The 113610-nt window shown below is 62.8% G+C and carries 100 protein-coding genes, 1 tRNA gene and 1 riboswitch (2 of these 102 running past the window's edge); of the genes, 45 read left to right on the top strand and 56 right to left on the bottom strand.

Annotation, left to right across the window (positions count from 1 at the left end; translation table 11 throughout):
• A protein-coding gene (locus tag LHFGNBLO_RS06615) for an aromatic ring-hydroxylating oxygenase subunit alpha (protein WP_258605318.1) crosses the window boundary here: on the bottom strand, nucleotides 1-818 show its 5' portion. The gene continues 430 nt to the left of window position 1, outside the view; the window shows 818 of its 1248 coding nt (coding positions 1-818); the start codon lies at nucleotides 816-818; the stop codon falls past the left edge of the window.
• Between the two features lie 116 nt (nucleotides 819-934).
• Nucleotides 935-1136: riboswitch (cobalamin riboswitch) on the bottom strand.
• Between the two features lie 509 nt (nucleotides 1137-1645).
• Between LHFGNBLO_RS06615 and LHFGNBLO_RS06610 the strand changes: the two genes are divergently transcribed.
• The 3 genes from LHFGNBLO_RS06610 (at nucleotide 1646) to LHFGNBLO_RS06600 (ending at nucleotide 2434) form a co-directional block, all read left to right on the top strand.
• Nucleotides 1646-1855, top strand: a complete 210-nt coding sequence (locus tag LHFGNBLO_RS06610) for a DUF680 domain-containing protein (protein ID WP_258605316.1) — start codon at nucleotides 1646-1648, stop codon at nucleotides 1853-1855.
• A gap of 73 nt (nucleotides 1856-1928) precedes the next feature.
• A complete protein-coding gene (locus LHFGNBLO_RS06605; RefSeq protein ID WP_258605314.1) occupies nucleotides 1929-2135 on the top strand; it encodes a DUF680 domain-containing protein in 207 nt (68 codons plus the stop codon).
• A gap of 62 nt (nucleotides 2136-2197) precedes the next feature.
• Complete coding sequence (locus tag LHFGNBLO_RS06600) at nucleotides 2198-2434, top strand: DUF680 domain-containing protein (RefSeq protein ID WP_258605312.1); 237 nt, start codon at nucleotides 2198-2200, stop codon at nucleotides 2432-2434.
• Nucleotides 2435-2521: 87 nt separating this feature from the next.
• On the opposite strand, the gene LHFGNBLO_RS06595 is transcribed toward LHFGNBLO_RS06600, so the two are convergent.
• The 5 genes from LHFGNBLO_RS06595 to LHFGNBLO_RS06575 form a co-directional block, all read right to left on the bottom strand.
• Nucleotides 2522-3634, bottom strand: a complete 1113-nt coding sequence (locus LHFGNBLO_RS06595) for an ABC transporter ATP-binding protein (RefSeq protein WP_258605311.1) — start codon at nucleotides 3632-3634, stop codon at nucleotides 2522-2524.
• A gap of 47 nt (nucleotides 3635-3681) precedes the next feature.
• Entirely contained in the window at nucleotides 3682-5346 is a 1665-nt protein-coding gene (locus LHFGNBLO_RS06590; RefSeq protein ID WP_258605309.1) for an alpha-glucosidase, read from the bottom strand.
• 4 nt (nucleotides 5347-5350) lie between these two features.
• The gene (locus LHFGNBLO_RS06585; RefSeq protein WP_258605308.1) at nucleotides 5351-6505 is read right to left on the bottom strand and encodes a carbohydrate ABC transporter permease; all 1155 of its coding nucleotides are present in this window, start codon (nucleotides 6503-6505) and stop codon (nucleotides 5351-5353) included.
• A gap of 1 nt (nucleotide 6506) precedes the next feature.
• Complete coding sequence (locus LHFGNBLO_RS06580; protein WP_258605307.1) at nucleotides 6507-7520, bottom strand: carbohydrate ABC transporter permease; 1014 nt, start codon at nucleotides 7518-7520, stop codon at nucleotides 6507-6509.
• A 250-nt stretch (nucleotides 7521-7770) separates the two neighbouring features.
• Nucleotides 7771-9126 (bottom strand): ABC transporter substrate-binding protein, encoded by a 1356-nt coding sequence (locus LHFGNBLO_RS06575; protein ID WP_258605305.1) that lies wholly within the window; start codon nucleotides 9124-9126, stop codon nucleotides 7771-7773.
• A gap of 362 nt (nucleotides 9127-9488) precedes the next feature.
• Here LHFGNBLO_RS06575 and LHFGNBLO_RS06570 point away from each other — a divergent pair, with 362 nt between their 5' ends.
• Nucleotides 9489-10511 (top strand): substrate-binding domain-containing protein, encoded by a 1023-nt coding sequence (locus LHFGNBLO_RS06570; RefSeq protein WP_258605304.1) that lies wholly within the window; start codon nucleotides 9489-9491, stop codon nucleotides 10509-10511.
• A 38-nt stretch (nucleotides 10512-10549) separates the two neighbouring features.
• Here LHFGNBLO_RS06570 and LHFGNBLO_RS06565 read toward each other — a convergent pair whose 3' ends face one another.
• From LHFGNBLO_RS06565 to puuE, 13 genes are all read right to left on the bottom strand, one after another.
• Entirely contained in the window at nucleotides 10550-11983 is a 1434-nt protein-coding gene (locus LHFGNBLO_RS06565) for a S8 family serine peptidase (RefSeq protein ID WP_258605302.1), read from the bottom strand.
• Nucleotides 11973-12641 carry an anti-sigma factor gene (locus LHFGNBLO_RS06560; RefSeq protein ID WP_258605300.1) on the bottom strand — a complete coding sequence of 223 codons (669 nt, stop codon included), beginning with the start codon at nucleotides 12639-12641 and terminating at the stop codon, nucleotides 11973-11975. Before LHFGNBLO_RS06560 ends, LHFGNBLO_RS06565 begins: the two co-directional genes overlap by 11 nt.
• Nucleotides 12638-13204, bottom strand: coding sequence for a sigma-70 family RNA polymerase sigma factor (locus tag LHFGNBLO_RS06555; protein WP_258605298.1), 567 nt, complete (start codon nucleotides 13202-13204; stop codon nucleotides 12638-12640). Before LHFGNBLO_RS06555 ends, LHFGNBLO_RS06560 begins: the two co-directional genes overlap by 4 nt.
• 232 nt (nucleotides 13205-13436) lie before the next feature.
• Nucleotides 13437-14276, bottom strand: coding sequence for an alkaline phosphatase family protein (locus LHFGNBLO_RS06550; RefSeq protein WP_258605297.1), 840 nt, complete (start codon nucleotides 14274-14276; stop codon nucleotides 13437-13439).
• Between the two features lie 60 nt (nucleotides 14277-14336).
• Complete coding sequence (locus tag LHFGNBLO_RS06545) at nucleotides 14337-15992, bottom strand: ABC transporter ATP-binding protein (protein ID WP_258605296.1); 1656 nt, start codon at nucleotides 15990-15992, stop codon at nucleotides 14337-14339.
• Nucleotides 15992-16816 carry an ABC transporter permease gene (locus tag LHFGNBLO_RS06540; protein ID WP_258605295.1) on the bottom strand — a complete coding sequence of 275 codons (825 nt, stop codon included), beginning with the start codon at nucleotides 16814-16816 and terminating at the stop codon, nucleotides 15992-15994. Before LHFGNBLO_RS06540 ends, LHFGNBLO_RS06545 begins: the two co-directional genes overlap by 1 nt.
• A gap of 9 nt (nucleotides 16817-16825) precedes the next feature.
• A complete protein-coding gene (locus LHFGNBLO_RS06535; RefSeq protein ID WP_258605293.1) occupies nucleotides 16826-17785 on the bottom strand; it encodes an ABC transporter permease in 960 nt (319 codons plus the stop codon).
• Nucleotides 17786-17800: 15 nt separating this feature from the next.
• Entirely contained in the window at nucleotides 17801-19387 is a 1587-nt protein-coding gene (locus LHFGNBLO_RS06530; RefSeq protein WP_258605292.1) for an ABC transporter substrate-binding protein, read from the bottom strand.
• Between the two features lie 155 nt (nucleotides 19388-19542).
• Nucleotides 19543-21528, bottom strand: a complete 1986-nt coding sequence (locus LHFGNBLO_RS06525) for a CocE/NonD family hydrolase (RefSeq protein WP_258605290.1) — start codon at nucleotides 21526-21528, stop codon at nucleotides 19543-19545.
• Nucleotides 21529-21613: 85 nt separating this feature from the next.
• Nucleotides 21614-22207, bottom strand: a complete 594-nt coding sequence (locus LHFGNBLO_RS06520; RefSeq protein WP_258605288.1) for a nucleoside deaminase — start codon at nucleotides 22205-22207, stop codon at nucleotides 21614-21616.
• The gene (locus tag LHFGNBLO_RS06515; protein ID WP_258605287.1) at nucleotides 22204-22710 is read right to left on the bottom strand and encodes an ureidoglycolate lyase; all 507 of its coding nucleotides are present in this window, start codon (nucleotides 22708-22710) and stop codon (nucleotides 22204-22206) included. The genes LHFGNBLO_RS06520 and LHFGNBLO_RS06515 overlap by 4 nt, the downstream gene beginning before the upstream one ends.
• Entirely contained in the window at nucleotides 22707-23570 is an 864-nt protein-coding gene (locus tag LHFGNBLO_RS06510) for a bifunctional allantoicase/(S)-ureidoglycine aminohydrolase (RefSeq protein WP_258605286.1), read from the bottom strand. Before LHFGNBLO_RS06510 ends, LHFGNBLO_RS06515 begins: the two co-directional genes overlap by 4 nt.
• A gap of 10 nt (nucleotides 23571-23580) precedes the next feature.
• Nucleotides 23581-25014 carry an allantoinase PuuE gene (puuE, locus tag LHFGNBLO_RS06505; protein ID WP_258605285.1) on the bottom strand — a complete coding sequence of 478 codons (1434 nt, stop codon included), beginning with the start codon at nucleotides 25012-25014 and terminating at the stop codon, nucleotides 23581-23583.
• A 195-nt stretch (nucleotides 25015-25209) separates the two neighbouring features.
• Here puuE and uraH point away from each other — a divergent pair, with 195 nt between their 5' ends.
• From uraH to xdhC, 4 genes are all read left to right on the top strand, one after another.
• Nucleotides 25210-25584: a hydroxyisourate hydrolase gene (gene uraH / locus LHFGNBLO_RS06500; protein ID WP_258605283.1), complete on the top strand. Its 375-nt coding sequence runs from the start codon at nucleotides 25210-25212 to the stop codon at nucleotides 25582-25584.
• Between the two features lie 3 nt (nucleotides 25585-25587).
• Complete coding sequence (gene xdhA, locus LHFGNBLO_RS06495; RefSeq protein ID WP_258605281.1) at nucleotides 25588-27069, top strand: xanthine dehydrogenase small subunit; 1482 nt, start codon at nucleotides 25588-25590, stop codon at nucleotides 27067-27069.
• Between the two features lie 208 nt (nucleotides 27070-27277).
• Nucleotides 27278-29626 carry a xanthine dehydrogenase molybdopterin binding subunit gene (gene xdhB / locus LHFGNBLO_RS06490; RefSeq protein ID WP_258605279.1) on the top strand — a complete coding sequence of 783 codons (2349 nt, stop codon included), beginning with the start codon at nucleotides 27278-27280 and terminating at the stop codon, nucleotides 29624-29626.
• A gap of 73 nt (nucleotides 29627-29699) precedes the next feature.
• The gene (xdhC, locus tag LHFGNBLO_RS06485; protein WP_258609628.1) at nucleotides 29700-30791 is read left to right on the top strand and encodes a xanthine dehydrogenase accessory protein XdhC; all 1092 of its coding nucleotides are present in this window, start codon (nucleotides 29700-29702) and stop codon (nucleotides 30789-30791) included.
• A gap of 8 nt (nucleotides 30792-30799) precedes the next feature.
• Here the strand turns inward: xdhC and dps are convergent, their stop codons facing one another.
• Nucleotides 30800-31288 (bottom strand): DNA starvation/stationary phase protection protein Dps, encoded by a 489-nt coding sequence (dps, locus tag LHFGNBLO_RS06480; protein WP_258605277.1) that lies wholly within the window; start codon nucleotides 31286-31288, stop codon nucleotides 30800-30802.
• Nucleotides 31289-31567: 279 nt separating this feature from the next.
• Here dps and LHFGNBLO_RS06475 point away from each other — a divergent pair, with 279 nt between their 5' ends.
• Complete coding sequence (locus LHFGNBLO_RS06475; protein ID WP_258605275.1) at nucleotides 31568-32404, top strand: PhzF family phenazine biosynthesis protein; 837 nt, start codon at nucleotides 31568-31570, stop codon at nucleotides 32402-32404.
• Nucleotides 32405-32420: 16 nt separating this feature from the next.
• Here the strand turns inward: LHFGNBLO_RS06475 and LHFGNBLO_RS06470 are convergent, their stop codons facing one another.
• From LHFGNBLO_RS06470 to LHFGNBLO_RS06460, 3 genes are all read right to left on the bottom strand, one after another.
• Nucleotides 32421-33686, bottom strand: a complete 1266-nt coding sequence (locus tag LHFGNBLO_RS06470) for an LLM class flavin-dependent oxidoreductase (RefSeq protein ID WP_258605273.1) — start codon at nucleotides 33684-33686, stop codon at nucleotides 32421-32423.
• On the bottom strand, nucleotides 33683-34699 hold the full coding sequence (locus LHFGNBLO_RS06465; RefSeq protein WP_258605272.1) for an LLM class flavin-dependent oxidoreductase: 1017 nt from the start codon (nucleotides 34697-34699) through the stop codon (nucleotides 33683-33685). Before LHFGNBLO_RS06465 ends, LHFGNBLO_RS06470 begins: the two co-directional genes overlap by 4 nt.
• Nucleotides 34700-34782: 83 nt before the next feature.
• A complete protein-coding gene (locus tag LHFGNBLO_RS06460) occupies nucleotides 34783-35703 on the bottom strand; it encodes a LysR family transcriptional regulator (RefSeq protein WP_258605271.1) in 921 nt (306 codons plus the stop codon).
• 138 nt (nucleotides 35704-35841) lie between these two features.
• Here LHFGNBLO_RS06460 and LHFGNBLO_RS06455 point away from each other — a divergent pair, with 138 nt between their 5' ends.
• The 4 genes from LHFGNBLO_RS06455 to LHFGNBLO_RS06440 are packed head-to-tail and all read left to right on the top strand — an operon-like array spanning nucleotide 35842 to nucleotide 40208.
• Nucleotides 35842-37059 carry a urate hydroxylase PuuD gene (locus tag LHFGNBLO_RS06455; RefSeq protein WP_258605270.1) on the top strand — a complete coding sequence of 406 codons (1218 nt, stop codon included), beginning with the start codon at nucleotides 35842-35844 and terminating at the stop codon, nucleotides 37057-37059.
• 2 nt (nucleotides 37060-37061) lie between these two features.
• A complete protein-coding gene (guaD, locus tag LHFGNBLO_RS06450; RefSeq protein ID WP_258605269.1) occupies nucleotides 37062-38390 on the top strand; it encodes a guanine deaminase in 1329 nt (442 codons plus the stop codon).
• A gap of 52 nt (nucleotides 38391-38442) precedes the next feature.
• Nucleotides 38443-38946, top strand: a complete 504-nt coding sequence (locus LHFGNBLO_RS06445) for a heme-degrading domain-containing protein (protein ID WP_258605268.1) — start codon at nucleotides 38443-38445, stop codon at nucleotides 38944-38946.
• Nucleotides 38943-40208, top strand: a complete 1266-nt coding sequence (locus LHFGNBLO_RS06440; protein WP_258605266.1) for a glycerate kinase — start codon at nucleotides 38943-38945, stop codon at nucleotides 40206-40208. The genes LHFGNBLO_RS06445 and LHFGNBLO_RS06440 overlap by 4 nt, the downstream gene beginning before the upstream one ends.
• Nucleotides 40209-40255: 47 nt before the next feature.
• On the opposite strand, the gene LHFGNBLO_RS06435 is transcribed toward LHFGNBLO_RS06440, so the two are convergent.
• The 4 genes from LHFGNBLO_RS06435 to LHFGNBLO_RS06420 form a co-directional block, all read right to left on the bottom strand.
• Nucleotides 40256-41719, bottom strand: coding sequence for a UdgX family uracil-DNA binding protein (locus LHFGNBLO_RS06435; RefSeq protein WP_258605264.1), 1464 nt, complete (start codon nucleotides 41717-41719; stop codon nucleotides 40256-40258).
• 2 nt (nucleotides 41720-41721) lie between these two features.
• On the bottom strand, nucleotides 41722-42957 hold the full coding sequence (locus LHFGNBLO_RS06430; protein WP_258605262.1) for a putative DNA modification/repair radical SAM protein: 1236 nt from the start codon (nucleotides 42955-42957) through the stop codon (nucleotides 41722-41724).
• 98 nt (nucleotides 42958-43055) lie between these two features.
• A complete protein-coding gene (locus LHFGNBLO_RS06425; RefSeq protein WP_258605260.1) occupies nucleotides 43056-44462 on the bottom strand; it encodes a glutamine synthetase family protein in 1407 nt (468 codons plus the stop codon).
• A gap of 11 nt (nucleotides 44463-44473) precedes the next feature.
• A complete protein-coding gene (locus LHFGNBLO_RS06420; RefSeq protein WP_258605259.1) occupies nucleotides 44474-45856 on the bottom strand; it encodes an aspartate aminotransferase family protein in 1383 nt (460 codons plus the stop codon).
• A gap of 158 nt (nucleotides 45857-46014) precedes the next feature.
• Between LHFGNBLO_RS06420 and LHFGNBLO_RS06415 the strand changes: the two genes are divergently transcribed.
• Complete coding sequence (locus tag LHFGNBLO_RS06415; protein WP_258605258.1) at nucleotides 46015-46467, top strand: hypothetical protein; 453 nt, start codon at nucleotides 46015-46017, stop codon at nucleotides 46465-46467.
• A 6-nt stretch (nucleotides 46468-46473) separates the two neighbouring features.
• Here LHFGNBLO_RS06415 and LHFGNBLO_RS06410 read toward each other — a convergent pair whose 3' ends face one another.
• Together LHFGNBLO_RS06410 and LHFGNBLO_RS06405 are read right to left on the bottom strand one after the other, a co-directional pair.
• Nucleotides 46474-47448, bottom strand: a complete 975-nt coding sequence (locus LHFGNBLO_RS06410) for a WD40 repeat domain-containing protein (RefSeq protein ID WP_258605257.1) — start codon at nucleotides 47446-47448, stop codon at nucleotides 46474-46476.
• Between the two features lie 189 nt (nucleotides 47449-47637).
• Entirely contained in the window at nucleotides 47638-48705 is a 1068-nt protein-coding gene (locus LHFGNBLO_RS06405) for a CobW family GTP-binding protein (protein ID WP_258605256.1), read from the bottom strand.
• A gap of 208 nt (nucleotides 48706-48913) precedes the next feature.
• On the opposite strand from LHFGNBLO_RS06405, the gene LHFGNBLO_RS06400 reads away from it, so the two are divergent.
• The 7 genes from LHFGNBLO_RS06400 to LHFGNBLO_RS06370 all read left to right on the top strand — a co-directional run bounded on the left by LHFGNBLO_RS06400 (nucleotide 48914) and on the right by LHFGNBLO_RS06370 (nucleotide 54433).
• Entirely contained in the window at nucleotides 48914-49639 is a 726-nt protein-coding gene (locus LHFGNBLO_RS06400; RefSeq protein ID WP_258605254.1) for an intradiol ring-cleavage dioxygenase, read from the top strand.
• Between the two features lie 222 nt (nucleotides 49640-49861).
• The gene (locus tag LHFGNBLO_RS06395; RefSeq protein WP_258605253.1) at nucleotides 49862-50332 is read left to right on the top strand and encodes a MarR family winged helix-turn-helix transcriptional regulator; all 471 of its coding nucleotides are present in this window, start codon (nucleotides 49862-49864) and stop codon (nucleotides 50330-50332) included.
• Nucleotides 50333-50413: 81 nt separating this feature from the next.
• Nucleotides 50414-50821, top strand: a complete 408-nt coding sequence (locus LHFGNBLO_RS06390) for a DUF2000 family protein (RefSeq protein ID WP_258605251.1) — start codon at nucleotides 50414-50416, stop codon at nucleotides 50819-50821.
• Nucleotides 50822-50992: 171 nt separating this feature from the next.
• Nucleotides 50993-51877, top strand: a complete 885-nt coding sequence (locus LHFGNBLO_RS06385; RefSeq protein WP_258605249.1) for a DMT family transporter — start codon at nucleotides 50993-50995, stop codon at nucleotides 51875-51877.
• Between the two features lie 78 nt (nucleotides 51878-51955).
• The gene (locus tag LHFGNBLO_RS06380; RefSeq protein ID WP_258609626.1) at nucleotides 51956-52978 is read left to right on the top strand and encodes a LacI family DNA-binding transcriptional regulator; all 1023 of its coding nucleotides are present in this window, start codon (nucleotides 51956-51958) and stop codon (nucleotides 52976-52978) included.
• Nucleotides 52975-53958 carry a 2-hydroxyacid dehydrogenase gene (locus LHFGNBLO_RS06375; protein ID WP_258605248.1) on the top strand — a complete coding sequence of 328 codons (984 nt, stop codon included), beginning with the start codon at nucleotides 52975-52977 and terminating at the stop codon, nucleotides 53956-53958. Before LHFGNBLO_RS06380 ends, LHFGNBLO_RS06375 begins: the two co-directional genes overlap by 4 nt.
• 85 nt (nucleotides 53959-54043) lie before the next feature.
• The gene (locus LHFGNBLO_RS06370; protein WP_258605246.1) at nucleotides 54044-54433 is read left to right on the top strand and encodes a hypothetical protein; all 390 of its coding nucleotides are present in this window, start codon (nucleotides 54044-54046) and stop codon (nucleotides 54431-54433) included.
• Nucleotides 54434-54440: 7 nt separating this feature from the next.
• Here the strand turns inward: LHFGNBLO_RS06370 and LHFGNBLO_RS06365 are convergent, their stop codons facing one another.
• The gene (locus LHFGNBLO_RS06365) at nucleotides 54441-55214 is read right to left on the bottom strand and encodes a gamma-glutamyl-gamma-aminobutyrate hydrolase family protein (protein WP_258605245.1); all 774 of its coding nucleotides are present in this window, start codon (nucleotides 55212-55214) and stop codon (nucleotides 54441-54443) included.
• 288 nt (nucleotides 55215-55502) lie between these two features.
• On the opposite strand from LHFGNBLO_RS06365, the gene LHFGNBLO_RS06360 reads away from it, so the two are divergent.
• A complete protein-coding gene (locus LHFGNBLO_RS06360) occupies nucleotides 55503-56612 on the top strand; it encodes a TRAP transporter substrate-binding protein (protein ID WP_258605243.1) in 1110 nt (369 codons plus the stop codon).
• Nucleotides 56613-56752: 140 nt separating this feature from the next.
• Here LHFGNBLO_RS06360 and LHFGNBLO_RS06355 read toward each other — a convergent pair whose 3' ends face one another.
• The 5 genes from LHFGNBLO_RS06355 to LHFGNBLO_RS06335 form a co-directional block, all read right to left on the bottom strand.
• Nucleotides 56753-57127 (bottom strand): VOC family protein, encoded by a 375-nt coding sequence (locus LHFGNBLO_RS06355; protein WP_258605241.1) that lies wholly within the window; start codon nucleotides 57125-57127, stop codon nucleotides 56753-56755.
• A gap of 291 nt (nucleotides 57128-57418) precedes the next feature.
• Nucleotides 57419-58441, bottom strand: coding sequence for a zinc-dependent alcohol dehydrogenase family protein (locus tag LHFGNBLO_RS06350; RefSeq protein ID WP_258605240.1), 1023 nt, complete (start codon nucleotides 58439-58441; stop codon nucleotides 57419-57421).
• 19 nt (nucleotides 58442-58460) lie between these two features.
• Nucleotides 58461-60239 (bottom strand): TRAP transporter large permease, encoded by a 1779-nt coding sequence (locus LHFGNBLO_RS06345; protein WP_258609625.1) that lies wholly within the window; start codon nucleotides 60237-60239, stop codon nucleotides 58461-58463.
• Entirely contained in the window at nucleotides 60239-60823 is a 585-nt protein-coding gene (locus LHFGNBLO_RS06340; RefSeq protein ID WP_258605239.1) for a TRAP transporter small permease subunit, read from the bottom strand. The genes LHFGNBLO_RS06345 and LHFGNBLO_RS06340 overlap by 1 nt, the downstream gene beginning before the upstream one ends.
• A gap of 199 nt (nucleotides 60824-61022) precedes the next feature.
• Nucleotides 61023-61928 (bottom strand): branched-chain amino acid ABC transporter permease, encoded by a 906-nt coding sequence (locus tag LHFGNBLO_RS06335; RefSeq protein ID WP_258605238.1) that lies wholly within the window; start codon nucleotides 61926-61928, stop codon nucleotides 61023-61025.
• A gap of 145 nt (nucleotides 61929-62073) precedes the next feature.
• Here LHFGNBLO_RS06335 and LHFGNBLO_RS06330 point away from each other — a divergent pair, with 145 nt between their 5' ends.
• From LHFGNBLO_RS06330 to LHFGNBLO_RS06285, 10 genes are all read left to right on the top strand, one after another.
• Nucleotides 62074-62685, top strand: a complete 612-nt coding sequence (locus LHFGNBLO_RS06330; RefSeq protein WP_258605237.1) for a CGNR zinc finger domain-containing protein — start codon at nucleotides 62074-62076, stop codon at nucleotides 62683-62685.
• The gene (locus tag LHFGNBLO_RS06325) at nucleotides 62678-63208 is read left to right on the top strand and encodes a hypothetical protein (RefSeq protein ID WP_258605235.1); all 531 of its coding nucleotides are present in this window, start codon (nucleotides 62678-62680) and stop codon (nucleotides 63206-63208) included. The genes LHFGNBLO_RS06330 and LHFGNBLO_RS06325 overlap by 8 nt, the downstream gene beginning before the upstream one ends.
• A gap of 222 nt (nucleotides 63209-63430) precedes the next feature.
• Nucleotides 63431-66904: an indolepyruvate ferredoxin oxidoreductase family protein gene (locus LHFGNBLO_RS06320; RefSeq protein WP_258605233.1), complete on the top strand. Its 3474-nt coding sequence runs from the start codon at nucleotides 63431-63433 to the stop codon at nucleotides 66902-66904.
• A gap of 91 nt (nucleotides 66905-66995) precedes the next feature.
• On the top strand, nucleotides 66996-69311 hold the full coding sequence (locus LHFGNBLO_RS06315; RefSeq protein ID WP_258605231.1) for a putative bifunctional diguanylate cyclase/phosphodiesterase: 2316 nt from the start codon (nucleotides 66996-66998) through the stop codon (nucleotides 69309-69311).
• Between the two features lie 136 nt (nucleotides 69312-69447).
• Entirely contained in the window at nucleotides 69448-70248 is an 801-nt protein-coding gene (locus LHFGNBLO_RS06310) for an N-acyl amino acid synthase FeeM domain-containing protein (protein ID WP_319944214.1), read from the top strand.
• 154 nt (nucleotides 70249-70402) lie between these two features.
• Nucleotides 70403-70552, top strand: coding sequence for a DUF3096 domain-containing protein (locus LHFGNBLO_RS06305; protein ID WP_013528205.1), 150 nt, complete (start codon nucleotides 70403-70405; stop codon nucleotides 70550-70552).
• 191 nt (nucleotides 70553-70743) lie between these two features.
• A complete protein-coding gene (locus LHFGNBLO_RS06300; protein WP_258605225.1) occupies nucleotides 70744-70968 on the top strand; it encodes an aa3-type cytochrome c oxidase subunit IV in 225 nt (74 codons plus the stop codon).
• Nucleotides 70969-71052: 84 nt separating this feature from the next.
• Nucleotides 71053-72321, top strand: coding sequence for a Re/Si-specific NAD(P)(+) transhydrogenase subunit alpha (locus LHFGNBLO_RS06295; protein WP_258605223.1), 1269 nt, complete (start codon nucleotides 71053-71055; stop codon nucleotides 72319-72321).
• Entirely contained in the window at nucleotides 72321-72746 is a 426-nt protein-coding gene (locus tag LHFGNBLO_RS06290) for a proton-translocating transhydrogenase family protein (protein ID WP_413774667.1), read from the top strand. Before LHFGNBLO_RS06295 ends, LHFGNBLO_RS06290 begins: the two co-directional genes overlap by 1 nt.
• A 6-nt stretch (nucleotides 72747-72752) precedes the next feature.
• Nucleotides 72753-74159 carry an NAD(P)(+) transhydrogenase (Re/Si-specific) subunit beta gene (locus tag LHFGNBLO_RS06285; RefSeq protein WP_258605219.1) on the top strand — a complete coding sequence of 469 codons (1407 nt, stop codon included), beginning with the start codon at nucleotides 72753-72755 and terminating at the stop codon, nucleotides 74157-74159.
• An 86-nt stretch (nucleotides 74160-74245) separates the two neighbouring features.
• On the opposite strand, the gene LHFGNBLO_RS06280 is transcribed toward LHFGNBLO_RS06285, so the two are convergent.
• The 4 genes from LHFGNBLO_RS06280 to LHFGNBLO_RS06265 all read right to left on the bottom strand — a co-directional run bounded on the left by LHFGNBLO_RS06280 (nucleotide 74246) and on the right by LHFGNBLO_RS06265 (nucleotide 81287).
• Nucleotides 74246-75157: a hypothetical protein gene (locus tag LHFGNBLO_RS06280; protein ID WP_258605217.1), complete on the bottom strand. Its 912-nt coding sequence runs from the start codon at nucleotides 75155-75157 to the stop codon at nucleotides 74246-74248.
• A 234-nt stretch (nucleotides 75158-75391) separates the two neighbouring features.
• Nucleotides 75392-77863, bottom strand: a complete 2472-nt coding sequence (gene gyrB, locus LHFGNBLO_RS06275; protein WP_258605215.1) for a DNA topoisomerase (ATP-hydrolyzing) subunit B — start codon at nucleotides 77861-77863, stop codon at nucleotides 75392-75394.
• Between the two features lie 145 nt (nucleotides 77864-78008).
• Nucleotides 78009-80675, bottom strand: coding sequence for a caspase family protein (locus LHFGNBLO_RS06270; RefSeq protein ID WP_258605213.1), 2667 nt, complete (start codon nucleotides 80673-80675; stop codon nucleotides 78009-78011).
• A 39-nt stretch (nucleotides 80676-80714) separates the two neighbouring features.
• On the bottom strand, nucleotides 80715-81287 hold the full coding sequence (locus LHFGNBLO_RS06265) for an NADPH-dependent FMN reductase (RefSeq protein WP_258605212.1): 573 nt from the start codon (nucleotides 81285-81287) through the stop codon (nucleotides 80715-80717).
• Nucleotides 81288-81483: 196 nt separating this feature from the next.
• On the opposite strand from LHFGNBLO_RS06265, the gene LHFGNBLO_RS06260 reads away from it, so the two are divergent.
• Nucleotides 81484-82851, top strand: a complete 1368-nt coding sequence (locus LHFGNBLO_RS06260) for a cytochrome P450 (protein ID WP_258605210.1) — start codon at nucleotides 81484-81486, stop codon at nucleotides 82849-82851.
• Nucleotides 82852-82868: 17 nt separating this feature from the next.
• On the opposite strand, the gene LHFGNBLO_RS06255 is transcribed toward LHFGNBLO_RS06260, so the two are convergent.
• Entirely contained in the window at nucleotides 82869-83843 is a 975-nt protein-coding gene (locus LHFGNBLO_RS06255) for a complex I NDUFA9 subunit family protein (RefSeq protein WP_258605208.1), read from the bottom strand.
• 103 nt (nucleotides 83844-83946) lie between these two features.
• A complete protein-coding gene (locus tag LHFGNBLO_RS06250; RefSeq protein ID WP_258605206.1) occupies nucleotides 83947-84399 on the bottom strand; it encodes a DoxX family protein in 453 nt (150 codons plus the stop codon).
• A 471-nt stretch (nucleotides 84400-84870) separates the two neighbouring features.
• On the opposite strand from LHFGNBLO_RS06250, the gene LHFGNBLO_RS06245 reads away from it, so the two are divergent.
• A complete protein-coding gene (locus LHFGNBLO_RS06245) occupies nucleotides 84871-85146 on the top strand; it encodes a hypothetical protein (protein ID WP_258605205.1) in 276 nt (91 codons plus the stop codon).
• A gap of 6 nt (nucleotides 85147-85152) precedes the next feature.
• Here LHFGNBLO_RS06245 and LHFGNBLO_RS06240 read toward each other — a convergent pair whose 3' ends face one another.
• The 5 genes from LHFGNBLO_RS06240 to LHFGNBLO_RS06220 all read right to left on the bottom strand — a co-directional run bounded on the left by LHFGNBLO_RS06240 (nucleotide 85153) and on the right by LHFGNBLO_RS06220 (nucleotide 89619).
• Nucleotides 85153-86154, bottom strand: a complete 1002-nt coding sequence (locus tag LHFGNBLO_RS06240; RefSeq protein WP_258609621.1) for an Ldh family oxidoreductase — start codon at nucleotides 86152-86154, stop codon at nucleotides 85153-85155.
• Nucleotides 86155-86274: 120 nt separating this feature from the next.
• The gene (locus LHFGNBLO_RS06235) at nucleotides 86275-87084 is read right to left on the bottom strand and encodes an ABC transporter permease (RefSeq protein WP_258605203.1); all 810 of its coding nucleotides are present in this window, start codon (nucleotides 87082-87084) and stop codon (nucleotides 86275-86277) included.
• Nucleotides 87084-87749: an ABC transporter permease gene (locus LHFGNBLO_RS06230; protein WP_258609619.1), complete on the bottom strand. Its 666-nt coding sequence runs from the start codon at nucleotides 87747-87749 to the stop codon at nucleotides 87084-87086. The genes LHFGNBLO_RS06235 and LHFGNBLO_RS06230 overlap by 1 nt, the downstream gene beginning before the upstream one ends.
• A gap of 212 nt (nucleotides 87750-87961) precedes the next feature.
• Entirely contained in the window at nucleotides 87962-88756 is a 795-nt protein-coding gene (locus tag LHFGNBLO_RS06225; RefSeq protein WP_258605201.1) for a transporter substrate-binding domain-containing protein, read from the bottom strand.
• A gap of 50 nt (nucleotides 88757-88806) precedes the next feature.
• Nucleotides 88807-89619 carry an ABC transporter ATP-binding protein gene (locus LHFGNBLO_RS06220; protein WP_258609617.1) on the bottom strand — a complete coding sequence of 271 codons (813 nt, stop codon included), beginning with the start codon at nucleotides 89617-89619 and terminating at the stop codon, nucleotides 88807-88809.
• 219 nt (nucleotides 89620-89838) lie between these two features.
• Here LHFGNBLO_RS06220 and LHFGNBLO_RS06215 point away from each other — a divergent pair, with 219 nt between their 5' ends.
• From LHFGNBLO_RS06215 to LHFGNBLO_RS06205, 3 genes are all read left to right on the top strand, one after another.
• Nucleotides 89839-90687, top strand: a complete 849-nt coding sequence (locus LHFGNBLO_RS06215) for a dimethylarginine dimethylaminohydrolase family protein (protein ID WP_258609615.1) — start codon at nucleotides 89839-89841, stop codon at nucleotides 90685-90687.
• A complete protein-coding gene (locus LHFGNBLO_RS06210; protein WP_258605200.1) occupies nucleotides 90684-92264 on the top strand; it encodes a 5-guanidino-2-oxopentanoate decarboxylase in 1581 nt (526 codons plus the stop codon). The genes LHFGNBLO_RS06215 and LHFGNBLO_RS06210 overlap by 4 nt, the downstream gene beginning before the upstream one ends.
• Nucleotides 92265-92443: 179 nt before the next feature.
• Nucleotides 92444-93151, top strand: coding sequence for an SDR family NAD(P)-dependent oxidoreductase (locus LHFGNBLO_RS06205; RefSeq protein ID WP_258605198.1), 708 nt, complete (start codon nucleotides 92444-92446; stop codon nucleotides 93149-93151).
• Nucleotides 93152-93243: 92 nt separating this feature from the next.
• Here LHFGNBLO_RS06205 and rpsA read toward each other — a convergent pair whose 3' ends face one another.
• From rpsA to aroA, 4 genes are all read right to left on the bottom strand, one after another.
• Nucleotides 93244-94941 (bottom strand): 30S ribosomal protein S1, encoded by a 1698-nt coding sequence (gene rpsA, locus LHFGNBLO_RS06200; RefSeq protein ID WP_258605196.1) that lies wholly within the window; start codon nucleotides 94939-94941, stop codon nucleotides 93244-93246.
• Nucleotides 94942-95146: 205 nt separating this feature from the next.
• The gene (cmk, locus tag LHFGNBLO_RS06195; RefSeq protein ID WP_258605194.1) at nucleotides 95147-95797 is read right to left on the bottom strand and encodes a (d)CMP kinase; all 651 of its coding nucleotides are present in this window, start codon (nucleotides 95795-95797) and stop codon (nucleotides 95147-95149) included.
• Nucleotides 95794-96120, bottom strand: a complete 327-nt coding sequence (locus tag LHFGNBLO_RS06190; RefSeq protein ID WP_258605193.1) for a hypothetical protein — start codon at nucleotides 96118-96120, stop codon at nucleotides 95794-95796. Before LHFGNBLO_RS06190 ends, cmk begins: the two co-directional genes overlap by 4 nt.
• A gap of 3 nt (nucleotides 96121-96123) precedes the next feature.
• Nucleotides 96124-97482: a 3-phosphoshikimate 1-carboxyvinyltransferase gene (aroA, locus tag LHFGNBLO_RS06185; protein ID WP_258605191.1), complete on the bottom strand. Its 1359-nt coding sequence runs from the start codon at nucleotides 97480-97482 to the stop codon at nucleotides 96124-96126.
• Nucleotides 97483-97677: 195 nt separating this feature from the next.
• On the opposite strand from aroA, the gene LHFGNBLO_RS06180 reads away from it, so the two are divergent.
• The 6 genes from LHFGNBLO_RS06180 (at nucleotide 97678) to LHFGNBLO_RS06155 (ending at nucleotide 103202) form a co-directional block, all read left to right on the top strand.
• On the top strand, nucleotides 97678-98067 hold the full coding sequence (locus tag LHFGNBLO_RS06180) for a TIGR02300 family protein (RefSeq protein WP_258605189.1): 390 nt from the start codon (nucleotides 97678-97680) through the stop codon (nucleotides 98065-98067).
• Between the two features lie 171 nt (nucleotides 98068-98238).
• Nucleotides 98239-98314, top strand: a tRNA-Ala gene (locus tag LHFGNBLO_RS06175).
• Between the two features lie 1194 nt (nucleotides 98315-99508).
• A complete protein-coding gene (locus LHFGNBLO_RS06170; protein WP_258605187.1) occupies nucleotides 99509-99787 on the top strand; it encodes a hypothetical protein in 279 nt (92 codons plus the stop codon).
• A 687-nt stretch (nucleotides 99788-100474) separates the two neighbouring features.
• The gene (locus LHFGNBLO_RS06165; protein ID WP_258605185.1) at nucleotides 100475-100960 is read left to right on the top strand and encodes a hypothetical protein; all 486 of its coding nucleotides are present in this window, start codon (nucleotides 100475-100477) and stop codon (nucleotides 100958-100960) included.
• 168 nt (nucleotides 100961-101128) lie between these two features.
• Complete coding sequence (locus LHFGNBLO_RS06160; protein WP_258605183.1) at nucleotides 101129-102568, top strand: aldehyde dehydrogenase family protein; 1440 nt, start codon at nucleotides 101129-101131, stop codon at nucleotides 102566-102568.
• 52 nt (nucleotides 102569-102620) lie between these two features.
• Nucleotides 102621-103202, top strand: coding sequence for a DUF1349 domain-containing protein (locus tag LHFGNBLO_RS06155; RefSeq protein ID WP_258605181.1), 582 nt, complete (start codon nucleotides 102621-102623; stop codon nucleotides 103200-103202).
• A gap of 44 nt (nucleotides 103203-103246) precedes the next feature.
• On the opposite strand, the gene LHFGNBLO_RS06150 is transcribed toward LHFGNBLO_RS06155, so the two are convergent.
• The 6 genes from LHFGNBLO_RS06150 to LHFGNBLO_RS06125 all read right to left on the bottom strand — a co-directional run bounded on the left by LHFGNBLO_RS06150 (nucleotide 103247) and on the right by LHFGNBLO_RS06125 (nucleotide 110397).
• Nucleotides 103247-104812: a glycosyltransferase gene (locus tag LHFGNBLO_RS06150; RefSeq protein ID WP_258605179.1), complete on the bottom strand. Its 1566-nt coding sequence runs from the start codon at nucleotides 104810-104812 to the stop codon at nucleotides 103247-103249.
• A complete protein-coding gene (locus tag LHFGNBLO_RS06145) occupies nucleotides 104809-106008 on the bottom strand; it encodes a glycosyltransferase family 4 protein (protein WP_413774705.1) in 1200 nt (399 codons plus the stop codon). Before LHFGNBLO_RS06145 ends, LHFGNBLO_RS06150 begins: the two co-directional genes overlap by 4 nt.
• A 187-nt stretch (nucleotides 106009-106195) precedes the next feature.
• Nucleotides 106196-107542, bottom strand: coding sequence for a glucoamylase family protein (locus tag LHFGNBLO_RS06140; protein ID WP_258605178.1), 1347 nt, complete (start codon nucleotides 107540-107542; stop codon nucleotides 106196-106198).
• Nucleotides 107543-107596: 54 nt separating this feature from the next.
• The gene (locus LHFGNBLO_RS06135) at nucleotides 107597-108349 is read right to left on the bottom strand and encodes an SDR family NAD(P)-dependent oxidoreductase (protein WP_258605177.1); all 753 of its coding nucleotides are present in this window, start codon (nucleotides 108347-108349) and stop codon (nucleotides 107597-107599) included.
• A 222-nt stretch (nucleotides 108350-108571) separates the two neighbouring features.
• Nucleotides 108572-109501 carry a nucleotide-binding protein gene (locus LHFGNBLO_RS06130; protein ID WP_258605176.1) on the bottom strand — a complete coding sequence of 310 codons (930 nt, stop codon included), beginning with the start codon at nucleotides 109499-109501 and terminating at the stop codon, nucleotides 108572-108574.
• 119 nt (nucleotides 109502-109620) lie between these two features.
• Entirely contained in the window at nucleotides 109621-110397 is a 777-nt protein-coding gene (locus LHFGNBLO_RS06125; RefSeq protein WP_258605175.1) for a helix-turn-helix transcriptional regulator, read from the bottom strand.
• A gap of 112 nt (nucleotides 110398-110509) precedes the next feature.
• Between LHFGNBLO_RS06125 and LHFGNBLO_RS06120 the strand changes: the two genes are divergently transcribed.
• Entirely contained in the window at nucleotides 110510-112669 is a 2160-nt protein-coding gene (locus LHFGNBLO_RS06120; protein WP_258605173.1) for a hydantoinase/oxoprolinase family protein, read from the top strand.
• A gap of 13 nt (nucleotides 112670-112682) precedes the next feature.
• A protein-coding gene (locus LHFGNBLO_RS06115) for a hydantoinase B/oxoprolinase family protein (RefSeq protein WP_258605172.1) crosses the window boundary here: on the top strand, nucleotides 112683-113610 show its start. It continues 1268 nt past the right edge of the window; only the first 928 of its 2196 coding nucleotides appear in the window; the start codon lies at nucleotides 112683-112685; its stop codon lies off the right edge, out of view.

Raw genomic sequence — 113610 nt, 5'->3', positions numbered from 1 at the left:
ATCGTGTAGCTGACGGCATCGCGCAGTAGCGGCGCGCGGGTGGCGCGAAACTGTCCGGCGGGATCGATACGGAATTTGCTCGGCAAGCCCGCCGCCTCGCATTTCGCCCAATGCGCCAGCATTTCCGGGTCGCTGTCGGCGCCATTGACGCCGGTCACGGTCGGCGCTTCCGGGAATGTCTTGCAGAGCTCCGGATGGTTGCCGGCACAATGGTAGCACTCGCGGTTGTTCTCCCAGACGAGCTTCCAATTGCCCTTCTCGACGATGGTCGATTCGAAGGCGACCTTTGCCTCGCGCAGCCGGTGCGGCAACAAATAAGGCTCGATCATGGTGCGCATCGGCGCGAAGTCCGCCGGCTCCTTGGCCAGGCAGATGAAGATGTAGCCGCCGACGCTTTCGCAAGCCACCGGCTTCAGGCTGAACTGGCTCCTGTCGAACCCGTCCGCCATCTGCCGTGCGAACAACAGCCGGCCGTCCAGTTCGTAGGTCCACTGATGGTAAGGGCAGACCAGCTTCGCCGCCGTGCCCTTCTCACTGTTGCAAACGCGGCTGCCGCGGTGGCGGCAGGAATTGTGGAAGGCGTTGATCTTGCCTTGCTGGTCGCGCACCAGCACCACTGGATAATCGCCGATCTGGGCGGTGATGTAGCTGCCAGGCTTCGGCAATTCGCAATCATGGCCGATGAACAGCCAGTCGCGATACCAGATCAGCTCCATGTCGAGCTTGAAGTAGTCGCGATCGGTGTAGAAGGGCTGCTCGAGCGAATAGCCTTCCCTGCGGCTGTGCAAAAGCCTCAGCATGTCAGTGCGCACATCCATGTCCTGTCCTCATCTTTCAAGGACTGAACTTGGTGGTGATGGAGGAAAGACCGGTCGCAGTCCGGCGATAAGGCCGGGCATGCACCATCCACCTCTTGACCGCCCACCGCGATCAGTCGAGTTCAATCACCTCGGGCTGGTTTCCGGGCTCTGGAGTGTCCTTGCGGACGATCGCGACACCTTCCCAGGCTTGCGGCCCAGTGGTCTCCCGTTGCGACTTGAACTCCACCACCGTTGCGGGGGCAGCGCCGGAATCTGACCGGCTTCCCAATTCTCCGCCCGTCGTCACGAAGTGGCACCTGAGATGACATCATCTAATCACGACAGCGGGCGCGCCATCGGCACGAAAGCGACATCGCATCCATGCGGCGCGACACCATATCTGAAAACGCACCGGCCAAGGTTTCGCGGCGGAGGCCCTCCGCTTTCGCCGGCTATAGCCCGTCGCTTCGCGGATCGGATTCGACCTGCGACAGGGTTAAAAAATGGTAGCAGTTTCGAAAAGTGACTATTAGCTGCTTCTAAAATCGAACCGAACGGTTCGTTTCTGTTGACAGAGCGTGCAGGACGGTGTGAACGCTGGTTTGCAAATTCGTCAGCTGGGCCATGGGTCGAATAGTATAACCGTTTGATATCATTTATTAAAACAGAAGGTGTAGGAGGCTTTGGCACAATTTCAAGGTGCAGAGTCTTGGTCCACGCGGAACAAGTTCGTGATTGGAAACCGGCGCTGGCCCCTCCCACATCGGGGCTGTCCGAACGACGCGATTTCCTTCCAAGACACGCCGCTAGACGGACTGACGAACTAAGATACTGGAGTACTAAAAATGAAAAAGATCGCTCTTACTGCCGTCGCCGTTCTGGCCATCACCGGCAGCGCCTTTGCTGGTGGCAGTGACCATTATGGGTCCAACGGTGCCAACCAGCCAGCCACCACGGTTGACAGCTCGTACACGGCTTCCATTCAGAAGTCGGCGCACGCTGACAAGCAGCCCGTCGTTCAGGGCAGCGACCGTAACCTCTTCGGCAACAACTAACAGCCGATCTCCAACGGACGGCGGGTTTGTCCCGCCGCCTTGGCGGAATTCAGAAATCAAAGGAGTACTTAAAATGAAGAATATTGTTCTTGCTGCCGCCGCCGTTCTGGCCATCACCGGCAGCGCCTTTGCCGGTAGCGACAACTATGGCTCCAACGGCGCCAACCAGGCCGCCCCGGCTGTCGACAGCTCGTACACGGCTTCCGTTCAGAAATCGGCTCAGACTGACAAGCAGCCCATCGTTCAGGGCAGCGACCGTAACCTCTTCGGCAATAACTAAGCCGATCCCGGCACAGCGGCGGGATTGCCCGCCACTGTGCTGGAAAATTCAGGAGACTTGAAATGAAGAAGATTGCTCTTACTGCCGCCGCCCTTTTGATTGCCGCCGGCAGCGCCTATGCCCGCAACGACAATGTTGGCGGGACCGACATCAACAAGCAGGCGACCGTAAACGTCGACAACACGCAGACGTCTTCGGTGCGCGACACCGGCTCGCCGGTCTACAAGCTGCTCAACTCGTCGGACGACGTCCAGAAGTCCGCTCCGCAGGGCAGCGACCGGAACCTCTTCGGCCACTAACAGCCGAAGTCGACATCCAGAAAAAAGAGCGGCGGGCCCGGCCCGCCGCTCTTTTTTTGATCCGGATGTGATCCGAACCGGACGGCCTCAGGCCGCTTTTGCTTCCGCATTGTGGAGTGCGAAGGAATGTCCGTCGGCATCGAAGATATGGAGGTCTCCGGCATCCGCGCTCAGCCGCAGCGTCGTGCCACGCTTGACCTCGACATTGCCGGGCAGCTTGGTCACCAGCGGCAGGTCGGCACGGCCGATGTCGATATAGATGAGCTGAACCTCGCCGAGCTGCTCGACATAGTCCACCTTGCCCTCGAAGAGGTAGTCCGCGCCGGTGGCGATCACCAGATCCTCCGGCCGCACGCCAAAGCTCACCGCGGCACCCTTTGCTGAAGCCGGCGTGGTGATTGGCACCGTCGCCTTGCGGCCACCGACATGGCTGACGACGGTCGGGTTGCCGGTCTTTTCGATTGTTGCCGGCAAAATGTTCATGGCCGGCGAGCCGATGAACTGGGCAACAAACAGATTGCCGGGCTTCTTGTAGAGATCCATCGGCGTGCCGACCTGCTCGATATGCCCGTCCTTCAGCACCACGATGCGGTCGGCCAGCGTCATCGCCTCGACCTGGTCGTGGGTGACATAGATCATCGTTGTGGCAGGCATCGATTCCTTGAGCTTGGCGATCTCGATACGGGTGGCGACACGCAGTGCCGCGTCAAGGTTCGACAGCGGCTCGTCGAACAGGAAGACCTTCGGATTGCGCACGATGGCGCGGCCGATGGCGACGCGCTGCCGCTGGCCTCCCGACATCGCCTTGGGCAGGCGGTCGAGATACTTGGTCAGCTGCAGGATTTCCGCCGCCTGCTTCACCCGCCGGTCGATCTCGGCCTTGTTCTCCTTGCCGATCTTCATAGAGAACGCCATGTTGTCGTAGACGGTCATGTGCGGATAGAGCGCATAGGACTGGAACACCATGGCGATGCCCCGCTTCGACGGCGGCACGTCGTTCACCACCTCTCCGGCGATCTTGAGCTCGCCGGAGGTGATTTCCTCCAGTCCTGCGATGGAGCGAAGCAAGGTCGACTTGCCGCAACCCGAAGGGCCGACGAAGACGATGAACTCGCCCGACTTTATGTCGAGATCGATGCCGTGCAGAATGTGCAGATTGCCGTATGATTTCTTCACTTGCCTTAGCGTGACATCGGCCATGATTTCCTCCCAGTGAATTCTTCTAGCAGTGAATTCTTTTAGTAAATTCAGTCGATACGCCCGAACCATGCGCCGTAGCCGCCAAGGCGGATAGAACCGGCGCCAGTCTGTCCGGAAAACCCGTGTCCCGGCAAGGATTGCAGCGAACGGCCGCCGAGATCGATTTCGGCCGTCCTGGCGCCGAGATTGAAGACGCAGACGATCTGCTCGTTGCCTTCGCGGCGCGTGAAGGCGACCGTATCGCCCTCGCTTTCGATGAAGTTGATATCGCCCTTGGCCAATGCCGGATGGGCATGGCGGAAGGCGAGAAAGCGCCGGTAGTGCTCAAGCAGCGAGCTGTCGTCGCCCTGCTGCACGTTGACCGCTTGCGAAAGGTGTTTTCCCGGCACGGGCAGCCAAGGCTTTGCCGTAGAGAAGCCAGCATTCTTTGCAGTGGCGTCCCACACCATCGGCGTGCGGCAGCCGTCGCGGCCCTTGAATTCCGGCCAGAAGCGGATGCCGTAAGGGTCTTGCAAATCCTCGAATTGCAGCTCGGCTTCGCCGAGCCCAAGCTCCTCGCCCTGATAGATGCAGACCGAGCCGCGCAACGACATCAGCAGCGCCGAGATGACCTTGAGATAGGCGGCCTGGTCGGCTTCGCCGGCGGCCCAGCGCGACGCCGGCCGCATCACGTCGTGGTTGGAAAAGGCCCAGCACGACCAGCCGTCGCTGGCGACCTTGCCGAAGGATTCCAATACCGAGCGCACCTTTGCGGCGCTGATCTTTTCAGGCGCCAGGAAATCGAAGGAATAGCACATGTGCACGCGCTTGCCGCCGGCGGTGTAGGCCGCCACCACTTCCAGGCCGCGCTGCGAATCGCCAACTTCGCCGACCGCCGCCGTCGCCGGATATTCGTCGAGCAAGGCGCGGAACCGTTCGAGGAAAGCGAGGTTTTCAGGACGGCTCTTGTCGTAGAGATGGTCCTGGTAGTTGTAAGGATTGACGGCGGGGGCGGTCTGGTCGTTGCGCTCTTCGGGCGGCAGTGGCGGATTGTTCTCCAGCCCCTGGCTGTGGAAGTAGAAATTGATGGTGTCGAGCCGGAAGCCGTCAACGCCGCGCTCCAGCCAGAAACGGGTGACCTCGAGCAGCGCGTCCTGGACGGCACGGCTGTGGAAGTTGAGATCGGGCTGCTCGGCCAGGAAATTATGCAGGTAATATTGCTGGCGGCTGGTGTCCCACTGCCAGGCCGAGCCGCCGAAGATCGACAGCCAGTTGTTGGGTGGCGTGCCGTCCGGTCTGGCGTCCGCCCAGACATACCAGTCGGCCTTGGGATTGGTCCGATTTGCGCGGCTTTCCTTGAACCACGGATGGTTGTCGGCGGTGTGCGACAGCACCTCGTCGATCATCACCTTGAGGCCGAGTCTGTGCGCCTCGGCGGTCAGGGCATCGAAATCGGCCAGCGTGCCGAACATCGGATCGACGTCGCAATAGTCTGACACGTCGTAGCCGAAATCCTTCATCGGCGACTTGAAGAACGGCGAGATCCAGATGGCGTCGACGCCGAGCGAGGCGATGTAGGGCAGTCTGCCGATAATGCCCTTGAGGTCGCCGATGCCGTCGCCGTTCGAGTCCTGATAGCTGCGCGGATAGATCTGATAGATCACAGCGCCGCGCCACCAGTCGCGATCGACGGCGAGATCGGGCTTCGAGGTCGCCTTCAAAGCGGATTGCATTGTCTCAGCCTCCTTTCACCGAGCCGGCAAGCAGCCCGCGGACGAAGTAGCGCTGCAGCGAGAAGAACACGATCAGCGGCACGATAATGGTCACGAATGCCGATGTCGTCAGGATCTCCCAGTCGCCGCCGCGTGAGCCGAGCAACGCATTGAGCTTGGCGGTAAGGACGATCTGGTCTGCCTCGGTACCCAGGAAAACCATCGCAACCAGCAAATCGTTCCATACCCAGAGGAACTGGAAGATGGCGAAGGAGGCCAGCACCGGGAACGACAGCGGCAAGACGATCTTGACGAAGATCTCGAAGTCGCTGGCGCCGTCGATGCGCGCCGACTCCATGATCTCGCGCGGCAGACCGGCAATGTAGCTCCGCAATAGATAGATGGCGAAGGGCAGGCCGAAGCCGGTATGCGCCAGCCAGATGCCGAGATAGGTTTTCGAGGGCATGCCGAAGAACGAGCCGACACCATTGTAGAGTTTCAGCAGCGGGATCAGCGACATCTGCAGCGGCACGACCAGCAGGCCGATGATGACCGCGATGAGCAGGGCCCGGCCGGGAAAGCGCATCCAGGCCAGCGCATAGGCGGCGAACGCCGCAATCAGGATCGGGATGACGGTCGCCGGAATGGTGACGGTCAGCGAGTTCATGAACGAGCGGCCGATGCCTTCCGAAAACAGCACGGTCTGGTAGTTGTCGGTGGTGAATTTCGGCGGCGCCGACGAGGCGTAGTAGACGCGCTGGCCGCGATCGCCCTCGAAGGCCTTCGGCGACTGCATGATGAAGGTACCGTCGGCGTTGAGCTGCAAGGTCACGCCGTCGCCGAGATCGGCGGTCGTGCCGGCCGGATATTGCGTCGGTGCGGCCGACTTGACGCCGAAGGCGCTGATGTTGCGGGCAGCACCTTCGGCGAAGATGTTGCCTTGCAGGACGAACTTGCCGTCCTTCTCGACCTGCGTCGAGGCGGCCGGCAACCGGCCGGCTTCGGTCTGGGTGGAGCTGGAGAATGAGTTCCACCAGCCCGAGGCGATGATCTGGTCCTTGTCGCGCAGCGACGAGACGAGAATGCCCAGCGTAGGCACGGTCCAGATCGCGACGAAGATCAACACCGCGATGTGAACGCCGAAGCGGCTGGCAAAGGACTTTCCGGTTGCGACAGCCATCTCAATGTCCTCCCGTCTCTTTGTTCGCCTGGCGGATGTTCCAGACCATGATCGGAATGACCGCGATCATGATGATGATGGCGATGGTGGCGCCGCGGCCGAAATCACCGCCGCCGCGGAACATCCAGTCGAACATCAGATTGGCCAGCACCTGGCTGTTCCATTGGCCGTTGGTCATGGTCAGCACGATGTCGAAAACCTTCAGCACCAGGATGGTGATGGTGGTCCAGACCACGGCGATGGTGCCCCAGATCTGCGGCACCATGATCTTCCAGAAGATCTGGAACGGGTTGGCGCCGTCGATGACCGCGGCCTCCAGCGTTTCTTCCGGGATGCCGCGCAAGGCGGACGACAGGATGACCATGGCAAAGCCGGTCTGGATCCAGATCAGGATGATCATCAGGAAGAAATTGTTCCAGAACGGCAGCGATATCCAGACCTGCGGCTGGCCGCCGAAATACTGGATGATGGCATTGAGCAGGCCGATCTGCGTCTGCCCGTCGCCGCGATATTCATAGATGAATTTCCAGATGACGCTGGCGCCGACGAAGGAGATGGCCAGCGGCAGGAAGATCAGGCTCTTGGCGATCGTGCCCCACCAGATCTTGTCGGTCAGCACGGCGATGATCAGCCCAAGGAAGGTGCAGGCGGCAGGCACCACCGCCAGCCAGATGATGTTGTTGAGGATCGAGTTGCGGAATTCGCGGTCGCCGAACGCCCATTCATAGTTGGCGAAACCGACGAAATGAATGCCGCTGCGGTCGAGGAACGACAGCCTCAGCGTCTCGACCACCGGATAGATCAGATAGATGGTCAGGATGATCATGGCCGGGCCGACAAACAGCCATGGCCGGACCAGCCCTTGCCGGCGCAGATTGTCGATGGCCGCAGCACCGGCGACGCCGCGCGACGGGAAGATGATGTCCACCAGCTTGTTGGCGCCCCAGAAATAGGCGACGCAGCCGCCGACGCCGACGATGATGACGAAAATGGCCGAGAAAATCTGAGCCGCCATGGGTCCCTCCCCGTGCGCGTCACCCGCCAAGCCGGACGGCCTGGGCGGTGAGATGCGCCGATTCAGTTGTCAGAGCGTGATCGTATGCAAAGCGGGTTTTCCCCTTTTGCTGATCGCGCTTCCTGCCGGAATGTCTATGTGCGCATGACATCAGGTGCGGCGCGGGCCGCCGGTCGGATCCGGGCCTCGAGGCCCGGATCCAGAGAGGATCAGGAAGTCCGAAACTTCCAGCGGCCGAACAATCGGCTGCTTACTTGATCGCGTCCCAGCTCTTCTGGATGTCGGTGGCGACATCCTGGGCGGACTTGCCGCCGACGAGGTCGATCATACCCGTCCAGAAGGCGCCGGCGCCGATCTTGCCCGGCATCAGGTCGGAACCATCGAAGCGGAAGGTCGAGGCATTGGCGAGGATTTCGCCCTGCTTCTTCAGCGCGTCGCTGGCATAGGCGTCCTTGTTGACCGACTTGAGCGGCGTCACGAAGCCACCCTGGGCCATCCAGATCTCGTGGGCGAGCGGCATCTTCAGGAATTCGATGAACGCGCGGGCACTCTTGCTATCCTTGGTGATCATTGCCAGCGTGCCGGCGCCGAGCACCGGGGTGCCGAGGTCAGGCTTGGAGGCGTAAGGCGGGAAGTAGAAGAAATCCGCGTCCTGGCCGACCTTGGTGCCTTCCGGGAAGAAGGTCGGAATGAACGACGCCTGGTGATGCAGGTAGCATTTCGGCGGCACCGAGAAGAGACCTTTCGGGCTGTCGCGGAAGTCGGTCGCAGCAACCGCCTTGGCGCCGCCATCGACCATCTTGTCGTCGGTCGCGATCTTGCCGAAAATATCGATGGCGTTGACCACCGCGGGATCGTTGAACGGAATCTCGTTCTTCACCCACTTGTCGTAGACGTCGGGCGCCTGGGTGCGCAGCATGATGTCTTCGACCCAGTCGGTCGCCGGCCAGCCGGTGGCGCCGCCGGAACCGAGCCCGATGCACCACGGCGTGCCGCCGTCGGCGATGATTTTCTTTTCAAGATCGGCGAGCTCTTCCTGCGTCTTGGGAACCTTGTAGCCGGCTTCCTCGAAATTGTCCGGCGAATACCAGACCAGCGATTTCACGTCGGCCTTGTAGGGGAAGGCGAAGAAGCCGGGCTTGCCGTCCTTGTCCTTGAAGGTGCCGAGGTCGACCCATGACTGGCCGGCGCCGTAATTCTCCTTGACCCAGTTTGAGGTCTCGTCGCCGAGCGGCGTCAGCAGGCCCTTCGATGCCAGATCCTGGATCAGGCCCGGCTGCGGCAGCACGGCAATGTTGGGCGGGCTGCCGGCCTGCGTGTCGATGACGATCTGCTGTTCGTAATTCTCCGACGAGGAGTATTTGATCTCGACGCCGGTGGCTTCCGAGAAATAGTCGAGAACGGTGCGAATAAGGCCCTCGTCCTCGCCGCGCCATGGCCCGAAGATCGACAGCGTCTCGCCCTTGAGGTCGACCTTCTTGAGCTCTTCGTAGTTGGCCCAGTTGAAGCGGGGGTCTTCGCCCGGCTTGAACTTCAGTTCGGCCTGCGCCGGTACGCTGAAGGCGAGCGTGGCAAACGCGGCGCCCAGCAGAAGCATTTTCTTCATTGGTATTCCTCCCATGGTCACAAACACCCGGACGGAACCTCCATTCCGTCCGCCGACGCTGCAGGACTGTGACTCACTCAGAAAGGAACCGCAACCTTTCGAAAGAGTCTTCCAAAGCGCTTTGGCTTTTTTGATCTCGCCATTGAATCGACCAAGAGTCAAGAGGGTGGCAGGCTAATCGATTTAATTTTTGTAGTGAAAGCAGCCGAAAGTGCAGTGCAGCATGCTTTTTTGGCAGTGCATCAGCAAATTCTACTTCAAACCTGTCCGAAACGGTGCTTATGGTCGTCACGCTTGGTAGCGCTGTCCGTGGCGGCCAAATAGATTCAATTTAAAAGCGCTTTGAGGCTTGGAGGCCTCCGGTGAACCTCAAACAGCTCTCCCACATGCTGGCGCTTTCGCAAACCACGGTAAGCCGCGCGCTGAACGGCTACCCGGAAGTCAACGAGGAAACGCGCCGGCGGGTGATGGATGCCGCCAAGCGCCATGGCTATCGGCCAAACCCGAGCGCGCGCCGGTTGGCCACCGGCAAGACCGGGATGATCGGTTATGTCTTGCCGACCGGTACGGCCGTCGACATCGACCCGCATTTCGTCGAATTCCTCTCCGGTCTCGGCGACTATGCCCGTTCGCATGAGCTCGACCTGGTGCTGTCACCAGCCGACGCCGACGACCAGGAGACGACCTACCGGCGTATCGTCGCCAACAGGCAGGTCGACGCCGTCTACATCTCCTCGCCGCGCCCCGCCGACCGGCGAGTGGCGCTGGTCAACACGCTCGGTATCCCCTTTATCGTCCATGGCCGCAGTGATGGCTTCGATTTCGATTATCCCTTCACCGACATCGACAATGAGGGCGCTTTCCACGAGGCAGCACGGCTGCTCATCCAACTCGGTCACCGGCGACTGGCGCTGATCAACGGCGACGACCGCGAGACCTTCGCCATCCATCGCGAGCGCGGCGTGCGCCGGGCGCTGGCGGCGAGCGGCCTGACGCTTGGCGAGCGCCATGTCTGTTCACTCACCATGACCGAGGAGAACGGCTACCGCGCGGCCCGGCGGTTGCTCGAGCAGAGCGAGGCGCCGACGGCGATCGCTTGCTCCAGCCTGATCATGGCGCTCGGCGTCGTGCGCGCGGTGCGCGATCTCGGCCTGACTATCCCGGGCGACCTGTCGCTGATCGCCCATGACGACGTCTTCCCCTGGCTGAAGCCGGAAAATTTTTCCGTGCCGTTGTCGACGACGCGTTCGTCGATCCGACTGGCTGGCGCACGCGTTGCCGAGCGGCTGGCGGCGCGTATATCAGGGCTGGAGGAGGGCGCCCGCGGCGAGGTCTGGCCGGTCGACCTGGTGGTCAGGGGATCGGTCGCCGGCGCGCCGGGCTAGGCCGTGTTGATATTCAGGTGATGCCGGCCTGCGCCAGACTATTCCTTCGCCGCCTCAGCCGCCTTGATGTCAAGCAGCCCATAGCCGAAATCATTGTCGCGCCCCTTGGGGCCGAGATCTTTCGCCGTTGCCGCCAGTGCCTTCTCGATCCCGTCGGCCGAGCGATCGGGCGCGGCATGAAACAGATTGGCGATGGCGCCGGTCACGATGGCTGCGGCGAACGAGGTGCCGGTGACCACATCCGAGCCGGCGCCGCTCGGCGCCACCATCTCGACGCCGGGCGCGGAGATGAAGACATAGGCGCCGCGATTGGCCTGCGCCATCAGCCCGTCCTTGGCATCGGTGGCAGTCACCGCGATGACGCCGTCGAAGGCGGCCGGATAGCCGTAAGGCGCCTTCGGTCCGTTGTTGCCGGCAGCGGCGACCAGCACGATGCCGAGCGCCCGTGCATTGCGGCAAGCGATGCCGAGCAGGTCGTTCTTCGGGCCGACGAAGCTCATATTGATGATGCGGACATCCTGGTCCGCCGCCCAGTCGAGCGCCGAAAGGATGACGTCCATGGTCGACTTGCCGCCCTCGAAGGCGCGGGCGTGATAGATCCTGGCGCCCGGCGCCATGCCTTTGAGCGCGCCGACGCCGGCGATCAGGCCGTCGATCGACGTGCCGTGATCGCGCACCTCGATCGGCACGTTGGGCATGGCATCGAACTGGTCGGCGATGACGCCGGAGAGCGCCGGATTGGTCTCGTCGATGCCGGTGTCGATGACGGCGATGCGCACATTCTCGCCGCTCGCCTGCTTCTCATCGAGCGTGATGCGGTCGAAGGCATAGTTGACGATGGTGGCTGCCTGCTGCAGCGAATAGACGTGGTTTGGCTCACGCCGCAGGGTGCGGCCATAGGCGGCAAGCTGCGCCAGCACGATGCCGACCGGGCGGCCATCGGGAATGCCGAAACGCACCAGCGTGGTGCCGAGCAACCTCGACTGGCGTTGCGAGCGCACCACGAGGCCAAAGGAGGTGGCGATCTGCTGGACGGCGCCGGCATCGCCGTCGACCGTCACCAGCACCTCGTCGGGCACGAAATCGCCGATGACGGCGCGCGGCGGCTCGGTCGCCACCAGATCGGGCGGCGAAACGATCGGACTGCCTGGCACGGCGACCGGTGTCGCCGGTGCGGTGGCCGGCGGGGTTGAGGGTGGCGTCGGCACTTGCGCCTCGCCACCTCCGGCCGCATTGGGAAACAAGTCGACGATCAGCTCGGGAAGAAAGACGGCGCCGGTAGCGGCTGAACCAGCGCCGGACGTTTCGCCGTCCTTGGTGCAGTCGGCTCCGACTGCATTTGGCCGGTTGAGGCAGTCGATCTCTGCCTGGGTGAGGTTCGGATCATTGGTCTGCGCGAAGGCGGGCACGGCGGCGATTGTCATCGCCGCCGCAAGGATTGCCGCAAATCCAATGACCGCCTTAGCCGCCATCAACCGGTTTCCTTCCCTCCACCACAGCTTCCGTGAAAGGCTGGGCGGCAATAAGGCCGAGCAGTTTTTCATAGTCGGCGGCAGTCTTTGCCGGCATGCCAAGGCGGAAGACGCCGTCGGCGGTCGGCCCGCCGGCAATCTTCAACTGGTTTTGGTTGAGAAAAGCGGCGATGTCGGACATCTTCGCGTCGGGCTTGAACTTGACCAGCGCGAACGGCATTTTCGCCAGGTCGCCTTCCTGGCCGGCAATCTCGAAATTGCCGCCCTTGCCGTCGGGCTGCAGAACCGACTGTACCATGACCAGGGCAAGCAGAACCGCAGCTGCGGCCCAGGCGACGCCGACGGGCACCGCCATGAAACGGCCCCACAGCTGCGCCAGCCACGATGCGCTGGCCGGCGCGCGCGCCGGACCGGCTTCGGCGTCGAGCGCCCTGGCGAAGCGGCTGAGCGCATCGGCCGGCGGGCGGATCGCCTCGTTGGCGGCCGCGGTGCCGGAGAATTCGGCTTCGGCTTCGCCCAGAGCCGACAACGCCGCCGGGTCGGTCGCCAGCCATTCCTCGACTGCTTCGAGGTCAGAGCCCTCCAGCGAGCCGTTGAGATAGAACGGCAGCAGCGTTTCCATTTCGTCGCGGCGCGACATTTTTTCAGCGGCGCTCATGGCCACCCCCTGTCGTAACCGGCGGCCTTGAGGGCTTCGCCGAGTTTCTTGCGGGCATAGAACATCCTGGTCTTGACCGTGGCGACCGGGATGTCGAGCACCTCGCCGATCTCGGTCACCGATTGTCCGTGGTAGTAGGCAAGGTCGATCACCACACGATGTTCTTGCGGCAAGGCATCGACGAAGCGCCGCAGGGCGGCACCCTTGTCTTCCTTCATCGTGGCGACTTCCGGCGTGTCGGCGCTGTCCGGGATCTGAGCCGCGTCATCGTCGTCGATCCAGGTTTCCTTTTTCTTGCGCAGCGACGACAGCGCCTTGAAGCGGGCGATGCCGAGCAACCATGTCGAGACTTCCGAGCGTCCCTCGAAGCCAGGGGCCTGGCGCCAGAGCTCGAGGAAGACCTCGTTTGCGATATCGTCGGCCATCATTTCCGATCCCGTCTGGCGCGCCACGAAGCGGTAGATCCGCGCGTGGTGGCGCATGAACAGGAGCCGCACGGCGGCACGGTCGCCCTTCGCGACCCGGTCGACAAGCGCGCGATCGGTTTCCGTCGCTGCCGTCATGGCCGGTCGAGCCGCCTGGCTCCTGTCTGCTCTGTCGCTGATAGGTCCAAAAAGGTTCACCGCTTTCCGCCCGAGGATTTTTGGCGAGGCTAACCGAAGAGCGGAGGCGTTGCCAGAGGTGAGGAGCGTCCCGCCGGAGGCGGTCAATCGACAACGATTTGTCGATTGAAGTGACGAACGCCCGGAGCCATAGCGTAGGGCCGGCAACGCTGGAGCTTCTTCCAACCCCCGCTCAACTCAAAAACGGCTTCGCCTTCATCGTCGCTGGCACAGGCACGCCGAGGCGTTTCAACACCGTCGGCGCAAGTTGCAACTGGTCGAGCAGCGCGTCGGTTTCCGGCCCCTTGCCGGGTCCGAAATAGTAAAGCGCGAAATCCTGCATCTCGTCGTCGTGGCCGCCATGATGGCCGCGGTCGGTCTGGCCGTGATCGGCGGTGACGATCACCTCATAGCCGGCCTCCCGCCAGCGGGGCAGAAAGCCGGCGAGCATAGCGTCCATCGCATAGACGGCGTGGTCCATCTCGTGGCAGTCGTGACCGAAGCGATGACCCATCGAGTCCAGCGTGCAAGTGTGCAGGATGCCGTAGTCGATGCGGTGGCGCTTGGTTAGCATGGTCAGCGTCGCGAACAGGTCGACATCGCTTGGCGTCATCTGGTTGCGGGCATTGTAACCGGTCATGGTGTGGAACCGGCCATGCGTGATCGGCCCGCTTGGTTCATCGAACTCCATGTCCTCGACCAGGTCGAACGGATAGGCCCGGAAGAATTCGGACCAGTAGGAATGAGTGACCGCACCCGTCTTGCCGCCAGCCTTGCTGACCTCGGAGAAAATATCCGGCTGCATGACGCGGAACCGGTTCTCGTTTGACAGGATGCCATGCACCTGCGGCGGAACACCGGTGTGGATCGAGGCATAGCAGCAGGCCGATGTCGACGGCAGCACGGAGCGCATCTTCCAGAAACGTGCTTCGCCCGATTGCACCCAGCCTTCCAGATTGCCCATCAGCCGGCGCCAGTTGCGGTAAGGCACGCCGTCGAGGACGATCAGCAACAGTTTTGTCTTGAGCGCCACGGGCTGCTCCGGAAGGCTTTGTCGTTGAAGGAAGTTCTCGCGGCTGGTGCCGCGAATTCCCTAATTCCCTGCGCTGGCCATGCGCCGTCCCTTGATCGCCTTTTCCAGCCAGCCGATTTCCATTTCGGGGACGGAGGAAAGCAGAAGGTCGGTATAGGCGTCGAAAGGCGGTGCCAGCACCTTGCTCTTCGGGCCGTAGCGCACCACCTCGCCGCGATACATCACCGCGATCGAATCGGCGATCGACTTCACTGTCGCGAGGTCATGGGTGATGAACAGATAGGCGACGTTTTCCTCCTTCTGCAGCTCGAGCAGCAGCTTCAAGATGCCGTTGGCCACCAGCGGGTCGAGCGCCGAGGTCACTTCGTCACAGATGATCAGCTTCGGCTTGGCGGCGAGCGAGCGGGCGATACAGACGCGCTGCTTCTGGCCGCCGGAGAGCTCGGCCGGATAGCGGTCGGAAAAGCCCTTGCCCATCTCGATCTTGTCGAGCAGTTCGGCGACGCGTTTGTCACGTTCGCGGCCGCGTATGCCGAAATAGAATTCGAGCGGCCGGCCGATGATGGTGCCGACGGTCTGGCGTGGGTTCATCGCCACGTCGGCCATCTGGTAGATCATCTGCAGCTGCCGCAGATCCTCTTTTGGTCGGTCGGCAAGCCGGTTGGCGAGCGGCCGTCCATCGAAGGTGACCGTCCCTTCCTCCGGTGGCAAAAGCCCGGTGATGGCGCGCGCCAGCGTCGATTTGCCGGAGCCGGATTCGCCGACGACGGCCAGCGTCTGGCCCGGGAAGATGTCGACCGAGACGTTCTTCAGCACTTTGAAATGGCTGCGGCCATAGGCTGCGGTGACGTTCTTGACCGACAGGAACGGCGTCGTGCCGGGCTTCTGTTCCTGGTGTTCGATCTCATGCACCGACACCAGCGCATTGGTGTATTCTTGGCGCGGCTCCTTGATGATCTGGCGGGTGCCGCCCCATTCGACCAGCCGGCCATGACGCAGCACCATGATCTCGTCGGAGACCTGGGCGACGACGGCAAGGTCATGGGTGATGTAGAGCGCTGCCACATGCGTATCGCGGATGGCGTCCTTGATCGCCGCCAGCACGTCGATCTGCGTCGTCACGTCGAGCGCCGTGGTCGGCTCGTCGAAGACGATCAGGTCGGGCTCGGAGCACAGCGCCATCGCCGTCATCACGCGCTGCAGCTGGCCGCCCGACACCTGATGCGGAAAGCGTTCGCCGATGGTCTCGGGATTTGGCAGGCTCAGTTTCTTGAACAGCGCGACGGCGCGTTTCTCAGCCTCGGCCCGCGTCGCCGTGCCGTGCAGCAGCGTCGCCTCGACCACCTGGTCCATCAGCCTGTGCGCCGGGTTGAAGGCGGCTGCGGCGGATTGCGCGACATAACAGACCTCGCGGCCGCGCAGCTTGCGAAAGCCCTCCTTGCCGCCCTTGAGGATGTCGCGGCCGCTCAGGATGACCTCACCGCCGGTGATGCGCACGCCGCCTCGGCCATAGCCCATCGACGACAGGCCGATGGTCGACTTGCCGGCGCCGGACTCGCCGATCAGGCCGAGCACCTTGCCCTTCTCGAGCGTCAGCGAAACGTCGTGGACAAGGGTGATGTTCTTCGGCGGTTCGCCCGGCGGGAACACCGTCGCTTCGATGCGCAGGTTGCGGATGTCGAGCAGCACGCCCGGCTTTGGTTTCTGGTCGGCCATCACCCGCGTCCTCCCTTAAGGCTTGTCGTGCGGTTGAGCACCCAGTCGGCGACCAGATTGACCGAAATCGCCAGCATCGCGATCGCCGCTGCCGGAATGAGGGCAGCACCTATGCCGAAGACGATGCCGTCCTTGTTTTCCTTGACCATGCCGCCCCAGTCGGCATCCGGCGGTTGCACGCCCAGGCCGAGGAAGGACAGTGTCGACAGGAACAGCACGGCATAGATGAAACGCAGGCCGAGTTCGGAGACGAGCGGCGACAGCGCGTTGGGCAGGATCTCGCGGAAGATGATCCAGCCCTCGCCTTCGCCGCGCAGCTTGGCTGCCTCGACGTAGTCCATGACGTTGATGTCGACGGCGACCGCTCGTGACAGGCGATAGACGCGGGTCGAGTCGAGAATGCCCATGACCAGGATCAGCGTCACCAGATTGGTCGGCAGCACGGAAAGCACGACGAGGGCCATGATCAGCGTAGGGATCGACATCAGCAAATCGACAAGACGCGACAGCAGCGTGTCGAACCAGCCGCCGAAAACCGCCGCCGAGAAACCGAGGATGGCGCCGAGCGAAAACGACAGCGCGGTAGCCAGCACCGCGATGAACAGCGTGATGCGAGCGCCGTAGATCATGCGCGACAAGAGATCACGGCCGAGATTGTCGGTGCCCAGCAAATGAGCCGCCGACATCGGCTCCCAGACATCACCGACGATTTCGCCATTGCCGTACGGCGCGATCAACGGCGCGAAGATCGCCGCCAGCACGAACAATGTCGTCAGCACGATGCCGATCAGCGCGGGGATGGGAATGCGTTTGATATCGAGCATACCCGCCCCCTATTTCGGATGTCTGAGGCGCGGATTGGCTACGATCGCCGCTATGTCCGCAATGATGTTCAGGCTGATGTAGACGGCGGCGAAGACCAGGCCGACCGCCTGCACGACAGGCACGTCGCGCTTGGTGACGTGGTCGACGAGATACTGCCCCATGCCCGGATAGACGAAGATCACTTCGACCACGACGACGCCGACGATCAGATAGGCGAGGTTGAGCATGACGACGTTGATGATCGGTGCGATGGCGTTGGGAAAGGCGTGCTTGCGGATGACGTTGAAGGCCGACAGGCCCTTCAACTCCGCCGTCTCGACATAGGCCGACTGCATGACATTGAGGATCGCGGCGCGCGTCATGCGCATCATGTGGGCGAGCACCACCAGCGTCAGCGCCGTCGCCGGCAACGCGATCGCCTGCATGCGCTCGCCGAACGGCATGCCGTCATAGACGGTCGAGATGCCGGGGAAGATCTGCCACTTCACCGCGAAGAAATAGACGAGCACATAGCCGATGAAGAATTCGGGAAACGACGTCGAGGCGAGCGCCAGTCCCGAGATCAGCTTGTCGACCCAGCCATTGCGGTAACGCACCGCAATCAGGCCGAGAATGATCGCCAGCGGCACGGCGACGACCGCCGCCCAGAAGGCGAGGAACAGAGTGTTCCACAACCGTCCCTTGATCGACGTCGCAATATCCTGGCCGCTCGACATCGCGGTGCCGAGATCGCCGGTCACCACGCCGCCGAGCCATTGGAAATACCTAACATAGGCAGGCTGGTTGAGGCCGAGTTGCTCGCGCAGATTGGCGAGCGACTCCGGCGTCGCCGACTGTCCGAGAATGGCTTGCGCGACGTCGCCGGGCAGGATCTGGGTGCCGGCGAAGATCAGGACCGAGACGGCCAACAGAAGGAGGATGCCCAGCGCAATGCGCTGGGCCACAAGTTTCACGATGGGTGAGGACATATCCGCAAGGCCGGCTCAGGCTTCGAGCCAGCACTTCGCCAGAGCGTATCCGTTCATCAGTTCCTGATGCGGATCGTCCACCCAGCCGCCGACCTTGGCGCCCGTCGCGTCGATGAACTGGTTGAACATCGGCAGGATGAGGCCGCCCTCGTCGCGCACCATGACAGCCATGTCGTGATACATCTGCTTGCGCTTTGCCTCGTCGAGCTCGGCGCGCGCCGCCAGCACCATCTTGTCGAAATCCGGACGCAGGAAACGCGTGTCGTTCCAGTCGGCCGTCGACAGATAGGCGGTCGAGTACATCTGGTCCTGTGTCGAGCGCCCGCCCCAATAGGAGGCGGAGAAGGGCTGCTTGTTCCAGACTTCGTTCCAGTAGCCATCGCCGGGCTCGCGCTTGAGCTCGAGCTTGATGCCGGCCTTGGCGGCGCTCTGCTGGAACAGCTGCGAAGCGTCGACGGCGCCGGGGAAGGCGACGTCTGAGGTCCTCAGCAGCACGGCGCCGTCGTGACCCGACTTCTTGTAGTGGAACTTGGCTTTGTCGGGATCGTACTTGCGCTGCTCGATCTCGGTGAACAGCGGGTAGGCCGCGTTGATCGGGAAGTCATTGCCGAGCGAGCCGTAACCACGCAGGATCTTGTCCAGCATCTCCTCGCGGTCGATAGCCAGCTTCAGCGCCATGCGCAGGTCGTTGTTGTCGAACGGCGCCGTGTTGCAATGCATGATGAAGACGTAATGGCCGGGGCCGGCATGGTTGCGGATGGTAACGCCGGGCAGACGCTTGATCAGGTCGACGATCTTCGGCTCGACGCGGTTGATCATGTTGACCTGGCCGCCCTGCAGGGCGGAGGTCCGCGCCGTGGCATCGTTGATGACGATGACCTCGACCTGGTCGGCATGGCCCATCTTGTCGCCCTGCCAGTAGTTGGCGAAGCGCTCGCCGCCATGGCGTACGCCGGGCTCGTTGGTGACGATCTTGTACGGACCGGCGCCGATGCCAGCGTCGGCCTTGTCCTTGCCGCCATTGGGCTGCACGATCAGGTGATAGTCGCTGAGCAGATAGGGCAGGTCGGCATTCGCCTCCTTGAGGGTCAGCACCACTTCCTTGCCGCTGGCCTTGATGCTCTCGATGCCCTTCATGTAGCCGAGCGCACCGGACTTCGACTTCTCGTCCGAATGACGCTCGAGCGTAGCGGCCACGTCCTCGGCGGTCACCGTCTTGCCATTGTGGAATTCGATGCCGTCACGAATCTTCAGCGTCCAGACTTTGGCATCGTCCGACGCACCGATCTCCTCGGCGATACGGTTTTCGAGCTTGCCATCCGGGGACAACTCGACGATCATTTCGCCCCAGCACTTGCCGAAGATCGTCGGCACCTGGGTCATGAACAGGGCCGGATCGAGGCTGTTGGTGGACTCGCCGCCGACCAGACCAGCCTTCAGCGTGCCGCCCTTGACGGGACCCGCGGCGCGCGCCGCACTTGAAAGAAGCGAGTTGGCGAAGGTCGCAGTGACGCCGAGCGCTGCCGCCCGACCAAGAAAATCGCGACGGCTCAGTTTGCCGGAAGCGACGCGCCGGCTCAGAAATTCCAGTTCGTTCGACATGTTGAGTTCCTCACTCTGTTGGATCGACCTTGTGGTCGTTTTTTGTTGTTTCTTATCGAGAGAATAATGACCGCAAGCCAAAGCCGTAAGCAAGACCGAATGCGACATGCCGTGGCGTAAATCGTACGTCGCAATTGGACCAATCTCACGAGCGCTCAAAGCAGGGCGCGCGGCACCTTCTCTTCGAAATTGCGCTCAAAAACCAGGTTATCACCCTCATACGCTTCGATTCTGGCGCTAACCATGAAGCTTTGTGTGTCGGAGCGTATTTCGGCGAAGGTTTCGGTGCGCACCGACCATTCATTTCGCGACAGCGTTTGCGTCCAGTGCGTTTTGCCTGAGGCTGACAGCGAATTGTCAGGGTGGATCGTCCAGGTCTCGCGGGCGATGCTGCCATTGGCGAGGCCATGAGCCAGATCGCGCACCTCACCGAAATCGTCTGATATGGAAAGTGTGACGATTCCGGTCTTCTCGTCGCGCTCGAGATGACGCTCGGAATTGGCGGGCCGAACCGTCTCCGTCGCCCAGGGCGTAGCGGCCTCGGGCGTCGGGAACGTGACTTCGTCGCCTTTCGCCAGCGGGCGCAGTGGCAGCATCAGGGTTGCCGCCGACAGGTCGAGCTGGACCGACTCCGGCGAGGGCCAGATCATCGGCCAGTAGGCGTTCGACACCGCGATGCGCAGATGGTGGCCGGCCGGCACGCGGTAGGCGCATTGGTCGAGCACCACGCGTGCGGTGATCGGTTCACCGGGCACCAGCGCTTTCGGGAATTCGTGCGAGTCGTGGTGCGTCAGGTTGAATACGCCATAGGAGATCAGTTCCGACGCACCGTCGGGGTGCACGTCGCACAGCCGGACAGCGATGTTGGCCTGCCGCCGGTCCGACGAGACCCGGACAAGAACCTCGGGCGCGCCGACAATGTCGATGGCCTCGCTGAGCGGCGGTTGGTCGAAACACACCGACAGCGCATCGTCGGGGCGCTGATCGCCCGGCAGTTCGGGGCCAAAGGTGAAGGGAAAGTACTCGCCGCCGGCAAGGCCGCAGGACTGCGGCGAAGCCACGATGGCGGGTTTGCTGCCTTCCGGGATCAGGTCGATCGCTTGAATCTTGATGTCGGGCGACGGCCATACCTGTTCCGCCACCCAGCGTCCCGGCCGCTCGGGATGCCAGCGCGCGGGGCGGACGCTGTCCATCACATAGGCGCGGTAGGCGGGATCGGCCTCGACGCCGGTGTCGATGTCCTTCAGCCAGCGGTCCCACCAGCGCAGGGCTTCCTGCAGGAAGCCGATGGCGGGCTTGGGCGCCGCGTAGTGCGGGTATTTGTGGATCCACGGGCCAACGATGCCCTTGACCGGCGCCTCGATGTTGGTGACGAGATGGGAAATGGTGTTGCGATAGCCGTCATGCCAGCCGCCGATCGACAGCACCGCGGCATGGATGGCGGAATAGTCTTCGCAGATCGAGCCGCGTTTCCAGTAGGCGTCGCGATGCTGGTGTTTCAGCCACAGCGGCGCCAGGAAAGGCTGGTTCTCTAGCCGGGTCATCCATAGGTCGCGCCACCGGTTGTCGCCCGCCAGCAGTGGGTCCGGCGGCCGCGACGAATAGGACAACATGGTCGAGGCCCAGCCGAAATTCTCGATCAGCAGGCAGCCGCCCTTGTAATGGATGTCGTCGGCATAGCGGTCGACGGTCGAGCACAGGCTGATCACCGCCTTCAACGCCGGCGGCTGCTTGGCCGCCACCTGCAGGCAGTTGAAACCACCCCAGGAGATGCCCATCATGCCGACATTGCCATTGCACCAGGGTTGCGATGCCGCCCAGGCGATGACGTCGCAGGCGTCCTGCAATTCCTGCTCGGAATATTCGTCATCCATCAGCCCTTCGGAATCGCCATTGCCGCGCATGTCGACGCGGATCGAGGCGTAGCCATGGCCGGCGAAATAGGGATGCGTCAGCTGATCGCGAAAGATCGTGCCGTCGCGCTTGCGGTAGGGCAGGTGCTCGAGGATTGCCGGCACCGGATCATCGGCCGCATCGACCGGCATCCACACCCGCGCCGATAGCCGGCAGCCGTCGGGCATGACGATGCCCATATCCGGGAACTCGACGACCTTGCGGGGAAATTCGGTGACGGTTTTCATGCGGACGCACTCCAGGACCGCCACATGATGGAGGCCGCCGGATCGCGTCATGGGCCAGCCAACGAATTCGGCTGGTCAATCCGCGTCAGTTCAGCGGAATGTCGTTTTCGGCCTTGCTCGCCTGATAGGCGCCGGACATTTCGTCGTAGCGGGCGGCGATGGTACCGATCCGCGCTTCCAGCCGCTGGCGCTCAACCTCGGGCAGCGAACGCGCCAGCCGGCGGATCGAAAAACTCTTCCAATAGGCATTCTCGGCATTGTAGCCGCCGGGATCGAGGGTGAAAACCTCCTTGAGAATCTTCAGATCGTGCGGGATGGCGAAGCTGTCGCGCGAGTCCTCGTGGCTGAACAGATAGTAGAAATTGTCGAAGCCGGTCCAGGTGATCGCCGACAGGCAAAGCGAACAGGGCTCGTGCGTGGCGAGGAAGATCGCATCCTTGGTGTCGACGCGCTCGGCCCTCGGCATTTCGTAGAACCGTTTCAGGCAATGCACTTCGCCGTGCCACAGCGGGTTTTCCATCTCGTTGTTGGTTTCGGCAAGCACCAGCGAACGGTCGCCCTTGCGCAGGATCGCAGCGCCGAACAGCTTGTTGCCATGGGCGACGCCCTCGGCTGTCTTCGGCACGATGTCGTGCTCGATGACGTCGAGCAGGCGGTCTATCAACGAAATGTCGGTCATTCTTGGGTCCCGTCGGGGAGATGGATCTCATAGGCGTGAGAGAAATGGCACTCTTCCAGGTTGGAGCCGTCGCCACCGCGATCGACAATCAGGAAATCCTGAACCTCCCCGATCGGCGTCAACACGCCGTGCCACAGATTGCGTGGGTAGTTGATGCCTTGCCCGGGTGCGGTGATGAAGGCATGCGGCTCGCCCGGACCATCCTTGCCGTCATGGCAGACGACGACCAGGAATGGGCGCGGCGACAGCGGGATGAAGGCCTGGCTGCCGAACGGGTGGCGCTCGACCATCGTCAGCTTCAGCGGCAAATCATAAGGCGTGCCACGCACCATCGAGATCAGCACGCGTGCGTTCGGCCCCTGGGCTTGCGCCGTGGCAAGGTCGTGGAAGCGCTCGGCCTTGCCGCCGTTAATCGGATAGTGGTTGTCGCCGCCCATGTCGATGACATCGCCGAATTCGGCAAAGCTCTCGCGGGTCAGCGGTCGCGCGACGATACGGCTCACGGCGCGCGCTTCGCCACGCTGGCGCCGCCAAGCTTGGCATGCCGGTTGACGTCCTTGTAGAGCAGGTAGCGGAACTTGGCCGGGCCGCCGGCGTAGCAGGCCTGCGGGCAGAAGGCGCGCAGCCACATATAGTCGCCGGCTTCGACCTCGACCCAATCCTGGTTGAGGCGGTAGACCCCCTTGCCTTCCAGCACGTAGAGGCCGTGTTCCATCACATGGGTCTCGGCGAACGGGATAACCGCGCCCGGTTCCAGCGTGACCACCGTAATATGCATGTCGTGGCGCATGTCGGTCGGATCGACGAAGCGCGTCGTCGCCCACCGGCCTTCGGTGCCGGCCATCGGCGTCGGCGCGATATCCTGTTCATTGGTGAAGAAGGCTTGCGGCACTTCGATGCCCTCTACCCCCTCGTAAGTCTTGCGGATCCAGTGGAAGCGCACAACTGCACCGCTTTCGTTGCGAACGGTCCATCCGCTGGCCGGCGGCAGGAAGGCAAAGCCGCCCGGCCGCATCACATGTTTCCTGCCGCCGAGCAGGACAGTCAGTTCGCCCTCGACCACGAACAAGCCGCCCTCGGCGCCGGCATCGGGTTCAGGCCGGTCGCTGCCGCCACCGGGCGCGACCTCGACGATGTATTGCGAAAACGTCTCGGCAAAGCCCGACAGCGGGCGCGAAAGCACCCAGACCCGGGTCTTGTCCCAGAACGGCAAGGCGCTGGTGACGATGTCCTGCATCACCCCCCGGGGGATGATGGCATAAGCCTCGGTGAAAACGGCGCGGCCGGTCAGCAATTCGCTCTGGCCGGGGTGGCCGCCATGTGGCGCGTAATAGGTTCGGTCAGCCATCTTGATCGTATCCATGAGTTCAAACCTATTGCGGAAGCATGTCCTTGAGCCGAAGCAGCGCGATGCGTTCGACCTGTTTGCAGGCGGTTTCGAATTCGGTGGCGTGGTTGTTGCCGATGCGCATTTCGAACTCCGCGAGAATCCCCTCCTTGGTCTTGCCTTTCACCGCGATGATGAAGGGGAAGCCGAAGGTGGTGACATAAGCGGCATTGAGTTTGGAAAACAGCTCGCGCTCCTTGTCGGTCAGCGCGTCGAGACCGGCGGAGGCCTGTTCCCGGGTCGACTCCGCCGTCAGCCGCTTGGCCTTTGCCAGCTTGCCGGCAAGGTCGGGATGGGCGTTGAGCACGGCGAGCCGCTCGGCCTCCGTCGCACCGCGGAAGATGCGGCACAGCGCGTTGTGCAGGCCGCCGGCGCTGTCATGCGCCGGGCCGAGCTCCAGCTCATAGGCGCGCTCGGCGATCCATGGCGAATGCTCGAACACGCCGCCGAAGGCGTGGACGAAGGCCTCGAATTCCATTTTCGAAGGGCGCAGCGCCGGCAGCCGGAACGGATGCGTTGCTTGCCAGTGCCTTGCGATGTCTATGCGTCGCGCCAGCCAGACCTTGTCGTGCGATTTGACGTAGTCGACGAAGCGCTTGAGCGCCGCGACCCGGCCCGGTCGGCCGACGAGGCGGCAGTGCAGGCCGATATTCATCATTCGCGGCCGCCCTTCCTTGCCCTCGGCATAGAGTGTGTCGAAACTGTCCTTCAGATAGGCGAAGAACTGGTCGCCCGAATTGAAGCCTTGCGGCGTGGCAAAGCGCATGTCGTTGGCGTCAAGCGTATAGGGGATGATGAGCTGCGGCTTCTGGCTGCCATCTGGCCCATCATGCTCGAACCAATAGGGTAATTCGTCGTCATAGGTGTCCGACACATAGTCGAAGCCGCCTTCTTCAGCCGCCAGCCGCACGGTGTTGATCGAGGTGCGGCCGGTGTACCAGCCGGTTGGCCGTGCCCCCGTCACCTCGTAATGCAGCTTGATCGCCTCCTCCATGTCGCGGCGCTCGTCTTCCGCCGCATGGTCGCGGTAGTCGATCCATTTCAACCCGTGTGAGGCGATTTCCCAGCCGGCTTCCTGCATTGCCGCGACCTGGTCGGGCGAACGCGCCAGCGCGGTGGCGACGCCGTAGCAGGTGATCGGCACCTCAGCCTCGGTGAAGAGGCGCAACAATCGCCAGAAACCGGCGCGGGCGCCATATTCGTAGATCGATTCCATGTTCCAGTGGCGCTGGCCGAGCCAGGGTGCGGCGCCGACGATCTCGGACAGGAAGGCTTCGGAAGCCTTGTCACCATGCAGGACACAGTTCTCGCCGCCTTCCTCGTAGTTGACGACAAACTGCACCGCGACATGCGCACCGCCAGGCCATTTCGGATCCGGCGGATTGGCGCCGTAGCCGCGCATGTCTCTGGTGTAACGCATTGTCGCTCCTGCCCGAAATTGTGGTGAGGATAGTCGAAAGGGCCGCCTGCGCATTCCCCCGAAAATTTTTGAAAGTGTTTTTGTCCCACTCCGCTCGACCGGGACTTATGCATCGCCTTTAATTGGCGCACAATTCATCAGCAATGTTCGATTGTACCGGCCAGTTTGTTCATACTGGATAAAGGGAGGCGGCCAGTGGCAGAAACGTCGAAAGCCGATGGCGGGCGTCTGACGACGCATGTCCTCGACACCGCGACCGGCAGACCGGCGGCGGGCCTGTCGATTGCGCTTTATCACCTCGATGGCGAGGCGCGGACGCATCTGAGGACGGTGGTGACCAATGCCGACGGCCGCTGCGATGCGCCACTGCTGGCCGGCTCGGAATTCCGCACTGGCGAATATGAACTGGTTTTTGCCGCCGGCGACTATCTGCGCCAGCAGGGAACCAAGCTGCCGGAACCGGCCTTCCTCGACACTGTGCCGATCCGCTTCGGCATGGCCGAGCCGGTGCATTATCATGTACCGCTGCTCGTCTCGCCCTATGGCTATTCGACCTACAGGGGGAGCTGAGGCATGGCCAAGGTCAAGATCCGCAACGAGATCCGCTTCATCCTCAATGGCGAGGATGTCGCGCTCACCACGGTCGCTCCCGACGAGACCTTGCTCGACTGGCTGCGGCTCAACCGTTCGCTGCGCGGCAGCAAGGAAGGCTGCGCCGAGGGCGATTGCGGCGCCTGCACCGTGCTGGTCGGAAGGCTGTCCGGTGGCAGGCTGGTCTATGAGAGTGTCAACGCCTGCATCCGCTTTCTCGGTTCGCTCGACGGCACACATGTCGTCACTGTCGAGCATCTGCGCGGCGAAGCCGGCAGGTTGCACCCCGTGCAGCAGGCGATGGTCGATTTCCATGGCTCGCAATGCGGCTTTTGCACGCCTGGCTTCGTCATGTCGCTTTACGGCTTGTGGATGAGGTCGCCGGAGCCGTCGGACGCAGCAATAGAAAAGGCGCTGCAGGGCAATCTCTGCCGCTGCACCGGCTACGAGGCGATCGTCCGAGCCGCCCGCGCCATCTCCAGCTACGGAAAGGCGGCAAAGGACCCGCTGGCGGCGGAGCGCAAGGCCATCACGGCGAAGCTGGCAGCGATCCATGACGGTGCGCGGATCGAGATCGGCGCCGGCAAGACGCGGCTGGTCGTGCCCGCCGATGCCGATGATCTGGCGAGCGTGCTGAAGAAGGAACCCAATGCCACCATCGTTGCCGGGTCGACAGATGTCGGCCTGTGGGTGACCAAGCACATGCGCGACATCTCGCCGGTGATCTTCATCGGCAATCTCGACGGGCTGTGCGCGATCTCCGAAGACAAGGGCATCATTTCGATTGGCGCCGGCGTCACCTACACGGAAGCCTTCTCGACACTGGCCAAGCGCATTCCGACACTGGGGCCGCTGTTCGACCGCATCGGCGGCGAGCAGGTGCGCAACATGGGCACGATCGGCGGCAACATCGCCAACGGTTCGCCGATCGGCGACACGCCGCCGCCCTTGATCGCGCTCGGCGCACAACTCACGCTGCGCCGCGGTAAGAAGCGGCGCACGATCCCGGTGGAAGACTTCTTCATCGCCTATGGCAAACAGGACCGGCAGCCGGGCGAATTCGTCGAGGCCGTGCATGTGCCGGTGCCGGCCAAGGGCACGAAGTTTGCCGTCTACAAGATCACCAAGCGCCGCGACGAGGACATCACCGCCGCCCTCGGCGCCTTTTTCCTGGTGCTGGCCAGGGACGGCACGGTAGCGGACATCTGCATCGCCTATGGCGGCATGGCGGCGACGCCGAAGCGCGCCTTGGGTGTGGAAAAGGCCCTGCTTGGCAAAGCGTGGACGGAGGAGACAGTGCAGGCAGCGATGGCCGAGTACGCCATGGATTTCACCCCGCTGACCGACATGCGCGCTTCGGCTGAATACAGGGCGCTGGCGGCGAAGAACCTGCTGCTGCGCTTCTTTGCCGAGACCAGCGGCACCAAGGCGCCATTCCAGGTTTCACGGCACGAGGCGGCGTGATGCATATCAGCTCAAGCAAACAGACAGCCAGACGGTCGCGAGTAGCGTCCTTCTCCCCGTTCACGGGGAGAAGATGCCGGCAGGCAGATGAGGGGCGGCGCCGTCGTCGACCGCACTTTGCAAGTTCGTCAGCGTCAGTGCTGCCCCTCATCCGACCCTTCGGGCCACCTTCTCCCCGTGAACGGGGAGAAGGGAAGAGAGGCGCGTCATGACCAGCCATTCCCCCAACCTCAAGGCGCAAAAAATTGCCGGCGGCGTTGCTACCGACCAGCGCCATGATTCCGCGCACAAGCATGTCAGCGGCACGGCCATCTATATCGACGACATGCCGGAACCGGCCGGCACGCTGCATGGCTGCCTTGGGCTCTGCACAGCCACGCACGCCAGCATCATCAGGATGGATCTTTCAGCTGTACGCACCGCGCCCGGCGTCGTCGACGTGCTGACGGCCAAGGACGTGCCGGGCGAGAACGATATTTCGCCGACCGGCCGCCATGACGAGCCGGTGCTCGCCGACGGCAAGGTGCAATTCTTCGGTCAGCCAATCTTCTGCGTCATTGCCGAGACCCGCGAGCAGGCGCGCCGCGCCACTGGGCTGGCCAAGGTCGAGTACAAGGAATTGCCTTTCGTCACCGACATAGGCGAGCTCAATCCCAGGAAGGACAAACTGGTCACGCCGCCGCTGACCCTGAAGCGGGGCGATGCCGCTGCCGCAATCAAACAGGCACCGCGCCGGCTCAAGGGGCAGATGCGCATCGGCGGGCAGGACCATTTCTATCTCGAAGGCCAGATCGCCATGGCCGTACCCGGCGAGGATCAGGACGTCACAATCTACTCCTCGACCCAGCATCCGAGCGAAGTCCAGCATATGGTCAGCCATGCGCTCGGTGTGCCGAGCAACGCCGTGACGGTGGAGATCCGCCGCATGGGTGGCGGCTTCGGCGGCAAGGAAACGCAAGGCAACCAGTTTGCCGCGCTCGCGGCGATAGCTGCCAAGAAGCACCATCGCGCCGTGAAAATCCGACCCGACCGCGACGACGATATGATCGCCACCGGCAAGCGTCATGATTTCCTCGTCGACTACGAAGCCGGCTTCGACGACGACGGCAACATTCTCGCCGTCGACTTCATGTTCGCGGCGCGCTGCGGCTTTTCGTCGGACCTGTCAGGACCGGTGACGGACCGCGCGCTGTTCCATTGCGACAACACCTATTTCTGGCCGGCGGTGCACGCGCAATCGGCGCCGCTCTACACCAACACCGTGTCGAACACCGCCTTTCGCGGCTTCGGTGGCCCGCAAGGCATGGTCGGCGCCGAACGTGTCATCGACGAGGTGGCCTTTGCCGTCGGCAAGGACCCGCTCGAAATCCGCAAGAAGAATTTCTACGGCACCTCAGACCGCAACATAACGCCCTACCACCAGACGGTTGAGGACAACATCATCCACCGCATCGTTGCCGAGCTGGAGGCGAGTTCGGACTATGCAAGCCGCCGCCGTATCATCGATGCCTTCAACGCCAACAGTCGCTTCATCAAGCGCGGGCTGGCGCTGACGCCGGTCAAGTTCGGCATCTCGTTCACCGCCACGCACTACAACCAGGCCGGCGCGCTGGTGCATGTCTATACCGACGGTTCGGTGCATCTGAACCATGGCGGCACCGAGATGGGGCAGGGCCTCTACCTCAAGGTCGCGCAAGTGGTGGCCGAAGAATTCCAGATCGATCTCGACCAGGTGAAGATCACCGCCACGACGACCGGCAAAGTGCCGAACACCTCGGCCACCGCCGCGTCTTCCGGCTCAGACCTCAATGGCATGGCGGCGCAGAACGGCGCGAGACAGATCAAGGATAGGCTCACCGACTTCGCCGCCGAGAAATACCAGGTGCCGCGCGACCAGGTGCTGTTCCTGCCCAACCGGGTGCGCATCGGCAATCAGGAGATCCCCTTCGCCGACCTGATCAAACAGGCCTACATGGCGCGTATCCAGCTTTCCGCTGCGGGTTTCTACAAGACGCCAAAAATCCACTGGAACCGCGACAAGGGTCAGGGCCGTCCCTTCTACTATTTCGCCTATGGCGCCTCGTGCTCGGAAGTCTCGGTCGACACGCTGACCGGCGAATACATGGTCGAGCGCACCGACATATTGCACGAGACCGGCCGTTCGCTGAATCGCGCCATCGACCTCGGTCAGATCGAGGGTGGCTTCATCCAGGGCATGGGCTGGCTGACGACGGAGGAACTGTGGTGGGATGGCAGGGGCCGGCTACGCACCCATGCGCCGTCGACCTACAAGATCCCGCTCGCCTCCGACCGGCCGAAGATATTCAACGTGACGCTGGCTGACTGGCCGCAAGCCGGTGAGCCGACGATCCATCGCTCCAAGGCGGTCGGCGAGCCGCCTTTCCCGCTCGGCATGTCGGTGCTGCATGCTTTGTCGGATGCGGTGGCGAGCGTTGCCGACCACCGGATCTGTCCGCGTCTCGACGCTCCCGCAACACCGGAGCGGGTGCTGATGGCGATCGAACGGCTGAAAGGCGAAGCCAAGGCCGGCGCCTGAGTCCGACCCGGGGTCGGCAAGGCGTGCAATTCAGGCCGAAAAACTCTATGTTTCCCGCACGGGAATGCGAATGATGACCTCGAAAGTGCAAAGCCTGAAAGACTTCCTTGCTGGCCAAGGCCGCATCGCTTTGGTCGAGGTGGCGGGGACAAAAGGCTCGACGCCGCGCGAGAAGGGCGCCTTCATGCTCGTCTCGGCCGCAGCGATATCGGGCACGATCGGCGGCGGCCAACTCGAATATATGGCGATCGACAAGGCCCGGCAGATGCTCTTCTCCCCCCTTGAGGGGGAAGAGGAGCGATCGGCCGAAGGCCGAGAAAAAGCCAACGATTTGGTTTTTTCAGCGACGAGCGCCCGGAGCCATAGCGAAGGGCAGGCCGCGAAGCGGCCAGAGGGGGTCGGCACAGGCAGCGCGCGACTTAAGACAACGTCGAGCACTGCCGCAACGACCCCATCCGGCGGCTTCGCCGCCACCTTCCCCTCAAGGGGGAGGGATACCCGCATCGGGGTCGACGAAGTGTGCGCCACGCTCGACGTTCCGCTCGGGCCGGAAATCGGCCAGTGCTGCGGCGGCAGGGTCGAGGTGCTGATCCGGCTGGTCGATGCGGCGCTGGCGCAAGAACTGATCGCCGCCGCGGAAGCCGAGGAAGCACACCTGCCGCATGTCTATATCTTCGGCGGCGGCCATGTCGGCCAGGCGCTGGCCTCGGCAGTGGCCTTGCTGCCTGTGCATGTCGTCGTCATCGAGACGCGGGCCGAGGCGCTGGAAGGCATGCCGGAAACCGTCGAAACCAGTCTGACACCGATGCCCGAAGCAATGGTGCGCAAGGCCCCGGCAGGAACAGCCTTCGCCATCCTCACCCACGACCATGCGCTGGATTTCCTGATCGTCTCGGAGGCGCTGAAACGCGACGACAGCGCCTATGTCGGCATGATCGGCTCGAAGACCAAGAAGGCAACGTTCAGAAACTGGTTCCTGAAATCGGCCGATGGAAGCGAGGCGGACTTTGCCCGCCTCGTCTCGCCGATCGGCAGCGATGCGGTCAAGGACAAGCGACCGCAAGTCATCGCGGCGCTTGCGGCCGCGGAGATCATGACAGCGATCGTCGCCCGTTCAACTTCGACAGTTCCGGGTGAAGCCGATCGCAAGGCGATGGCTGGCTAACGCTACGTCTATTCCTTCTCCTGCGTGTGCGCTTCCAGGAACCACAGCAATTTGTCGAGTGAGCGCGAATAGGCGGTGAAGATGTCGGCGGTGTCGGCATCGCCGGCGTCCGCGGCCTCGTCGATCGCCGCGCGCGTCAATTTGGCTGCTGCCGCGTAGCGGTCGATCAGCGCCGCCAGATGATCCTTGGTCTTGTGGATGTCGGTCGGATAAGGCTTCAGCTTGGTCGCCTTCGCCACCTCCTGCGATGTGCCATGCGCGGTGCCGCCGAGCTGCGCGGCGCGCTCGGCAATGATGTCGACATGGCCGTCGATCTCCTTGCGGAACGTGTCCAGCATCTCGTGGATGGCGATGAACTGCGGCCCCTTGACGTTCCAATGCGCCTGCTTGGTGATCAGCGCCAGATCGATGGCATCTGCAAGGCGGGCGTTCAAGAGATCGATCGACTCCTTCTTGGCGTTGGATTTCAGATCGTTCTTGGTGACGATGGCGTCCATGATTGGCTCCTGTGGCGGTTGGGGAGAGGGGTGGATATGGGGGGGCGATCTCCAATAACGGCCGCGACCCCCTCGCCCGCGCACGGCCGATACAAGGCTCAAAACGGCAACACGTGACTTTCGTTCCGATCAAAGTCCGTCAAATTAGCTTGCGGGTTCTGAACCGCAGCGCGATTTGCGGGCTGTGAGCAAAAGTCACAGCTGCTCCTCGCTTTCCTCGGTTCTCAATTGGCCAAGGACAGTGTTTCCTGCGCGCCATTCAGCACGAGGCGAGGTCAGATGGACGTATTGAGAATCGCGGCTTTTTCGGATGGCGACACCGGCGGCAATCCTGCCGGGGTGGTGATAGGGGATATCCTTTCCGATGCGGCGGACATGCAGGGCGTTGCGGCAGAGGTTGGATTTTCTGAAACCGCCTTTGCCGCGCGCGAGGGTGACGGCTGGCGCGTCCGCTACTTTTCGCCGGAGTCGGAAGTTCCCTTCTGCGGACATGCCACGATCGCCCTTGGTGCGGCGCTGGTCCGGCAGTTTGGCGACGGGACCTTCAAGTTGAGCCTCAACCAGGCCGGCATCACCGTCGAAGGTTTTCGCGATGGCCCCAACATTACCGCCGCGCTGCAGTCGCCGCCGACGCGTAGCAAACCAGCCTCGGCAGCACTGATCGACGAGGCGCTGGCGCTTTTCGGCTATGCCTCCGGCGATCTCGATCCGGCGATTCCGCCGGCGCTGATCCATGGTGGCGCGGATCATTTTGTTCTGGCGCTGAATTCGCGAAAAGCGCTCGCCGCCATGGCCTATGAGCTGAAAGCCGGTCAGGCCTTGATGCGGCGCGAAGGGCTGGTCACCATCCTGCTCGCCTACGCCGAAACGCCGCGCCTTTTCCACACCCGCAATCCGTTTGCCTCCGGCGGCGTCTATGAGGATCCGGCGACCGGGGCCTCGACGGCGGCATTTGCCGGCTATCTGCGCGACCTTGGCTGGCCGCATGGCGGCGCCATCGATATCGTACAAGGCGAGGATATGGGCATGCGTTCGCGCCTGCATGCCGACATTCCGCCCGCACCTGGCAGCTCGATCAGGGTTTCCGGAACCGCCCGGATGATGGACGCCGGCTGAAGCGCAGCCGCACGGCTCAGGCCGACAACGGCCGTTTCAAGCCCAGGTGGTCGCACAGCGTGTGGCCTTCATAGTCCTTGCGGAAAAGGCCGCGCCGCTGCAGTTCCGGCACGACGAGCGTGGCAAAGGCATCGAGTTCGCCGGGAAAATATGACGGCATGACATTGAAACCGTCTGCAGCACCCCCTTCGAACCGCGCCTGCAATTCGTCGGCGATCTGGGCTGGCGTTCCGACGATGCGCCAGTGGCCGCGCGCGCCGGCGAAATGGCGCGCAAGCTGGCGGATGGAGAGCTTGTCGCGGCGCGACTGCTCGACGACCAGCGCCTGCCGGCTCTTCATCCCTTCGCTGGGCGGCAGCTCCGGTAATGGCCCGTCGATGGGATAGCGCCACAGATCGGAGATGCTCAGATAGCTGGACAGCAGCGCGACGCCGACATCGTCGGGGATCAGCTCCTGCAATTCCTCATGCTTCTCACGGGCTTCCGATTCCGTTGCGGCCACCACGGGCGCCACGCCCGGCATGATCTTGATGTCGTTCGGCTCTCGCCCATAGGCCGCCAGGCGCCCCTTGAGATCGTCGTAGAAGGCCTTTGCTTCCTCGAATGTCTGCGCCGCGGTGAACACCACGTCGGCGGTGCGGGCGGCAAGGTCGCGGCCGACATCCGAGGCGCCGGCCTGAACCATCACCGGCGCGCCCTGCGGCGAACGCGGCAGGTCGAGCGGGTCGCGCACCGAGAAACTCTGGCCGTCGTGGCCGCCGTCGAGCTTGCCATGCCAAAGTCCGGTGACCACCTCGGCGAACTCACGCGCACGCTCGTAGCGGTCTGCGTGTGGACGCAGGCCGGTCGAGCCGAAATTGGCGGCCTCGATGGGACTGCCCGAGGTGACCAGGTTCCAGCCGGCGCGGCCGCCGCTCAGCTGGTCGAGCGACAGGAAGGTCCGCGCCAGCCCGTAGGGCTCGTTGTAGCTTGTCGACGCCGTGGAGACGAGGCCGATGCGGCTGGTCTGGACCGCAAGCGCCGAAAGCAGGCTGATCGGCTCGAAGCCGATCGAACGCGAGGTCTGACTGGCGATGCCGACATTGGCCTCGCGCAAGCCGGCGGCGTCCTCGCAGAAGACCATGTCGAATTTTGCCGCCTCCGCCGTCCGCGCCAATTGGATGTAGTGGTCGATGTCGATGCCCGCCGTCACATGCGCTTGTGGGTGGCGCCAGGCGGCAATGTGGTGGCCTGTCGCCCACAGGAAGGCGCCAAGCTTCATCTGACGTCGACCGGCGGTCATGGTTCGCCTCCCCCTGCAAGCCCGAGACGCGAGCGCAGCGTCGTGCCTCGATAGTCCAGCCGAAGCAGGCCGCGACGACGAAGCTCCGGCAGTACGCGGTCGGCGAAATCGTCGAGCGCCGACACATGGGGCGGCATCAGCATGTTGAAACCGTCGCAAGCTTCTGAGCGAAAGCACTCTTCGAGCCTGTCCGCAAATGCGTCGGTGCTGTCGATGACCGGCGCTATGGTCATCAGCACCTTCACCGCATCACGACCCAACGCCAGCGCCCGGCGCTTCAGATCGTCATAAAACACCTTGGCGCGTTCGGCCGATTGCTCGTCCAGCAGGATGACATCGGCGCTGCGAGCGGCAATATCCATGTCGGACCCCGATAGGCCGGACATGACGAGCACCGGCGTATCCTGCGGCGACCGCGCCACGTTCAGCGGTCCGCGCACGGAAAAGAACTCGCCCTTGTGGTCGAGCAGATGCATCTTTTCGGGGTCGTGGAAGCGACCGCCGCTTTTGTCGAACAACAGTGCGTCCGCATCCCACCCGTTCCACAAGCCCCTAACGATGCCGACATATTCCTCCGTGCGGCGGCGAAACTCGTCGCCGGAAAACCCGTCCGGCCGGCTGAAATTGGCCGCCTCGCGCGGAGCGGCAGACAGGATCGCGTTCCAGCCGGCGCGGCCATGGCTGATGACGTCGAGCGAGGCGAAACGGCGCGCCAGATTGTAGGGCTGGTGGGCGACCGTCGACGCAGCGGCGACGAGGCCGATGCTGCTCGTCACCGTCGCCAGCGCCGCCAGCAAGGTCGTCGCTTCGAACGGCACTTGCCGGTTCGATGTGTCGCTGGCGGAAGCCGGCGCGGAATCGGCAAGTACCACCATGTCCAGCCCGGCCGCTTCGGCCTTTTGCACGAACCGGGCCAGAAGGCTGAAGTCCGCACCGGCGGCTGGCATCCCGTCGGAAGCAGCATTTCCCGGGAGCAATGAAACGGCGAGATGCATTGTAGCGCCGTTGCCCATTAATCTTCTCTGCTGAAAGAATTTCCAGCCAAACTATGTCCGCTTTTGCGGAAAGCAACCCGGCGCGTGGTGCCAGCAGGCTATCATTTGCCGGCCAGCAGATCCTTGATCAGCCGCTGGCAGCGCTCGGCCATGAAGTCGAGCAGCAGCCGCACCTTCGGGTCCTGCAGCTTCTTGTGCGGATAGACGGCGGCGAACTGCACCGGCGTCGGCGGCGTGTCGGCGAGGATCACCTTCAGCCGCCGGTCGCGGATGAACGGCTCGACCTCGAAGCGCGGCTTGTTGATGATGCCGCGGCCAGATAGCGCCCAGCCGGTCAGCACATCGCCATCATCTGTGTCGTAGGGCCCGTGCACCTCGAATTTCTGCGGACCGCCCGGCATCTGCAGCGTCCACACATATTCGCGCGCGCCGGAATAGCGCAGCATCAGGCAGTCGTGCTTCTTGCCGATCAGTTCGTGAGGCTCGGTCGGCTCGCCACGCGCCTCCAGATATTTCGGCGCCGCCACCAGCACCCGCTCGCAATCCATGATGCCGCGCATGCGCAGGCTGGAATCCTCGATGATGCCGAGCCGGAAGGCAACATCGATGCCTTCCTTCATGATGTCGACATTGTGGTCGGAAAGCCTCAGCCGCACCTCGATATCGGGGTATTTGTCGTGGAAGTCGGGAATACCCGACGCCACCAGCCGCCGTCCAAGGCCAAGCGGCGCCGTCACCTTGATCGTGCCGCGCGGCTGGCCGGAAAGTGCCGAGACCGCGGCTTCCGCTTCGGTGATCGCTTCCAGCACCTGCTTGGCGCCGGAATAAAACACCGTGCCGTGCTCGGTCGGCATCAACTGCCGCGTCGTGCGGTTGAACAGCCGCACGCCAAGGTGTTTTTCGAGTTCCTTGATACGGTTGGAGGCAACCGCCGGCGAAATGCGCATATCGCGGCCCGCCGCCGACAGGTTGCCGAGTTCGACGACGCGGACGAAAACAGCGATGTTGTCGAGATAGGCCATGCGGATTTCGTGGCTCTCATGCGGCTGCGCTAAGTGAGCCTAGTATTTTCCATTTTTTTTTGAAAGTCATCGTGCACCTCGCCCCTTTCCGTTTGCGCTCCAGCCCGTAAAGTCGCCCAATCGGCAGGGACGACGTCAATGATGGATTTCGCAATTTTCTGGGACTGGCTGAGTTTCGCCGTGCGCTGGCTGCATGTCGTCACCGGCATCGCCTGGATCGGCTCCTCCTTCTATTTCGTCGCGCTCGACCTTGGCCTGCGCCAGCGTCCGGGCATGCCGGTCGGCGCCTTCGGCGAAGAATGGCAGGTCCATGGCGGCGGCTTCTACCACATCCAGAAATATCTGGTGGCGCCGGCCGAAATGCCCGAGCATCTGACCTGGTTCAAATGGGAATCCTACGCCACCTGGCTGTCGGGCTTCGCCATGCTGTGCGTCGTCTACTATGCCGGCGCCGACCTGTTCCTGATCGACCCGAATGTGCTTGCCATGTCGGTGCCGGTTGGCATCTGCCTGTCGCTGGCGACCATCGGCGTCGGCTGGGTGGTCTACGATCTCCTGTGCCGGTCGCCGCTGGGCAAGAGCGACACCGGCTTGATGCTGGTGCTCTATGGCGTGCTGGTGTTCATCGCCTGGGGGCTCACCCATCTGTTCACGGGACGCGCCGCCTTCCTGCATCTTGGCGCCATCACCGCGACGATCATGTCGGCCAACGTCTTCATGGTCATCATTCCCAACCAGAAGATCGTCGTCGCCGACCTTGTCGCGGGACGCAAACCCGATCCGAAATACGGCAAGATCGCCAAGCAGCGCTCGCTGCACAACAATTACCTGACGTTGCCGGTCCTGTTCCTGATGCTGTCGAACCACTATCCGCTGGCGTTCGGCACGCAGTTCAACTGGGTGATCGCCTCGCTGGTGTTCATCATCGGTGTGCTGATCCGGCACTATTTCAACAGTGTGCACGCGCGCAAGGGCAACCCGACCTGGACCTGGCTGGCCGCAACCATCCTGTTCGTCGTCATCATCTGGCTGTCGACGGTGCCGAAGGTTCTAACCGGCGAGCCCAAGGCTTCCGCCGCTGCCGAGATCTATGTTGCCTCGGCGCATTTCCCGGCCGTGCGCGACACGGTGCTAGGCCGTTGCTCGATGTGCCATACGGCGGAGCCGGTCTATGAAGGCATCTACCATGCGCCGAAGGGCGTGATACTGGACACCGATGCCGGCATCGCCGAGCACGCCCGCGAGATCTATCTGCAGGCCGGCCGCAGCCATGCCATGCCGCCCGCCAACGTCACCCAGATTACCGACAAGGAGCGGGCACTGCTGGTGGCCTGGTTCGAAGGCGCGGGAAAATAAGCATGACCTCCACACTTCTGCGCGGCCGCACGCTCACCTTCTTGCGCTGGCCTGAAGCCATCGATGACCATTCCGCCTGGCGTTACGAGGAAGATGGCGGCCTGCTGATCCGCGACGGCAGGATCGTCGCCGCCGGCGCCTATACGCAAGTCGAGAAACGGGCCGGCGAAGGGGCGAAAAGAATCGACCACCGGCCGCATCTGCTGCTGCCGGGCTTCATCGACGCGCATGTGCATTTTCCGCAGATGCAGGTCATCGCCTCCTACGGCGCCGAACTGCTCGACTGGCTGAACACCTACACCTTTCCGGAAGAGACGAAGTTCGCCAATGCCCAACATGGCCGCCGTATCGCGCGGCTGTTCCTGGACGAGATGGTGCGCCACGGCACGACGACGGTCGCCGCCTACTGCTCCGTGCACAAGGCTTCCGCCGAAGCCTTCTTCGCCGAGTCGCATGACCGCAACATGCTCAACATCGCCGGCAAGGTGATGATGGACCGCAATGCGCCGGAGGGCGTGCTCGACACGCCGCAATCGGGCTACGACGACAGCAAGGCGCTGATCGCGCAATGGCATGGCAAGGGGCGGCAGCACTACGCCATCACGCCGCGCTTCGCCATCACCTCGTCGCCGGAACAGCTGGAGATGGCCGGTGCGCTCTGCCGTGAGCATCCGGACCTGCACATGCAGACGCATCTGTCGGAAAACCACGCCGAGATCGCCTTCACCCAAAAACTCTATCCGCAGGCGCGCGACTATACCGATGTCTACGAGCACTACGGCTTGTTGGGGAAAAAGAGCCTTTTCGGCCACTGCATCCATTTGTCAGAGCGCGAGGCCGATGCGCTGTCGGACAGCGGTTCGGTTGCGGTGTTCTGCCCGACTTCCAACCTGTTCCTCGGCTCCGGCCTGTTCAATTATCAGCGCTACCGCACGCGTGACAAAGCCCTCCGGATTGCGGCTGCCACCGATGTCGGCGGCGGCACCAACTATTCGATGCTGCGCACCATGGACGAGGGCTACAAGGTCATCGCGCTGAACGGCGAGAAGCTGAACCCATTCCAGTCCTTCTGGCAGCTCACCCGCGGCAATGCCGAGGCGCTGTCGGTCGCGGAAAAAGTCGGCACACTGGACCAGGGTACCGATGCCGACATCGTCGTGCTCGACACCAGCGCCACGCCGGCGATGCGGCTGCGCATGGAGACGGTGAACACGCTGGCCGAAGAGCTGTTTCTGCTGCAGACGCTTGGCGATGATCGTGCCGTGCGCGAGGTCTATGTCGCGGGACGGGCGGCCAAGAGCGAGATCCCGGTCCCGCACGTCTCGGCTTGACCCGGCGACAGCCATCGGTCAAAGCGTGCGGCGAGATTGACAGGGGAACGACATGGCCGTTGCCGAAGACATCGAGACCATCAAGAGACAGGAAGCGACCCTTGTCTTTTCCACCTTTGACGAGGCTGTCGCTTTCAAGATCGGCTCGGTGATCCGCGAGCGGGCGCTGGCCGAGAACATGCCGATCATCGTCGACATCAGGACTTTCGACCGGCCGCTGTTTTACGCGGCGATGCCGGGCTCGAACGCCTCCAATCCGGATTGGGCACGGCGCAAGATCAATGTGGTGAAACGGTTCCTGAGAAGCACCTATCGCATGGTGCTGGAGCAGCAGCGCCCCGACCGCAGCTTCAAGCCCGGCGAAGGGCTGGACATCGTTGACTATGTGCTGGCCGGCGGCGGCTTTCCGATAACGGTCAAGGGCGCCGGCGTCATCGGCGCGATTACCGTCTCCGGCCTGCCGGAGCGCGACGACCATGGCGTCGTCGTCGAAGCAATTTGCAGCCATCTCGGCCTCGACGCGCGCGAACTGGCACTGCCACCGGAAGCCAAATGACCAAGATCGATCCCAAGCCCTTCCTAACGTCCATCTTCAATGCCGCCGTGGCCGCCGCTGATCCCCAGAGAACCATCAGGGATCATTTGCCGGCAAAGCCAAAGGGGCGGACCATCGTCATCGGCGCCGGCAAAGGCTCGGCGCAGATGGCGGCGGCTTTTGAGAAGGTGTGGGACGGGTCGATCGAAGGCCTGGTCGTCACCCGCTACGGCTATGGCGCGAAATGCGAACGCATCGAGATCATCGAAGCGGCGCATCCGGTGCCGGACGCCGCCGGCCTCGAAGCATCGCGCCGGCTGTTGGCGAAGGTGCAGGGGCTGACTGAGGACGATCTGGTCGTGGCGCTGATTTCCGGTGGCGGCTCGGCGCTCTTGCCCTCGCCCGCCGGAACCCTGACGCTGGCCGACGAGATCGCCGTCAACGAGGCGCTGCTCGCCTCCGGCGCGCCGATTGCGGCGATGAACACTATCCGCAAGCACGTCTCCACCATCAAGGGCGGCAGGCTGGCGGCCGCCGCATTTCCGGCCAGGGTTGTCTCATTGGTCGTCTCCGACATTCCCGGCGACAATCCAGCGCTGGTCGCCTCCGGCCCCACGGTTCCCGATTCAGGCAGCCGCGAGGATGCGCTGGCGTCGATATCAGCCTATGGCATGAAGCTGCCGGCCGCTGTGATGGCGCATATCAATTCGCCGGCGGCCGACGCGCCACGGGCGGATGATGCGCGTTTTGCCCGCAATGAAGTGCACCTGATCGCCTCGGCCGGCGTGTCGCTGGAAGCGGCGGCAGCGGAAGCGAAACGGCAAGGCATCGAAGCGATTATCCTCTCCGACTCGATCGAGGGCGAGGCGCGCGAGGTCGGCGGCGTCCACGCGGCGATCGCGCGCGAAGTGGCGACGCGAAACCGACCATTCAGGAAGCCAGTGCTGGTCCTGTCGGGCGGCGAGACGACCGTGACCTTGCGGGCAAAAGGCAAGGGCGGTCGCAACAGCGAATTCCTGCTCGCCTTCGCCATCGGCATCAGCGGCGCGGAGGGCATCCATGCGCTGGCCGCCGACACCGACGGCATCGACGGCTCGGAAGACAATGCCGGCGCCTTCGCCGACGGCTCGACGGTGTCGCGGATGCGGGTGACGGGCGTCGATGCCAAGGCCATGCTCGCAGGCAACAACGCCTGGACAGCGTTCAACGCCGTCGGCGATCTTTTCCTGCCCGGCCCGACCGGGACCAATGTGAATGACCTCAGGGCGATCCTGATCCGGTAGGGCAATACCAGGGGAAGTGGGTCACGGGAATTGCGAAACAAAATACATCAGGCAGCCATCAGTCGTTTCACTTGCTTCATATCCTGCAGGAACCGCTCGCGCTCGGCCTCCTTGTCCGAAGGTTGTTTAATACGCAGGATGAAGGAGGGATGGATGGTGATGAAGACGCGCAAGCCGTCTTCGCGCTCGATCACTTGACCGCGCATTTTGGTCACCGGGATCGCCTTCCCCAACAGCGACAACGCCGCCGTTGCACCAAGCGCCACGGCGAGATCCGGCTTGATCAGTTCGAATTCGCGGTCGAGCCACCAGCGGCAGGCCTGAACTTCCCCGGCATTCGGCTTGGAATGGATGCGACGCTTGCCGCGCGGTTCGAATTTGAAATGCTTGACCGCATTCGTGACATAGACTTTCTGACGATCGACTCCGGCGTCGTCCAGTATCACGTCGAAGACCTTGCCAGCCGGGCCGACGAAGGGCTTGCCGGCGAGATCTTCCTGATCGCCAGGCTGTTCGCCGACGAAGATCACCCTGGCATTGTCGGGCCCTTCACCGAACACGGTCTGCGTCGCCTCGCGCCACAGCGGGCAGCGGTGGCAACCCTTCGCCACCTCTCGCAGTTCGGAAATGGTGCCGGCGTCATCGTCCTTTACCGTTTCTGCAGGCTCATGCTTCGGCCAGTGTCTTGCCTGCACCTTGGCGTGGTGCGGTGCAGGTGTCGTCGGCATTCTGGCAATCATGTCCATGGCGGCCTTGTCCGCTCCTGCGATCAGCTCTGGAATGAGCGAGGCTTCGGGAAGGTTCCGCCAATATTTCTTAGGCATCTCCTTCTGCATTGCCTTCACCTTGAGCCTCGCCGGATTGAAGATGTTCTTAAAATAGGTCAGCCACAGCGCCTCGGCATCGTCTTGCGCCGGCGCATCGCCTTTGGCGGCGCCGGGGCCGATCGCCAGTCTCTCGCCATCCCAATCGGCGGATGCATACGGCGTCAGGATCGTCCAGCGCATGCCGGTGAAGCGTTTGACGAAGAAGCTCGCATTGCGCTCGACAATGAAATGATCAGGCTCGAACCAGGCGACATAGCGTTCGCCGGCGCCATCGTCGATCTTCCGGAAGCGCACGAAGGCACGCATCTTGTGGATGTCGCGGCGCACCGCCTTTTCCATGGTTTCGAGGCGTCTGGTATCGACATCCGATGCGATCGCCAGCAGCTTTGGCTCGTCGCGCAAGCGCCAAAGCATCCGATAGAGGAAAGCGAACCGGCCGGGATCGGAATGGCAAAAAGCGGTTTGAGCGTGTTCGATGAAATCGCGTGGTACGACGAGTTGTGCTCCCGTCGGCACAGCCGGCAAATAGGCCTGATCGGAGTCCGCAGCGACACTCCAACTGATGTCCTCGGGCCTGACTTCATCAAGTGCCAGTCGGCGTGCCGCGTCGCGCCAGCCGGCGAAGTCGGTCTCGCTGTCGAGCCGTACATAGTATCGGGCAAGATCGAGCTCAGCCGGCTGCATGGTCAAAACAGCGACAGCTGTTCGCAGGATCGCACGATCTTGTCGCGCAGGCCCGCCTTGTCGGTGAGCGCGCCCGGCGACCATCCTTCGGCGATGATGAATGGTCGCAGCTTGGCGATCGATTGGCACAGCCGTCCGACATCCTCGAGCCGCAGCCGCCGGCGGCGGCGCGTCTCCAGGATTTTCGCGATCACCTTGGTGCCGAGACCCGGAACCCGCAGCAGCGCTTCGCGGTCGGCGCGATTGATATCGACGGGAAACTGTCCCCGGTTGCGCAGCGCCCAGGCCAGCTTCGGGTCGATGGCGAGGTCAAGCATGCCGTCGCTGCTGCCGGCCAGGATTTCCGGCTGCGAAAACCCGTAGAAGCGCATCAGCCAATCAGCCTGGTAAAGGCGGTGTTCGCGCATCAAAGGCGGCTTCTGCAAGGGTAGCGACGACGACGAATCCGGGATCGGGCTGAAGGCGGAATAGTAGACGCGCCTGAGATGATAGCTGCCATACAGGCGCGCGCTGGTGCGCAATATCCCGTCGTCGGAGGTCTTGTCGGCGCCGATGATCATCTGGGTCGACTGGCCGCCTGGCGCGAAGCGTTCGCGCTTTTTGGTCCTCAGCGTCGGTTCGGCCTTCTCCTCCATCTTCTGGCGCAGTCTGGCCATCGAAAGCCGGATCGTTTCCGGCTTCTTCTCCGGCGCCAGTCTTTTCACCCCTTCGTCGGTCGGCAACTCGACATTGATCGACAGCCGGTCGGCATAGATTCCTGCCTTCTCGACCAGTTCCCGCGAACTTTCAGGGATGGTTTTCAGATGTATGTAGCCGGAAAACTTCTCTTCCAGCCGCAACCGCCGCGCGACTTCGACCATCTCGCCCATGGTCTCGTCCGGCGAGCGGATGACGCCCGAAGACAGGAACAGGCCCTCTATATAGTTGCGCCGATAGAAATCCATGGTCAGCTTCACCACCTCATCGATGGTGAAGCGGGCGCGGCGCACATTCGAGGATGAGCGGTTGATGCAATAGCTGCAGTCGTAGATGCAGAAATTGGTCAGCAGGATTTTCAGCAGTGAAATGCAACGACCGTCCGGCGCGTAGGAATGGCAGATGCCCATTCCTTCGGTGGAACCGATGCCGCCGGATTTCAGCGAATCCTTTTTTGCCGCGCCAGACGACGCACAGGAAGCGTCGTATTTGGCGGCATCGGACAGGATCGCGAGTTTTTCGCGGACGGGAAGTGTGGCCATACGTTCATGATATGTTCTAGACAGCTGCCACGCTATCACATTTGACGTAGGCGGTGAAAAAGTGATCGCCGCTCGGATCAGCTGTCTTCCGGCGCGGATCACACCTCGTGCAGATAGAGGTGGTAGTCCAGTTCGCTGACTGTGCGTGCCACGCGCAGATATTCGGATTGCTTGATCGCCACGAATGTCCGGTGCAGGTCTTCGCCGAGAGCGCCTTTCAGGAAGTCGGACGCCCTTGCCGCTTCGATCGCGGCGCGCCAGTCCACCGGCATTGTCGTGCGCGTGATTGCTGATTCGTAGCCATTGCCGGTGGTCTCAGGCCCGGGGTCGAGCCCTTCGTCCAGACCTTTGACGATTCCGGCCAGCACCGTCGCCGCGATCAGGTAGGGATTGGCGTCGACGCCGGACGGCCGGTGCTCGATGCGCCGGTTCTTGGCGTCGCCCGCCGGCACGCGCAGCGCCACCGAACGGTTGTTGACGCCCCAGGTCGGCGCCACCGGGGCGTAAGATTGCGAGACGAAGCGCCGCCACGAATTAGCATGGGGGGCAAACACCAGCATCGATTCCGCCATGGTCTGGATCAGCCCACCGAGCCCCTGCAGCAGCGGCAGCGACCAGCTTTCGCCGCCGGCTTCGGCAAACACGTTCCTGCCGGTCTTGTCCTGCAGCGAGACATGGAAATGCATGCCCGAGCCGGCATATTTCTCGATCGGCTTGGCCATGAAGCAGGCGGTGACGCCATGACGGCGCGCCTGCGCCCGCACCAGCCGCTTCAGCATGACGAGGTCGTCGGCCGCGCGCATCACGTCCTTGCGGTAGTTCAGCGTCAACTCGTACTGGCCCGGCGCGTATTCGGAGATGACCGTCTCGGCCGGAATGCCTTGCACCTTGGCCGCCGCATAGATGTCGGAAAACAGCGGTTCCATGCCGTGCAGATGGTCGACGGAATAGACCTCGGTCTTGGCCGAACGACGGCCGTCGAGCACGGCGTCCGCCGGCTTCACCTTGCCGTCCGCATCGCGCTCGTTGGCGAGCAGGAAGAATTCGAGCTCGAAGGCGCCGGCCGGATAAAGGCCTTTCGCCGCCAGTATGTTCACCTGGCGGGCCAGCGCCAGCCGAGGGTCAGACGACATCGGCTGGCCGTCGAGATGGTACATCGCCATCAGCACCTGGCCGCGCGGCGGCTGCGTGCCGAACAGCGGCACCAGTGTGCCGGGGATCGGCCATGCCCGCAGGTCGCCGTCGCCGGTCGTCCAGATCAGCCCGGTCTCGTGGACATCCTCGCCGGTGATGTCGAGGCCGAGGATCGAGATCGGCATGTGCCGGCCGCCTTCGAAGATGCTCATCAATTCGTGCCTGCGCACGATCTTGCCGCGCCCGACGCCATTGGCGTCGGTCAGCACGATGTCGAAGGCCTCGATCTCGGGATGGGCGTCGAGAAAGGCTTGCGCTTCGGTGGGCGAGGACCCCGAAGGCGAGGTCAGCATGGCATTGGGGTTGTCCATGGCCGCTTGTCTCATGCCGCAAGCTTTGCCGCAACCGCTGCGAAGGCGGTGATCAGCCGGTTGACCTGGGCAGCGCTGGTCGCCGGCGAGATCAGCATCATGTTGTGGAAGGGTGCGATCAGCACGCCGCGATTGACCAGCGCAACATGGATTGCGGCTTCGAGTTCCGGCGCGTGCGCCGCCTCAGCTTCGCCTCCATTCCTGAGCGAGCCGGGCGCGCAGATGAACTCGACGCGAGCGCCGACACGGGCAACATGCCAGGGCAGGCGGTAGCGGTCGATGACGGCGGTCAGCCCGGCGTCGAGCCGCCGCGCCAGACGGTCCATCCGGGCGTAGTTCTCATCGGTCATCACCTCTTCGAGCGTGGCGCGCATCGCCGCGAACTGCAGCGGGTTGGCCGACAGCGTCGTGCCCATGCCGGAATAGCCCGGCTCCTTGGTCCTGCTGTAGGCGGCGTAGCGCGTGGCGACGTCGTCGCTCATGCCCCATACACTTGCCGGCACCCCGCCGGCGATCGGCTTGCCCAACACGAACAGGTCCGGCTCAAGCCCGTATGCCCTGGTATAGCCGCCAGGGCCGGTCGAGATCGTGTGCGTCTCGTCGATCAACAGCAGCGTACCGGCCGCACGCGTCAATTTGCGCAGTGCGTCGTGAAAACCGGGATCGGGCAGCACCATGCAGGAATTGGTCAGCACCGGCTCGGTGATGACACAAGCAATTTGCCTGTCCCGGAGTGCTACCTCCAGCGCTGGCAGATCGTTGAACTCGATGACATCAGTCGCCCGGGTCAGGTCGCGGAATTCACCCGCCAGGCCAGGCCGGTTGACCGGTCTGCCATCAACCAGCCGCACCATCGTCTCGTCGACCGAGCCGTGATAGCAGCCGTTGAAGACGAGGATCTTTTCCCGACCCGTCACGGCGCGGGCAACGCGCAGTGCAAAACGATTGGCATCGGTCGCCGTCGTTGCGATCTGCCAGAAGGGCAGGCCGAAGCGCTGTTGCAGCAGCGGGCCGATGGCGAGTGCATCCTCGCTGGGCAGCATGTAGGTCAGGCCGCGTCCGGCCTGGCGGCGGATGGCACGGGCGACCGGCGGCGGCGAATGGCCGAACATAGAACCGGTGTCGCCGAGACAGAAATCATCGATCCGGTTGCCATCGATATCGGTGATGGTGGCGCCCTTGGCGCTGTCGACCAGGATCGGGAACGGCGTCGGCCAGTCGTTCATCCAGTGCATCGGTACGCCGCCGAAGAAGCCGGGCAGGCCATTGCCGATTTTCGCCGCCGATTTCGGCCGTGCCTCGCGGAAGGCTTCCGCCTCGGTTTCGCGCAGTTCGGCGATGCGCGTGGCGCTGATGCCACCGATCGGTGTGCTCGAATGGTCGATTGAATGCATAAAGGCCCCTCTCGCCGGGCACTGTAGACATTAGCGATCCGCAACCGCAATTGGCCGCCTGGCTACCCTGCATTGGTTCAGCGGCCACAGTGACGGACACTTGACCTCAGGGAGCGGTCCAGCATCAATGCGGCAAGGTTTTTGGTCAGGGGGGAAAAATGCGGACGATCATCTGCACTGCAACGCTGCTGCTATCGGCCGGTACTGCCTTTGCGAGCGGCGGTATCTGGTGTTCCGCCGAGGATGCAGCGGCAACATTCCAGGTCGAAGCCGGCGTCACCCGGGGCATGGGCGGCCCAACCTTCAACTTTCGCGGCGATCTCGAAATTCTGGGCCGACCCTCCGACGACAGCCTGCGCAAGACGGTCTTCGAGGATTCCAACCTGACGCAGTATTGGCTCGACGGCAAGGAACTGCGGCTGAACATCTATCGCGAACACGAGGTCGCGCAACGCTTCAACTCGGTCGAACTGACGATCCTGACCAAGACCAGCGACGAAGGGGTCTATGACGGGCGCTATACGCTCGCCATCTATGACGCTGCTGCGGATACGGACCAGGAAGGCAAGCCGGTGGAAGTCACCGGCAAGGTATCCTGTGGAGTCGAATAGGGAAGACTACGCCGAAATGTCGATGACGCCGCAATCGCCGGCGGCGCTGCCGAAGGCGACGCGACGCTCTTCCTTGTCCCACATCATCGAGGTGATGGCGCCCTTGCCCGGCCGGCGCAGCAGCACCTCCTTGGCGTCGGCAAAGCGCACCGCCATCACCATGCCGTCGTCATAGCCGACGGCGACGACATCCTGGCTCGGATGGCAGGCGACCGCCGTCACCATGGCGTTGCCGCGCGTGCCGAGCTCCAGCGGTGCCTTGCCCATCGGCCCGTCCTTGCCCGAAAACGGCCAGACGATCGCTGCCGGCGCGCCGGAACTCGCCAGCCATTTGCCCTTGGCGCTCCACGACAGGCTTTTGACCTTGCCGGGATAGCCGGTCATGCGCATGTGCTTGCCGTCGGCGAGCTTCCAGCCATGCAGCGCGTTTTCCTGCATGGTGGTGACGAGGAAGGCGCCATCCGGCGAGAACGTGATGCCGGTATGGGCACCGGCCCATTCGAGCTCGACCGGCTTGCCCTCGGCCGCCGGGAAATGCAGTGTCGCGCCATTGTAGCGGGCGACGCCGAAACGCATGCCCTTGGGCGAGAACGCCAGCCCCTCGACCGAGCGCGGGTGCGCAAATTCCTTGGTCTTGCCGTCTGCAAAGCGCACGAAGGCGGTCTTGCCGGTGGCATAGGCGATGGCGCCTTGCGGTCCGGCGGCGACGCTGGTTATCCATTTTTTGCCGGCGCTCGCCAGTTCCTGGACGTTGCCGCCAGCGGCAGTCGAAAAAATCTTGCCGTCCTCGCCGCCGGTGATCAGCCGGTCGTTGGCCGCGTCATGGAAGGCGGCGAGCAGCCCGTCATTGGCTTGCATCGTCTTGTGGCCATGGTCGAGCCGGTGGACGGCGCCATCGGCCAGCGCGAAATGCGGCACGTCGCCAAGAAAGACGGCGGCGATGCAATGTCCCTGGAGATCAAGCGGGGCGACGGTGGGCATGAGAGACTATTCCATTCGAAATTTTTGCTGCCCCTCACCCTTACGGGGTTGAGCCACGGGTCTCAACCCGCCCTTCGGACCCCGCAAGGACGGGAGAGAGGTCGCCAACGTTGCAGCTAGGTGCGGCTCTTCCCTTCTCCCACAAGGGGCGAAGGGAAGAATGGCCAACGCCCCAAATTAATCTGGAAATCAGGCGGCTTGGCAGGCGTCAAAGCTGTTCTTTAGCCGCTCGGCGTCAAGTTCGCGGCCAATGAACACCAGCCGGCTCTCATGCTTCTCGCCGTCCTTCCAGGCGCGCTGGTGGTCACCTTCGATGATCATGTGGACGCCCTGGATGACATAGCGCTCATCATCGCCCTTGAGCGCGATAATGCCCTTCAGCCGCAGGATGTTCGGACCTTCCATCTGGGTGATCTTCTCGATCCACGGGAAGAACTTTTTCGAGTCCATCTCGCCGCCGCGCAGCGACACTGACTGTACCGTCACGTCATGGATGTCGGAAGGATGCGCATGGTGGTGATGATCGTGCCCGTCATGATCATGGTGGTGATGATCGTGGTCATGGTCATGATGGTCGTGGTCAGGGTGGTCGTGGTCGTCATGCGCCTCGAGGAAATGCGGATCGTTCTCCAGCGCCCGGGAAAGGTCGAAGGCGCCGCGATCGAGCACCTCGGACAGCGCTACGCCGGCGCGGGTGGTGCGATGGATCCTTGCCGCCGGGTTGATGGCGCGGATCGTCGCCTCGACCTTGTTCAGCTCTTCCGGCGTGACCAGATCGGTCTTGTTGAGCACGATGACATCGGCAAAGGCGATCTGGTCCTCGGCCTCCCTGGAATCCTTGAGGCGCAACGGCAGGTGCTTGGCATCGACCAGCGCCACTACTGCGTCGAGCCTGGTCTTGGAGCGTACGTCGTCGTCCATGAAGAAGGTCTGCGCCACCGGCACTGGATCGGCCAGTCCAGTGGTCTCGACGACGATGGCGTCGAAGCGGCCGGGCCGGCGCATCAGGCCTTCGACGACGCGGATCAGGTCGCCGCGCACCGTGCAGCAGACGCAGCCATTGTTCATTTCGTAGATTTCCTCGTCGGATTCCACGATCAATTCGTTATCGATGCCGATCTCGCCGAATTCGTTGACGATGACGGCATAGCGCTTGCCGTGGTTTTCCGAGAGAATGCGGTTCAGCAGCGTCGTCTTCCCGGCGCCGAGATAGCCGGTGAGAACGGTTACGGGAATCTGCGTCTGTGCTTCGCTCATGTCGTGCCTCGAAGGATCTGGGCCGCGAAAAATCTGGCCTCGAAAAGGATTGTTGGCTCCATATAGGATGCCCCCACCGGTTTTGCACGCGGCAAACCGATGGGCCAAAGGGTCTGCCGATATTACCGAATTGTCATTGGCACAGGCTGGCCATGCCGCCTAGATACGGATGTGGGAGGCTGCTCGAACTGAATTGAAGAGGTGCCAGATGCCCGACAAGTCATCCTCCTTGCCATTGAGCCGGCGCCAGGCGCTCGGCCTGATCGCCGTGACCGCTGGCGGTGGCGTCTTCTTGCCGGCTGCCGCAAGGGCCGCCTCGCCCTATGCCGGGCTTGCCCTGTTCGACAGTGGCGCCGGCGTCTGCACCATCACGCCTGAGGTGACCGAGGGGCCGTTCTATTTCGACCCGAAGCTCGAACGAACCGACGTCACCGAAGGCAAGAAGGGCGTTGCCCTCAATGTGCGGCTGCAAATCGTCGATGCGGCCTGCCGCCCGCTTGCCGGTGCGCGCGTCGACATCTGGCATTGCGATGCGCAAGGCGCCTATTCCGGCTATCCGGGACAGGGCGACGGACAGGATGTCGACACCTCGGGCCAGACCTTTCTGCGCGGCTGGCAGAAGACCGATGACAGCGGCATCGTTTCCTTCGCCACCATCTATCCCGGCTGGTATCGCGGCCGCACCACGCACATTCACTTCAAGGTCTTCCCGAACGACAATTCGGTGATGACCGGCCAGCTGTTCTTCCCCGACAGCCTCAGCGAGCAGATCTTCGCAACAGTCGCTCCCTACAATGACCGTCCCGGCAAACGCGACACGTCGAATGCAAGAGACGGCATCGCCCGGCAGGCCGGACCGGCGTCGCAGGCGGCATTGCGCGAGGTGACGGACGCCTATCAAGCCTTGTTGGTCGTCGCGGTGAAGGCCGGTTGAGCGACCTCGTTTCGTGTGTGGGGCGTCTCGCTGAAAGAGTCCTCGCGCTGAAAAAGTCTTTTGTCATCTAACTGAAATAAACATCTGGCATTGACCACGGCGGACATCACAATGCTTGCCGGCAAAGCTGTTTTGCAAAGCCGGTATCTTTTTGATCGTAGATTGCCAACCGGGCGGCTGCGTCTATGCTGCCGGCACCGGTTCGGCCGAAGAGGGATGACCATGGCCAAGGCGGACAAGACTGCGACAATGAGCCGGCTGCATTCGGCGGCCCGACTGGCGCGTACGGCACTCGCCGCCAGGCTTCTGGCGCACGGCTTCTATGCCGGCCAGGACCAGATCATGCTGGCGCTCGACCGCGAGGACGGCCAGACGCCCGGCAATCTCGCAGGCCGCCTCGGCGTACGCCCGCCGACCATCACCAAGACCATCAACCGGCTGCAGGCGCAGGGTTTTCTGGAAAAGCGCGCCTCGTCGGCCGATGCCCGCCAGGCCCATATCTTCCTCACCGACACTGGCCGCGACATCATCCACGCCATCGAGAAATCGGTGAAGAAGACCGAAAAACAGGCGCTGAAGGGCCTCGACAAAAAGGACCAGAAGGCGCTGTTCAAGCTGCTTGCCCGCATCGAGGCGAACCTTTCCAACGAGGACATGGTGCTCATCGACGACGAGGCCGACGTCGACGACTGATCGGTCTTGATTTCGGACCATGGCTTGCGGGAGGCCAACGGTCGCCCCTATCTGTCTCGGATCGATTGATTGGGGACGCTCATGTTCGATACCAAATTCGCAATCGTGCTGCAGGACGATCTTCCCGTCTGGCAGAAGTTGAACGTCACCGCCTTTTTGACCAGCGGTGTCGTCGCGCAGTTTCCCGACATCATCGGCGAGCCCTACCGCGACCGCGCCGGGAACATCTACAACCCGCTGTCGATCCAGCCGGTCATCGTGCTTTCGGCCGATCGCCCGACGCTCAGCGCGATCCACCGGCGGGCGCTGGAGCGCGATGTAAAAACCTCGCTCTATGTCGACGAAATGTTTTCGACCGGCCACGACGTGGCCAATCGAGCCGTCTTTGCCGAATTCGCGCCAGACGACGCCAAAGTCGTCGGCATTGCGCTTCGCGCAGAAAGGAAGCTTGTCGACAAGATCACCAAGGGTGCCCGCATGCATCCCTGATCGTATCGGTCCTGAGTCTGTCGGCAGCGCCTGTTGTGCCAGTCGCTTTTGGCTTGCCGGCTGGTGGCAATTGCCGCAAAGGTGGCGTCTAGCTTGCTTCCCACCGGCCTGAAATTGAACGCTTCCCCCAGACAAGACGAAAGCGCGACGCCCCCCGCGGCGATCTTCTGCATGCTTTCCGTCTATGTGTGTTTCACCTTTCTCGACACCAGCAGCAAATATCTTGTCCTGGCCGGCGTTTCGGCGCTGATCGTCGCCTGGGCGCGCTTTACCGTCCACGTCCTGATTGTCGGCATCTTTCTGCGCGGCTGGCGCGATCCGGCACGCTTTCGCGCCAACAATCTGCCGGCCCATATCCTGCGTGGCCTGTTCCTGTTCGGATCGACCATATTCAACGTCCTGGCGCTGCGGACATTGCAACTGGCCGAAACCACCTCGATCTTCTTCTTCGCACCGATGGTGATCACCGCGCTTGCCGGTCCGCTGCTCGGCGAATGGGCGGGCTGGCGGCGCTGGCTGGCGATCCTGACTGGTTTTGCCGGCGTCCTCATCATCACCCGGCCGGGCGTCGGTGTTTTCGGCGTCGGCCATCTCTTCGCGCTCTGCTCGATGCTGTCGAACTGTTTCTACGTCATCATGACGCGCCGCATGTCGGCGACCGAAACGTCCGAGAGCCTCATTCTGTTTTCGGCATTGGCGCCGGCCGTGCTGCTTCTGCCGCTGCTGCCGTTTTCGCTCGCCCTGCCGCAGGATGGCTGGCACTGGCTGATCCTGCTGATGCTCGGCGTGTTCGGCGCCATCGGCCACTGGCTGCTGGTGCAGGCCTATCGCATCGCCACCACCACGGCGCTGGCTCCATATCCCTATTCGCAGATGGTGTGGATGATTGTCTCCGGCTGGGTCTTCTTCAATCAGTTCCCCGACCGCTGGACGCTTCTTGGCGCTGCAATCATCGTCGCCAGCGGCCTTTACATCGTCCATCGCGAGCACCGATTGCGCGTGCGCAATCGCGCGGCGCTCGACGTCGAGACGGAGGCCTTGGCAAAAAAACTTTGATTTGTTCCGGAAGGGTGGCATAAGGCCGCGTTTAAACTGTTTAGGTCGCAACCTAGGCCCGGTCGGGAGCGCAAGGCGCTGGCACAGAAGATCAAGCTTTCGACGATCGCGGATGCGCTTGGCGTGTCCACGGCCACGGTCTCGCTGGCGTTGCGCGACAGCCCGCTGGTCGCCGGCGCCACCCGCGACCGCATCAAGGAACATGCCCGCGCCATCGGTTATATCTACAACCGTCGCGCAGCCAGCCTGCGCACCTCGCGCTCGGGCATCGTCGGTGTCGTGGTCCACGACATCATGAACCCGTTCTTTGCCGAGATACTGCGTTCGATCGAAAGCGAGCTCGACCGCAGCCGGCAGACCTTCATCCTGTCGAACCACTACGACCAGCTCGAAAAGCAGCGCACCTTCATCGACACGCTTTTGCAGCTCGGCGCCGACGGCGTCATCATGTCGCCCGCCATCGGCACGCCGGCTTCCGACATCCTGATGGCCGAGGAAAACGGCCTGCCGGCAGTGCTGATCGCGCGCACCGTCGAGGGCGCCGACGTGCCGGTGTTTCGCGGCGACGATTCCTATGGCACCGGGCTTGCCACCAACCACCTGATCTCGCTTGGCCACAAGCGTATCGCCATGATCGGCGGCACCGACCAGACCTCGACCGGCCGCGACCGCTACCAGGGCTATGTCAACGCGATGGAGGCGGCCGGGCTCGAGGTCAGGCAATCCTGGCGCATCGCCGGCCCGCGCACCAAGCAGGCCGGCTTCGAGGCAGCAGGACAGTTTTTGGCGCTAAAGGACAAGCCAACCGCGGCCTGTTGCTGGAATGATCTCGTCGCCATCGGGCTGATGAACGGCATTGCGCGCGCTGGCTTGGTACCGGGTGTCGACATTTCCGTCACCGGCTATGACGATCTCGAGGAGGCTGCAATCGCCACGCCGGCTCTGACCACCGTCTGGAACGGCCAGCGCGAAGTTGGCCGCCGCGCCGCCAGCGCGCTGCTCGACAAGCTCAACGGGCAGACGGTGCGGCCGTCGCAGGAATTGATCAAGCCGGAACTGCATGTGCGCCAGTCGACCGGCAGGCCGGTGGAGCGTGCATGACCAAGCCTGAGCAGTTGCAGACCGTCGCCGTTCTGGTGCCGGGTCATTTCCATGACCACGCGGTCGAGCGCATCGAGCGTACCTTCAAGCGCGTCAAGATCGAGCAAGCCGATCCGGCTCTGGTTACCGACGACATGCGCCGCAACGTGCGCGCCATTGCTTCCTTCGCCGGCATCAATGCGGGGATGATGGATGCGTTGCCCAACCTCGAACTCATCGCCTCCTTCGGCGTCGGCTACGATTCGGTCGATGTCAGCCATGCGGCCGCAAAAAACATCATGGTCACCAACACGCCTGACGTGCTGACCGAGGAGGTAGCCGACACCACGATCGGGTTGTTGATCAACACCATCCGCGACCTGTGGCGGGCCGAAACCTGGCTGCGCGACGGCAGTTGGGTGCGCAAGGGCAACTATCCACTGAGCCGGCTGACCTTGCGTGGTCGCAAGGTCGGCATCTTCGGCATGGGCCGCATCGGGCAAGCCATTGCCCGGCGGCTGGAAGCTTTTGACCTGCCGATCGCCTACCACAATCGGCGCCAGGTCGAAGGCCTGGCCTATGCATACCACCCGACGCTGAAAGGTCTCGCCGAGGCGGTCGATACACTGATCTCGGTGGCGCCTGGCGGTGCCTCGACGGAAAAGGCGGTCAACGCCGAAATCCTGTCGGCGCTTGGCCCGAACGGTGTCTTCGTCAACATCGGTCGTGGCAGCACGGTCGACGAGCCGGCCCTTGCGGCAGCCCTCGCCAATGGCACCATCGCCGCCGCCGGGCTCGATGTCTTCGCCGACGAACCGAACGTGCCCAAGGCACTGCTCGACGCGCCGAACACCTCGCTGCTGCCACATGTCGGCTCCGCCTCGGAACATACGCGCCGCGCCATGGCCGATCTGTGCGTCGACAATCTGGTGTCCTGGTTCACCGAGCGTCGGCCGCTGACGCCGGTGCCGGAGACGGTCCAGGTCAAGGCGCGAAGCTGAACGGCAGGCCGCCACACTTATTAACGTCTGCTTAACGCTTTGAAATCATTCTGGATCCTCGCTCGAATAAGTGGATCAAGACAGAATGAAAACGCTCTCCGCATTGATCGCCGCAGCGGCGTTGTTCGGCGGCTTTCAAATGTTTCACGGCGGTGGCGGTGAAAGTGCAGCCAAGGAAGCGACGCCATCGAGCACCTACAGGCTGACAGCCAACGGTGACGAAGGCGCGTGCAGGGTTAAGCGCGGCGCCGAAATCTCGGGCGACCTGTCTCTGGTGTTGGTCGCCGCCAATTGCCGGCGGCTTCTGCCCGGCATCGAGCGGGCGAAGTTCTGGCGCGAACAGGATGACGGCACGGTTGCCTTCAGCGCAAACGGCGTCGATCCGATCGTCACTTTCAGCGTTGCTGACGGCGATGGCTATGAATCCTACGCGCCGGCGCTGCCGCTGCTGTCGCTTGCGGCCACCAACGATTGAGGGTTGATTATTCGGCGGCTGCGCGCGCGCCGGATTTCGCCGCCGCGTGCAAACGCACCGCATCGCCGAAGGCGCGGAAGATCTTTGCCGAGTCGCTGTCGGACTTGACCCAGTATTCGGGATGCCATTGCACGCCGACGGCGAAGGCGCGTGAGTCTTTCACTGAAACCGCCTCGACCGTACCGTCGGCGGCGACTGCCTCGACCTGCAGCTTCGGGCCGAGCCGGTCAATCCCCTGGCGGTGCAACGAATTGACCTTGATGTCACCCGCGCCGAACACACCGGCGAGGCAGCTTCCGGGCTTGATCGAAATGGTCTGGTGGATGGCGAAGCGTTCGTCCTGATTGTCGCTCGTCACCGCGCGATGGTCGAGCGAGCCCTCGCGCTCCTGGATTTCTGTAGCCAGCGTGCCGCCCAGCGCTACGTTCATTTCCTGGATGCCCCGACAGATGGCGAGCAGCGGCACGCCGCGCTCGATCGCCCTTCGGATCAGCGGCAGCGTCGTAGAATCACGAGCGGGATCGTAGGGCCCGTTGGCTTCGCTGGCGTCGCCGCCATAGAGCGAGGGGTGCACGTTGGACTTCGAGCCGGTGACCATGACGCCATCGACCGACGACAGCAATTCATCGAAATCGAGCCGGTCGCCGAAGGACGGCACGAGCAGCGGGAACACGCCGGCGCCTGAAAGGGCCGCCTCCAGATATTGCTGCGGGGCAGCATGCCAGGTGTAGTTGTCGAACTGGCGGACGTCGGTTGATATGGCGACGAGCGGCTGATGCATTTTGGATCCGGTTTCCATTCAGTGCAGCGAACTATTCTGCCTCTAAAATAGGCGATCCGAGGGCGCTTTTCCATGACAAGTTTCACCCTGTCGCATGGGCCACGGGATTGGCGTTAGACTATAGTTGCAGGACCTGCGCCCCACCCCGCGAATTTCAGGAAATGCCGCCGTCAAATCCGGCTGCCGTGCTGGACTCGACTTGGTGCCCGTGTATTGTTTGCCCCAAGCCGACCGGGGCGCCGAGGATGCCGCGAACGTCGGTTAGTTGATCCAAAAGGGAGGAACTTCATGGATCGTCGTTCATTCATCCGCAAGGCCGGCGCGACCGGCGTTGGCGCCGCGGCGGCGGCCGCGACGCTTGCCGCGCCAGCTATCGCCCAATCCAATCCGAAAGTGACGTGGCGCCTTGCGTCGTCCTTCCCGAAATCGCTCGATACGATCTACGGCGGTGCCGAGGTCTTCTCCAAAATGCTGTCGGAGGCGACCGACGGCAATTTCCAGGTCCAGGTCTTTGCCGCAGGTGAACTCGTGCCCGGCCTTCAGGCCGCGGATGCCACCACTGCCGGTACCGTCGAGGCCTGCCATACGGTTGCATACTATTACTGGGGCAAGGACCCGACATGGGCGCTGGGTGCGGCGGTGCCGTTCTCACTCAACGCGCGCGGCATCAATGCCTGGCACTATCATGGCGGCGGCATCGACCTGTTCAACGAATTTCTGGCCACGCAGGGCCTTTTCGGCCTGCCGGGCGGCAATACCGGCGTGCAGATGGGCGGCTGGTTCCGCAAGGAGATCAATACCGTCGCCGACCTTTCCGGCCTCAAGATGCGCATCGGCGGCTTTGCCGGCAAGGTTGTGCAGAAGCTCGGCGTCGTGCCGCAGCAGATCGCCGGCGGCGACATCTATCCGGCGCTTGAAAAAGGCACCATCGACGCCGCCGAATGGGTCGGCCCCTATGACGACGAGAAGCTCGGCTTCTACAAGGTCGCGCCCTACTACTACTATCCCGGCTGGTGGGAAGGCGGGCCGACCGTCCATCTGATGTTCAACAAGGCGAAATACGAAGAACTTCCGCCGGCTTACAAGTCGCTGCTGCATACCGCAGCACAGGCGACCGACGCCGACATGCTGCAGAAATACGACCTTCTGAATCCGGCGGCGGTGAGGCGGCTGGTTGCCGGCGGTGCGAAATTGCGCCCGTTTACCCCGGAGATCATGGCCGCCTGTTTCGAAAAGGCCAACGAGGTCTATGCCGAAATGGAAGCCACGAACGCACCCTTCAAGAAGATCTGGGATTCGATCAAGGCGTTCCGCAAGGAGCATTATCTCTGGGCACAGGTGGCCGAGTACAACTACGACACCTTCATGATGGTCCAGCAGCGCAACGGCAAGCTGTAGTGCATGTCGCCCAAAAGTGCGCAGCGGTTTTGGGACAACGACATGCATAAGCCAAGGCCTTAAAGCGCGCCGACGCGCTTTAAGGCCTTCGGGTTTACGTCAAAGGACTCCGGGCTTGCTCGCCCGGGGTCTTTTTTTTGTCAGGATTCGGAAGAGCTGACTTCGACCAGTATTCCGCCCGGCGCATGACAATAGAAGGTGGTCGACCTGGTGCCGCCGCGCGTCAGCTCCTGGACCTCGCCCGGTTGCAGGCCGGCATTGGCAAGTTCAGCATGCTTTGCGTGCACACTATGCGGTTTGCCGACGAAGAAGCCGATGTGAAACCCCTCGGGATAGGCGGCGGCCTCTCCTTTGCCGGGCTTCATCAGGTTGAGGGTAAAGCCGTCGATTCCCTGTAGAACCGCAAAGGCATCCTTGCCGCGCATGGCGACCAATTCGAAGCCGAAATGGCTGGTGAAGAAATCGCACAGTCCGGCAACATCGGCCGTTACGAGATTTGCGTGGTTCAGTTTCATGATCTTGTCCTGTCACGGGTTGAAATGCGGACAGGTTTGGCTGCGGACCGTGAACCGGCTGGGAAGGTTAGAACCGAAAATCTGGCCATGACCCAACCGGCTCGCGGGCTGTCTGCCTCGCTTGCCGGCCGCGGGTTCTCCCGCAAATCATGCGGTGAACAGGCCTCCGCTCAAAACGGAGGAAACCGGACTACCGAACCGGTCATGTCTTTTTCGGCGCGGGCTGAATAGACGATCGGCGAACCGGCGGCAAGTGGCGCCGACGGATCAGTCATGACGCATGGCTTAGCTTCAGCCTGGCACCACCAGCACCTTGATTTCACCGGCGGCCGGCGGATTGGCGATCACCGCCGCCGCGTCTTCAAGCGTCACCTGCCTGGAGATCAGCCTGTCGATCTCGATCGCACCCGAGGCGATAAGGTCGGCGGCGCGGCGATGGGTAAACGGATTGAGGAAGGAGCCCAGAACCTTCAATTCCCGGAATAACAGGTCGAAGGGTTCGAATGCTGCCTTCAAGCCTTGCGGCATCACGCCCACGATGACCACCGTGCCGCCGGCCCTGGCCAGCCGCATCGATTGCTCGACGGTTTCTCTCACGCCGGCGCATTCAAACACCACATCGACACCGCCCGGCATCAGCCCGGACGGACCGGCGATCGCGTCGATGACATCGCCAGCGTTGGGATCCACCGTTGCGGTTGCGCCCAGATCCTCGGCAAGGGCGCGCCGCGAGGCCTGGCGCGTCGACAGGATGATGGTGGTTGCGCCCGCAAGTCTTGCCAGTTGCACAGTGAGCAGGCCGATCACGCCGCCACCAAGCACGGCGACCGAGGAGCCGGGCCTGATCTCAGCCAGCTCCACGCCATGCAGGCAGCAGCCAAGCGGTTCGCAGAACGCGCCATGTGTCGGCTTGAGATCGCCTGGCAGAACGAAGGCCTGCTTCTGCGGCAGGACAAGATACTCGGCAAAGCCGCCATCGCGATGGATGCCGATGGCGCGCAGATTGCTGCAGAGGTTGACCCGCCCGGCATGACAATGCGGGCACCGTCCGCAGGCAATGTTGGGATCGCCGGTAACCCGGTCGCCTACGGAAAAGCCGAAGACGGAGTTTCCGATCGCCTCGACGATGCCGGAAAACTCATGTCCGGGTGTCACCGGCGGCGTACAGGGAAACTCGCCATGAAAAAGATGCCGGTCGGTGCCGCAGACGCCGCACGCTTCGATCCGCACCAGAAGGTCGTCCGGTCCTGCAGACGGCTTGTCGACCTCGTGCAGCGCGATGCTTCCCACTGCCTCCAGCCGCACCGCTTTCATGACTGTTCAGCCACCAGCATCAATTGAAACTCGGTGGCTGCGACAGATCGTTCGCTGGTGCCGCCGGTTTGGCAGGGGGCGTTTCGCCGAAACTGGGCGGCTGCGACAGGTCGGGCGCCGCGGGTGCTGCCGGTGACGTGCCACCATCGGCCGGTGCACTTCCGAGTGGCGACAGGCCGAGACCAGGCGTTTCGGGCACCTGGTAGTCGATCGTGCCCGGGTCGACCGTCGTGCCCTTGTAGTGCATGACCATCTGCGGGAAGGCGATGGTCAGCCCGATCATGACGACCTGTATGCAGACGAAGGGAACCGCGCCCCAATAGATCTGGCCAGTGGTTACCGGCGCGATCTGCTTGCCGGTGAGGCGGTCGAGATAGGGCACGCGGGCAGCGACCGAGCGCAGGTAGAACAGCGCAAAGCCGAAGGGTGGGTGCATGAAGCTGGTCTGCATGTTGACGCCGAGCAGCACGCCGAACCAGATCAGGTCGATGCCGAGCTTGTCGGCGGCCGGCGCCAGAAGCGGCACGATGATGAAGGCCAGCTCGAAGAAGTCGAGGAAGAAGGCCAGCAAGAAGACGAGGATGTTGACCCCGATCAGGAAGCCGACTTCGCCGCCGGGCAACGAGGTCAGGAGATGCTCGACCCAGATGTGGCCGTTGACGCCGTAGAAGGTGAGCGAGAACACCCGTGCGCCGATCAGGATGAACAGCACGAAGGATGACAGCCGCGTCGTCGAGGTCAGCGCCTGCTTGACCACATCCAGCGACAGTCGCCCCTTTGCCGCCGCCATGATCAATGCACCGACGGAGCCCATGGCGCCGCCCTCGGTCGGAGTGGCGATGCCGAGGAAGATGGTGCCCAGCACCAGGAAGATCAGCGCCAGCGGCGGGATGAGCACGATGATCACCTGCTGCGCCAGCCGCGACATCATATTGAAGTTCAGGCGCTTGTCGGCAATTGCCACGATGTAGATGATGATCACGCCGATGCTGGCGCCGAGGATATCGGCGTTGTCGCCATGCGCGGGCGCGAGGTAGCGATACGCTGCATAGGAAATCACCACCGTCACCAGCAGCGCCGCCAACAGCGACAGGATGCCGTGGCCGAGCGTGCGCGCTTCCAGCGGCAGGGCCGGCATCGACTTCGGCCGGACGATCGACATGATCAGGATGTACAGGGCGTAGAGACCTGTCAAAACAAGGCCGGGGATCAGCGCGCCTGCATACATGTCGCCGACGGAACGGCCGAGTTGGTCGGCAAGCACGATCAGCACCAGCGACGGCGGGATGATCTGCGCAAGCGTGCCGGATGCCGCGATGACGCCGGACGCCACCCTGCGGTCATAGCCGTAGCGCAGCATGATCGGCAGCGAAATCAGTCCCATGGCGATGACCGATGCCGCCACCACGCCGGTCGTCGCGGCAAGCAGCGCGCCGACGAAGATCACGGCATAGGCAAGGCCGCCGCGGATCGGCCCGAACAATTGACCGATCGTGTCGAGAAGGTCTTCGGCCATGCCCGATCGTTCGAGCACGATGCCCATGAAGGTAAAGAATGGAATGGCCAGCAACGTATCATTCGACATCACCCGGCTGCCGTAGAAATTGTCCGGCAGGGCATGCAGCAGCGGCCAGGCGAGGTTGATCGATCCGCCCGAATAGGGCGACAAAAGCACGCCGATGAAGAAGAACATCAGGCCGTTGGCGGCCAGCGAAAAGGCGACGGGATAACCGATCAGCAGGAAGATGATCAGCGAGGCGAACATGATCGGCGCCATGTTCTGGGCAATGAACTCCATCATGAGCGCACCTCTTCGGCGAGTGCCTTGGCTTCGAGCTCGGCTTGTTCATGCACCGATATGAACGGATTGGGATCGTCCATGTGGCCGCGCATGATGGCGATCTTCTTGATGATCTCGGAAATGCCCTGCAGCGCCAGCAGGAAGAAGCCGACCAGCAGGATGGCCTTTGCCGGCCAGATGATCAGCCCGCCGGAATTGTTCGACATTTCGCCGCTGCGAAACGACAGCGACACATAGGGAACGAAATAGATCACCATCAGCGTCACGAACGGCATCAGGAAGAAGAGGTGGCCGAGAAGGTCGATCCAGTGCTGCACGCGGCGCGAGAACATGCCGTAGACGATGTCGATGCGGATGTGGTCGTTCTGCTTCAGCGTATAGGCAGCGGCCAGCATGAAGGCGGCACCGAACAGATACCACTGCAGCTCCAGCCAGGCGTTCGACGATATGTCGAACATCTTGCGGATGATGGCATTGCCGGCGCTTACGAGAATTGCCAGCAGGATCAGCCAAGACACCCATTTGCCGATGAATTCGTTCACACGGTCAATTGTTCTGGATAGAGCAAGAAGCCCTGCCATGCATTCCTCCCTTGTATCTCAGAGGCGCGCCGATCCCTTGTTTTCCGTCGCGCCGCCGTGGCCCAACGGTATGCCGTGCGTGGCCGGGCGGGTCAACACAGGAGAGGGCGGCTAAACGCTGTTGTGAGGTGAGCGACGGTCAAAAACCGCTAGGGTCCAGACTCTGACCTCGCGGCATGCAACCAAAGTCGGATTCGGTTCAGACGATCTTGGTTGTGTCGCGGCCGGCACCGATCAGCAGCAGCATGGCGACGAGGAACAGATACATCCAGGCATCGCGCCATTCGAGTGGGAAATAGCCGGCCCACAGCGATTCGGCCATGCCGAAAGCGGCGGCGCCGAGTGCCGCCCGCGGCGGCGAGAGATAGCCGCCGACCGCGGTGACGAACAGGATTTTCAGCCCGTAGACCAGACCGGTGCCGAAGCTGACATTGCCATAGTACAGACCGGCGAGCACACCGGCCAGTGCCGCGCAAAAGCCACCTGCGAGCACCGCGCCCCGGAAGACGGCGCGCACGTCGACCCCGCACATGGCCGCAGCCTTGGGATCGTCGGACACGGCGCGCCAGCGCCGGCCGAAGCTCGATCGGGCGAATGCCCATGTGGCCATGGCCACGATTGCCAGCACGAATGCGCAGTCGAGCAACTGGATGAGGGTCAGCGTCGCCTTGAATGTGGTGTTCTGCGCGAAAATGATGGGTTGGGCCAGCATCGGCGGCAGCCACAGATCGTGGGTGTTGGCGGCAATGCGGCTTGCTTCCGACAGCACCAGCAATATGCCGAGCGTCGTCACCACGATTGCGTTGGGCGTGCGGTCGGCCAAGGGTTCGAAGACGTTTCGCGACAGGACGTGGCTGATCAGCGCCGCATACAGCAACGCCGCCACAACACCGAGCGCCACTGCAGCGAACAGCGTCAGCCACAGGGCCTGATAGCCGAAGGCCGCGGTGAGGATCATCGTGTGCCCGCAAAAGGCGAACACCGCGCCATAGGCGAGGTTGGTACGGTGCAGGATGCCGTTGGTCAGCACATAGCCGAAGGCAAGCAGCGCATAAAGCGCGCCTGAATGCAGCCCGTTCAGAACCTGTTGGAAGAAATAGAGCATGCATGGCCCTCAGAGCGTGTCGTCCGAAAGTGTGAAGCGGAACGACGACTGCTCGAAACAAAGGCTGCGGATACCGCGCCCGAAGGAAGGTTTGCATCGTAGAATCTAACTTGTCAAACGCGATTTATCGGTTAGATTTGTGCTCATGACGGTATCCTGGACCCCGCACCGCTTTACCGGTGGCCTTCTTGCGCTCGACACGGCGAACACCGTCGTGCTGCGTGACGATCCGGCAAGGACCTTCGACCGTTTCGACAATCCGGCTGAGATCGCCCGCTTCGCCGACGCCGCAAGCGGCTTTCGCGCCACCGAGCTTGGCGGCAGGCGGCTGGCAGCACCGTCACCGGACAAAATCGCACCGGTGGTGCTGTCGATCCGCGAGACAACCGATCGCCTGTTTCGCGGCGCGGTGTCGAAAGGTGCGGTTGCCACCGGCGATCTACCGGGCTACCTGGAAGCCTGCGCCGACGGTCTCGCGCACAGCCACACCGAAATCGGCGCACCGGGACAGCCGTTCGGCGATCCGGCAACGCCGATTGCCTTCGAGGCGGCGCTGGCCGTCTCGGCGCTGTCGTTGTTGCGTGACGATACCGTTGCCAGGCTGAGGATTTGTCCCAACTGCAGCTGGCTGTTCGTCGACAGAAGCCGCAATTCCAGCCGCCTTTGGTGCGATATGGCGGTCTGCGGCAACCGTCAGAAGGCAAACCGTCACTATCGCCGCCGCCGGACGGCGGCCAGGGAGGTCTCCAATGTCTAGTAAGTTTTCGCGTTCAGTCGTTCTGGGTGCGGCCTTGTTTGCGGCTGCCGCTCTTGGCGCCTGCCGCGACTCCGGCGGGGACCAGCTGTTCGCCATTTCCGGAAAGCTGTTCGAGTTCAACTATCGGCTGGGCATCGCCACCTATGTCATCACCCTCAACCCGCTTAAGCCGGTGGGTGAGGGGCAGGTCGCGGTGGTCAACTTCCAGAACCCGGCTGGCGGTGATCCGATCATCGTCAATCAGAAAATATGGCCGAAACTGCCGCATATAACGCTCACCAGCCCGCCGCTTACCTGCGTGGTCAAGGACAAGCCCTATGCCGTGTCGATCCGCATCGAAGACTCCAGCGGTGCGCTGCTGCAGAGCTTCGAGACGACGCTGACGTCCTCGCTCGATCAGTCGGTCCTGCCCGACAGGCCTCTTGTGATCGGGCCGGTCTACGAGCTCAACAAGGACATGGTCGGCCATGTCGACGGCAAGTTGCCGGGTGAGCCGAAGCCCGATTGCTCGAAGGCCGCCTGAGACCTCTTCCGCGATTTGGTGCGCAGCCGGGCTTTCCCGCGCCGTGAAGGCCGCCGTCCGTGTAATTTTCATACGCCGGATGGCACATTTCCAACCGTTCGTTGCGCATTGCCTGGCCCCTTCGATTTTGTTTGACCTGTCCGGCAAGGGAAGAAAGACTGCGCCATCCGACTCCGACGTTGGCTGCGCGTTTCGGTGCGGCCTCCGCAGAGGAAATGCCTGATGACGCTGCATGATGTCGCGCTCGACGACAAGTTCGACTTGGGAAAGGAGCGTATCTTCCTTTCCGGCGCGCAGGCCGTGATCCGCATGCTCCTGATGCAGCGCGAGCGCGACCGCCGCGCCGGCCTGAACACCGCCGGCTTCGTCTCCGGCTATCGCGGCTCGCCGCTCGGCGGCCTCGACATGCAGCTGTGGAAGGCCAAGAAGCAGCTGGCCCAGTCTGACATCGTCTTCCAACCCGGCCTCAACGAGGAGCTCGCCGCGACCGCCTGCTGGGGCTCGCAGCAGACCGAATTGCTCGGCGAAGGCACGCATGACGGCGTGTTTTCGGTCTGGTACGGCAAGGGGCCGGGCGTCGACCGCTCCGGCGACGTGTTCCGCCACGCCAATCTTGCCGGCTCGTCGAAACATGGTGGCGTGCTTGCCTTGATGGGCGACGACCACATGGCCGAATCCTCGACCAACGCCCACGCCACCGAATTCCTGTTCGTCGACACGATGGTGCCGATCCTCAATCCGGCCGGCGTCCAGGAGATCATCGACTACGGGCTCTACGGCTTTGCCATGTCGCGCTTCGCCGGCACCTGGGCGGCGATCAAATGCGTCAAGGACAACATCGAATCGACGGCCTCCGTCGATGCCGCGCTCGAACGGCTGAACATCGTCGTCCCGGACTTCGACATGCCGCCCGGCGGCCTCAACATCCGCCACGAGATCGACATGCTCGGCCAGGAGGAGCGGCTGCATGAACACAAACGCGCCGCAGCCTCCGCCTTCATCCATGCCAACGGGCTGAACAGGATCGTCTATTCGGGCGGCCGCAACCCGAAGTTAGGCATCATAACCCTTGGCAAGAGCTATCTCGATGTCCGCCAGGCGCTGGAAGACATCGGCGTCGACGAGGCGGCCGCCAACCGCATCGGCATCCGCCTGTTCAAGGTCGGCTGCCCATGGCCGCTTGATCTGCAGCACATTGCCGACTTTGCCCGCGGCCTCGACACCATCGTCGTCGTCGAGGAGAAACGTTCGCTGATCGAGGTGCAGTTGCGCGAAAGCCTCTACGGCACTGCCACGCAGCCGGCCATTGTCGGCAAGAAGGACGAGCGCGGCGACTGGCTGTTCCCGGCCAAGGGCGCGCTCGATCCCAACGACATCGCCATCGCGCTTGGCGAGAGGATCTTGCGAACGATCGGCCCGTCGGAGGAGATCGCGGCGCGCGTGGCGAAACTTCGCCAATTCCAGGCAATGCTCGCCGACACCACCGATATCGCCTCGCGCACGCCTTTCTTCTGCTCCGGCTGTCCGCACAATTCCTCGACCAAAGTGCCGGACGGTTCGATTGCCGCCGCAGGTATCGGTTGCCACTTCATGGCGCTGTGGATGGACCGCAACACCGTCGGCTTTACCGCCATGGGCGGCGAGGGCGCGCAATGGGTCGGCCAGGCACCGTTCTCGAAGCGCGACCACATCTTCCAGAATCTCGGCGACGGCACCTACAATCACTCCGGTGCGCTGGCCATCCGCTTCGCGCTGTCGACCGACGCCAACATCACCTACAAGATCCTCTACAACGACGCCGTCGCCATGACCGGTGGCCAGCCGCACGAAGGCGGCCTGACCGTCGACATGATCGCCAGGCAGGTGCGCGCCGAAGGCGTCGAGCGCATCGCCATCGTCACCGACGAGCCGGACAAATACGCCGGCAAGGCTGAATTCCCGTCCGGTGCCACCATCCATCACCGCGACGACCTCGACCTCGTCCAGCGCCAATTGCGTGCGGTCAAAGGCATATCGGTGCTGCTCTACGACCAGACCTGCGCCGCCGAAAAGCGCCGCCGCCGCAAGCGCGGCACTTTTCCGGACCCCGACAAGCGCGTCTTCATCAACGAACTGGTCTGCGAGGGTTGCGGCGATTGCGGCGTGCAGTCGAACTGCGTCTCGATCCAGCCGGTCGAGACCGAATTCGGCCGCAAGCGCAAGATCGACCAGTCGAGCTGCAACAAGGATTTCTCCTGCGTCAACGGTTTCTGCCCGTCCTTCGTCACCGTGCACGGCGCCAGGATCAGGAAGGCCGAAGGCATCGCCGGCAGGACCGATCCACTCGACGGCGTCCCGGTTCCGGCCGAATTCCCGCTCGGTGAGCATGGCTGGGCAGCGATCATCGACGGCGTCGGCGGCACCGGCGTCGTCACCATCGGCGCGGTGCTCGGCATGGCGGCCCATCTCGAAGACAAGGGCTGCGGCATGATCGACATGGCCGGTCTCGCCCAGAAGGGCGGCTCGGTGTTCACCCATGTCCGCATCGCCCGCAGCCCGGACGATATCCATGCGATCCGCGTTTCGGCCGGGAAGGCCGACCTTGTGCTTGGCTGCGACCTCGTCGTGTCTGGCGCCCAGAAGGTGCTGGCTGCGGTGCGCGAAGGCCACACCATCTTTCTTGCCAACACCGCCGAGATCATGCCCGGCGAATTCGCCCGTTCGGCCGATTTCTCGCTACCGGTCGAGCGGCTGAAGAAAGCGATCCGCTCGGCCGCCGGCGACGATAAGGCGCATTTCTTCGACGCCACCCGCACCGCCACCGCGCTGTTCGGCAATTCGCTCGGCGCCAACATGTTCATGCTCGGCTTCGCCTTCCAGCACGGCGGGCTGCCGCTGTCGGCCGAGGCGGTCGAAAAGGCGATCGAACTCAATGGCGAAGCGGTGGCAATGAATGTCGCTGCCTTCCGCTGGGGCCGCCGCGCCGCGCACCAGCCGGATTTCGTGCGCGGCCTCATCGCCCAGCCGGGCCAGGCCCCCGCCGCAATTGCCGAGACGCTGGACGATATCATTGCCCGCCGCGTCGCCTTCCTGACCGCCTATCAGAACGCCGCCTATGGCAAGCGCTATGCCGACAGACTGGCCGTGTTGCGCCAGGCCGAAACCAGGGCCATGCCAGGCTCGTCCGCCGTGACCGAGGCTGCGGCGAAGAACCTGTTCAAGCTGATGGCGATCAAGGACGAATACGAGGTGGCGCGGCTCTACACCGACGGCTCCTTCGCCGCTGAGTTGGGAAAACAGTTCCAGAGCTACGAAAAACTCGAATTCCATCTGGCACCACCGATCATGGGCAGGCGCGGCAATGACGGCAAGCCGAGGAAATCGAGCTTCGGCCCATGGATGATGAAGGGATTTCGCCTGCTGGCGGCGATGAAAGGCCTGCGCGGCACCGCCTTCGACCTGTTCGGCTACAGCGCCGAGCGGCGCATGGAGCGGCAGCTTCTTGCCCAGTATGAGGCCGATCTGGAGCTTGTCGCCGGAGCACTGGCGCCGGGCAGGACCGAGGCCGCCGTCGCCCTTGCCTCGGTGCCGGCGCTCATTCGTGGCTACGGCCATGTCAGGCAGGCCAGTGCAGAAAAGGCGGCGGGCGAACGCAATCGCCTTCTTGAACGGTTCAAGTTGCCGGCGCAGCCAAGCGCATTGCAGGCCGCTGAGTAGCCAAAATCGCCGGAAAATCAGGCCTTTCAGCGCAAGCTAAAGGTTTTTTAATGGGACTATGCCAAGGCTGTGGCTCAGTTGGGCGCCAGTAATGGGCAGAACAAAGACCGATAACATCCCTGTGGATGTTTATATCCAGTTTGTGCGCTCGTTGTTCGACAACGCGCATATGCTGGTCATCGGCGCGCTTTGCCACGCAACCGTCAGCCTTATGGTTTACTGGCGCAACGGCGAGCCTGTCTTCCTGGTTCTTGCCGCCGCGCTGCTTGGCATCGGTGTTTGGCGCTATTTCAGCTTGCGGCGGTTCCATCGCTTGGGTGGCGTCATACACGATGCCTCGGATGCGACACGGTGGGAGCGCTCATATATCCTGAACGGCAGCATCCAAGGGCTGATGCTGGGGCTGTTTTGCTTCGTTTCCATCTATGTCTACTCGGATGCGTATGCCGAGGTCGGAGCGGTCGCCATAACGCTTGGCTCTCTGGTCACGGTCGTAGGGCGAAACTACGGCTCGCCCCGCATGGTCATGATCTTCGCCGTAACCTTCGTTGGGCCGATCGCCGCAGCCCTTATCCTCAGGTTTGATATCCCCAATGTCGTGCTTGGGTTGCTCATCATCCCGTTCATGTTCATCATCAAGGGCAGTGCCGACCATGTACGTAACGTGCTGTTCTCGGCCGTCGTCGGGCACAAGCAGGCGAGGCAGATCGCGCAGCGCTTCAACCGAGCCCTCAACACCATGTCGCATGGCCTGGTCATGCTTGGCCCCGACGGCAAGGTGATCGTCGGCAATGCCGAAGCCGCGCATCTGATGTCGCTCAAATCGCCGGACCAGTTGCTCGGGCGATCGATCCATTCCCTGCTGCTGCGCGGTGTCGCCGGCGGCATGCTGTCGCCGAAGGACTGCCGCTATGTCGAGGCGCAGCTGACGCGCGCGTTGCGCGAGGGCCGTGACCGCAAGGTGCTGGTTTCCTTTTCCACTGGCCAGCACTACGAGTTTTCGGCACGCGAAGGCAGCCAGGATCTGGGCGTCATCACCTTCGAGGATGTTACCGCCCGCGTCGAGGCTGAAGAGAAGATTCGCTTCATGGCGCGCTATGACAACCTCACCGGCTTGCCCAACCGCGCCTATTTCCATGAACTGGTCGGCGAGGCCATGGCGTCCGGCGACCGCGATCGTCTCTGTGGACTGGCCGTGCTCGATCTCGACGATTTCAAGAGCGTCAACGACACGCTTGGCCATCCTGTCGGCGACGGGCTGATCTACGCCGTCGCCGAGCGGCTGGCCGCCATCGCTGGGCCAAGCATCACCGTCAGCCGTTTCGGCGGCGACGAGTTCATGGTCTTCTTCGATCGCATCGAGGACGAAAGCCATCTGACCAGCCTGCTCGACCAGGTTTTCGGCGATCTGCAGGGCGAGGTCGATGTCGCCGGCCATGGGCTGCGCATCCAGGCCAGCGCTGGTGCGGTGCTGTCGCGGGTCGAGGACACCGATGTCGATGCGATGATCGTGAAGGCCGACCTGGCGCTCTACAAGGCCAAGGAACTCGGCAAGAACAACTGGCGGCTGTTCGAGGCGTCGATGGACGCCGCTTTCCGCAACCGTCAGCTGATGAAGGCCGATCTGCGCAATGCCGTCGAGGCCAAGGCGTTGCGCGTCGTCTATCAGCCGATCGTGGCGATGAGCACGATGCGCATCGCCGGCTGCGAGGCGCTGTGCCGTTGGGACCATCCCGATCTCGGGCCGATCTCGCCCAGCATCTTCATTCCGCTGGCCGAGGAAATGGGCATCATTTCCGAGATCAGCACCTTCGTCCTGCAGGCGGCATGCGCCGAATGCGCCAAATGGCCCGACCAGACCAGCGTCTCGGTCAACCTTTCGGCCAAGGATTTCCGCAACCGCGACGTCATCCAGAAGGTCCGCGAGGCGTTGGCCGCCTCCGGGCTCTCTGCTGGTCGCCTGGAGATCGAAGTCACCGAGACCGCGTTGCTCGACGATAAGTCGTTGACGCGCCAGTATATCGAGGAATTGAAGCAGCTTGGCGTGCGTATCGCGCTCGACGATTTCGGTACGGGCTATTCGAGCCTGAGCTATCTCCACAAGCTGCCGCTCGACAAGATCAAGATCGACCGCTCGTTCCTGATGGACGTAACCCAGAACCCGCGCTCGCTCGACCTGTTGAAGGGTATCGTTGACCTGACGCGGATTTTGGGCCTGACCGTCACCATCGAAGGGGTCGAAACCTTCGAGCAGCTCAAGGTCCTGGTGCATTCGGTGAAGCCGGACCTTGTCCAGGGCTTCCTCTTCGGCGCTGCACTCAGCGCTTCGGGCATCGAGACCATGTCCAACGTGACCTGGCCCTTCGCCGCGGAATTGCGGCCGGTCACAAAGCTCGCGACCCTCTGAATCCCATCCTTTATTGCGCTTGAAAAGCCGCTCAAAGAACGGTGAATTGCCAAAGCGTTAACCCATTGTTAAGGTTAATGTTCGGTAAACACTGACGATTAGAGTTTCATCTTCTTGTTCATTCGGTCGTCCGGTATTGTTTAGTTGCGGCGGCACGAGGGTAACAATGGAAACTCAGTTAATAGGTATGCCTCAGGTGGCATCCAAGGCCACTTCTCAGGCTCCTTCGGTGTTTTCACGTCATATCATGGACGTTCTGGAACACATCGAGTATCGCCTTTGCGACGGTGCCGAGGATTTGGAAGCCATCTATCGACTTCGCTACAAATCCTACCTTCATGCCGGCATGGTGAAGCCTGACGCCTCGCGCATGGTCAAAGACAAGTTCGACGATCTGCGCAATTCCTATCGCTTTGGCGTCTTCTTCGATGGTGTGCTGGTCAGCACCATCAGAATTCACTACGCCAGCGCAAAGTACCCTGTTTCACCCAGCACCCAAGTCTTCGGCGACGTGCTGGCGCAGCGGCTGGCGGCCGGTGAGACGTTCGTCGATCCAAGCCGATTCGCTGCCGATACCGAGTGGTCGACGAGCCTGCGCGTGCTTCCTTACGTGACGCTTAGGCTTGCGGTCGTAGCTTGCAGCCACTTCAAGTCGACGTATTGCCTGACGGCGGTCAAAGAAGAGCATGCCGGCTTCTATCATCGCATCTTCCGTTCCGAGCACGCCGTGCCGCCGCGCACCTATCCCGGGCTCACCGTTCCCGTGCATCTGTTCCAGTCGAAATGCTCCGAAAACATGCAGGCGACGCTGGATCGCTTCCCGTTCTTCAACTCCACGGCGTTCGAACAGCGTATGCTTTTCCAACGCCCCAAGAGCGGCGAACTCGCGCCGCTGACCATCCTGCCCACCGCCAAGTATTTTCGCGAAGCCGCCTGACACCTCGCTATTGCAGGGTGCGTGGAGCTTTACGGCCGCCTCTGCGTTCTGGATGGCAGCGCGGGTGCCATTGGCGCATTCGCACGAACATGTGAATGAAAGTCGACAGGCAGCCTGGGCGCCTGATGCAATCAGTCCTTGAAAGGAAATCGACATGACCATTTCCACGCTCGCGCTCACCCCGCTGATCTCCCTGATCGCCGGCGTGCTGATCCTGGTGATGCCGCGGCTGCTCAACTACATCGTCGCGCTCTACCTGATCGTTGTTGGGCTGCTCGGGCTGTTTCCGCACCTCGCCGGCTGAGATCCGCGCCTTAGAGGTTCCTGGCCAGCACCTGTCTGTCCACCGACCGCGGCGCGATGCAGTCTGCCTCGCCGGCGGCGGCTTCAACTTTCATTTGAGGCTGTTGTCTCCGGCGATGCGGCAATAGCGCCATTGCCCTCGGGCCGGCTTTTCGCTATGTGCCTCAAAGATGTCTTCGAAGGGGTATTCCTATGGCTGATCACACGCCGACCGGTCCTGTCGAACTGGGCGCGAAGATGGACTATGCCGAGCACGACCGCACCTATGCGGGCTTCATCATGCTGGCCAAGTATGGATCGCTCTTTTGTCTCGCCGCGCTGATCGCAATGGCTTTCGGCTTCTTTGCGGGCGGCTTTTTCTCGGCGACCATCCTGTTCGTTCTGATCCTGGCCGCCGGCGGCTTTATTCTCCGGTAGACTATTCATACCCTTTGCCCGGAACGTCGCCGGCAGTCCGGCCGGCCTTCTGCGCAAACAGGTTCCAGCCGAAAGGAAAATGCGGTGGGACAGACGGTTTTCATCCCTCGTGAGCTCGACGCGAACGAGCCACGCGTTGCGGCCTCGCCCGATACGGTAAAGCGGCTGGCGGGGCTGGGTCTCGACGTGGTTGTCGAAACCGGCGCCGGCACGCGGTCGCGCATTCCCGACGAGGAATTCGCTAAGGCGGGCGCCGTCATCGGCAAGGCCGGCGATGCCGCCAAGGCCGATGTGGTGCTGAAGGTGCGCCGGCCAGGCGAAGCGGAGCTGAAGGGTTACAAATCAGGCACCACCGTCATTGCCATCATGGATCCCTATGGCAACGATGCTGCTGTCGCCGCTCTGGCCAAGGCCGGCGTCACCACCTTCTCGATGGAGTTCATGCCGCGCATCACCCGTGCCCAGTCGATGGACGTGCTGTCCAGCCAGGCCAATCTTGCCGGCTATCAGGCGGTGATCGACGGCGCTTCGGAATATGACCGGGCGTTGCCGATGATGATGACGGCGGCCGGTACGGTGCCGGCGGCGAAAGTCTTCATCATGGGCGTCGGCGTTGCCGGCCTGCAGGCGATCGCCACGGCAAGGCGGCTTGGCGCGGTCGTCACCGCCACCGATGTGCGCCCTGCGGTGAAGGAGCAGGTGCAATCGCTCGGCGCAAAGTTCCTGGCGGTCGAGGACGATGAGTTCAAGGCCGCCGAAACGGCCGGCGGCTACGCCAAGGAAATGTCGAAGGAATACCAGGCCAAGCAGGCAGCATTGACCGCCGAACACATTGCCAAGCAGGACATCGTCATCACCACGGCGCTGATCCCCGGCCGGCCGGCGCCGAAGCTGGTTTCGGCGGCGATGGTCGCCTCGATGAAGCCAGGTTCGGTGCTTGTCGACCTTGCGGTCGAACGCGGCGGCAATGTTGAGGGCGCCGTACCAGGCCAGGTGGTCACGACAGCCAACAACGTCAAGATCGTCGGCCATCTCAATGTCCCTGGCCGCGTCGCCGCGTCCGCGTCGCTGCTTTACGCCAGGAACCTGTTCGCCTTCGTCGAAACGCTGGTCGACAAGACCACCAAGACGCTCGCCATCAACCGCGATGACGATCTGGTCAAGGCAACCATGCTGACCGATGGCGGCAAGGTGGTCCATCCGGCTTTTGCCAAGGCGGAACAGCCCCGTGTCGAGCCCGCCGCAATCCCGGCCAAGACGATGGTTGCCGATGCAGCCACGCCCAAGAAGGCCGCTCCAAAGAAACCTGCCGCACCCAAGTCGCCCTCGTCCAAGCCGAAAGGGATCGCGTGATGGATCAGACCCTGCAGAAAGCCCTCGACCAGCTCGACCAGGCGAGCGCCGCAGTCAGGCTTGCGGTGCAGAACCTGGCATCTGCTCCCGGTGGTGCCGACGCGGCCGGCGACGCCGCGCACGCGCTGTCCGGCGGGGCCATCGACCCCTTCGTCTTCCGCTTTGCCATTTTCGTGCTGGCGATCTTCGTCGGCTATTACGTCGTCTGGCAGGTGACGCCGGCGCTACACACGCCGCTGATGGCCGTCACCAACGCCATTTCCTCGGTCATTGTCGTCGGCGCGCTGCTCGCCGTCGGCATCTCGGCGTCCGGCATTGCCACCGGCTTCGGCTTCGTTGCGTTGATGCTGGTTTCCGTCAACATCTTCGGCGGCTTCCTCGTCACCCAGCGCATGCTGGCGATGTACAAGAAGAAGGAAAAGTAGAGCGCCATGAACGCCAACTTCGCGTCCTTCCTCTATCTGGTCTCCGGCATCCTGTTCATCCTGGCGCTGCGCGGCCTGTCGCATCCGACCACCAGCCGCCAGGGCAATATGTACGGCATGATCGGCATGGGCATCGCCATCGCCACCACGCTGGCGCTGGCGGCGGACAATGTGCCGTCCGGCGGCCGTTATCTGCTCATTCTCCTTGGTCTTGCCATCGGCGGCAGTGTCGGCGCCTATACCGCGCGGCGCATCGCCATGACGGCGATGCCGCAACTGGTCGCCGCCTTCCATTCGCTCGTCGGCTTGGCGGCAGTGATGGTTGCGGCGGCGGCAATGTACGCGCCGACAAGCTTCAATATCGGCGAACTCAACGATATCCATAGCCAGGCGCTGATCGAGATGAGCCTTGGTGTTGCCATCGGTGCCATCACCTTCACCGGCTCGGTCATCGCCTTCCTCAAGCTCGACGGCCGCATGTCGGGCAAGCCGATCATGATCGGTGGCCGCCACTTCATCAACGCCGCCCTCGGCATCGCGCTGATCGTTTTGATCATCCTGCTCGTCACCACCGAGTCGAAATTCATCTTCTGGCTGATCGTTGCGGCGTCGCTTGTTCTTGGCGTCCTGCTGATCATCCCGATCGGCGGCGCCGACATGCCGGTGGTCGTCTCGATGCTGAACTCCTATTCCGGCTGGGCGGCGGCGGCACTCGGGTTCACGCTCGGCAATCTGGCGCTGATCATCACCGGCGCGTTGGTCGGCTCGTCCGGCGCGATTCTGTCCTACATCATGTGCAAGGGCATGAATCGATCGTTCATCTCGGTCATTCTCGGCGGCTTCGGCGGCGAGACGGCCGCAGCTGCCGATGACGGCATCGAGCGTACGGTCAAGCAGGGCTCGGCCGACGATGCCGCCTATCTGATGATGAACGCGCAGAAGGTGATCATCGTGCCTGGCTACGGCATGGCCGTCGCCCAGGCGCAGCATGCGCTGCGCGAAATGGCCGACAAGCTCAAGGCCAACGGCGTCGAGGTCAAATACGCCATCCACCCGGTCGCCGGCCGCATGCCCGGCCACATGAACGTGCTGCTCGCCGAAGCCAACGTGCCTTACGACGAGGTGTTCGAGCTCGAGGACATCAACTCGGACTTCGCGCAAGCCGACGTCGCCTACGTCATCGGTGCCAACGACGTCACGAACCCGTCCGCCCGCGACGACAAGTCGTCGCCAATCTACGGCATGCCGATCCTCGACGTCGACAAGGCCCGCACCTGCCTGTTCGTCAAGCGCTCGCTCGGCTCCGGCTATGCCGGCATCGACAACACGCTGTTCTACAAGGACGGCACCATGATGCTGCTCGGCGATGCCAAGAAGATGACCGAAGAGATCGTCAAGGCCATGGATCACTGAGCCGTTTGTCGACCGACCCAGCCAATCTCTCCAAAACAAAAAGCCCGGTATCAAGCCGGGCTTTTCTGTTCACAAGAGCGGATCGCTCAGCGACTGGTAAGGAGCACTGCTTCCTCGTCGTCGCGTTGCCTGCCACCGAGCGCGGCCGCGGCACTGGCGATGAAGGCGCCGATGACCAGCGACAGCGCACCGAGCAACGCAAAGGTGGCGCTGCCCTTCCGTGCCGTGTCGGCGGCCTGTTGAGCTTTGACTTTGGCATCCTCAACCTTGGCAACCAGCGCATCGACACGCGCCTTGGCATCGGCTTCCGACAGACCGGTGCGAGCAGCTACCAGTTGCGACAGATAGGTCTTGTCGTCGGCCGAAATCTCGCCTGCCGCGGCACTGGCGATCAGGATGCGCGAAGCCTGCGCCGCGGGATCGCTGTCCGGATTGGTGGCTGCGAGCCTGCTCGCATCGGCAGGGCGGAACAGCGAATCCACGAGATAGGATGTCGCATTGTCGGCTGATGCCCCGCTGGCATTGGCGGAAGCGCCTGCCGAAGCACCCATCGCAGCACCGGATGCGACGGTGGAAACGGCCTGCACGCCGGTGCCGACGGCCGCCGACAGCGCCGAGCTGAGCACGCCGACGACAAGCAGCGTCGCCAATGCCCAGGCGAGGAAGCCATGCGCCGTGTCACGGAAATAAACCTCATCCGTGTGGATGCCGACCCATTTGGTGCGCAGGCGGCCGGCGAGATAGCCGCCGACCCCTGACGATAGCCACTGCACGATGATCAGCCAGATTGCGGTGGAAACCGCGAAGGTGGCGACCGAAGCGCCGGAGCCGGACCATGGCGAAACCATGCTCAGTCCGAGACCCGAGCCGAGCAGCATCAGGATGAAGGTCAGCGTCGAGGCCGCGAAGGCGCCGGCGATGATCGGACCCCAACTAACGGCAGTTGAAGAGGATTCGGTAGAAGCGGAGACGTCGACAGCCGATAGGGTGGACTGCATAGAGGCCCCCCTACCGTACGAAAAGCATGATGAGAATGATGATCGGAATCGGAATTCCAAGCAACCAGAGCAAGATACCGCGTCCCATGAAGACCTCCTGTGAGAAATTGTGATCGATAATCTCACAATGTCCCGGATGGCCTTCTGTTCCGGCTGGTCCTCAAATGTTTTGTTGGGGCTCGAAGAACATTGGCACGCCGGAGCGCACCAATGTTCAAAATCCCTGTGCAGGTCTCAGATGTCCAGATTGGCAACCGACAGCGCGTTTTCCTGGATGAACTCACGCCTGGGCTCGACCTCGTCTCCCATCAGCCGCGAGAACAGCGAGTCTGCGTCGGTTGCGTCATTGACCTTGACCTGCAGCAGCGAGCGCACATTCGGATCGAGCGTGGTTTCCCAGAGCTGCTCGGCGTTCATTTCGCCAAGACCCTTGTAGCGCTGCATGGTCAGGCCCTTGCGGCCGGTGGCAAACACCGCGTTGAGCAGCGCCAGCGGCCCCGAGATGGTCTCCGACACATCCTTGCGCCGCAGCACCGGCGGCTCGCCATAGACCTCTGTGAGGCGCGGCGCATAGCGGTCGAGCTGGCGGGCATCGGCCGAATTGATCAGGCCGAGATCGAGATGCGCGAATTCCTTGACGCTGCGCACCGTGCGCTCGAACACATAGCCGCCGATGCCCTCGTTCGAGGTCGACATGCGGCCGGTCCAGCCGCGTTCGGTATCCTCGGCGATGATGTCGAGACGCTTGGCGACTCGCTCGGCCATGGCGTTGGCACGGCCGAGATCGGTAAAGATATCCGGATTGAGGCCGCCGGCAATCGCCGCCTGCTCGACCACGCCTCTGTTATAGCGTGTGTGCAGTCCGTTGATCAACTGGCGCACCGCCAGCGCATCATCGATGGCGCTGCGCAAATCCTGTCCAGCCCGCACCTCGCCCGAACCGAGAGAAAGCGACGCCTCTTCCAGCCCGGAGCCGATCAGGAACTCCTCGAAGGCGCTTTCATCCTTGATGTATTGCGAGCTCTTGCCACGCGTCACCTTGTAGAGCGGCGGCTGGGCGATGTAGAGGTGGCCGCGCTCGATCAGCTCCGGCATCTGCCGGAAGAAGAAGGTCAGCAGCAAGGTCCGGATGTGGGCGCCGTCGACATCGGCGTCGGTCATCAGGATGATCTTGTGGTAGCGCAATTTGTCGGCGTTGAACTCGTCCTTGCCGATCGAAGTGCCGAGCGCGGTGATCAGCGTGCCGATCATCTCGGAGCCGAGCATGCGGTCGAAGCGGGCTCGCTCGACATTGAGGATCTTGCCGCGCAAGGGAAGAATGGCCTGGTTCTGGCGCGAACGCCCGCCCTTGGCCGAGCCGCCGGCCGAGTCACCCTCGACGATGAAGATTTCGGATTTGGCCGGGTCGCGTTCCTGGCAGTCGGCCAGCTTGCCGGGCAGCGAGGTGACGCCGAGCGAGCTCTTGCGGGTGATGTCGCGCGCCTTGCGCGCGGCTTCGCGCGCCGCAGCCGCCTGGATGACCTTCTCGATCACCACCTTGCCCTCGGCCGGGTGTTCCTCGAGCCAAGTGCCGAGCGCCTCGTTGACCAGCCCTTCCACCACCGGGCGGACCTCGGACGAGACCAGCTTGTCCTTGGTCTGCGAAGAGAATTTCGGGTCGGGAACCTTGACCGACAGCACCGCCGTGAGTCCTTCGCGGCAATCGTCGCCGATCAGCCCCACCTTTTCCTTCTTGGTCAGGCCCGAGGATTCGCCATAGCCGGTTATCTGGCGCGTCAGCGCACCACGGAAACCGGCCAGATGCGTGCCGCCATCGCGCTGCGGGATGTTGTTGGTAAACGCCAGCACATTCTCGTGGTAAGAGTCGTTCCACCACATCGCGACTTCGACGGTTATGCCGTCGCGCTCGGCCTTGATGGCAATCGGCTTGTCGATCAGTGGTTTCTTGACCCGGTCGAGATATTTGACGAACTCTTCCAGCCCGCCATCATAATGCAGTTCATGGCGCACGATGTCGGCATGGCGGGCATCTGTCAAAACGATACGCACGCCGGAATTCAGGAAGGCGAGTTCGCGCAGCCGGTGTTCCAGCGTGCCGTAATCGAACTCGACCATGGTGAAGGTCTCGGACGACGGGAAAAAGGTGATCTCGCTGCCGCTGCGTCCCTCATAGGTGCCGGCAACCTTTTGCTGCTCGTAGCTGCCTGTGGCCTTTAGCGGCGCATCCGCATTGCCATGGGTGAAGCTCATTTCGAAGATCTGGCCGTTGCGGCGGATCTTCAGCTTCAGCCAGGCCGACAGCGCGTTGACCACCGAGACGCCGACGCCATGCAGGCCGCCCGAAACCTTGTAGGAATTCTGGTCGAATTTGCCGCCGGCATGCAGCTGCGTCATGATCACTTCGGCCGCCGAAATGCCTTCGCCGGTGTGGATATCGGTCGGAATGCCGCGGCCATTGTCGATAACCGTGACCGAACCGTCGGGGTTGAGCGTCACCGTGACGAGGTCGGCATGACCTGCCAACGCCTCGTCGATGGCGTTGTCGACCACCTCGTAGACCATGTGATGCAGGCCCGAGCCGTCGTCCGTGTCGCCGATATACATGCCCGGCCGCTTGCGGACAGCATCCAACCCCTTCAAAACCTTGATGGAATCGGCGCCGTATTCGGCTTCGGCGCCGTTGGTGTTGTCGCTCTGATCGCTCATGAAAACCTGTTATCTAGATGCCGCTTATGCAGCGCGAAAAATCGGCCCCGAATCGCGCCTCTGATATCGCCTAGATATAGGCGCTAAAGGCGGTTTTTCCAAGGTTTGCGGGGATTTCCAGCCCAAATCCCCAACTGGCAGCCGGCTATTTTTTTCGGACGTTGGAATGAGCCAGGAGGTTGCGCAAATATTTGATCATGAATTTGTCCCCGGGCGCCAGCCGTCCCGTACGGTCAAGCTCCAGCGTCAGCTTAAGCGCCTTGGTCAGCGCCGCCTTCGGATCCCTCGCGACATAGGCATAGGCGATGTAGGCGCGCGCCAGATCGATTTGCCAGATCGCATTGTCCGGATCGGACTGGGCCAGTTTCTGGGCGATAGCGAGGCTGGCCTCGAATGCCGCCTTGGAACCTTCAAAGTGACGTCGGTCGGTTTCCAGATAACCGATCTTCTGCAGGGTAATCGACATATCGCGCTGCCAGTTCGAATTGGCAGGATCCAGCTTGGCCAGCCGGTCGGCTATAGAAAGACTGTCCTGATAGTTTTGCAGAGCACCGCTGGCATCGCCCTGCTCTCTAAGCACCTCGGCGACCTGTTCGAGACACACAGACAGGTCGCGCTGCCAGTCCGTGTTGCCGGGATCGATGGCGGCAAGGTCGCGCGCCGTCGCCAGCGCCTGCTGGAAGGACCCCAGCGCGAGCGGCCAATCCTTCTGGTCGCTGTAAGCTTTGCCGATCTTGGCGTAACCGACAGACAGGTCGCGCTTCAAATCGGTGTCGTTTGAGTCTCGGCGCACAAGCGCTTCGGCGATCCCTTGGCTCTTGTTGTAGGCGTCGAGCGCACCGGCGGCGTCGCCACGCTCGCGCAGAACGTCGCCGATCCTGGTGTAGCTGACGGAGACAGCGTGCTGGTGCCTGGGGTCATCGGGGTTGTTCTGCGCCAGCGCCAGCCGAATTCTCAGGCTCTCTTCGAATGCCGTCTGGGCGCCGTCGAGCTGGCCGGTGGTGCGGGCAAGGTCGCCGATTTCGTCATAGGTAATGGTCAGGTCGCGCAGCAGATAGACGCTGTTCGGCTCCGCATCGGCCAATTGCTGCTTGATGGACAGGCTTTGCTGATAGGCTTGGGCCGCCCCACCCACATCGCCTTGCGTCGCCAGTGCGTTGCCGATCTTGTCATTGGCCATGGCCAGATCGCCGAGCCAGTCTTCTTTGTCAGGGATCCGTGCGGTCAGATTCTGCAGCATGACCCTGGCCGCCTCATAGTTTTCCAGGGAGGCCAGCAGGTCCCCTTGCGCCATCTCGATGTTGGCAAACTTGATATGGCCGATGGCGAGATCGCGCTTGACCCTGGGATCGGTTTCCTGGCGCGACCGCTGCTCGAGGTTGGCCACCAGCGCCGCAAAGGCGCGGCCGGCGGCGTCGCTATTGCCAACCGTTGTGTAGAGCCCGCCAAGGGCCTCCAGCGTGCGGCTCTGGCGGTCGGCCTGCTCCAGGCCGAGCGAGGTCTGCCCGGCCTCGCCGTAGAGCGACAGCACCGTTTCATAGTCGCTGATGGCAGTCGCGTAATCCAGGCTGGCGCGGGCCGCGCCGCCGGACAGAAACCGCGTCGCGGCCTCGGAGAGGGTGCGGCTGACGAACTTGGCCTTTAATGTGTCGCGCGAGACATTGTCGATGTCGGCGGCCTTGGCAAGGATCGCGCGTGCGCCATCGAAGGCGCCGAGCGACAACTGCTCCTCGGCCTGCCGGCGCAACTCGGTCACCTTCGGGTCGTCGGCGGCCAGGATCTTCATGTCGTCGCGCACCTTGACGAAGGCGTCGGCGGCCTCGCGAAGCTTGGCGTCCAAGCTTTCGCCGGAGAGATGGCTGGTGTCCACGCTGATCAGCGCGCCATAGAGCGGCGCCAGCGGCATGTCGGCGTCGCTGGCGACCCGCTCTACCTGACCGCGCATCTCCGGCGTCACATCGGCCATGGCGAGCAGCAGCCGCTCGCGCTCCGGCAATTGCTCTTTGGCAGCCGAGGCAAAGAACAGCTTCGGCAGCCCGTTCTCGACATAGGGCAATTGCTTGCCGCGGCTGAGGTCATAGACCTCCTGCTGCACCAACGTCAGCACAGAGCGGATTTCGAGCCCGTCGGTGCCGAGATATTTGGTCAGTGCCGCCGTGAACGGCGAATTCTGACCGGTTCCGTCCGCGGCTGTCTCGCCTGGTGCTGCCGAAAAGGCGAACAGGATGTTTTCCGCCTTGCCGACGCGTCCGAGGCCCGGCTTGACCTGGTCCACCAGATCCTTAATCAGCGGTGTCGCGCCGCGCCCGTCGCCGCTGCCGCCCGTGAATGGATCGCTGCGGCAGGCGTCGAGCATGATCAGCCCGACCTTGGCTGTGGCGGCGACGGCATCGCGCACCTCCTCGAGCGGCAGGCTGGTCTTCTCCAGCGCCTCAAGCGAGGAGGCGTCGGCATCGACGGGCAAAAGCCGGTTTTCGCCTGAGATCTCGACGCCATGACCGGAGAAATACACCAGCGCCACGTCGGCGCCCTTTGCATCCTCGCGGAAATCGTCAAGGGCGCGGCGCATGCGCCTGAGATCGCGGTTGGTTTCGAGAACAACCTCGAAGCCGAGCTTCTTCAGCGCCGCTTCCATCGCCTCGCCATCATTGACGGGATTGGCGAGCGGCCGGATCAGCCGGTAATCATCGTCGGCGATGACCAGCGCAACGCGCCGCTCCGCCACGGCGGCGGCGGTCGTCGAGAAGATCAGCAGCAAGGTAAACAGCAGACGCACGTCGAACCGCCCCGGCCCGGTCATTTGCCGGAGCATTCCATCTCTTTATGGCATGAGCAAGCCGGGCTGGCGGAGTTAGACCGCGGTCCGCATCGGCTTCAGCGCCTCGCTCCAGCGGAACAGTTCGTCCAGCATGGTCCTGGCGCCGCCAAGCACCTGTTCGCTGGGCTGGAAGGCGCCATTCTCGTCGAGCAGCTTCTGATACATCGACAGCGCCACGCCCTCGGGGATCGGCATCACCCCGACCGAGGTCAACAGCGGCTTGACCGCTTGCGCCGCGCGCAGGCCGCCGGAGACGCCGCCATAGCTGAGGATGGCAGCCGGCTTGTATCGCCATTCCCTGAGCAGGTAGTCGACTGCGTTGACGATCGCGGGGGCGGCGAAATAGTTGTATTCCGGTGCCACGAAGACAAAGGCGTCGGCGGCGTCGATTGCCTTCGACCAGGCTTTCGTATGATCGTTCTCGTACTTGCCGAGTTTTGGATGATGCGGCTCGTCCAGCACCGGCAGGTGGAACGCGGCGATGTCGGTAAGCACCGGCTCGAATTTCCCGTGCTCGCGGGCGAATGGCTCCAGCCACTCCGCGAAAACCGGTCCGGCGCGCCCAGGTCGCGTGCTGCCGATGATAATGTTCAACTGATGTTTCAAGACAAGCTCCTGCCGATCGACGGTATCTGTTGGTGACTACCTACGGTGCACAGCCAAAGGCGGCAAGGAGGCACCTTTCGGGAACCGGTCACGTTCTGCTGAACACAGTGTTCTGGCCACCTGGTGGCCTTGCCGTTCGGTCACATGGACGCCTGCTTTGCAGCCCACTACATTGAGCTTGTCAGCGGAGCACGTCATGGACACACAGCCCGCCCCCTTCGTCCCCCCTGCGCCGAAGCCGCGCACCACGCCGCCTTCGACGCTGGAGATGATCCGCATCGTCTATCGCAATCCGCTCGAACTGTGGGGCGAGCACACTTACAACGAGCCCTGGATTTCGGTGAATGGCGTGGGCGGACCTCTGGTCGTCGCCAACGACCCCGGCCTCATCCGCCACGTGCTGGTCGACAACGCCAAGAACTACAAGATGGCGACGGTGCGCCAGAAAATCCTGCGGCCGATCCTGCGCGACGGCCTGCTGACCGCCGAGGGCGAGGTGTGGAAGCGCTCGCGCAAGGCAATGGCGCCGGTGTTCACGCCGCGCCATATCTTCGGCTTCGCCGAGCCGATGCTGAGGCGCACGCGTGAGTTCGTCACCCGCTACGAGGGCGGTGCCATGTCGGACATCGCCCACGACATGACACTGCTCACCTATGACATCCTGGCCGAGACGCTGTTTTCCGGTGAGATCGCCGGCGAGCCGGGCAGTTTCGCCAATGAGATCGACCGCCTCTTCGAGACCATGGGCCGCGTCGATCCACTCGACCTGCTGCGGGCACCCGACTGGCTGCCGCGCCTGACCCGCATCCGCGGCCGCAAGACTATGGCCTATTTCCGCAAGATCGTCACCGACACCGTCAAGATGCGCGAGGAGCGGCTCAAGCGCGATCCCGACAGCGTGCCACAGGACTTTCTGACGCTTTTGCTCAAGGCCGAAGGCCCGGACGGGCTGACGCGGGCCGAGGTCGAGGACAACATCATCACCTTTATCGGCGCCGGCCACGAGACGACGGCACGTGCGCTCGGCTGGACGCTCTACTGCCTTGCCGAGGCGCCATGGGAGCGCGAAAGGGTCGAGCAGGAGATCGACCAGGTGCTGGCGCGCGAGCCCGATCCGACGAACTGGCTCGATGCCATGCCGTTCACCCGCGCCGCTTTCGACGAGGCGCTCAGGCTCTATCCGCCGGCGCCGTCGATCAACCGCGAGCCGATCGAACCGGAGACCTGGAAAGAGCTCTATATCCCGAAGCACGCCGCGGTGCTGGTGATGCCGTGGGTCGTCCATCGCCATCGCAAGCTGTGGGACCGGCCCGACGCCTTCATGCCCGAACGCTTCCATCCGGGAAACCGCGAAAAGATCGACCGCTTCCAGTATCTGCCGTTCGGCGCCGGACCTCGCGTCTGCATCGGCGCCAGCTTTGCCATGCAGGAAGCGATCATCGCGCTGGCCATCATGCTGTCGCGTTTTCGCTTCGACTCCACTCCAGAAACCAAGCCGTGGCCGGTGCAGAAACTGACAACGCAGCCGCAGGGCGGCCTGCCGATGCAGGTCACGCCGCGCTAGACCTCACTCTGCCGGATTTATGCCGCAGGCTTGCGCTGGAATTGGCCGGCGGCGCGAAAACGCCAGAGGTAGCTCGGCAGGATTGTTCCGACCGACTGCGTCTGGATGCCGAGGCCTGTGAGCGTCCTGCCTTCCCTGGTGGCCGTGTCCGACACGATGTTGTGCGCGCGCAACTGCATGACCTGGTCCTTGGTCAGCAGCGGATTGGGCAGCAGGCCGAGGATCGACGCCTGGATGTTGGCCACCCACCACGGCACTGGCACCAGAAGCCGCTTGCGCTCGATCACGGCAAGCAGCTCTTCCATGCATTCCTTGAAGGTGAGCACCTGCGGCCCGCCGAGCTCGTAGATCTGGCCGCCCTTGACCTTGCCTTCGACAGAGCGCGCCACCGCTTCCGCGACATCGCCGACATAAACCGGCTGGAACTTTGTCCCGCCGCCGCCGATCAGCGGCAGCACAGGCGAATAGCGCGCCATAGTGGCGAAACGGTTGAAAAAGCTGTCCTCCGGTCCGAAATTGATCGACGGCCGCAAGATGACGGCGTCCGTGACCGTCTCCAGAACCGCCTTCTCGCCGAGCGCCTTGGTGCGCGCGTAGTGCGATTGTGAGTTCAGATCGGCACCGATCGCCGAAATATGGGTGAGGCCTGCGCCGACCGAGCGCGCGGCTTCGGCGACGGCGCGGGCGCCGAACTCATGGACAGTGGTGAACTTCTGGCGGCCGCTCTCATGCAGGACGGCCACCAGGTTGACGACATAGTCGGCGCCCTGCACGGCGCGGTCGACCGACCAGCGCATCCGAACATTGGCCTGCACCGGCTGTATCTGGCCGACATTGCCGAGCGGCTGCAGATGACCGGCGAGATCAGGCCGGCGGCAGGCGACCCTGATGCGGTAGCCACGCTTGGCCAGCGCCCGCACCACGTGGCGGCCGACAAAGCCTGAGCCTCCGAACACGACGACGAGCTTGGGGGTCTGCAGGATTTCGGTCATGGCTGGCTCCGGCGCTCGAAAGCTTGGCTGAAGCCGTTTCTTAATCCGTTTCGCGCCAAAGGCAAAGAGCGACCGGAGGTCGCTCCGAGCTGTTTTGGTCTGCTCAGAACGCCTTGCCGAGGCGTGCGTCGACGGAATGACGGTTGCCGCCGCGGATGACGAAGAAGAACAGGATTGCTGCCCACAGAAGCGACTTTTCGGCGCCTGAGAAACCCTGGTCCATGGTGACCCAGTGGAACCACACCGTGACCAGAAGCACGAACATCCCGGCGAAGGCAGCGGGCCGGGTCAGCAGGCCGATGGTGATGAGAATGCCGCCGAAGAACTCGGTGCATGACAGAAGCAGCGACCAGAACGCGCCGGGATAGAAGCCGAGGCCTTCGACCATCTCGGCGGCGCCGAAAGGATCGGTGATCTTTTGCGAGCCATGGATGGTGAGGAAAATGCCGGCCACCGCACGCAGAAGAGTTTCCGCCGCGGTGTTCAGCGCGGCGTAAAGGCCGCCAAGGGCGGGAACGAAAAGGCTTCTGCCCGGATTGTCAGTGCTGGTGGACATCTTTGTCTCCTCTATTGCTGCTGTTCGCAAACGCCCGATTGGGCCGGCTTGAGTCAAATAAACAAAAGTTGACTTTTGCATACATGTTTTATTGACGCATGCGAAAACGCAGAAAACCCCGCCGAAGCGGGGTTTTCCGGGTGGAGCTCATGTCGAACCAGGATCAACGAGACGGCCTGACCTGAGACGGTATCAGCATGGCGTGAAGCAGTTACGCCCGCCCCGCCCTGGAGGCATCCGACAGAAGACACCGACCGGGCAAACCCGACCCGGACATGCATTGGTCGCCGCAACCCGATAGAAAGGTTCGAACGCGGGCACAAAAATTGCACGCCGCCGCGCTGCGGGATTTGTGCCGAACAAATCAATCAACGAGGGGAGGCGGGCACGCCCGATGCCGCAAGGGAACTTTTGTTCGGCTGGCGATTTTGGATGTATGGTGTGATTTCGAATGGCAGGAGGATATTGCCGATGACAACAAAATGCGTTGCGTGCTTCGCCCTCGTTTTCGCAGTAGGCAGCAGCATTGGCGCCTCGGCGTTCGCGGGAGAACGGCATCATCGTCCCCCACCTCAACCCGAACGCTACGTTCCCGCCGATGGCGATATCATCGACGTCCTGTTCGGCGGCCCGCGTTACTATGATCGGCAGTTGTTCACGACGGCGGCTGGACCGTGCTCCTACGATCGCATTGGGCCCGACGCGAATGCGTTGAACAAGATCAACGATCACCACTGCGGGAAATAGGCGGCCTCAGGAAGAATAGCGCTCGGCGAATTCGGAAATGCGCTGCACCACCGCTTTGGGCGCAGTGATGCCCCGCGCTTGCGCCTTCTCGGCCGCTTCTGCCCGGGCGCGTCCCGGCACATGCACGCCGTAGCGCCGGCGCAGCCGGTCGAGCTGGTCCTTCATTCGTTGCTCGAAATCCGGATCGAGCAGCTTCGGCTCGACGGCGAGCACGAATAGGCCGGTCCCCGGGCTGTCCGGTCCGCCGCTGAACCAAGGCGCATCGAGCGACCAGTTGGCGCCCGACAGGCCGGCCGCCAGCACTTCGACCATCAGCGCGATGTTGGCGCCACGCTGGCCGCCGAAGGCGAGCATGGCGCCTTTCATGGCGGCGGCAGGATCGGTGGTTGGATTGCCGCTGACGTCCAGCGCCCAGCCTTCCGGGATTTTCTTGCCGTCCTCGGCCGCCTTGCGAATGTTGACGAAGGCGGTGGCGCTCGACGACTGGTCGATGACCAGCGGCGATCCGTCGGCCGCGGGAGCGGCAAAGGACATTGGGTTGGTGCAGTAGACCGGCTTGATCGAGCCCGAGCCGGCGAGCACGGCCGGACCGTTGGTTGCGGCGAAGGACACCAGGCCCTGCTGCGCCAACCGTCCGGTGAAATAGCCGAGCGCACCGCATGTATAGGCGTTCTTCTGCGAGAAGATGGCGACGCCGAACAGCTTTGCCGCCTTGGCGAGATCGTCGATCGTGCGGTCGAAGCCGGTATGCGCCAGGCCGCCCCGCGCGTCGGAAAGAAAGACGGCCAGCGCTGGCCGGGTGATCACCGGATCGGCATTGCCGTCGATGCGTCCGGCCTCGAGCGCCTCGAGATAGTCGATGAAATGCGTCAGCCCGACGGTCGCAAGCCCTTCCGCCTCGGCGGCGATGATCGAGGCGGTGAGTGATTGCGCCGCTTCCTCATTGGCGCCGGCGCCGAGCGCCGCCATCCGGCACAGTCCTTTTGCCTGGTCGAGACTGAGTTGCATCATGGCCGTTCTGAGTCCTGAGTGAGTAGCGAATAGCGAGTAGTCAGTAGGCGATAGGGAACAAGCATAGCAGCGAGCCGTTCGCTACTCACTACTCGCTATTCGCTACTCACTAAAACCCTAGCCGATCTTGTTGGGGATCCGCGCCTCGATCTTGCTGAAAGCGAAGACGAGAATGCCGGTGATCGCCATATAGATCAACGCCAGCAGCAACAAGGGTTCGTAGGTCAGGTAGGTGTCCTGCCGCACTTTGGACGAGACGGCAAAGATGTCGATGACGCTGATGGTTGCCACCAGTGGTGTCGACTTCAGTTGCAGCACGGTTTCGCCGGTCAGTGTCGGCAATGCCCGGTAGAAGGCCTGCGGCAGCCAGATGCGCCGGAAGGTCTTCCAGCGGCTCATGCCGAAGGCGCGGGCAGCTTCCAGTTGCCCCCTCGGTACGCCGGCAAACGCACCACGCATCACCTCGCCCTCATAGCCGGCGAAGGACAGCGTCAGCGCCAGAACGCCATAGGGCCAGGCCTGCCGCAGATACGGCCACATCCAGGAATCGCGGATCCACGGATATTGTGGAAACAGCGAGCCCAGCCCGTAGTACAGCAGCCAGAGCTGGATCAGCAGCGGCGTGCCCCTGATGACGGTGCAGAAGACTTTGGCGGGCGCGGCGAACCAGAAGGAGCCAGCGGCCTGTGCCAGCCCGAGCGGCACGGCGAGCAGGAAACCCAGTGTGCAGGTGACGGCCAGAATCCAGAGTGCGCGCCAGATGCCAACCAATCCCATCATGTAATATTGCGGCAACCAGTCCCAGCGCATGAAGAAGGCGGCCGACAGGACCAGCCCCAGCGCGATCAGGATCAGCACGACGCGATGCGGCTGCAGCCAGAGCGAAGCGCGTGCGGCAGCGTTCAGGATCGTCGCCTCCGCCGCCATCAGCGCCCCTCCTTGACCGAAGGCATGCCGCGCCGTGACCAGGCCTCCACGCGGCCGATGATGAGATTGGAAAACAGCGACAGCAGCAAATAGAGCGCGCCTGCAGCGACATAGAAGGTGAAATAGGCCTTGGTGACGCCGGCGGCCTGCCGCGTCGCCAGCGCCAACTCGAAGAAGCCGACGACTGCCAGCAACGCGGTATCCTTGGTGGCGATCAGCCACAGATTGGCAAGGCCGGGTATGGCGAAAGGCAGCATTGCCGGCAGCGTTATGCGGCGCAGCAGAAGACCTGGAGACATGCCATAGGCGCGTGCGGCTTCGATCTGGCCCTGTGGAATGGCAAGGATCGCGCCGCGTATGACCTCGGTCGAATAGGCGCCCTGGACAAAACCCAACACGGCAATGCCGGCCGCAAGCCCGCTGATGTCGATGCGCTGATAGCCGGCCGCGTTCAGCGCCTGATTGATCAGGTCGGTGCCGGCATAGTAAAGCAGCAGGATCAGAACCAGTTCGGGCACCGCACGCACGATGGTCGTGTAGACGGCCAGCAGATCGCGCACCACCGGGCCACCATAGAGCTTGCCGTAGGCGCCGCAGGTGCCGATCAAAAGGCCGACGCAAGTGGCGCCGACGGCGATCTCGATCGAATGCAGCAACCCAAGCAGAAGTGTTCCGCCCCAGCCGGGCGGCGTGGGCGAGAGAAGTTCGATGATGCCGGCCGCCGAGACCGGAAGAAGTGCGTCGATCAGCTTCGCCCCCGAGTGGCTGGCGCCAGCACTGCTGGCGATATCAGCCAGCAGAAAACTTGCATGGACAGGTTTCGAAGAAGCCACACGGCGCAGAAAACGCGCCGTGTGGTTACTGGCTCAAGCGATCGTCAGTTCGACTGTGCGTCGGTGCCATAGATGTCGAAATCGAAATATTTCTTCGAGATCTCGTCATACTTGCCGTTGGCGCGGATGGCCTTGATGCCGGCGTTGATCTTGTCCTTCAGCTCGGTGTCTTCCTTTCGGATGCCGGCGCCGACGCCTGGTCCAAGGACCTCGATGTCCTGGGCAACCATGCCCTTCAAATCGCAGCATTGCTTGCCCTGATCCGATTTCAGGAAGGCATCGAGCGCGATGGAATCGGCCTGCACCGCATCGATGCGGCCGGCGGCAAGATCCTGGTTGGCTTCGTCCTGGGTCTGGTATTCCTTGATTTCCGCCGCTTCGGTGAAGTGCTTCTTGGCGTAGTCGGCATGCACGGTCGACACCTGAACGCCGATGACCTTGCCCTTGAGATCTGCGGGCGCGGGGCCGAACTTCTGGTCCTTCGGTCCGATGATGGCGGTCGGGGTGTTATAATATTTGTCGGAGAAGTCGATCGTCTTCTTGCGCTCGGCGGTGATCGACATCGAGGCGGCGATGACGTCGATCTTCTTGGTCGTCAGCGCCGGAATGATGCCGTCCCAGCCGACCGGGGTGATGACGCAGTCGAGCTTCTCTTCGGCGCAGACGGCATCGATAAACTCGATTTCCCAGCCGACCCACTTGCCGGAGGCGTCCGGTGAGGCGAAGGGCGGGTAGGGCTCGGCGGCGACGCCGATCTTGACCGGCTCGGCCTTGGCAACGCCCATTGCGGCGACGCCGAGCAGCAGCGCTGCGGCAAGTGTCTTCAGAACAGTCTTCATGTCATGACTCCCAGTTTGTTGTTGGTTCCCCGGTTTTCGTCCGCCTCGGCTTAGCCGATGTTGCGGATGAATTGCTTCAGCCTCTCGGATCTGGGTGCGCCGAAGATCTGCTCCGGCGGTCCCTCTTCCTCGACCAGCCCGTTGTAGAGGTAGACGACATGGGTCGCGACCTCGCGGGCGAATTTCATCTCGTGGGTGACCAGCACCATGGTGCGGCCTTCGCGCGCCAGATCGCCGATCACCCTCAGCACCTCGCCGACCAGCTCCGGGTCGAGCGCCGAGGTCGGTTCGTCGAACAGCATGACGCGCGGGTTGATGGCCAGCGCCCGGGCGATCGCAGCACGTTGCTGCTGGCCGCCCGACAGATAGGCCGGATAGACGTCGCGCTTTTCGGCAAGGCCGACGCGGGCGAGCAGTTTTTCGGCTTCGCTGATCGCCGCCTCGCGCTTGACGCCCAGCACATGCACCGGAACCTCGATGACGTTCTCGATCAGCGTCATGTGGCTCCACAGATTGAAGTTCTGGAACACCATGCCGAGCTTCGATCGGATGCGCTCGATCTGCTTGCGGTCGGCCGGAATGGTGTGGCCGTGGCTGTCGGCCTTCAGCCGGATCTCCTCGCCATTGACGCGGATGATACCGCTGGTCGGGTTTTCCAGGCAGTTGATGCAGCGCAAAAGCGTCGACTTGCCGGAGCCGCTGCCGCCGATGATGGCGATGACCTCGCCGTCGCGCGCCGACAGCGAAACGCCCTTCAGCACATGTAGCTCACCGAACTTCTTGTGCAGGTTCTCGACATGGATGGCTTCTGCGGCGCCGTCCCGCGCGGTGTGTTTCAGTGCGGATGCCGCGCCTTGCGCCATCACCTTGCCGGCGCTCCATGGAGTGGCCGGATCCGTCGCTGCTGGATTCTTTTACCCATTACCCGTCACTGGACAGAGTTCCCGATCTCAAGATGGACCGTTCCGCTTGCCTCCGTCAACCATGGTTTTTGGACCATTGATCACGGCCCGCCGAGTGGCTATTGGCAGGAAGGGGCTTTTCAGGAGAGTTTAGTGGGCAAAGCTTACGGGTCGCAGTCCATGGCTGGATCGCTGCAGCGTGTGTTGATGCGTTCGGCGGCAAGCGCCATGCATCGCGCCAAGCCGTCGGAATGGCACTATGGCCCGGGCTTCGATCCGCACAAGGCAGCCGCCCAGCATGAGGTGCTGACGACGCTGGTTGCCGGGTCGGGCGCCGAGATCGAATGGCTGAGCGACGCCGATGACGGGCTTGCCGATTCCGTCTTTACTCACGATCCATCGCTGATGACCGACCATGGCGCCATCATTCTTGCCATGGGCAAGGCGCTGCGCCGGACCGAGCCCGGCCTGCATGAGGCGGCATACAAGCGCATGGGCGTGCCCATCCTTGGCCGCATCGAGCATCCCGGCCAGGTCGAGGGCGGCGACTGCGTCTGGGTGGATGCAAACACGCTGGCCGTCGGCCGCGGCGTACGCACCAACGAGGACGGTATCCAGCAGCTCTCCAACCTGCTTGGCCCGAAGGGCATCAAGGTCCTTGGGTACGATCTGCCGCTATGGCACGGCGAAGAAGCCTGCCTGCACCTGATGTCGGTGATCAGCCCGTTGGCCGACGATCTGGCGCTGGTCTATGCGCCGCTTCTGCCGGCCGCCTTCTACCAGTTGCTTAGGGCACGCGGCATAAAGCTGGTCGAGGGCGACGCAGAAGAGTTCTTTGCCTCCAACGGGCTCAGCCTCAATGTGTTGCCGACCGCGCCGCGCCAGGTGATCGCCGTTGCCGGTTTTGCAAAGACGGCTGCGGCCATGGAGGCCGCCGGCTGCACGGTCGTCACCTTCGAGGCGGATGCGTTGTGCATCGCTTGTGAAGGCGGCCCCACCTGCCTCACACGCCCGGTGCTGAGACAATGAATACCATCGGCGAAGCACTCATCAGCCTGCTCGAAGCCCACGGCGTCGACACCGTCTTCGGCATTCCCGGCGTGCACACGGTCGAACTCTATCGCGGGCTGGCGCGTTCGAAGATACGTCACGTCACGCCGCGCCACGAGCAGGGCGCCGGTTTCATGGCCGATGGCTATGCGCGCGCCAGCGGCAGGCCGGGCGTCGCCTTCGTCATCACCGGGCCGGGGCTGACCAACACCATCACAGCGATGGGTCAGGCGCGCGCCGATTCTGTGCCGATGCTGGTGATCTCGGGCGTCAATGCCACGCCGACGCTGGGCAAGGGTTTGGGCCATCTGCATGAGTTGCCCGACCAGCGCGGCATGATGGAGAAGGTGGCGCTGTTCTCGCATCGGATCACCCAGGCCGGCGAACTGCCCGGCGTGCTCGCCCGCGCCTTCGCGCTGTTTTCATCCGCGCGCCCCGGTCCGGTCCATATCGAGATCCCGACCGACGTCATGGTCAAGCCGGCTGACGGCCTCGCCGCCTTGCTGACGAACGCTGCACCACCGGTGCCGGACAGTGCAGCCATTGCCAAGGCGGCAAAGCTTGCCATGTCCGCCCGCCGCCCGCTGATCCTGGCCGGCGGCGGCGCCAAGCGAGCCGACGCACCGCTGAAGCGCCTGGCCGAAATGCTAGGCGCACCGGTCGTTCAGACGGCAAATGCGCGCGGCCTGCTGCATCGCCATCCTTTGTGCGTGCCGGCCAGCCCCAGCCTCAAGGCGGTGCGCGCGCTGATGGCCGACGCCGATCTGGTCATCGCCGCCGGCACCGAATTCGGCCCGACCGACTATGACGGATACAGCGACGGCGGCTTTGTCCTGCCAGCCAATCTGATCCGCATCGATATCGGTGCCGACCAGCTTGCCCGCCGGGCGGCGACGGTTTCGATCCAGGCCGATTGCAGCGAGGCGCTCGAAGCGTTGCTTGCCGAAATCGGCAAGGCTCCGGCGGTATCGGGCGACGGCCCGGCTCGCGCCGCTGCTGCGCGCGAAGCTGCCTTTGCCGAGATTGGTTCGGCCATGCAGGCGCAGATGCACGCCGTCGAGGCGATCCGCGATACAGTGCCCGGCTCGATCATCGTCGGCGATTCGACACAGCCGATCTACGCCGCCAACCTCTACTACGACCATGACCGGCCGGGTGGCTGGTTCAACGCCGCTACCGGCTTCGGGGCGCTCGGCTATGGGCCGCCGGCGGCGATCGGTGCTGCCCTGGCCATGCCCGGTGTGCCGGTCGTCTGTCTCACCGGCGACGGTGGCTTCCAGTTCACCTTGCCGGAGCTCGGTGTAGCCCTCGATGCGGCAGCACCGGTGATCTTCGTCGTCTGGAACAACCGCGGCTATCGCGAGATCGAAACCTCGATGCTCGATGTCGGCGTCGAGCCGGTCGGTGTCTCGCCGGCGCCACCGGACTTCTGCAAGCTGGCCGACGCCTATGGCATCGCAGCCGAGCGGCTTGCCGGCACGGGCGGTCTGCCCGAAGCGCTCAAGCGCGCACGCGCGACCGGACTGCCATACATCATCGAAATAACCGTCGACTGAATTTTGGCCGCGCAGCGTGCGTCATGCGCTGGCTGCAAGGATGCCGGCTGGCCGATGGCCTGTAGCGATGCAAAGACGCGACCCTGCCATGTCGCGAGATTTCAGTTGAGTGATCGGGCGAAAGGCGCGACTTTCGCCACCGGCGCGGCATAAGCATAAGAACACTGGAGCGGTCGAATATGACGGATACACTGGACGGCAGGCATATTGTGGTGACCGGCGGCACCGGGGCGCTCGGCGGCGCGGTTGTCGGCAAGCTGCTGGGTGAGGGCGCGGTCTGCCATGTGCCCAACGCCCATGCCGCCGCACCCCCGCATTTCCCTTTCGCCACGCATGATCGCGTCCAGCTCGTCCACAATGTCGATCTCTCGGACCCCGCCAAGGTCGAGGCGTTCTACGGCCAGGTTCCGGATCTGTGGGGATCCATCCATCTGGCCGGCGGCTTTGCGGCAGCGCCGGTGGAAAAGATCGAGTCCGCTGCCTTTGCCGAGATGATGGACACCAACGCCCGCACCGCCTTCCTGTGCTGTCGCTCGGCTGTGCGCTCGATGCTGGCGTCCGCCACGGTAGGCCGCATCGTCAATGTCACGGCACGCGCCGGGCTCGACCCGCGGCGCGGTGCCGGCATGGTCGCCTACGCAGCCAGCAAGGCGGCGGTCGCTGCGATGACGTTGGCGATGGCTGAAGAGCTGAAAGGCAAGGGCATCCTGGTCAATGCGGTGGCGCCGTCGACGCTCGACACGCCGGCCAATCGCGCCGACATGCCGGATGCCGATTTCAGCAAATGGGTCAGCCTCGAAGCGGTGGCCGAGGCCATCGCCTATCTCGCCTCGCCGGCCAATCTGGCGATGAGCGGCACGCTGGTGCCGCTTTACGGCAGGGCCTGATCAACCAACTGTCAGTCAAAGAAAAACCCCGCCGGATCGCTCCGGCGGGGTTTTTTGTTGCGAGCCGCGCGCAGGGCGCGGCGTTGACAGGCTTAGCTGCCCTGCTTCTTCAGCGCGGCACCCAGGATGTCGCCCAGCGAAGCGCCGGAGTCGGTCGAGCCATACTGTGCGACCGCTTCCTTCTCTTCGGCGATTTCCAGCGCCTTGATCGAGACCTGCAGCTTGCGGGTCTTCTTGTCGAAGGCGATGACGCGGGCGTCGAGCTTCTGGCCGACAGAGAAGCGCTCGGGGCGCTGCTCGTCACGGTCACGGCTGAGGTCGTTGCGCTTGATGAAGGTCTCGATGCCGCTGTCGACCAGCCGCACTTCCAGCCCGCCATCCTTGATGCCGGTGACTTCGCAGGTGACGACTGCGTTCTTGCGCAGTTCGCCTGAAGTCGCCGCTTCGCCGACCGTGTCCTTGGCCAGCTGCTTGATGCCGAGCGAGATGCGCTCCTTCTCGATGTCGACGTCGAGCACCTGCGCCTTGACCATGTCGCCGCGATTGTACTCTTCGATCACCTGCTCGCCCGGACGAGTCCAGTCGAGGTCGGAGAGGTGGACCATGCCGTCGACATCGCCTTCGAGGCCGATGAACAGGCCGAACTCGGTCTTGTTCTTGACCTCGCCCTCGACCTGGCTGCCGACCGGATGGCTGCTGGCGAAAGCCTGCCACGGATTCTCGAGCGTCTGCTTAAGGCCGAGCGAGATACGGCGCTTGGCCGGATCGACCTCGAGCACCACCACGTCGACTTCCTGGGTCGTCGACAGGATCTTGCCGGGATGCACGTTCTTCTTGGTCCACGACATTTCCGAAACGTGGATGAGGCCTTCGATGCCCGGCTCCAGCTCGACGAACGCGCCGTAGTCGGTAATGTTGGTGACGGTGCCCTTGATCTTCTTGCCGATCGGGAACTTGGTGCCGATCTCGGACCACGGATCGCTCTCGAGCTGCTTCATGCCGAGCGAGATGCGGTGGGTTTCCTGGTTGATGCGGATGATCTGCACCTTGACCGTCTGGCCGATGTTGAGGATTTCGGTCGGATGGTTGACGCGGCGCCATGCCATGTCGGTGACGTGCAGCAGGCCGTCGATGCCGCCGAGGTCGACGAACGCACCGTAATCGGTGATGTTCTTGACGACGCCTTCGACCACCTGGCCCTCTTCGAGGTTCTGCACGATTTCCGAACGCTGTTCGGCGCGGCTTTCCTCGAGCACGGTGCGGCGCGACACCACGATGTTGCCGCGGCGGCGATCCATCTTGAGGATCTCGAAGGGCTGCGGGTTGTGCATCAGCGGGGAGACGTCGCGGATCGGGCGGATGTCGACCTGGCTGCGCGGCAGGAAGGCCACGGCGCCGTCGAGGTCGACGGTGAAGCCGCCCTTGACCTGGTTGAAGATGACGCCTTCGACGCGCTCGCCCTTGGTGAACTTCTCTTCGAGACGAACCCAGCTCTCTTCGCGGCGGGCCTTTTCACGGGAAAGCATCGCTTCGCCAAGCGCGTTCTCGATGCGCTCGACATAGACCTCGACCGTATCGCCGACCTTGAGGGTGGAGTCCTTGCCCTTGACGCCGAATTCCTTCAGCGGCACGCGGCCTTCGACCTTGAGGCCGACATCGATGATCGCCATGTCTTTTTCAATGGCGGTGATGATGCCCTTGACGACCTGGCCTTCGCCGGAGTGGCCGGCGGAAAATGATTCTTCAAGCAGGCTCGCGAAATCGTCGCGAGTGGGATTTGCAGCTGACATAGTTTCTCCTGGAATGCTCCGCATCTGTCGCGGAGCGGGCGCCGTGGGTTAGCGTTGCGTTGGCCTGCCGGCGTTCCGGGCTTGCAAAAGCCCTTGGCCGCCTAAGCGGCAATTCCGGCGCATGAAGAATGCTGGCAGGCTGGTTCGTGCCCGATATGGGTATTTTCTTCGCCTCCGGCAATCGGAAACAGCATGAAAACTCGGATCAGGCTTCGTCTCTCTTGGCCAACACGTCGTCGATGATCGCCATGGCTGCGAGAAACGCGGCTTCTATAGCCATTTCGCTGGTATCAAGCAAGTGCGCGTCGGGGGCCGGCTTCAAGGGCGAGTCGGCGCGGCCCATATCGCGCTCGTCACGGCGCACGATGTCGGCGAGGATTTCGGTGAAATTGGCGGTGCCGCCGATGCTCTCGATCTCGGCCAGCCGCCGCCTTGCCCGCACTTCGGCGCTGGCCGTTACATAGAGCTTTATGTCGGCGTCGGGGCAGACGACGGTGCCGATGTCGCGGCCGTCGAGCACTGCACCCGGCGGCGTCTTGGCGAAGTTGCGCTGCTTTTCGACCAGGATGCGCCGCACGGTCGGATACACCGCAACCTTCGAGGCGGCCTCGCCGACCGCATGCGCCGATAGCACCGACCGGTTGAGCTTTGCCAGATCGACCTGCCGCGCCGCGGTTTCTGCTGCCGAGACATTGTCCAGCGGCAACGCATGCTGGAGCAGCGCATAGGCGACAGCGCGATAGGTGAGGCCGGTATCGAGCAGGTTCAGCCGGTAGTGGTCGGCGAGCCGCCGGGCCAAGGTGCCTTTGCCGGCACCGGCCGGGCCGTCGATGGCGATGGTGAAGGGTGAACTCACTCTGCGGGCCTAAAATATTGGAAAGCCAATATTACCGCCGCAGTCAAAATTGATAGCGGCAGCGCTATGAACGGTATGACACCAATCGTCATGAAAAATATCGCCCCGACCCCTTTGAAAAGCCCTCCTAGAAAAACCCAGTTGTGATTTTCCAGAAACATGGCCGCATAGACTGACAGGTAGATGATCAGGAATTGAAGGACCAAAAGCCAAAACAAAATGGCAAAAATGCCAATTCGCTTTTTGAAAACAAAACGTTCGATCAGACACGAGGGCAAAACAGCTCCTAGACAGCCCGCCAAGATCGGCCAGTTTTGCGGCATCGCTCAATCGATCTCCGCGCCAAGCCCCTTCATCAGCCCCATGAACTCGGGAAAGCTGGTCGCGATCATCGCCTGATCGTCGATGGTGACAGGCTTTTCGGTGGCCAGCCCCATCACCAGAAAGCTCATGGCGATACGGTGGTCGAGATGGGTCTGGACGGTGGTGCTCTGTCCATTGGGGTGCTGGCCCAGCCCCTTGCCGCCCGGTTTGCCGCGCACGGCAAGTGTCGCCTCGCCTTCGGTGCAGTCGACACCGTTGAGCTTCAGCCCGTTGGCCACCGCCGACAGCCGGTCGGATTCTTTCACGCGCAATTCTTCCAGCCCTTGCATCAGCGTCTCGCCCTCGGCGAAGCTGGCCGCAACCGCAAGCACCGGATATTCGTCGATCATCGTCGGCGCCCGCTCGGGCGGCACGGTGACGCCCTTCAGCTCGGAATAACGCACGCGCAGATCGGCGACATCCTCGCCGCCTTCATTGCGCGGGTCGAGAATGTCGATCCGTCCGCCCATTTCCTGCAAGGTCAACAGAAGTCCGGTGCGAGTCGGGTTCATCAGCACGTTTTCGATTGTGATGTCCGAGCCCGGCACAATGAGTGCGGCCACCAGCGGGAAGCCGGCCGAGGAAGGGTCGCCCGGCACCGCGATCGTCTGTCCCGTGAGCTTTCCCTGGCCCTCGATGAAAATGTGGCGTACGCCGCGCTCGTCGGTTTCGACCGACAGATTGGCGCCAAAGCCTTGCAACATCTTCTCGGTGTGGTCGCGTGTCATCACCGGCTCGATGACAGTGGTGACGCCAGGCGTGTTCAGTCCGGCCAGCAGCACCGCCGACTTCACCTGCGCCGACGCCATCGGCACACGGTAGGTGATGGGCGCCGCATGTTTGGGGCCGCGCAGCGTGATCGGCATGCGGTCGCCGGGGGTGGCTTTCAGCACTTGAACGCCCATCTGGCGCAAAGGTTCGAGCACGCGACCCATCGGCCGGCCCGACAGCGACGCGTCGCCAATGAAGGTCGTTTCCATGTCGTAAGTGCCGACCAGGCCCATGGTGAGGCGCGAGCCGGTGCCGGCGTTGCCGAAATCGAGCGGGGCTTCCGGCTGCAGCAGTGCGCCGTTGCCGGTGCCGCGGATCACCCATTCTGCGCCGCGCTTCTCGATATGGGCACCCATAGCCTTCATGGCGGCGCCCGTGCGCATCACATCTTCGCCTTCCAGCAGCCCGGTGATGCGGGTCTCACCCGAAGCCAGCCCGCCGAACATGAAGGAGCGGTGCGAGATCGACTTGTCGCCGGGTACCCGCGCAGCACCCGAGAGTGCCTGACATTTGCGGGCGGTGGCCGGTTTGGGAGCGGCAGTGTGCGACATCGGTTTTCCCTGGATGAAATTGCCGGCGACCGGCCCTTTTCTTTTGGTTTGCGCGGTCTCGTATCACGGCGGACGGAAATGGTCATCCCCTTGCAGGAGGTCCTTCAAAGCGGGGATTTATGACGCTGGCTTTAGTCTTTGACAGCGCTGCAAACTGTGGTTATGGGGACCAAACTTTTATCTACGAGGCTTGCCGTGGCAAAAACCGAACTTGGCACCAAACGCATCGACCCCGAGACGGGTCGAAAATTCTATGACCTGAACAAGGATCCGATCGTCTCGCCCTACACCGGCAAGACCTATCCGCGTTCGCATTTCGAGGAAGGCAAGATCGCCGCCCTTGAAGAAGAAGAGGAAGTTGCCGAGAAGGAAGTAGACGCCGAGGAGGAAGAGGGCGTCGAGATCGTTCCGCTTGAAGAGGCGGACGAGGATGCGAAGCCCGACGATCTTCCCGATCTCGGTGACGACGAGGATGATGTGGATCTCGGCGACGACGAGGACGACACTTTCCTTGCCGACGAAGAGGAAGAAGACGACGATGTCGCCGACATGATCGGCGTCGGCGACGACGACGACGAAGTCTGATCCGGCTTCGGATGCAAGCCCTTGCCTCTTTCGTGGGCTGTGACGAAAAAGCGGCCCTCGAAGGCTTGATATTCAAGGAAGGCGGGGTTAGAAGCCGCCTGCACTAACGGCGCGGTCTCAACCCGCGCCGGATCTCTTCGCCGGAAACGGCGCCGGCTGACTGCCGGAAGTGGGGCCATAGCTCAGTTGGGAGAGCGCTTGAATGGCATTCAAGAGGTCGTCGGTTCGATCCCGATTGGCTCCACCAAACAGTTTCAAGCACTTGGCGAGAAAAGCAGCGACGGGAAGCGCTCGCATGTTTGGACCATCGTAAGTCACAAACGCTACTTCTACATCTCCCGAGAGGCGACCGCCAGCAACATCGAGCTCGAGACTGTCGATCCCGAGGATATGAGCTGCCCTGCCGTCGGCTCAGTCGTCCGTACGATCTGCAAAATTTGAGGGAAATAAGGCGTGACCGGCTTCCCTGGTGACGCCCGCCTGATCCTCCGGCTGTCCCATTATGGAGCGAGAACTCGCCGAGCGTTGGCCCCAACACCAACGCCCGACGAGCCCAACCTGATTTGATACACAAATCAGGACCGGGGTTAGCCGGCATGGTCGCGGTGCAAGACAAATGCCAAAGTGGATGATGCTGATCTCATCTGGGGAAAACGATCGTCTCGGGTATTATTGCGCGGATGCTAATATTACAGTCCGCGCATCCGGCGCACCCTCGCCGGTCAGGCCCGGCGGCCAGTAAGCCTTACCCCAACAGGCTGTCGGGCCGCCTTCCGCGATCACACCATACCCGGTGCCGTCCTCTCTGCTAATTTATCCTTGTGGCGGACCCAATTTCCGCCTGGCCGGCGCCTACCCACCCCAGGCTCCCCAACCCCGCGCCCTTGTGCGCCGGCCATCTTCTCCCTGTTTATGGAGGCGGCAGGTCCCGGGCCGGTTGCCGGTCGCGCACGGAACGTACAAGCCGTGCAACGCGACCTGGAAAGTCGCGGGTCGAATTCTTGAATCATGGGCGCCCCGGCGTTCAGCTGAGTGCGGAGCCGCGACAGGCAGCGCCCAGCGAATGCGAAGCCGGCATCATCGAAAACAACGAAATGTAGGCGCCGTGCCGTTCGCTGACCCATCAGCGCTCTTGCGGCGCAGCTTTTGACGTTCAGTGCTCCCCACCTTTCGCGCCTGTGTATGTCAATTTGTAGGCGCCGGGTAAACATATTGCCAAAATTTGCCCTCGATTTCGAGCATTTTGCAGGCAGATTGTAAGTTCTGCTGCCCCATAGCCTCACATCGTCAGAGGCGCACGCATCCCGAAAAGACGAGCCATCTGAAATGGATCCGTCTGGGCGGCGCTGCGCCCAGGCCCTACCCGAAGGCCATGTGAGGTATGTCATAGTTTCTTGTTGAGGAGGAAGGGTACCGTAGTTCGCGACATGGGAGGAAAGCAGTGCCTAGTTCCCAACGCGATGTCAGTGGTTATCTGGCGAGCTATGTCGGGTTCTCGGGAACCCGAGTTGAAGTGTTTGAGGCCGACGGTGAATGGTTCGTGCGCGTGGTCGAAGATGACGAAGAGCGTACCTATTCCTTCGCACTGAGATCTTTCGCCCTGGCCTTCGCCGAGCGCCAGAGGATTCGCACAAAGCCGCCTGCGGTCGTGCGGCTGGAGCGCAACCCGTCTCATCTATTCGCACATAGGCGGCTCGCGGCGGCGAACGATCGCTTCTAGGTGAACGCCCCCGCGACGCGGCGCTGAGTGCGGCTCAAAAAATCGCCTGCACCAGCTCCCCGGTTGTGCGACGGCGACGCCGGAATCACCGAAACAACGAAATATAGGCGGGCACCGTCGCTCCCGCGATCACACCATGCTCTCGATCTACCGACTCTGATTAGCTTCCGAGCGCGGCGGACCTGTCGAACCGCCGGTCGACGCCTCTCGGCCGCACTCTCACGCTGGCGGGCGTCGGCCAACTTTTTGTCGCGTTCGCCGAGCAAGGTTATGGATCCTCGCAGGATCCTCTAAGCCTATTGGCTAAGGCTGGAAATAGCGAATGGATGCGGCGACGCCAATTGCGTCCGCACCATCATGAGCGCATTTTTGGTCAGCTGGTGAGCCCTGACCGAAGGCCCGCTGGTCAGGCCCAGCGGCCACCGCTGCTAGTCCCCCTACAACCTAAGCCGCTGGGCCGTCCCGTATGCACACCTACCCGTTGGCGCCGCTGCCTTGGCGTCCTGGATGGCATATGCGGCCGTAGGAACGCTGCCGCCGTGCACGTTCGACCAAAATTCTCAAACGTTGGCCAGCGGGAAAAGTGGTGATAGCCGCATCCGTGATCCGAGGCTGCACACCACCATGAAGCTTGTGCGCAATTGCGCTACAAACATCCTTGTTTGATTCGCTGCAGCAAGGAACGGCATGAGCAAGGCCCTCACTTCATTCGCATTGGTCGCCGTGCTGACGGCCTTGCTCATGGCGCTGAGCCTGGCTGTCGCCAGGCATGGCTACCCATACGGCGTGACCGGCGTGAAGCGCCTCGACGGCATTGCCGATGCCGGGTCGTTTCTCCCGCTGGCCGCCGTCTACTTCTTCAGCGCGCTGCTGATGATGATCCTGCCCATTCGAGCCGCCGGTGTCGTCCTGACAAATGCTGCGGACGCGATCTTCTGGGCGACGATCGTGCTGTTCGCCACCATCGTCGGCGGTCTCGTCGCCAGATGGGCTTTCGGTCAGAGCGGTGTCCTGTGGGCACTGCTGAACTGGCGCTTCCTGTTCGTCGCCGCCATTGTCGGGTGCCACGTCACCATGAACGAGCTGCGGCGCAATGTCCTGCTGAGAAGCCTGTTCTTTGTTATCTTTGCCGCGGCGACGCTGGCCTGCCTGTTCTGGTCTTTCGCAGCCTGACAAGAAGGCCGGGTTTCGTTCCCGGCCCCGGCAAAATGGTGCGCGTCGGCTTCCAGCGCCACGCGCCATCGGCTATCCATAATCGCTGCCCTCGCAGTGTCATCATTTGTCTGATAAATGGCGCGATCGGACAGCAACATCAGCGAACCACTCAAGGAAGACAGCGACATGACCCTGTTTCGTAAAAACCTGATCGACGGCGAGTGGCTGGGCGAGGCCGGCTCCCGCAACATCAACCCTTCGAATACAGGCGATGTCGTTGGCGAATATGCATCAGCCGGCGCGGAACAGGCCCGGCAAGCCATTGCGGCTGCGAAAGCGGCCTTTCCGGCCTGGTCGCGCTCGGCGCCGCTGGTGCGCCATGCGGTGCTGAAGAAGGCTTCGGACGAGATCATGGCGCGGAAAGATGAAATCGGCCGGTCGTTGGCGCGCGAGGAAGGCAAGACGCTGGTCGAAGGCATCGGCGAGACAATCCGGGCCGCCCAGCTCTTCGATTTCTTCGCCGGTGAAACGCTGCGCCTGTCGGGCGAAACGGTCCCGAGCGTGCGGCCGGGCGTCGGTGTCGAGATGACGCGCGAAGCCGTCGGTGTGGTCGGCATCATCACGCCGTGGAATTTCCCGATTGCCATTCCGGCGTGGAAGATCGCTCCGGCCCTGGCCTACGGCAACACCATTGTCTTCAAGCCGGCCGAACTGGTTCCCGAGAGCGCCTGGACCATCGTCGACATCCTGCACCGCGCCGGCCTGCCCAAGGGCGTGCTCAACCTCGTCATGGGCAAGGGATCGATTGTCGGCCAGGCCATGCTCGACAGCCCCGACCTCAATGCAATCACCTTCACCGGCTCGGTCGGCACCGGCAAGCGCGTGGCTGCCGCCAGCGTCGAACACATGCGCAAGTTCCAGCTCGAAATGGGCGGCAAGAACCCGCTTGTCGTGCTCGACGACGCCGACCTTGTGGTGGCCGTCGATTGTGCGCTCAACGGCGCCTACTTCTCGACCGGCCAGCGCTGCACGGCGTCGTCCCGCCTGGTTGTGACGGAAGGCATTCACGACCGCTTCGTCGATGCGCTGAAGGATCGCATGGGCAGCCTGGTCGTCGGCGACGCGCTGGATGCGAAAACCCAGATCGGCCCGGTCGTCGACGGCAGCCAGCTGAAGCAGGACGAGGACTACATCGCCATAGGCAGCAAGGAGGGCGCCAACCTCGCCTTCGGCGGCGGGCGGCTCGATCGCGAAACGCCAGGCTTCTATCTCCAGCCCACGCTGTTCACCGAAACCACCAACGCCATGCGCATTTCGCGCGAGGAGATTTTCGGACCGGTCGCCAACGTCATCCGCGTCAAGGACTATGACGAGGCGCTGGCGGTGGCAAACGACACGCCGTTCGGGCTGACGTCGGGCATCTGCACCTCGAGCCTCAAGCATGCGACCCACTTCAAGCGCAATTCGGAAGCCGGCATGGTGATGGTCAATCTGCCGACGGCTGGCGTCGACTTCCATGTTCCCTTCGGCGGACGCAAGGGATCGAGCTACGGTCCACGCGAACAGGGCCGTTATGCAGCCGAATTCTACACCACGGTAAAGACCGCCTATACATTCGCCGGCTAATCAGCCGGCGATATGTCCGACGCCAGACGAAGCCAGACGGGCGAGCAAGCCGATGACATCTCAAAGTGCGGACCTGACCTGGCTTAACCCGCCGCCACATCACGCGATCGCCGACAATGCGGTTCATGTGCGCACCGGCAAGGAAACCGATTTCTGGCGCGAGACATTCTACGGCTTCTGGCGCGACAATGGCCACTTCCTGTATCGACAGGTCGAAGGCGATTTCAGCGCCGAAGTCACGGTCAAGGGGCATTATGAGGTGCTTTACGACCAGGCCGGGTTGATGGTCCGGCTGAGCGAAACGCACTGGATCAAGGCCGGCATCGAATACACCGATGGGCTGGCGTATTTTTCCGTGGTCGTCACCAACGATACCTCCGACTGGTCGCTGGTCAGCATTGCGGCCAACCCGAGCGGCGTCCGGATCCGCTTGACCCGCCATGCCGAGACCATCCGCGTCCAGTATCTGGATGCGTCCGACGACCACTGGAAGCCGGTGCGTCTTGCTTATTTTCCGCTCTCGAAAGCAGTCGATGTCGGCATGATGTGCTGCTCGCCGCAACGCGAAGGCTTCGAGGTCACCTTCACCGATTTTTCGGTAGGCCCGGCGATCGCGAGGGACCTTCACGACTGAGGTTGGTACCGACCACGCGCGGGTCATCCCCGCCCGCGCCGCGATCACCAGGGGACATGCAGTATCTCAACCTTGGGAAGGCCGACCGGCCTGATGCCCAGATCGTTGGCCAGCACGCCAAAGGCCTCGGTTTCGATCAGGTCGCGGTAGGGAATTTCCGGAAAACGAAGCCCGCCACGATGCAATGCGGCGTCGACCAGAAGCATGGTTCCGCCGACGCCATCAAGCCCGATCTTTTCGAGATGCCTGACATCGCTGAGGTGGAGACGGCTGAAGGAGTGCGCAGGAGGCTGGTAGAGGCCGCCGCGTATTTCCCGATAATAGCGATAATCCTTGTCGGGTCGGACGCTGATGAAGCTGTTGAGGTCGAAGCTGTCGCCACCGGCGATCTTTACGCAGTTGGGGACGGCGATGCGATGCCCGGTTGCGATCAGCCGGCTTACGATGTCGCGCGGGAATCGCCAGACGTCGATGTCCATCCACAGCGCCCAGTCGTCGGCGGCATCAAGCCCATGATCGATCAGATGGTTGCGCACCTTGGCAATGGCGCCCCGCCTGGTGCGCTGCAGCCGTGGTTTCGTTCGCTTGGCGCGGTCGAGGCTCGTGCCCATATGTTTTTGCAGCAGGACGATGCCGCGATAGCTCTCGGCAAGCGGCGCCACTGCTGCTTGCAGCCGTTCCCAGCTTCCGTCCGTGCTGTCGCCTTCGCAGAAGGCCAGCTTGATCCTGTCTCTGGGGTAGTCGAGTGCCTGCAAGGCATCGAGGAACGGCTGTATATGGTCGGCCGCATCGCGAAGCGGCACCAGAATGGCGATGTTCTGGCCCGACGGATGCGGCGCCGAAAGCGCCGCCCGGCTGACGCTCGCTTTCGCCGCCGCCTCGTTCAGATGCGCGCCGCGCGTGAGATGATGCCAGGACCGATAGGCGTGGTTGCGAAGCTTGTCCCGCCATCGTGGTGGCGGCTGTGGTGTCCACCACGTGCCGGCCCAGTGATGAATCGACAGCGTGAGCGCCCCGTTGCCGTTTCTGCGTCCCGTTGAATCCACTGGCGTGAACAAGGCGGAAGTATGTATGGCGAACGCAGTTTGATCGCCATAGCCGAGCTGGGCGGAAGTCAGTACACAGGGGCCGGTCGCATCGATCGCTTCCTTGGCGTGGACCAATCCTGGCAGCATGGACAAGACCTGCAGCCAGAAGTGATGGCGGGGTGGGCTGGCCATCGTTCCGTTGAACAGCAGGTAAGGCAGGCTCCGGAAATCCGCTTGGACGAGTGCGTGCGTGTCCGGTTCCTTGCAGAGCACGATCCGATCCTCGCCCATGACCGGATCGAATGGCGCGACGCATTCGCAGTCGATGTCGGCATAGACCCCGCCAAAATGGTACAGCAACAGATAGCGCCCCGCATCGGCGCGCAGCACGCCCTGCGAATAGCTGCAAAAGGTCGGCAGGAAATCCGGATAGTGCTCGGCGACGAATTCGAGCAGCATCCGGTCGTTCCAGAACATCATCGTCCAGTCGGGGTGGTGCTTCCTCCAACTCTCGACGTAGCCCTGGAAGTGGGCAGGGACGCTGTCGGTCTTCCATGTCTGGTGCAGGATAGGCGGGATCATCGGCGGCTCATGGACGTGAGAACAAGGTGCTGTGCCGCATCGTCCGGCCCGAACCCGCTGCGGACAGCATTGCGGATGGCTTGCGGGCCGAACCTGGACCACACCGCTTCATGCGCGCGGCCACGCTGCCGCGCCATGCGCACGCGATCGAGGCAAAGCTCGATCGCCATTTCCGCAAGCCTTTCGTCCGACCCTGATAAAAGCACCTCTTCACTGTTGGCCAGGTCCAGTCCTTCGGCGGCCAGCGGCGTCGCGATCACCGGAATGCCCCAGGCCATCGCCTCGAGAATCTTGATACGCGTGCCGCCACCTGAGGAAAGCGGGATGATGCTGAGGTGCGCCCGCGACAGCAGCGGGCCCACATCGTCCGGATTCTCGACGAGCTCCACGCCTGGCAGCCTTGTCAACGCTTTCAACGCCGGCTTGGGAGAGCGGCCGGCAAGAATCAATTTCGCGGTCGGCAACGCCTGCCGGATGCGCGGCAGGATGCTGCCGGCCAGCCGCCCGGCGGCGTCGATGTTCGGGTCGTATCCGAGATGGCCGACAAACAGAATGATCGGAAAGCCGTCGGCCGTTGCGGCCTCCACGGGCAGGCTCGTGGGGATCCCGTCGGAACGGGGGATGCCGTTCGGAACGATATCGATCGGCACCTTGTGCCGGGAAAGCATGGCCAACCTTTCGCGGTCCTGTCTCGAACAGACCCAGACCCTGTCGACGATGGTAAGCGCCTTTCTTTCGAGGCGCCTGACGCCAAAGGAGAGGATCGAAGGTACCGATCGAGCGCCGTCGGCACGATGCAGCTGGCCCGCCAGGCTGGATTCAACATTGTGCATGTCGAGAATGAGCTGTCTGGTCAATGGCCGCAAAGGACTGAGCAGTTTGAACAATGCGATTCCCTCGACCACGATGGTGTCCGGGCGAAACTTGTGAACAAGCGCCTCGAGGCGGATCAACGCGGAGCGTGGAGTTCGGTGCTCGGCCCGGCTTCTCCACCAACCCATCGAAGGCGTGCGGGCCTCACCGTCTATCGTCAAGGCAGCCATATGGATTTTGGAAGCGGGCGGTCTCGACGGATCGGACTGCGGCCGGATTGAGACAAGGCAGACCGATCCGAATTCCGCTGCGGCTACGGCATTGCCATAGTTTCTGAGATCCGCGCCGGAGGCAGGAGGGAAGGCTGGGTCGAAAGACAGCACCAGGGTGCGTCGCTCCTTGCGGGAAGGTTCGTTGAATTTGTTCACTGCTGCTCAAAACGCCTGGAGTTCGTGCGGTTACACTAGAGCATGATCCCGAAAAGTGGAATCCGGTTTTCGGAAAATATCATGCTCAAACAAAGAGATAGAGTCCCATCTACAGTCAAAAGCCCGCGAGGCACAGCACCCATCATTCAGCGTCATGTTCGCGCGTGGGTGGGTTCGCAGGCTGCGACAGCCAACCGCCTGTGAAACCCGCCTTGCTCAGGCCGAGACGGATATGCTGGTTTGACCGCATCAGGTCCCAGATCAGCCGCGAGCGGTGGTTTTCGATCATCATCACGACGATGCCCTGGTCCAGGCCGTATTGGCCTTCCGACACCCAGCCGCTCGGCCCGAAACCTCGCCGGTTGGCCAGGCTCGGATTGAAGCCGCTCGGCATCCTGAAATTGTCGATCATCCCGGGGTAGCGCTCCTGCAGCTGCCGCAGCGCCGGCAGGCAGATTTCCGGCGCGAAGGGCAGCGATGCCAGACACGACCACGGCGCGATCGTCCCGTCGTCCGGGCCGAAGGGTGCGCCTCGTGCCGCATAGCTGAAAAACTTGCGCGGCCGCCGCTCGATCTGCGCGCGAAAACTGCCGGGTCCGTCACCCGCCGAAAGTCCCCACAGTCCGTCGTTGTAGCCATCGTAGCCAAGCGGGTTCTGCCGCCCATAGTGGCGGTGGATGTAGGTCGCGCGACGGCTGTTTTCGAAATAGTCGGAGCTCTTCTCGCGCATGAACGCATCCTGGATGCCGTCGAAGTCGATCCAGGCATGCGAGAACTGGTGCATGAACAGCGGCCCGCCATAGAGCACGTCGTAGCCGTAGATGTTTTCCCACTGATATGTCGCAGTCCAGGCGGCATAGCTGTCGTCGGAGGCCGGTCTGTCTGGTGAAGCCATCGCCAGGACATAGAGGATCGTCGCTTCGTTGTAGCCTTCCCAGTCAGAGTACAGAAAGCCGCTCTTCGGCTTCCAGCCCTGCCGCAATGTTGGACGGCGGCCTTGCGCCCAGCGCCAGTCGACGCGCCGGTAGAGCGCATCACTTAGGTCGCGAATTTCGACCTCGTCTTCGCTGTCGCTTGAGAAATAGGCGCCTGCAACCAGCACGCCGGCCATCAGCAGCGCCGTGTCGACCATGGACAGTTCGCATCGCCAGGTGCGCAGGCCGGTCTGCATGTCGAGGAAATGGTAGTAGAAACCCTTGTGGCCGGTGACGTCGTCGCCATTGCCTTGCCGGCTGTTTCGGAAGAAGCGCAGTGTGGCAAGCGTCAGACTCGCGGCATCATTGCGTGTCATCCAGCCGCGCTCGACCCCGATGGGATAGCAGGACAGCGCAAAGCCGACGACCGCGATGCTTGCCGGCCAATTCGGCCGCGACGTGTCGGCGACCAGTCCGTTCACCGGGTTCACGGTTTCCAGGAAATAGCCGAAGGCCGCCCGCTGGAAACAGTCGAGCAGCTCATCGTCGGACGGGGGAGGGTCGGTCCTAGGCAAATGAAGCGAACTCCAGCACCACAGCTACAACCGCCAGGTCGCGTCCAATTTGCCTCAATAGGTGGCCCGGCCGCCGGAAACATCGAAAACCGCTGCCGTCGTGAAGGAGCATTCCTCGGAAGCGATCCAGCAGATCAGCGCCGCCACCTCTTCGACCTCGCCAAACCGCGCCATCGGTATTTTCGACAGCATGAAATCGATATGCTGCTGGCTCATCTGTTGGAAGATCGCGGTGCGCACGGCTGCCGGCGTGACGCAGTTGACCGTCACCTTGGTCTTGGCCAGTTCCTTGCCCAGCGACTTGGTCAGGCCGATCACCGCGGCTTTCGAAGTGCTGTAGGCCGAGGCGTTGGGGTTTCCCTCCTTGCCGGCAATCGAGGCGATGTTGACGATCCTGCCGTAGTTGCGTTCGAGCATGTGCGGCACCAGCGCCTTGTTGCAGAAGAAGACACCGTTGAGGTTGATGTCGATGACCCGGCGCCAATCGTCGATGGAATACTCCCATGTGGTCATGTTCGGTCCGGTGATGGCCGCACTTGTGACCAGGATATCGACCGCGCCAAGGGTTTTGATCGTCCGCCGTGCCGCGTCTTCAACCGCGGCTGGATCGGAAACGTCGACGATCACGCCGTGCAGACCGGCAATGGCGGCCTTGGCCTGCTCGATCTGGCCGGGGTCGCGGTCCCACACACAAACCCGTCCGCCCTCTTCGGTGATCCTTTGCGCGACAGCCAGGCCGATGCCGGAGGCGCCGCCGGTGATCACGGCCGATCGTCCGGCAAACCGTCCTGCGAAACTCATCGGCATGTGGCATTCCTCCCAATCGGCGGCGAATGTGAAGTCAACTTGCACCAAGTTCAAGCCGGGAATTGGAGCCTGGGAACAGGGTCATGCTGGGCCAGCCCGAGGCGCCGGTGGACAACTCGCGCCCGGCGGGGATGTCGAGCTCTCACAGACAAAGCGGCGATGGTTTTTCGAGGTGGGCGAAGGCCCTGGCCCTCGCCGCCGCGACATGCTTGAACGCTGGACTCAGCCGTTCTTGATTGATTGCCAATGGCTCAGCTGCTCTGCGATCAACTCCACCCGCCGCTGATTGTCCCGCCCGTCCAGGATCGCCAAGTCCTCGGCATCGGCGCGCAAATAGACGCCGGAGGTGCGCGCGTTGAGTTCCGGCTGCGTGTCCGCGCGCGTTATGAAATAGCCCGACGCGCGATCGGCGGTCTCCAGCCGGATCTCGCCTGTCCCGTGCAACTGCGGCGCGTTCGCATCCAGGGGCCGTTCTCCGTTCCAATAGTAGAAGATGCCGGAGGGCTCCTTCTTCTCCTTCAACGCTTCGCTCCAATACCTGGCTGATAGGCTGCCATTCTCCTGCCATGAGCGCCCCGTCAGCTCGAGCGCACCCTCGCGGTTTCGCGCGACGCGCAGCAGGCTCACGGCGGACGGCTCCTTCGCGGTGCGCTCCGACAGGGAAAACTGCCACCAAAGACCCTCTATGCGGGCGATGTTGCCCTCATTTTCGATTGCGCTCCGCAGCTTTTGATTGATCGCTCTCATCTCCGCCGCGGTCGCTGCCTCGCCGTACCGTACCGAGGTCAGGCCGAGCAGATCGCTGGGAAGCTTGGCGCCGTTCGCATGGAGGATAAACGTGCGGCGCATCCCGAGGACACCGCCGAAAAGCCCGGCTTCGAAAACCACGTTGTCTCGGGGAGAAGCCTGAGCCGATACCGAAGCGGACGATTCCGGCTGGCTCGCGCTCGTCCAGTCGTCCTGGGCGAACACAAAGGCGGCGAAGTCGACCTCGCGGGTAAGCTCGATGAGGCGCCCCAGCGTGGTCGTGCCGGGGCTGAAGGAGGTCGTCCAGGGCTCGACTTGCGCGATCTCTTCAAGACCGCGTGTCAGCGCATCAAGCAATTTTTTCTGCTTTCCCGACGAGCCCAGGAAGATGCGAGGCTTGCCCATCCGTTCCCTCCAGACTGTGTATCCGTCTTGCTTGCCACATAGCTGCACGGACGATTCTTCGCCTATTGTATTCATCCCACGCAAGGCGGCAACGGCGCGACGAAAGGTGCGATCTCCAGCTACGCCGCCCGGTGCTGGAAGAACTGCAGAAACAGTTCCCGCTCGGTGGTGATGTCGAGCTTCTCGTAGATGCGGCGCCGGTGGTTCTTGACTGTACCGACGGTGATACCGAGACGCTCGGCAATGTTCGCGGTCGGGTGGCCCGCCAGGATGAGCTGGACGAGCTCGCGTTCGCGCAGCGACAGTTCCGGCCACAGGCTCGTCGGAATGCTTGGCTGCTGCTGGGGCGAGGCGCCGCGGCTCGTCGGTGCCGACGTGCGGGAGAAGTCGGCCCCGCGCGCCTTGATATCGAGCGCGTGCAACGCCTCGAACACCTGCAGCCGGTCCTCCAGCAAGGCGATCTCGCTGTCCTTGAACGACAGGGTCGAGCGGTCGAGGAAGATGCCGAGGCACCAGTCGCCACCATCGGCGAGCATAATGCCGACCTCGTCGGAGATTTCCGACTGCGCCAGAAAGCCGGCAATGTACTGGCCACGCTTGGCCTCGTCGTCGGCAAACCGCTTCAGCGGCATGATGCCGAGTCGGCGCTCGCGCCGCCATGACGCATAGAAGGGATCGAACACATAGTAGCTGGCAAGATAGCGCCGCACCATCTCGTCGGAAAAGTGCCGGTGCTTGACGAATTCAGGCGTCTTGGTCGCCGAGTAGCGCGTCACGGTGACGAGGTCGTGCGCAATGTCGGCGCCAATCAGGTCGATCAGGCAGTCGACATGTCGGTCCGTGCCGGTGGCAGCGATCGCTTTGGCGAGCGGCGCCCAGATGTTCCCCATGCGCATGCCCTTTTCTCGGCGATCCCTACCCAACCGTCATTGTGTCTTTAGGCATATGGCGCGAGGCCATCCATCGAATCTAGCCTTGCGTCATCCTAAACCAGATCCCGAGGCGACCGTGACCCAGCCAAACCTCACCAGTCCCGTCGTTGGCAACCCAATCGTCATCGGTATCGACGCCGGCGGCACCATGACCGACACGATCCTTGTCGATCAGGACGGCCACTTCAAGATCGGCAAGTCGGCGACCACGCCGAAGAACGAGGCTGAGGGCTTCCTTGCCTCGGCCGAGGACGCTGCCGACGCCTGGGGCATCTCGCTCGAAGCGCTTTTTTCTGGCGTCAATGTCGTGCTCTATTCCGGTACCGGCATGCTCAACACGCTGCTGTCGCGCACCGGGCGCCGGCTCGGCCTGATCACCACCAAGGGCCTCGAGGACATGATCCTGATGGGCCGCGGTCTGCAGGCCTGGGCCGACTATTCCTATGCCGACCGGCTGCACGCGGTGACCCACCATCATCCCGACCCGCTGGTGCCGCGCCGCCGCACCCATGGTGTCACCGAGCGGATCGACCAGTTCGGCGACATCGTGCTGCCGCTCTATGAACATGAGGTTGCGGCCGCTGCGAAAAAGCTGATCGCCGACAAGGTCGAAGCCATCTGCATCATGACGATCTTCTCGCACGTCAATCCGGTGCACGAGAAGCGCATTGCCGAAATCTGCCGCGCGGAGATCGACAAGGCCGGCGCCGAGATCATCGTCTACACCAGCCACGAGGTCCGCCCGGTTATCCGCGAACAGTCGCGGCTGAACTCGGTGCTGATCGAAGCCTATGCCACCTCACGCGGCCGCAAGCAGCTCAAGGGGATCGAGGACGTCTCGAAGAAATACGGCTTCAAATACGGTGTGCAGACGCTGCTCTCCTTCGGTGGCCTGACCTCGATCAACCATCCGCGCCTGCATGAGACCATGATCTCCGGTCCGATCGGCGGCATCCTTGGTGCTGCCTATGTCGGCAAGCTGATCGGCAACGACTCGCTGATCTGCTCCGACATGGGCGGCACCTCCTTCGACATGGGTGTCATCGCGCGCGGCCAGACGCGGATCGAGAACGAGCCGCTGATGGACCGCTTCAAGCTCAACGTGCCAACGCTGCATCTCGACACGATCGGCGCCGGCGCCGGCATGATCCTCAAGGTCGATCCGCTGACAAGGAAGGTCAGCCTCGGGCCGGAAAGTGCGGGCGCCGATCCCGGCCCGATCTGCTTCGATCGCGGCGGCACCGAGCCGACCATCGCCGATTGCGATGCGATCCTCGGCCGGCTCAATCCCGACTATTTCCTCGGCGGCAAGGTCAAGCTGCAGGTCGAAAAGGCCAGGCGCGCCTTCCAGGAGAAATGCTCCGACATACTGGGCGTCGGGCTGGAGGAGGCCGCCGAAGGCATGATCGACATGCTGGAGGCCGACGCCAATAACGCGCTACGCCGGGTGATCTCGGGGCAAGGCATCCACCCGTCGGAATTCACGCTGCTCTCCTATGGCGGCTCGGGTCCGCTGCATCTGGCCGGCTGCTCCAGGGGCATCGGCTTCAAGGACATCATCACCTTCCAGTTCGCTGCCGCCTTTTCGGCCTTCGGCTGCACCACGGCCGATTTCATGCGCCGTCATTCGGTGTCGACGCAGCATGACATCCCGTCGCGAGCGGACGAGGCGACGCTTGCCGCTTTCGGCGCCAAGGTCACCACGGTCTGGAATGATCTGACCAAGGCCGCGGTCGACGAGATGATTGCCGACGGCCATGCCAGGGAGAAGATCAGGACCGTGCCGTTCCTGATGATGCGCTACACCGGCCAGCTCGAGGACGTCGAGGTCATGGCGCCGCTGGCCGAGGTGAGATCGGCCGACGACATGCGTAGGGTTATCGACGAGTTCGAGGCTGTCTATGCCAAGGTCAACCACCGCGTTTCGCGCTATGGCGAGGCCGGCTTCACCATCACCGAACTCGGGCTGATCGCCACCGCCGACAAGGTCAAACCGGTGCTGCTCAAGCGTCCGCTCGGTGCCTCCAATCCCGCATCTGCCCACAAGGGTGTGCGCGAGGCCTATATCGCCGGGCGCTGGCACAAGGCCAATCTCTACGAGATGGACCTGTTGCAGCCCGGCCATGAGGTCATCGGCCCGGCCATCATCGAACACCCCGCCACCACGCTCGTCGTCCATCCGCAAGACCGCGTCTTTGTCGATGAATGGACGCTGCTTCACTATTCCCATGCTTGAGAGGGCGAACGCCATGTTGGACAAACCTGCCTCGGCCCTGCGCCTTCGCGAACGGCTGATCGAATCCGAACGGCTGATGGATGAGACCGGCTGCTATGACGGCATCACCGAACTGTCACTGCGCAACCAGGACCCGCTGAAATTCGAGACACTGCACACCAAGCTGCGCGCCTATTGCGTCTCGGCGCGCGAAATGGCCCGCCGCATCTCGGCCTCGCCCGGCGTGCGCGAGGTCGGCGAGATGGTCGTGGCGATCTATACGCCCGAGGGCGACGCCATCGCGCTCTCCAACGGCATCATGGTCCATGTCCACACGATGAGCCGCTTCATCAAATGGATGATCAGGGAAGGCTACGAGGAGAACCCGCGCATCCGCGAAGGCGACATCTTCGCCAACAATGATGCCTTCATCGGCACCGTCCAGGTCCCCGACGTCATGGACGTGGTGCCGATCTTTTACGAAGGCACGCTGGTCGGCTGGGCCGGTGCGGTCTGCCACGAGTTGGAAGTCGGCGGCATCACGCCCGGCGGCGATGTCTGTCTGGCGCAGGAGCGCTTCACCGAGGGGCTGTTCGTCTGCGCCGAGAAGATCGGCGAGAATGACGAGATCCGCCGCGACTATGTCATCCGCTGCGAGCGCAATCTGCGCATGCCGATCTATTGGGTGCTGGACGAGAAGGCCAAGGTCGCCTCCTGCATCGACATGCGCGAAAGCGTCAAGCAGCTGATTTCGGAGATAGGCCTCGACTACTGGATGAAGGTGTCGAAGGAATTCATCGAGGAAGGTCGCCGCGCCCAGCTTGCCCGCACACGTCAGCTCACCGTTCCCGGCATCTATCGCGGCCATACCTTCTACGGCCATGTCACCGAAGGCAAACCCGGCTTCCAGCCGCTCGGCGATCCGAACTGGCTCTACAACATCCCCATCGAGATGGAGATCA

The organism is Mesorhizobium sp. AR10 (assembly GCF_024746795.1).
Classification (GTDB): Bacteria; Pseudomonadota; Alphaproteobacteria; order Rhizobiales; family Rhizobiaceae; genus Mesorhizobium.
Note: the sequence above shows the minus strand (reverse complement) of the source record. Positions and strands in the feature narration are given on the sequence as shown.

What these genes read in the sequence shown, in the direction of transcription:
- LHFGNBLO_RS06610 (WP_258605316.1), top strand. Translation starts at nt 1,646, where the DNA reads ATGAAAAAGATCGCTCTTACTGCCGTCGCCGTTCTGGCCATCACCGGC.
- LHFGNBLO_RS06605 (WP_258605314.1), top strand. Translation starts at nt 1,929, where the DNA reads ATGAAGAATATTGTTCTTGCTGCCGCCGCCGTTCTGGCCATCACCGGC.
- LHFGNBLO_RS06600 (WP_258605312.1), top strand. Translation starts at nt 2,198, where the DNA reads ATGAAGAAGATTGCTCTTACTGCCGCCGCCCTTTTGATTGCCGCCGGC.
- LHFGNBLO_RS06595 (WP_258605311.1), bottom strand. Translation starts at nt 3,634, where the DNA reads ATGGCCGATGTCACGCTAAGGCAAGTGAAGAAATCATACGGCAATCTG.
- LHFGNBLO_RS06590 (WP_258605309.1), bottom strand. Translation starts at nt 5,346, where the DNA reads ATGCAATCCGCTTTGAAGGCGACCTCGAAGCCCGATCTCGCCGTCGAT.
- LHFGNBLO_RS06585 (WP_258605308.1), bottom strand. Translation starts at nt 6,505, where the DNA reads ATGGCTGTCGCAACCGGAAAGTCCTTTGCCAGCCGCTTCGGCGTTCAC.
- LHFGNBLO_RS06580 (WP_258605307.1), bottom strand. Translation starts at nt 7,520, where the DNA reads ATGGCGGCTCAGATTTTCTCGGCCATTTTCGTCATCATCGTCGGCGTC.
- LHFGNBLO_RS06575 (WP_258605305.1), bottom strand. Translation starts at nt 9,126, where the DNA reads ATGAAGAAAATGCTTCTGCTGGGCGCCGCGTTTGCCACGCTCGCCTTC.
- LHFGNBLO_RS06565 (WP_258605302.1), bottom strand. Translation starts at nt 11,983, where the DNA reads ATGGCGGCTAAGGCGGTCATTGGATTTGCGGCAATCCTTGCGGCGGCG.
- LHFGNBLO_RS06560 (WP_258605300.1), bottom strand. Translation starts at nt 12,641, where the DNA reads ATGAGCGCCGCTGAAAAAATGTCGCGCCGCGACGAAATGGAAACGCTG.
- LHFGNBLO_RS06555 (WP_258605298.1), bottom strand. Translation starts at nt 13,204, where the DNA reads ATGACGGCAGCGACGGAAACCGATCGCGCGCTTGTCGACCGGGTCGCG.
- LHFGNBLO_RS06545 (WP_258605296.1), bottom strand. Translation starts at nt 15,992, where the DNA reads ATGGCCGACCAGAAACCAAAGCCGGGCGTGCTGCTCGACATCCGCAAC.
- LHFGNBLO_RS06540 (WP_258605295.1), bottom strand. Translation starts at nt 16,816, where the DNA reads ATGCTCGATATCAAACGCATTCCCATCCCCGCGCTGATCGGCATCGTG.
- LHFGNBLO_RS06535 (WP_258605293.1), bottom strand. Translation starts at nt 17,785, where the DNA reads ATGTCCTCACCCATCGTGAAACTTGTGGCCCAGCGCATTGCGCTGGGC.
- LHFGNBLO_RS06530 (WP_258605292.1), bottom strand. Translation starts at nt 19,387, where the DNA reads ATGTCGAACGAACTGGAATTTCTGAGCCGGCGCGTCGCTTCCGGCAAA.
- LHFGNBLO_RS06525 (WP_258605290.1), bottom strand. Translation starts at nt 21,528, where the DNA reads ATGAAAACCGTCACCGAATTTCCCCGCAAGGTCGTCGAGTTCCCGGAT.
- LHFGNBLO_RS06520 (WP_258605288.1), bottom strand. Translation starts at nt 22,207, where the DNA reads ATGACCGACATTTCGTTGATAGACCGCCTGCTCGACGTCATCGAGCAC.
- LHFGNBLO_RS06510 (WP_258605286.1), bottom strand. Translation starts at nt 23,570, where the DNA reads ATGGATACGATCAAGATGGCTGACCGAACCTATTACGCGCCACATGGC.
- puuE (WP_258605285.1), bottom strand. Translation starts at nt 25,014, where the DNA reads ATGCGTTACACCAGAGACATGCGCGGCTACGGCGCCAATCCGCCGGAT.
- xdhA (WP_258605281.1), top strand. Translation starts at nt 25,588, where the DNA reads ATGGCCAAGGTCAAGATCCGCAACGAGATCCGCTTCATCCTCAATGGC.
- xdhB (WP_258605279.1), top strand. Translation starts at nt 27,278, where the DNA reads ATGACCAGCCATTCCCCCAACCTCAAGGCGCAAAAAATTGCCGGCGGC.
- xdhC (WP_258609628.1), top strand. Translation starts at nt 29,700, where the DNA reads ATGACCTCGAAAGTGCAAAGCCTGAAAGACTTCCTTGCTGGCCAAGGC.
- dps (WP_258605277.1), bottom strand. Translation starts at nt 31,288, where the DNA reads ATGGACGCCATCGTCACCAAGAACGATCTGAAATCCAACGCCAAGAAG.
- LHFGNBLO_RS06475 (WP_258605275.1), top strand. Translation starts at nt 31,568, where the DNA reads ATGGACGTATTGAGAATCGCGGCTTTTTCGGATGGCGACACCGGCGGC.
- LHFGNBLO_RS06470 (WP_258605273.1), bottom strand. Translation starts at nt 33,686, where the DNA reads ATGACCGCCGGTCGACGTCAGATGAAGCTTGGCGCCTTCCTGTGGGCG.
- LHFGNBLO_RS06465 (WP_258605272.1), bottom strand. Translation starts at nt 34,699, where the DNA reads ATGGGCAACGGCGCTACAATGCATCTCGCCGTTTCATTGCTCCCGGGA.
- LHFGNBLO_RS06460 (WP_258605271.1), bottom strand. Translation starts at nt 35,703, where the DNA reads ATGGCCTATCTCGACAACATCGCTGTTTTCGTCCGCGTCGTCGAACTC.
- LHFGNBLO_RS06455 (WP_258605270.1), top strand. Translation starts at nt 35,842, where the DNA reads ATGATGGATTTCGCAATTTTCTGGGACTGGCTGAGTTTCGCCGTGCGC.
- guaD (WP_258605269.1), top strand. Translation starts at nt 37,062, where the DNA reads ATGACCTCCACACTTCTGCGCGGCCGCACGCTCACCTTCTTGCGCTGG.
- LHFGNBLO_RS06445 (WP_258605268.1), top strand. Translation starts at nt 38,443, where the DNA reads ATGGCCGTTGCCGAAGACATCGAGACCATCAAGAGACAGGAAGCGACC.
- LHFGNBLO_RS06440 (WP_258605266.1), top strand. Translation starts at nt 38,943, where the DNA reads ATGACCAAGATCGATCCCAAGCCCTTCCTAACGTCCATCTTCAATGCC.
- LHFGNBLO_RS06435 (WP_258605264.1), bottom strand. Translation starts at nt 41,719, where the DNA reads ATGCAGCCGGCTGAGCTCGATCTTGCCCGATACTATGTACGGCTCGAC.
- LHFGNBLO_RS06430 (WP_258605262.1), bottom strand. Translation starts at nt 42,957, where the DNA reads ATGGCCACACTTCCCGTCCGCGAAAAACTCGCGATCCTGTCCGATGCC.
- LHFGNBLO_RS06425 (WP_258605260.1), bottom strand. Translation starts at nt 44,462, where the DNA reads ATGGACAACCCCAATGCCATGCTGACCTCGCCTTCGGGGTCCTCGCCC.
- LHFGNBLO_RS06420 (WP_258605259.1), bottom strand. Translation starts at nt 45,856, where the DNA reads ATGCATTCAATCGACCATTCGAGCACACCGATCGGTGGCATCAGCGCC.
- LHFGNBLO_RS06415 (WP_258605258.1), top strand. Translation starts at nt 46,015, where the DNA reads ATGCGGACGATCATCTGCACTGCAACGCTGCTGCTATCGGCCGGTACT.
- LHFGNBLO_RS06410 (WP_258605257.1), bottom strand. Translation starts at nt 47,448, where the DNA reads ATGCCCACCGTCGCCCCGCTTGATCTCCAGGGACATTGCATCGCCGCC.
- LHFGNBLO_RS06405 (WP_258605256.1), bottom strand. Translation starts at nt 48,705, where the DNA reads ATGAGCGAAGCACAGACGCAGATTCCCGTAACCGTTCTCACCGGCTAT.
- LHFGNBLO_RS06400 (WP_258605254.1), top strand. Translation starts at nt 48,914, where the DNA reads ATGCCCGACAAGTCATCCTCCTTGCCATTGAGCCGGCGCCAGGCGCTC.
- LHFGNBLO_RS06395 (WP_258605253.1), top strand. Translation starts at nt 49,862, where the DNA reads ATGGCCAAGGCGGACAAGACTGCGACAATGAGCCGGCTGCATTCGGCG.
- LHFGNBLO_RS06390 (WP_258605251.1), top strand. Translation starts at nt 50,414, where the DNA reads ATGTTCGATACCAAATTCGCAATCGTGCTGCAGGACGATCTTCCCGTC.
- LHFGNBLO_RS06385 (WP_258605249.1), top strand. Translation starts at nt 50,993, where the DNA reads ATGCTTTCCGTCTATGTGTGTTTCACCTTTCTCGACACCAGCAGCAAA.
- LHFGNBLO_RS06375 (WP_258605248.1), top strand. Translation starts at nt 52,975, where the DNA reads ATGACCAAGCCTGAGCAGTTGCAGACCGTCGCCGTTCTGGTGCCGGGT.
- LHFGNBLO_RS06370 (WP_258605246.1), top strand. Translation starts at nt 54,044, where the DNA reads ATGAAAACGCTCTCCGCATTGATCGCCGCAGCGGCGTTGTTCGGCGGC.
- LHFGNBLO_RS06365 (WP_258605245.1), bottom strand. Translation starts at nt 55,214, where the DNA reads ATGCATCAGCCGCTCGTCGCCATATCAACCGACGTCCGCCAGTTCGAC.
- LHFGNBLO_RS06360 (WP_258605243.1), top strand. Translation starts at nt 55,503, where the DNA reads ATGGATCGTCGTTCATTCATCCGCAAGGCCGGCGCGACCGGCGTTGGC.
- LHFGNBLO_RS06355 (WP_258605241.1), bottom strand. Translation starts at nt 57,127, where the DNA reads ATGAAACTGAACCACGCAAATCTCGTAACGGCCGATGTTGCCGGACTG.
- LHFGNBLO_RS06350 (WP_258605240.1), bottom strand. Translation starts at nt 58,441, where the DNA reads ATGAAAGCGGTGCGGCTGGAGGCAGTGGGAAGCATCGCGCTGCACGAG.
- LHFGNBLO_RS06345 (WP_258609625.1), bottom strand. Translation starts at nt 60,239, where the DNA reads ATGGAGTTCATTGCCCAGAACATGGCGCCGATCATGTTCGCCTCGCTG.
- LHFGNBLO_RS06340 (WP_258605239.1), bottom strand. Translation starts at nt 60,823, where the DNA reads ATGGCAGGGCTTCTTGCTCTATCCAGAACAATTGACCGTGTGAACGAA.
- LHFGNBLO_RS06335 (WP_258605238.1), bottom strand. Translation starts at nt 61,928, where the DNA reads ATGCTCTATTTCTTCCAACAGGTTCTGAACGGGCTGCATTCAGGCGCG.
- LHFGNBLO_RS06330 (WP_258605237.1), top strand. Translation starts at nt 62,074, where the DNA reads ATGACGGTATCCTGGACCCCGCACCGCTTTACCGGTGGCCTTCTTGCG.
- LHFGNBLO_RS06325 (WP_258605235.1), top strand. Translation starts at nt 62,678, where the DNA reads ATGTCTAGTAAGTTTTCGCGTTCAGTCGTTCTGGGTGCGGCCTTGTTT.
- LHFGNBLO_RS06320 (WP_258605233.1), top strand. Translation starts at nt 63,431, where the DNA reads ATGACGCTGCATGATGTCGCGCTCGACGACAAGTTCGACTTGGGAAAG.
- LHFGNBLO_RS06315 (WP_258605231.1), top strand. Translation starts at nt 66,996, where the DNA reads ATGGGCAGAACAAAGACCGATAACATCCCTGTGGATGTTTATATCCAG.
- LHFGNBLO_RS06305 (WP_013528205.1), top strand. Translation starts at nt 70,403, where the DNA reads ATGACCATTTCCACGCTCGCGCTCACCCCGCTGATCTCCCTGATCGCC.
- LHFGNBLO_RS06300 (WP_258605225.1), top strand. Translation starts at nt 70,744, where the DNA reads ATGGCTGATCACACGCCGACCGGTCCTGTCGAACTGGGCGCGAAGATG.
- LHFGNBLO_RS06290 (WP_413774667.1), top strand. Translation starts at nt 72,321, where the DNA reads ATGGATCAGACCCTGCAGAAAGCCCTCGACCAGCTCGACCAGGCGAGC.
- LHFGNBLO_RS06285 (WP_258605219.1), top strand. Translation starts at nt 72,753, where the DNA reads ATGAACGCCAACTTCGCGTCCTTCCTCTATCTGGTCTCCGGCATCCTG.
- LHFGNBLO_RS06280 (WP_258605217.1), bottom strand. Translation starts at nt 75,157, where the DNA reads ATGCAGTCCACCCTATCGGCTGTCGACGTCTCCGCTTCTACCGAATCC.
- gyrB (WP_258605215.1), bottom strand. Translation starts at nt 77,863, where the DNA reads ATGAGCGATCAGAGCGACAACACCAACGGCGCCGAAGCCGAATACGGC.
- LHFGNBLO_RS06270 (WP_258605213.1), bottom strand. Translation starts at nt 80,675, where the DNA reads ATGCTCCGGCAAATGACCGGGCCGGGGCGGTTCGACGTGCGTCTGCTG.
- LHFGNBLO_RS06260 (WP_258605210.1), top strand. Translation starts at nt 81,484, where the DNA reads ATGGACACACAGCCCGCCCCCTTCGTCCCCCCTGCGCCGAAGCCGCGC.
- LHFGNBLO_RS06255 (WP_258605208.1), bottom strand. Translation starts at nt 83,843, where the DNA reads ATGACCGAAATCCTGCAGACCCCCAAGCTCGTCGTCGTGTTCGGAGGC.
- LHFGNBLO_RS06250 (WP_258605206.1), bottom strand. Translation starts at nt 84,399, where the DNA reads ATGTCCACCAGCACTGACAATCCGGGCAGAAGCCTTTTCGTTCCCGCC.
- LHFGNBLO_RS06245 (WP_258605205.1), top strand. Translation starts at nt 84,871, where the DNA reads ATGACAACAAAATGCGTTGCGTGCTTCGCCCTCGTTTTCGCAGTAGGC.
- LHFGNBLO_RS06240 (WP_258609621.1), bottom strand. Translation starts at nt 86,154, where the DNA reads ATGCAACTCAGTCTCGACCAGGCAAAAGGACTGTGCCGGATGGCGGCG.
- LHFGNBLO_RS06235 (WP_258605203.1), bottom strand. Translation starts at nt 87,084, where the DNA reads ATGGCGGCGGAGGCGACGATCCTGAACGCTGCCGCACGCGCTTCGCTC.
- LHFGNBLO_RS06225 (WP_258605201.1), bottom strand. Translation starts at nt 88,756, where the DNA reads ATGAAGACTGTTCTGAAGACACTTGCCGCAGCGCTGCTGCTCGGCGTC.
- LHFGNBLO_RS06220 (WP_258609617.1), bottom strand. Translation starts at nt 89,619, where the DNA reads ATGGCGCAAGGCGCGGCATCCGCACTGAAACACACCGCGCGGGACGGC.
- LHFGNBLO_RS06215 (WP_258609615.1), top strand. Translation starts at nt 89,839, where the DNA reads ATGGCTGGATCGCTGCAGCGTGTGTTGATGCGTTCGGCGGCAAGCGCC.
- LHFGNBLO_RS06210 (WP_258605200.1), top strand. Translation starts at nt 90,684, where the DNA reads ATGAATACCATCGGCGAAGCACTCATCAGCCTGCTCGAAGCCCACGGC.
- LHFGNBLO_RS06205 (WP_258605198.1), top strand. Translation starts at nt 92,444, where the DNA reads ATGACGGATACACTGGACGGCAGGCATATTGTGGTGACCGGCGGCACC.
- rpsA (WP_258605196.1), bottom strand. Translation starts at nt 94,941, where the DNA reads ATGTCAGCTGCAAATCCCACTCGCGACGATTTCGCGAGCCTGCTTGAA.
- LHFGNBLO_RS06190 (WP_258605193.1), bottom strand. Translation starts at nt 96,120, where the DNA reads ATGCCGCAAAACTGGCCGATCTTGGCGGGCTGTCTAGGAGCTGTTTTG.
- aroA (WP_258605191.1), bottom strand. Translation starts at nt 97,482, where the DNA reads ATGTCGCACACTGCCGCTCCCAAACCGGCCACCGCCCGCAAATGTCAG.
- LHFGNBLO_RS06165 (WP_258605185.1), top strand. Translation starts at nt 100,475, where the DNA reads ATGAGCAAGGCCCTCACTTCATTCGCATTGGTCGCCGTGCTGACGGCC.
- LHFGNBLO_RS06160 (WP_258605183.1), top strand. Translation starts at nt 101,129, where the DNA reads ATGACCCTGTTTCGTAAAAACCTGATCGACGGCGAGTGGCTGGGCGAG.
- LHFGNBLO_RS06155 (WP_258605181.1), top strand. Translation starts at nt 102,621, where the DNA reads ATGACATCTCAAAGTGCGGACCTGACCTGGCTTAACCCGCCGCCACAT.
- LHFGNBLO_RS06150 (WP_258605179.1), bottom strand. Translation starts at nt 104,812, where the DNA reads ATGATCCCGCCTATCCTGCACCAGACATGGAAGACCGACAGCGTCCCT.
- LHFGNBLO_RS06135 (WP_258605177.1), bottom strand. Translation starts at nt 108,349, where the DNA reads ATGCCGATGAGTTTCGCAGGACGGTTTGCCGGACGATCGGCCGTGATC.
- LHFGNBLO_RS06130 (WP_258605176.1), bottom strand. Translation starts at nt 109,501, where the DNA reads ATGGGCAAGCCTCGCATCTTCCTGGGCTCGTCGGGAAAGCAGAAAAAA.
- LHFGNBLO_RS06125 (WP_258605175.1), bottom strand. Translation starts at nt 110,397, where the DNA reads ATGCGCATGGGGAACATCTGGGCGCCGCTCGCCAAAGCGATCGCTGCC.